We start from the raw sequence: 113,238 nt of genomic DNA, 5'->3' as shown, positions 1-113,238 counted from the left end.
TGGAGACTGGGCCGCGTTTCTCGGCCGCGGCCAAGGCGGCGGCCGACGCCGCCGATCCGGATGTGCAGGCCTGGGAAACGCTGATGGACGACTTCCAGACCCCGACACCCTTTGCGCGGCCCGGCGAGAAATGGACCCCGGCGACGCGGATCTTCAGCCTGGACGAGCAGCCTTAGAGAGCCTGCGTCACGGGTCCGAGTTCGGCCGAGATCGCCGCCGCGGTCCGTCGCAGCAAAGCCGCCGCCGTGGGCATGTCGCAAGTAGGCGGCGTCTGCTGGATGTAGGGGGAGATCAGTGTCGCGATCGCGCCGTCCGTGCCAAGGATCGGCGCGACCAGGTCGGTCACTCCTTGGACGAAGTCGCTGGCCCGTTCGACGTGGCCTTCCTTAGCCGCCTTGGCCGCCGCTTGGATGAAGGCCTCGATGCGGGCCTCGTCGAACCGCTTGGCCAGTCGCTCGCGGAACTCGGTCTGCAGCGACGGCGAGCCCATTCCGTACAGCAACAGGCCCGAGGTGGCGTCGATGGCTTCGCGCCGATAACCCAGCCGCACGGAGAAGCCCAAGTCGCCCGGCCCCTCGATGCGCGCGATGACGACGATCTGATCCTCGGACAGGACGACCAGGTGGCATGACTGGCGAGTCTGGGCCGCCAGGTCCCGCATGAAGGGCAGGGCGGCTTCGGTAAGCGACTTCACCGGCGCCTGCGCCAGGCCCAAGGTGAACAGCCGATTGGTCAGGGCGTAGCCGGCCGGCGACTGCTCGATGTAGCCGCGGTACTCCAGCACCTGGATCATGCGGAACAGCTCGCTGACAGAGCGGCCCAGAACCGACGACATCTGCGACGGCGTCATGGCGACGCCGTTGGCGGCCAGCAGCTCCAGCACGTCGAGACCCTTCTCGAGCGCTGGGGCCCGGTACTTCCGCTCGTCCGCCTCGTCCGTATCCGACATTGATTCCCCGGCTTCCGTTCTAGGGAACGTTAGCAGCTTCGCGCTCAGGCCGCGAAGGCGACGTGCGGTGCGCGGCAATGGCGCGCGATGTAGTCGGCATGGCTGGGCATGTCGGCTACGGCGCGGCCGATGACGTCTCTCATCCGGGCCATCTTGGCGGCCATCATCTGCGGGTCGTGCGTCGCGGCCATCGGGTCGAAGCGCTCAGGGATGACGTTCTGGCCCGTCAGGACGGCGGCCCAGCTGGTTTCGGAGAACAGCTCGTCGCCATCGCGGAAAAAGCGGCCCGAACTGCGGAACAGATCGATCTTCTGGCGCAGGCTTTCCGGCGGCTCCATCGTGCGGACGTGATCCCACAGCGGCGAATCCACACGGGCGGTCGCATGGTAGTGCAGGATGATGAAGTCGCGGATTTGCTCGGCCTCGATCCGCGTCTGACGATTGTACTCCGCCGTCACCGCCGGATCGAAGCGGCGGTCCGGGAACAGGGTCATCAGCCGGGCGATGGCCGACTGGATCATGTGGATGCTGGTCGATTCCAGCGGCTCCAGGAAGCCGGACGCCAGGCCGATGGCCACCACGTTCTTAACCCACGACGCCCTGCGCCGGCCGGTGGTGAACCGCAACGTGCGCGGGTCGGCCAGCGGGCGGCCGTCCAGATTGGACATCAGCGTCGCCGTCGCGTCTTCCTCGCTGATGAAACGGCTGCAATGCACGTAGCCGTTGCCGATGCGGTGCTGCAGCGGGATGCGCCACTGCCACCCCGCCTCGCGCGCGGTGGAGCGCGTGAAGGGCGTGGGCGGCCCTGAACTCTCGCAAGGCACAGCAACCGCGCGGTCGCACGGCAGCCAGTGCGACCAGTCCTCGTAGCCGGCCTTCAGCGCCTGTTCGATCAGCAAGCCCCGGAAGCCGGAGCAATCAATGAAGAAGTCGGCGTCCAGCGTTCGGCCGTCGGCCAGGGCGACACCCGTGACGGCGCCGTCATCCGCTACCCGCACATCGGCGATACGGCCCTCGACGCGTGTCACGCCCAGTCCCTCGGCGAAACGGCGCAGGAAGGCGGCGTAGAGGCCGGCGTCGAAATGGAAGGCATAGGCGATGCGCGACAGGACGTTCTTGGGATCGTCCACCGGCCGGACGAACTTGCCGGCCGCCGCCGCCTGGGTCGACAGCGAATAGTCGGCCAGCGGGTGCGTTTCGCCCAGCGCGCGCTGGCGCAGCCAGTGCTGATGGAACGACATCTTTTCCAGATCCGAGCCGTAGCGGCCGAACGGGTGGAAGTATCGGTCCCCCAGCGCACCCCAGTCGCGAAACTCGATGCCCAGCTTGAAGGTGGCCTGTGTCTCACGGACGAAGGCGTCTTCGTCGAGGCCCAGCATGCAATTGAACAGCAGGATGGCGGGGATGGTCGCCTCGCCGACGCCGACCGTGCCGATGTCCTCTGACTCGACCAGCGTGATCCGGGCCGACCCCTTCAGTCCCTTGGCCAGTGCGGCGGCGGTCATCCAGCCGGCCGTGCCGCCTCCGACGATCAGGATGTCTTCGATCGCTTCGGTCTGCATCGCGGCCCTCCCCAGAACGCTGAATGGGCCGCCTGATGCGGGCCTAAGGAAAGGGTATCACGCGTTCATATTTGGCAACAGGTTCACCCCCGAACAGATTCTGCGGCGAAGCTCTTTTCTTTATGTGAAAGCTGTTGCATCCTTGAAATGCAGATCGAGCGTGTCTCGGATGCATTCGGGAGCTCAGTCGCTGTCTGGACCGTCAAAAGGCGGCCGCACGACGTAACGGGAGGGATGAGACGCATGTCTCGCAACCACATCAGGTCCAGGCTCGCGCTGCTGTGCGGCGCATCGCTCATTTCGATTGCAGCGATGGCGGCGCCGTCGCTCGCGTCCGCGCAGACGACTGACGATCAGTCCGAAGACGTCGATGACGTCATCGTCACCGGCATTCGCGCCAGCCTGGCGTCGGCCCAGTCGATCAAGCAGAACTCCGAGCAGTTCGTGGACTCGATCGTCGCGGTCGATATCGGCAAGCTGCCAGACGTCAACGTCGCCGAGGCGCTGCAGCGCATTTCGGGCATCCAGATCACGCGCAACCGCGGCGAAGGCTCCTCCATCGCCATTCGCGGCCTGACGCAGGTCCGCACCGAGCTGAACGGCCGCGACATCTTCTCGACCACCGACGGCCGCGCGCTGAGCTTCGAGGACGTGCCGTCCGAGCTGCTGGCCGGCGTCGACGTCTACAAGAACCCTTCGGCCGCGATGATCGAAGGCGGCATCGGCGGCGTGGTCAACCTTCGCACCCGCATGCCCTTCGACGCCCCGGGCCGCGTGATCAGCGGCACCGTCGGCGGCACCTGGTACGACCTGCGCGAAAAGTGGGGCGGCAACGTCTCCGGCTTGATCAGCGACCGTTGGGACACCGGCGCCGGCGAGATGGGCGCACTGCTGAACCTGTCCTACTCGCAGGCCTACTTCCGTGAAGACGCGATCACGGTCGAGCCCTTCTTCGAGCGGACGGACATCCCCGGCTACATCGGCACCCCGGTGCAGGTGGCGGCCGGCGGCGGCGTGTCCAGCTGGAACGGCGACCGTGACCGCACCGGCGCGGCGGCGGCGTTCCAATGGCGCCCGAATGCGGACGTCGAGCTGTACGCCCAGGCCCTGTACAGCCAGTACCACTTCTATGATCCGCAGACCGGCCAGTTCGGTTACGGTCCGTCGGGCTCGGGCGGCGGCCTGACCCCCACGCCGGGCGTCGCCTTCCAGTTCGACGACGACGGCAACATGACCTACGGCTCGTTCTCGGGCGGTCAGTTCTATCAGTCGTTCACGCGCGATGCGGTGCGCGACTCCGACACACTGGACGTCTCGGTCGGCGCCAAGTGGAATGCCAACGACCATGTGTCGTTCAGCACCGACCTCCAGTACGTCGACAGCTCGACCTTCTATGACGACGTCACCGGCTTCGGCGGCCTGAACGGCAATCCCCGCCTTGACGTGGATCTGACCGGCGAACTGCCGCTGTTCACCATCCAGCCCGACAGCGCGCTGGCTGATCCGGCCGGCTACAACTATCAGGCCCTGATGGTCCGCACCGCCGACAACGACGGCTCGGAGCTGGCCTGGCGCGGCGACATGGAGTGGGCGTTCGACGACGACAGCTTCGCCCAGTCGTTCTCGGCCGGTGTCCGCTACACCAACAAGGACGTCACGACGCGCGAATCCGGTTTCGACTGGTCGGCCATCAGCGGCCCGCCCTGGGATGGTTCGCCCGGAGCCACGGCGAACTTCGACGAGTTCCCGGACTATTATTCGCCCGATCCCAACATCGGCAACCTGTTCCGCGGCGACGGCGCCAGCATCTGGAACGGCGCCTATTTCATCGTCTCGCCCGAGCTGCTGAAGGACCACACCCGCGCGCTGCAGGTGCTGGGAGGCGAGCTGAACCCGCTGTCCGGCGCTCCCACGGCCCCGACGGCCCGCGACCAGATCAACGTCCAGAACGAAGAGACCTTCACGGCCTACGGTCTGATGCGCTTCGCCTCCGAGACGTCGCCGATCCGCTTCGACGGCAACCTCGGCCTGCGTGTCGTGTCGACCAAAGTGACGGCCGACGGGACCCAGGCGCTGACGTACCGGACAGCCGGCGCGACCAATACGCCGATCACCGAACTGACGCCCTATACCGGCGAGCAGGAATACACCGAGTGGCTGCCCAGCTTGAACCTGCGCTTCTTCCTGCAGGACAATCTGTACCTGCGCGCAGCGGTGTCGCGGGGCCTGTCGCGGCCGTCGTTCGGCGACCTGGCGGCCAACTTCTCTCTGTCGGAAAACTACATCGACGCCGACAACAACCCGACCACGCCGCCGGTCCTGGATGACCGCACCGGCTCGGGCGGCAACCCGCTGCTGAACCCGCTGACGACCGAACAGGCCGATCTGGCGCTGGAGTGGTACCCGTCGTCCTCGACGTCGCTGTACGCCACCGCCTTCTACAAGAAGGTCCACGACTTCATTCAGCGCGGCGTCTACAACGCCCAGTACGAAGTGCCGGGCAAGGGCCTGCAGACGTTCGAGATTTCCGGGCCGGTCAACGGCGAGGAAGGCACGATCAAGGGCTTCGAGATCGGTGGAAACACCTTCTTCGACTTCCTGCCGGGCATCCTCAGCAACTTCGGCGTCCAAGCCAACTACACCTACGTGGACTCCGAGGCGCCCAGCCCTACCGCCGTGGACAGCGCCGGCCGGGCCCTGATCGTGCCGCTCGAGTTCCTGTCCAAGAATTCCTACAATCTGGTGGGTTTCTACGAGGACGGGCCGCTGAACGTTCGGGTAGCCTACAACTGGCGCGACGACTTCGTCGTGACCACGGCCGGCAACGGCACGGGCAACCTGCCGATCTACAACGCCGACTTCGGTCAGCTGGACGCGTCGGTCAGCTATGACTTCAACGAGCATGTCTCGCTAAGCGTCGACGCCTCGAACCTGCTGGACGAGGAACGCCACACCTACCAGGCCTTCCCGGGTCGCCCGCGCGACTATGTTCTGAACGACCGTCGCATCGGCTTCCGTCTGCGACTGCGTAACTAGACGTCGTCTTCTCCCCCGATGTCTGCCGCCGGGCGCTGCCAACGCAGCGCCCGGCTTTTCTTTGCACCACTCGGAAAAAAGCGGGTGCAAGAGTCCAATCCCGACCCGTGGCCTGCGAGCGATCGCGATGTCAAATAGCCGGAGCCAGGAGTGTACTGCTGCCCACGGGCCAGCCAGCGAGATGGTCGCAAATCGAGCTCAAGTCCTTGATCCTGCACAGGACCAAGCGCTGTCTGGCTTTCGTCTGCGCGCACTTGGCGGGCAGCTTTCGCCCGATCTGAAGCTGGCCTTCATGCGCCGGCCTCCAGAACGCAGAACTCAGTCGGAACAATGCGTGTCCGTCTGGCCTTCATGCGTGATGTGAGGATTGCACCATCGAGCGCACGGTGCATGCGCGACGTCAGGCAAACCAGGCGTGCGCAGCCGTTCGTGGGGCGCATGCCGTCGCCGGGACGGAGAGCGACCGGGAGGACCTGCAAAGGAAAACGGCGGCGGCGCTTTCGCACCGCCGCCGCCATTCTTGTCGCTGAAGGCCCGGGATCAGGCCGAGCGCATGGCCATGACCATCGGACGGGTCATCTCGATGGGACGCGAAGCGGGCAGGGAGGCCGGGTTGGCGGTGGTGTCCATCGCCGGGGTAACCAGATAGCCGCGGCGGGCGAAGGCCTCGCCCGAGGCCCGACGCGACGTCCACACCGCCAGCGGCGCGGCCAGCAGCAGCGGACCGACGATCGGCACGAAGTAGCTGATCAGGTCCGGGCGGAAGCACAGGGCGACGGCGAAGACGACGCCGGTCACCATCTGCCACTTCATGGCGCGGAAGGCGTCCGACCAGGCCAGGCCGTCGGTGTCACGCTGTTGAGCATGCCAGCCGGCGTCGCGACCCATCAGGATCTGGGCCACCGCCCGCGTGTTGGCGACCATCAGGATCGGCGCCAGGACGGCCGAGAGGCCGATCTCGGCGGCCATGCCGCGGATCACGCCGCCGGTCCCACCGAAGGCCCGGCGTTCGCGCGGACGCGACAGCACCAGCACGGCGCCCAGAATCTTGGGACCGATCAGCAGCACGCCTGACAGCAGCGACGCCAGCACGAAGGCCGAGAGTTGCGGGTGCAGGAAGTAGAAGAACGATCCCCAATCCACGGGATAGCGCAGCTGGATCACCATGCCGACGGCCAGCGAGGCGAACCACAGCGGCGAGGCCAGATAGGCCATGCAGCCCATCAGCAGCTGCAGGCGGCTCATGCTGCTGAGGCCCTTGGCGCGCAGCAGGCCGATGTGTTGCAGGTTGCCCTGGCACCAGCGGTGCTCGCGGCGGATGAAGTCGGTCAGCGTCGGCGGCGTCTCTTCGCACGATCCGTCCAGGGCGGCGGTGACGTGGACGGCCCAGCCGGCGCGGCGCAGCAGGGCGGCCTCGATGACGTCGTGGCTCATGACGTGGCCGCCGAACGGCTTCTTGCCCGGCAGGATCGGCAGGCCGGCGCAGTCGGCGAAGGCCTTCACGCGCACGATGGCGTTGTGACCCCAGTAGCTGCCTTCCGAGCCCGTCCACCAAGCCAGACCCGCGGCGGCGACGCGGCCGTACAGGGCGACGCTGAACTGCGAGACGCGGGCGAACAGGGTCTGCGACTTGATGATGGTGGGGGCGGTCTGGATCAGGCCGATGCCAGGGTTGCGCTCCATGGCGTCGACCAGGCGCAGGACGGTCTCGCCGGCCATGGTCGAGTCGGCGTCCAGCACGATCATGAAGTCATAGGCGCCGCCGAACCGACGGGTCCATTCGGCCAGGTTGCCGGACTTCTGCTCTTCGTTGTTCTCGCGGCGGCGGTAGTAGGCCTCGGAGTGGGCGCGCAGCTTGAAGCCGGAGAAGGCGATTTGTTCCTGGCAGATGCAGTCGATCTTGTTGGTGTCCGACAGGACGAACAGGTCGAAGGCATCGGACACGCCCAGGCGCGCCAGCGACTGGTCGATGGCGGCCAGACGCGCCAGGGTCGATTGCGGATCCTCGTTGTACAGCGGCATCAGCAGCGCCGTGCGCGTGGACGGCGCGCTGGGGTGCGGGGCGAACTGCAGGTCCGACTGCTCGCGGTTGGTCAGCATGACGACCAGACCGGCGACGGCGTTGCAGAACCAGCAGGCGATGGCGGTGATCAGGACCATGAACAGCCCGAACGCCAGCATCTCAAGCGGGTCGAAGCCCTTGCGCGCGTAGAGGACGAAGGGCGCGATCGCGGTCAGGCCGGCCAGCAGGAAGGTGCCCGAGAAGATCGCCATGCGGCGCCAGAAGACGCTGTGCGGCGAGGTCGAGGGGCGGGCCGCGGCGGCCGGCGCTTCGTCCAGCGACTGGCGCGGCATGGCCAGAGGGGCCTCTTCCGGCAGCCACGAAAGGCGATCGGAGCCGAGCTCGATCGCGCCTTCGATCAGGTCATCGCCACGAAAAGCCAAGCTGTTCATGCAGGTCGTATCCCACGGCCGGAGAGACGAATTCGTCCCAACGTGCCGCGATGCAGCATGAACGCATTTGCGTGATAATCAATCACGGAGTTGTGAAGCGGGGAACTTTTTTACATCGCGGGGCTGTCGAGGCCCCTCGCGTGATGTCGCAGTCGTCGTTCCAGCAGCAGGGAGGCCACGCCGACCCAGCCGACCAGCACGATAGCATAGGCGCGCTCCCACCAGCCGACATTCGCATCGTTGACCGTGCCGGGGAAAACCAGGTGCTTGGTGATGACGGTCAAGATGGCCATCAGGACAAAGACGGCGACCAGAAAAATCTTCAGCCGGCGCAGATCCTTGCGCCCGTGTAGACCCCAAAGCAGCAGCAAGGGCGCCAGCTGGATGCCCAGCGCCAGGTTGATGACCATGTGACGCGGGTCAGGCCAGGGAAACAGGGTCGAGGCCGCCAGTCCAAAGCCGGCCAGCACGAAGACCACGGCCGTCAGGGCGCCGGCGATGCGGGCGCCGCACAGGCCCATCATGGCCAGGCCGATGCCGACGCCGGCCACGGCCGCAAGGACGCCGCACACGAAGACGCCGCCGTTGAAGATGAGCGGCGCGCTGGCCGAGGCGCCGCCCAGTTCGCTGAGATACTGGCGGGCGTTGTCGAAGTCCGGATAGGTCAGGATGGCGGCGCAGACCGACGCCAGCGCCAGCAGCGGCGCCGCCACGCCCACGGCCAGCAGCAGCCGGCGGCGGCGGAACGGCTGGCCCGGCTGACCCAGCCATTGTTTCAGCTGCACGGCCACAGGCTGGGACAGGGCCCGGGCCTTCAGGCCCCAGATCGGACCGACCAGGGGCAGGCGCCGAACGACTTCGTAGATGGCGAGGCTGCCGCCCAGGGTGACGATGACCAGGGTTAGGGCCTCGACGCCGGCGGGAAGGGCCCACGGCCGCACGAACCACAGGGCGACCACCAAGATGGTCTGGTGCGCCAGGTAGCAGGTGAAGACCGCGCCGGTCAGATAGGTGATCACCGCGCCGCCCTTGTCTCGCAGGTGCCGGTTGGCGAAGCCCAGGATGGCCGCGATGACCGCCCATTGGTCGATGGCGAAGACCAGGTTGCGCGGCACGCCCAGGAAGGCGCCGCCGCCGGGATGGGCGACCTGCAGCATCATGACGGGCAGGCAGGCGGCGGCGACGGCCAGGGCGTGCCATCGGTATCTCTCCAGCTCGCTCCACAGCAGGCTGCGCCGCGCGGCCAGATAGCCGAACAGGAAGGCGCCCAGCGACAGGGCGTGGTTGTACCAGTCCCAGGCCAGGAAGTTGGTCACCCCGAACGCGGGGAACAGCAGGATGCGGATGACGGCCAAATAGGCCATGGGCAGGATCAGCACCCACGGGCCGGTCAGGCGGCGGTCGATGAAGCCCTCCGCCTTCTCGATCCAGTCCGGGCGTCGCATCAGGGCCACCGCGACCAGGCTGTAGACCGCGATGTAAAGGACGAACCACAGGTGGTTCACCGGCACGCCATTGATCAGACCGCCGGGGCTGAACTCGTGCCACAGCCAGCGCCAGTAGCCCTCCGACCAGCCCGACTTCTCGACCGCCTCGATCCACGACTGGATGGTGACCAGCACGACGATGCCGAACAGCAGGGGCGGACCCAGACGTTCCAGCCGCGATACCAGCACCTCCCTGGGCGTCCGCCGCGCGCTCATGAACCGCAGCGCCGCGCCCGAGACGAAGAACAGCAGCGTCAGTCGCCACGGGTTGGTGATCAGCACCGCCTCGCGCATCCACTCGAAGGTGTGGGCGCTGTGCAGGTGCCAGTCGTAGGGCGCGTAGGCCAGGCCGACGTGGTAGAGGATCAGCAGCCCGAAGGCGCCGACCCGGATCCAGTCCAGGTCGTATCGACGCGATGAAGGGGCGGGGTTCACCGGGCGTCTATGAGCCGCCGGCCTCGAGCTGTCCACGTCCGCGAACAGCCCATTCGTCGCGCCCGCAAAGGGCAGACGGAGCGACGCCGACATGCCACAGTCCGCCACGCAAACAGGGGGTGACGGGATGACGGTTCGCGGGACGCGCAGGTCGGTGATGGTCGGCGCCGGGGCGACGGCGACCGCCCTGATGACGGGCGGCCTTCGCCGGGCGGACGAGCGGCCGCTGGGTTATGCCGTCGTCGGCCTGGGCGGTTATGGCGAGCGGATCATGTCGCATTTCGCGTCGTGCCGGTCGTCGCGGCTGACGGCGCTGGTCAGCGGTACGCCGGAGAAGCTGGAACGGTTCGGGGCGATGTACGGCGTGCCGGAGCGCAGCCGCTACAGCTACGAGACCTTCGACACGATCCGGGACAATCCGGACGTGGACATCGTCTACGTCATCCTGCCCAACAACATGCATGCGGAATACACGATCCGCGCGGCGCAGGCGGGCAAGCACGTCATGTGCGAGAAGCCGATGGCGACGAACGTGGCCGACGCCGAGGCGATGATCGCCGCCTGCCGCGCCGCCGACCGCAAGCTGATGATCGGCTATCGCAGCCGCTTCGAGGCCGGCAACATCGAGGCCGTCCGGATGATCCGCGACGGCGCGCTGGGCAAGCTGAGCGTCGTCACGGCCGAGCATGGCTTCAACGCCGGGCCGAACCAGTGGCGGCTGAACAAGGCCATGGCGGGCGGCGGCTCGCTGGCGGACATGGGCATCTACAGCCTGCAGGCCGCGCGGTATCTGACGGGGGAGGAGCCGATCGCGGTCTCGGCGATGGAATCGACCGACAAGAGCGATCCGCGCTTCGCCGAGGTCGAGGACCGGATCAACTTCCAGCTCAAATTCCCGTCGGGCGTCATCGCCGACTGCGTCTCGGCCTACACCGCCAACTACAACCGCTATCGGGCGGTGGGGTCGGAGAACGGCCTCGATCTGGAGCCGGCCACCGCCTACGCCGGTCAGACGATGCGGGTCGGCAATCCGTGGGCGCCGCTGGAGCCGCACGCGATCCCGCCGCAGCCGCTGAACCAGTTCGCGGGGATGCTGGACCATCTGTCGGACTGCGTTCGCTCCGGCGCCGAGCCGCTGGTTTCGGGCGAGGAGGGCCTGCGCGACATGAAGCTGATCGAGGCGATCTACCGCGCCGCACGCGAGCAGCGAACCATCCAGCTGTAATCGGGCGCCGCGCGGACGGCCCTAGCCGAAGGTGAAGGCGAAGGCCTGGACGCCGGGGTCCAGGAACTCGATCTCGAAGGTGCGCTCACCCATCGACCGGGCCTGGCGGACCAGCTGGTAGAGGCGCTGGCTGTCGACCACCCCCTCGCCGGCGGCGTTGACGTCCACGCCCGCGTCCGGGCCCGGCGCGCGACCGTCGATGCGGATGCGGAAGCGCACAGGCTTGGCCGGATCCGCCAGACCCATGACCAGATGCAGGTCGCGGCCCCGGAATCGGTAGGTCACCGTGCCGCCCGCGCGGGCCAGATCGGCGTGCTCGCCGCGCACGGTCCAGTCGCCCGACAGGCTCCACTGGTTCAGCGTCAGACGGCCGCCCTCATAGGTCTGGACCGCATCGCGCAGGACGGGGCGCGGCGAGACCATGTTCGCGGCCCGCGCATAGCCGAGATAGGTCTCGGGAGAGCGCACGCCGGCCGCGGTGGCCCCCGGCGGCGCCTCGGCGCCCTGACCCATGATGTCGACGAGATCGGTCGGCACGTCGGTATGGCCCGCCTCGCGCAGCAGCTGCTGAATTACTCGCTCGGAGTGGTCGTAGTCGCCCTCGCCGAAGTGGTGGTAGCGGACGTTGCCGGCCGCATCGATGAAGTAGTGGGCCGGCCAGTACTGGTTCTGGAAGGCGCGCCAGACGCCGAATTCGTTGTCCAGGGCGACGGGATAGGTGACGCCGAAGCGGCGGATGGCGTCGCGCACATTGGCCTGCGACTTCTCGAAGGCGAACTCGGGCGTGTGGACGCCAATCACCACCAGACCCTGGTCGCGGTACTTGTCGGCCCAGGCTCGGACGTAGGGCAGGGTGCGCACGCAGTTGATGCAGGAGTAGGTCCAGAAGTCGAACAGCACGACCTTGCCCTTCAGGCTCTCGGTCGTGATCGGCGGGCTGTTCAGCCAGCCGGTCGCGCCGGTCAGGGGCGGCATGGCCATCTCGATCGGCAGGGCCTCCACCGGCGCGCGCGGCTGGGCCCTGGGCTGGCCGACGCCGGCCTGGCTCAGCAGGCCTTGCTCGAACCGGTTGACCCCGCCCGCCGAGAGCCGCGTCAGCAGGCCGGTGTCGAGGCCCAGGGCGATGGCGACGACGCCGATCAGGACCAGGACGCCCAGCCCCTTTCGCACCCATTCGCCGACGCCCAGCGACCGCTTCATCGTCTGGAACACCCTGCCGCCGACCAGCAGCGCGAGGGCCAGCGAGGTGGCCGCGCCGGCGGCATAGGCGGCCAGCAGGACCGTCGTGCCCACGCTGGCGCCCTGAAGCGCGGCGCCCGTCAGGATCAGCCCCAGGATCGGCCCGGCGCACGGCGCCCACAACAGGCCCGTCGCGACGCCGAGCAGGAAGGACGGCCAGATCGAGGACCTGCCCTCGGCCTGCTCGCGACTGGCCCGTTCGGTCAGGCGCGAGCCCAGCGCCACCAGAGGCCGGGTCAGCCGGTCGGCCAGCGCCGGGAAGATGAGCGTCAGCCCCAGCACCGCCATGACCAGAAGCGCGATCCACCGCCCCGCCTGGTTCGCCTGCACCGCCCACCCCCCGCCGACCGCCGCCAGCGTCGCCACGCCGGCAAAGGTCAGCGCCATGCCCGCCAGCAACGGCAGGCCGCTGCGCACGAAGGGCTGCTCCGCTCGCGCGAACACGAACGGCAGCACCGGCAGGATGCACGGGCTGAGGATGGTCAGCGCGCCGGCGAGGTAGGCGATCAGGAAAAGGATCATGGCGTCAGCTACGTCTGCGGATGGACTTGGACGCAGCCAAGGGCGGCTCGATCCGCATATGGCCGGGCCGACCCGTCTGCGGGGTCACGGCGTCAGCCACTGCGGCAGAACCACCCGTGCGCGGGCTTCGGCCGGTTCGACTGAAAGGGCCGTCAGTTTGCCGCCGCGCAGCGACGCCGCGATGACCGTCTGACCCGGCGCGTGAAGCTTGAAATCGACGTCCCAGTCGCGTGGCCACGCGGGGAAGATGTGGATGGCGGCCCCGGGCGTCTGCATCAGCATCTCCTGCAGGCCGATCATGCCCGAGCCGCCCCAGTTTTGGTCAGGCGTCCAGTCGTGGCCGGGCCCCCAGAAGGTCGGATATCGGCGGCTGGAATCGTCCATCTTGGCGATCGTCAGCGCGGTCGCTTCCTCGGTGAGGCCCATGCGCGCGCAGAAGATGGCGTCCTGGTGCCAGCTCTTGATGTCCTTCTGCTCCGGCGTGTCGACGCCCACCCGCCAGGTGTCGATGGCCAGTTGCAGGTCCGGCCGGCCCACGCCGTACTGGTCGTAGGGGAAGACGGGGTAGAGCTGAGGGATCTCCACGTTCTGGATGCGGTCCCACAGTTGCGCGGGGGCGATCACGCGCTTGCCCTGCATGGTGCGCATCGGGAAGGCGGGCAGGGTTGCGCGCAGGGCGGTGTAGCGGGTGCGCAGCGCTGGGCTCAGCAGAGATCCCGGCAAGGTCAGCAGTTCGCGCAGCAGTGCGTCCATGCCGGCGATGGTCACGGTGGAGTTCAGCGCGCTCTTGTAGGTCTCGCAGGCCGTGCCGGGATACAGAACCAGCTTTCCGTCCGGGCCGAGTTCTTCGCCCGAGATGATCTTGTGCTCGCGGCGATAGTGCTGGTCGAAGAAGGTCAGGCAGCTGTCGATGAAGTTCAGGTCGCCGGGTCGGTACCGTCTGGTGAACCGGCCGACCTCCAGCATCATCAGGCAGAACTCGAAGACCGTGTCCCAGTGATAGCTGACGAAGGCGCTGTCCTCGACGCCGGGCAGGCGCGCCGCCGGCTTGTCCCAGCTACGGTTCCAGCCCCATTCCTGACCGCAGCACAGGCCGAAGTTCTCGATCTGCTCGACGAAACAGGCGCCCTCGTGCCCCCAGTAGGTCTGGGTCCGCAGCTCGCCCGTGCGCTGAATGCGGCGATAGAAGTCCAGCTGCGGCGTCATCATGTCGACGTCGCCGCTCTTCAGCATCGGCCAATGGACCAGCCGCTGGTTCTGGGCCGTGAACTCGCCGCCGCCCCACATGCGGTAGTCGGGCGACAGCCGCTTGTCCGGGTCCACATATTCGGGGTCGTATGTGAAGTTGCCGCCGTTGAATTTGGTCGGCCAGGTCGCCTTGGCATTGGTCCCCAGTTGGTGCCGGAACAGTTGGTAGTTGCGGCCGATGCGCCAGGGCTGGCTGTCGGGCCGGGCCGCGCCGGGCTGGATCAGGATGTGGCTGCGCGACCAGAAGTCCCGCCACCAGCGGCGGCTGCGGCGGCGCGACACGGCCGGGCTTGCGGCGCCCGAGGACAGGCGGCGCAAGCCGATCATCCAGGCGGCCTTCGTCGGCGTCTGTTCGATCGGGCAGACCAGCCGCAGGGCATGGCTGCGACGCGGGCGCACGCTGGCCAGCCGCCAGCCGGTGAAGTCGGTGCTAGCATAGCGACCCTGGACCGTCCCGGCCGGGGCCATGCCTTCGCCGGTCAGCAGGGCGCCGAAGGTCAGTCCATTTAGCGGATTCCACAGGTCGGACTTCACCGCCTGCATGCCCTGCTGCTCGACCAGTAGGTCGAACACGGTGTCGTCGCTGTTCCTGTGCATGACCAGCACGCCGCCCTCGATGAAACCGACCTCGTCCGCCAACTGGCGCGGCGTCACCGGCGCACCGTCATAGGCGCGGTGCATCGACATCTCGGCGGGGGTGTAGTCGCGGTCCTGCGTGCGCCAGTTCTCGAGGGCGGCCGTCACCGACACCGGCGATGCGCTCTCCACCGCCACATGCACGACGGGGGTGTCGATATCGGCCCAGATCGTCGTCGTGACGCCGCTGCACGACACCACGACCTCGCCGTCGATCAGCCGCAGCGTCTGGCGGAAGTCGCGCATGTCCGTGAACGGCGACGGGTCCATCGTGATCCGCACACGGCCGAGCTTGAGATAGCTGTTGGTCTCGTCAAAGGCGCCGCTTCGCGCGACATAGAACAGGAGATCGCGGCCCTCGACCCAGACGTTCAGGCCGATGTCGCCGGCCCCGCACGGCATCGACTCGCCCGAGTTCGCACTGGGCCGCGACCAGACGGGGTCGTATGGCGCAAGGCGCGCCGCCAACGCGTCCACGGGCGGGGTTCCCGCGCCGGCCCGGGCGGGGGTCACCGCGCCGGCCGCCGCGCCGGCAGCCAACTGTTTGACGGTCGTTCGCTTGGCGGGGTCCATCGCACTTGTGTCGCAAGCCTTTCGAACCGTGGCAATCGCGGGGGAGGGCGCGGATGCGGGCGACGAGCGTTACGCCTGCAGTCACGATCGCATGCTGTACTGGACGCCATGGAAACCCCGCCGCCGCTGATCGTCACGGCCGCCCTCGATGAGGGGGCGTTCGCGTGGTTCGAGGATCTGCGCCAGACGCACTTCCCGCCCGCTCGAAACAAGGTGCCGGCGCACCTTACGCTGTTTCACGCTCTGCCGGGCGAGCACGAGCAAACCGTCGTGGAGACATTGAGAGCGGCGAGCGGACGCCGCGCTCCGCTGAGGCTGGACGTGCGTAGCCCATGGTCGCTGGGGCGGGGGGTCGCTTACAGGCTGGCGTCCCCCGAGCTGGAGCAGCTTCGGCGCGAGCTGTCGGACGCTTTCGCGCCGTGGCTGACGCGGCAGGATCAGGCGCCGTTCCGGCCGCACATCACCGTCCAGAACAAGGTGGAGCCGAGCGAGGCCAAGGCCCTGCTGGAGCAGTTGCAGCAAGAGTTCGAGCCGTTCCCGATCTTCGCCGAGGGCCTGTTGCTGTGGCGGTATCTGGGTGGACCCTGGGCCGCGGTCGAGCGCTTTGGGTTCGATGCGGGCCGCGCCCCGCCTTAACCTGTGTTGATGCGGACGCGCGCCCATCTCGCGTAACCCGGTCCTCTGTAGCGATTGGGGATGCGGTGCCGGACTACATTTTCGAGATTTGGAGGCGCGGCGTCCCGACGCCGGATCTGGAGCCGGCAGCCGCAGCCGATGATGTCCAGGCGCGCAGCCTGGCGGAGCTGAGACTGCTCATGGGTCCGGCTTTCGTCGCCGTCACGGTCAGGCGTATGGGCATGGAGGCGTTCACGCTGGGTCGTGAGGGCGCGGTGGCGTCGCCGCCGGTCGTGGCGATCGGCCGCCAGGGGGTGTCGTCGACGGACGCGGCCGCCTCGCTTTGACGCCAGAGCACCAGCCGGCGCCTGGGGCGGCGCAGACCGAATCCGAACTGGCCTGGTCCAATGGGCTGAGCCTCGCCGCCCTCGTCGAGCAGGGCGTCAGGCGTTCCGCCAAGCGCGGCCAGCGTATCGAAGCGGACCGATCGACCCAGCCGGGCGTTACGGTGGTGGTCGAAGGCGTGGCCTGTCTGACGCATCCGTCGTCTGGCCTGTGTACGGGCCTGTTCTCTGCCGGGGACCCGATGGATGCAGGCGCGGCGCGACGGCCCGCGATCCATGGCCGGTGGCTGACGGACGGCGCGGTCTGCGACATCCCGTTCGACGCTTTGGTCGAAAACCTCGGGCTCGCGGCGGCGTTGGCCGTCGTGGACGCGGCGGCGGCATACCGGCGCGAAAGCGTCGAGTGGGAAATGGCGTGCAGCATCCAGCACCAGGCGCCGCAGCGGATCGCGCGCTGGGTTGCGCGGATGGTCGATGCGTCCGGCGTCGTGGCCATCAACCAGGCGGAGCTGGCGGCTCTGGCGGGCATCCAGCGAACCAGCGTCAGCGCCGCCATGATGCGTTTCCGCGCGGCGGGCGTGAAGGTCTTGCGCGGGCGCATCATCGCCTCGGACATCGCGGCCTTGCAGCAGACCGCCTGCGCCTGCGGGCCGCACGCCGCCTGACCATGCCCGGGAGACGGAGCCGCAGCGCCGCGCATGCGATCGGCGATGGCGTCTCGCGTTCGGTGGGCCGAAAGGGCTAAGCTTGGCGCGCGCTGGACGCCGGAGCCTGAACGCCTTGATGAACCCGCTGGTCGAAAAGCTGTCGCGTCGTGACGTCGTCACCGATGTCGAGCAGGCGGTGTTGGCCGAGTTGCTGGATCCGCCGCGCGCCGTGGCGGCCGGCGAGGACATCGTCAAGAATCACTCGCGTCCCGACCACAGTACGCTGCTGCTGAGCGGGCTGGCGGCGCGCTATGTCTATCTGGCGGACGGCGGGCGACAGATCACCGAGATCGGCGTGCCGGGCGACTTCATGGATCTGCACAGTCTGCTGATGAAGCAGATGGACCATGGCGTGTTGGCCCTGACCGAGGTCACGGTCGCCGGCGCGCCGCACGGCAAGCTGCGCGCCATCACCGAGGATCATCCGCACCTGACGCGCCTGCTCTGGCTCGACACCATCATCGACGCGGCGATTCACCGGCAATGGCTGGCCGCCATGGGTCGCCGAAACGGCCTGGGGCGGTTCGCGCATCTGATCGCCGAACTGTACCTTCGTCTGGAGACGGTGGGGCTGGCGCGGGACCACGTGCTGGAGTTGCCGCTGTCGCAGCCGGTGTTGGGCGACGCGCTGGGGCTGTCGGCCGTGCACGTCAATCGCCTGGTGGCCGAAATGCGCGCGTCCGGCATGCTGAAGTGGACACATCCGCGCGTCGAGATTCTGGATTGGGACCGGCTGGTGGAGGTGGCGGAGTTCGATCCCACCTATCTGCGCCTGCGAAAAGAGGCGGTCTGACGCGGTCCCTGGCGGACGGGCTTCCAATCTCGCCACGTTCAACGTCGAACCGTCTTGCATGGCGTGCGCCGCGCTGGTCTACGCAGCGATATGACAGACCAAGATCGCATCGAGGCGCTTCTCGACATCGCCGACCCTGAGCGCACGGACGACGCCGCCAAGAGCGCACAGCTGGCCGTGCTGGGCCTGGCGACGAAGGGCGTGAAGGGCCGGTTCCAACCGACCATCGCCGGCTGGTCGCTGCTGGCCGAGCGCGGACGCGGCTTCCGCAAGGAAGACTGAGCGGTCAGGCCCGCGCGCAAGCACGCCTGATGTGCGCCAAGCACTGTCGGGTTCTCGACACAAGCGGCTGTTTTACTTGGTGGTTTCGGTGAACTCATGAGGCCTGAGGGCTTTATGGAGAGCGAGGCGTAGAGCCTTCTCCCAATCGCTGCATGCGCTGAGCCCAGGATCGCCCAATGACCGACGCCGCCGACACGAAAACCGATCCCGCCGCCATGGGGGAGCTGGCGCTGGCCATCGTCTATGAAGACCTCAAGGCGCGCGTGTCCCGCGACGAACTCAGCGAAGACGATGCGCGCGGCCTGATCGCGGCGGCGCTGCATCACTTCCCGGCGGACATGCACCCGCAGTTGCACGCACTGGTCGACGGCTAGGCGATTTCGTCCGTCGGCGGCATGACGACGGCGCCGAGGTACAGGCGGGCGGCCTCCGCCTCGGCCAGCAGTTCTGCGCGCTTCGCGTCTCCAAACCCGTCCAGCGTCTTGTAAGGCATGGCCAGGCGGATGTTGCCGCGCAGGCGCGCCCGGTGGCGCTCCAGGAAGCCCCAGTAGAGGCGGTTGAAGGGGCAGGCGCCGTCGCCGGACTTGCCCTTCACGTCGTACCGGCACCCTGCGCAGTAGTTGCTCATCCGGTTGATGTAGGCGCCGGACGCGGCATAGGGCTTAGACCCCACGATGCCGCCGTCGGCGAAGGTCGCCATGCCTCGCGTGTTGGGCATCTCCACCCACTCATAGGCGTCGGCGTAGACGGTCATGTACCAGTCATCGACGGCGTCGGGATGGACGCCCAGCATCATGGCCAGGTTGCCCGTGACCATCAGGCGCTGGATGTGGTGGGCATAGGCGTTGGTGCGGCTGGTCGCGACCACGTCGGCGACGCAGGCCATGTCCGTCTCGCCGGACCAGTAGAACCACGGGAGCGTCCGGTCGGCGTCCAGGGCGTTGCGATGCCGATATTCCGGCGCCTTCAGCCAGTAGACGCCGCGCATGTATTCGCGCCAGCCGATGATCTGGCGGATGAACCCCTCGACGGCGTTCAGCGGCGCGGCGCCGGCCCGGTAGACCGCCTCGGCCCGCCTGCAGGCTTCCAGCGGGTCGAGAAGGCCCAGGTTGATCGAGGTCGAGATCAGGCCGTGCCACATCCATGGCTCGCCCTCGACCATCGCATCCTGCCACTCTCCGAACGCCGGCAGGATGCGGGTCAGGAAGTCGTCCAGGATCGCATCGGCCTCCGACGCCGTGGTCGGCCAGCCGAAGGCGTCGAGGTCGCCGAAGTGCTCAGGGAACAGGCGGGCGACGTCGGCGATGGCCTCCTGCGCGATGGGGGAGGGCGGCGTCCTGAGCCGCTCGGGCGTGTGGACGCCCTTGGCCAGCTTGCGGCGGTTCTCGGCGTCATAGTTCCAGCGCCCGCCTTCGGGGTGCGTCCCGTCCATCAGCAGGCCGGTCTCGCGCCGCATCTCGCGGTAGAAGAACTCCATCCGCAGCTCCCGCTTGTCGGCGGCCCAGCGCTGGAACCGCTCGTGCGAGCAGATGAAGCGGCGATCGGCGCGGATCTCGACCGGAACGCCAGCCACGCCGGCGAACGCCGCCAACGCCTGCGCCAGCCGCCACTCGCCGCACTCGGTCATGACCACGGAAGCGTACGCGCCGTCGTCCAGGGCGCGGTGCAGTTCGCCGACGATGGAGTGCGTGTTCTCCGGCGCGTCGATGCGCACGTAGCGAACGGTCACGCCGCGCGCCTGCAGCTCGGCGGCGAAAGACCGCATGGCCGCGAAGATCAGGGCGATCTTCTGCTTGTGATGCCGGACATAGGTCGCCTCGTCCCGCACCTCCGCCAGCAGGACCACGTCATGCGCGGCGTCCAGCCCGTCCAGGGCCGACAGTGAGGCTGACAGCTGGTCGCCCAGGACCAGTCGCAGGGTGGGCTGGCTCATACGATCAGGCGCAGATCTAGCATCGTCACCTGGTTGTGTCGGACTTGTGCAACCTTGGCAAACGCAGACGGTCACAGAGGATCTGTCGGCTTCGTAGCTACTCGGGAGGCCTAAGCTCCCGCACGGCCCTTCCATCGCGGTAGGGCGCAAGCATTTGTCAGACTATTGCGCCGGGTTTGAGCTCTGGCTAGCGTAGGGGTCACAACTGGATGCGGTGGGAGAGCGCCGATGCGTGCTGTAAGGGGAGTGATGGCGGCCCTGGCCTTGGTCGCAGGGATTGCGGCGGGCGCGGCTCAGGCTCAGCAGGCGCCGATGACGCCCATGGCGTCGCCGGCTGAGCCAGACGCCATCGCGCTGAACACCGGGGGCTTCGCCGGCTCGACTGGGCCAGAGACGTGGTTCGAGCAGTGGGGCGATCCCTTTGTTCGCAACGTCACCATCGCCACGCTGACGCCGGTGTTGCCCGATCCCGACAAGGCGACGGGCGCCGCCGTCATCGTGGCGCCGGGCGGCGGCTTCATGTTCCTGTCGATGGGCAACGAGGGGTGGGAGGTCGCCCATGCCCTGGCGGATCGCGGCGTCGCCGCCTTCGTGCTGAAATACCGCACCCGTCCGACGCCGCAGGACGCCGCGGCGTTCGAAGCGGGCGTCAACGCCATGTTCTCCGGCGCGGCGCGGCCCCCGGCGCCGAGCGCGCAGGCCGCGGAAAGTCCCTTCGCCGATCAGGTCGCCGACGCCACGGCCGCCTTCGCCCTGGTCCGTGCGCGTGCGTCAGAATGGCGTGTCGATCCCGAGCGGATCGGCATGGTCGGCTTCTCGGCCGGCGCGATGACGACGCTGGCGACCACGCTGTCGTCGCCCAGCGCCCGTCCGGCGTTCATCGGCTCGATCTATGGTCCGCTGACCACGGTCGAGGTCCCGGCCGACGCCCCGCCCATGTTCGTGGCCCTGGCCGCCGACGACCCCCTGTTCGCCCACAGCGGCTTCGGTCTGATCGAGGCCTGGCGCGTCGCGGGGCGGCCGGTCGAGTTCCACCTCTATCAGAACGGCGGCCACGGCTTCGGACTCGGCAATCCGGGCAAGACCAGCAACGGCTGGTTCGACGTCTTCATGCGATGGCTGGCGGCGAACGACTTTTCCACCCCGACCCATGCCGACTGAATCAGTCATGCGGACCGTCACCGAGCGAGCGGGCCGTCACGCGGCGGCCAGTTCGCCCAGCAGGCTTTCAAGATACGCCCGGTCGTGCGGCGCGTCGTTTGCGGCGTCCACGATGAGTCGGTCCGCCGACCAGCGGCGACCGGGCGCGGCGGGAAGGTCGGCGGCGATCGAAGCCCGTCGCGCGGCGTGAAACGAGACCGCCGTCGCCTTGGGCCCCGAGACAAGCTCGGACACGCCCGCCGCGACCGCCAGCGCTGACAGGCGGCGTGTCGCCAGCAGGTCCTGGGTCGGTTCGGGCATCGGGCCGAAGCGATCCTCGATCTCGTCGTAGAGCGCGTCGATGTCCGCAACGGCGGTCAACTGAGCGAGCCGGGCGTACAGATTGACGCGGACCGTGGCGTCCGGAACGTAGTCCGTCGGCACATAGCCGGCGGCGCCGAGGCTCAGTTTCGGCGGCGCGGCGTCGATGGCGGGTTCGCCGCGCGCCAGGCGAAGCGCACGGGCCAGAACACGCTGATAGAGGGCCGATCCGATCAGCCGGATGTGGCCCGCCTGTTCGTCGCCGACCAGGTCGCCGCCGCCCCGCAGGTCCAGGTCGCGCGCGCTGATGGCGAAGCCCGACCCCAGGCGGTCCAGCGCCTCGAGCGTGTGCAGCCGCGCCTGTGTGTTCTCCGCCAGCGGTGCCTCTGGATCGGACAGCAGATAGGTGAAGCCCTGGCGACGTCCCCGGCCGACCCGGCCGCGCAACTGGTGCAGCTGCGCCAATCCGAAGCGGTCGGGCCGCCAGATCAGCATGGTGTTGGCCATGGGCACGTCCAGCCCGTTCTCGATGATGTTGGTCGCCAGCAGGACATCCCCGTCCCCGCCGGCGAACCCCGTCATTACCCGATCCATCTCGTCGGCCGGCAGCTTGCCGTGGGCGATCACCACCTTCAGCTCGGGCGTCAGGCTGGCGAGCTGCTGCGCCAGCGGCTGCAGATCCTCGATCCGGGGCGCGACCACGAAGCTTTGGCCGTCCCGCGCCTTCTCCCGCATTAGCGCCAAGCGCATCGAGCCGGGATCGAACGGCGCCAAGAAGGTACGGATCGGGCGCCGCCGGGCGGGCGGGCTGGCGATGATGCTGACGTCCTGGATCCCCACCATGGCGCCCTGCAGCGTCCGGGGGATCGGCGTGGCCGACAGCAGCAGCAGATGCGGCGCCCGCGCCGCGATCTGCGTCTTCATGGCGGCGCCGAAACGATGCTCCTCGTCGATGATCGCCAAGGCCAGATCGGCAAAGTCCAGATCATCGGACGCCAGAGCCTGGGTGCCGACGACGATCCGGATCGAGCCGTCGGCCAGCCCGGCCTTCACCGCCGCGGTTTCCGCGCGATCCACGGCGCGCGACAGATGGCCGACCCCGACGCCGGTCCCCTCGAAGCGACGGCGGAACACCTCGAAGTGCTGTCGCGCCAGGACGGTGGTCGGCGCGGAGATCAGCACCTGGCGACCCGACAGCGCCACGGCGGCCGCGGCGCGCAGGGCGACCTCCGTCTTGCCGAAGCCGACGTCGCCGCACACCAGCCGGTTCATCGGCTTGCCGGCCGCCAGGTCGTTGAGGACGTCGTTGATGGCGGCGGACTGGTCGACCGATTCCGGGAAGGGAAAGCCGGCGGAGAAGCGCGCATAGGCGGCGGCGGGAGGTATGATGGCGCTCGCGACCTTGGCGTCTCGCTCCTTCGCCGCCGCGACCAAGGCCGCCGCCGCGGCGTCGATCTGGGCGCTCACTTCCGCCCGGCGCTTCTGCCAGCCCTGGGTGTTCAGGCGGTCCAGGGTCACGGCCGAGGGTTCCGAGCCGTATCGCCAGATGCGGCCGAACTCCTCGATGGGCGCCAGGATGGTGGCGCCGCCGTGATACTCCAGCCGCAGAACGTCGCGCTCCACGCCATCGGCCTCGATCCGCTCGAGCGCCTGCAGGACGCCCAGCCCGTGGTCCTCATGGATGACCACGTCGCCGACGCGAATCTCGGTCTCGCCGAAGGCGTCCGTCGTCGTCTCGCGCCGGCGGGCGATGCGCCCTCCGGTAATGTCGGACGGCGCAATGACCGTCACCTTCGCCTGGCGATCATCGAAGCCAGCGTCCAGATCGGCCTCCAGGCTGACGAGGGAAGAGGGCGTGGCGCCGACCTCGGCCCACCGATCGACATGCACCGGCGCCTCGACGCCGCTGCGCTTCAGCATCCGCGAGACGATCCGCTGCTCGTGCGCCAGGCCGGTGATGACCACCGCATGGCCCGCGTCGCGGCGGTCCTGAATGAAGGCCTTCACCGCCTTGGCCGGCGACCGTTCAGCCGCGAAGGACGGCGCCGGTCGCACGCCCGCGACATCCAGCGGGATGGCCTGCGCCAGACGTTCGCCCATCTCCTGGGCGGTCAGATAAAGCCGACCGGGCTCCAGCGGCCGCTCGCCACCGTCGAAGCTGACGCGGGTGCGGTAGGCCTCATTCACCTGATCGGCGAAACGCGCGATCCGCTCGCTCAGGCCGTCGTCGGTCAGTATGCGGGCCTTGCCCTCGAAGTCGAAGGCCGATGACAGGGAGCGGTAGTGTTGCGCCAGACGATGCTCGGCGGCGTCGGGCAGGGCGTCGACGTCCTCCGCCTGCTTGAGCACAAGCTCAGAGGCCGGGGTCAGCCGGATGGCCGCTACGTCCGCTTCGGTCCTTTGGCTGACGGGATCGAAGCGCTTGATGTCGGTGACCGTGTCGTCGTCCGACATGCCGATGCGGAACGGCGTCGCTTCTGCGGGCGGGAAGACGTCGATGACGGCGCCCAGGACAGCGATCTCGCCCGGTTCGTCGATCCGTTCGTCCACCACATAGCCGGTGCGCAGGGCGAACGCCTCCAGCGCGCCGCGATCGATCCGGGCGCCGACCTCCAGGTCGAACCGGGCGGCTACGGCCCTGGCCGGCGGCGTCCGCTGCATCAGGGCTTCGGGGCACGCAACCAGCAGGCGCCGGCGCGGCGACGGTTCGCCCAGGGCCGCCAGGACCGCCATGCGTCGTCCCATGCTTTCGCGCGACGGCCGCGCCCGGTCGTAGGGCAGGCAATCCCAAGGCGGCAGCACCAGCACCTCGTCCTGATCCGGATCGCTCAATGCGCCCAGGGCGCTGGCGATCTCATCGGCACGACGTTCGCTGGAGGCCACGAACAGGATCGGGGCGTCATCCGTGCGATCCAGGGCTGCCAGTCGCGCCGCCACGGCGCTGGACGGCGCGTGCCCCCGGCGCGCCGGTTCTTCGATCGGTGCGGGTCCGTCGACAAGAGCCTGCTGGCCCGTGACGGTCGAAGTCGATTGGGTTGCCATGAATGTCCCTTCGGCATCTCCAATCCGCGAGCCGACATCGGGTTCAACGACATGACCACCCGCGCCATGGGTCGGGCGTCCGACATAATCACCTGATTTATAGTGGGATTTGTGTGACGTTGGGGCGGTCTATGGGCCGCGGCCGCCGAACGCTGGACATTGATGGGGCGGCCACGGATAAAGACGGCAACAGCCACGCCGCGCTGTGGGCTGTCATGCATCGAGACACCTTCCGTCAATCCGCCGTGCGGGGCTTTGCCTTGGCCATCGTCGCCTGGGGCGTAGCCTTCGCGGTGCGATATGGCCTGGCGCACGTGTTTCCGCCCGGCTTTCCGTATCTGACGTTCTTCCCGGCCGTGGTGTTGGTCGCCTTCTACGCCGGCCTGCGTCCGGCGCTGCTGACCGCCACGCTGTCGGGATTGTCGGCCTGGTGGTTCTGGATTGGGCCGACCGGTTTCGACTTCGGCGTGGCGACCCTTGTCGCGATCGCCTTCTATGTCTTCGTCGTGGCCATCGACATCTTCTTCATCGTGGGGATGGACGACGCGTCACGCCGATTGGCGCAAGAAGTCGAGCGCAACGCCGCCCTGGCCACCAGCCGCGACATCCTGATGAAGGAGGTGCAGCACCGCGTCTCCAACAACATTCAGGTCGTCAGCGCCCTGCTGAGCATCGAGGCGCGCGGCGCCACCGACGCCGGGGCGCGCAAGGCGCTGGCCGACGCCTCGGCTCGCACGGCCCTGATCGCCCGCATCCAGCGAAGCCTCGCCGAGGCCGAGACCAATCTGACGGCCTTCGAGTCCCTGGCCCGGGCCGTCGCAGAAGATGCGCTGAAGGCCGCGGCGCGCGATGACGTCGGGCTGACGGTCTCGGGCGACGGCGCACCCCTGTCCGCAGAGGAGGCGACGCCTGTCATTCTGATCATGCTCGAATGCGTGAACAACGCGCTGGAACACGCCTTCCCGGACCGTCCGGGGCACATCGTCATCCGTCTTGAAAACGATGGTCCGTCCCGCGTTCTGGTCGTCAGCGACGATGGAATCGGCGTGTCTCGGGATCACGATGCGCCGCAGAGCCTGGGGCTGAAGATCATCCTGGCGCTGAGCCGCCAGCTGGGCGGCGAATGGTCGATCACGCCCAGCACGCCCGGCTCGGCGGCCCGGCTGAGTTGGCCACGGTCGGTGGCGTTGCCTGGCGGGTGAGACTTCGAAAGGCCTCGTCGGCCGAGCAGACCGCCGTCGTCAGCGATAGGCCCGGCGGCTGGAACGAACCATTTCCTCAACCCAGTTGATCAGGATCGTTGAGTAGATCCTCTGATCCGCGGGATCGCGCATCGCGTGCGATGCGTCCGGGATGATGCGGTGCGTGAACGAACGCGCTCGCTTGAACGCCGCCTGATACGACTGGATCGTCTCTGGCGGGATGCGGTCATCCTGCCCTGACTCGACGATCAGAACGTCGCCGTCGAACGCAGCGCAGGCGGCGAGCGTCCTGTCGTCTTCGGGCGAGCGGATCTGTTTGCGGTAGGCGGCGACCTCTTCCTTGTTCAGCTTGGCCTTCGGCACGTTCCAGTCAGCGTCCGGGTAGAGCGCGGGGACGCGCAGGGCCAGCCAGCGCACGCGCCTTTCCTTGGTCAGGAGGGCCGAGAGATAGCCGCCGTAGCTCGTGCCGATGACGCCGATCGCGGACGGGTCGATCAAGGGCTGGGACGCCAGGTAGTCATAGGCGGTCTTGACGTCGTTCAGTCCATCCTCGCGGGTCACCTCGTCCTGACGGGCCTCGCTTCCGGCATGGCCTCTCAGGTCGAAGGTGAAGCAGACGCAGCCCAGCCGGGCGAGCTCTTCCGCATGGCCGAGATCTTCCTCCTGGTCCCCACCCCAACCATGCACAAACAACAGACCCGGCACCGGCGCTTCGGGCTGGAGCAGGGTGCCGGTCAGTCTTTGTCCGTCGACGGCCAGATCGACCCGGCCTTCGTCGACGTCGAGCGCATCGTTCACGCCGTCCTCGTCGCGTATTTCGTCATCGGGCCGACCACCGGGTCGGTCCCCTTGAAGTAGATCACGGCGTCCTGCGGCGTCTCTGCGATGCCGTACACCTCGACCGTCGCCGTATTGACCGAGGTCAGTTCCGGAGACCGGGCGAACGCCTCCAGGGCGGCGATCTCCGCGCCGGTGGCCCCGCCCACGCGCCACGACTGTTCCAGCACGCCGACGCGTCGCTGACCCCGCGCATCCCGTCCCGCGATGACGTCATAGTTCCGGCGGGTCAGCACCATGGACGGATAGGCGCGCCTGGCGGCGTCGTCGAAGACGGCGGCGCACCGGATGGCCTCCACCGCTTCGGTGTCCAGCCCCAGGTGCGTCAGCCGATCGAGCCCGCCGCGCACTGAGCGCAGGCGTGAGCCGCCGTAAACGGCCCGGTTCTTGTGGTCGGTCGTTTCGCGCTGGTCGCCGACGTAGCTGATCTCCAGTCCGGCGACGGAGAGCGATCCGACGCTGTAGGTTTCCGGGTCGATCAGGTTCTCCTCGATGACGATCCCGAAATCGGCCAGGACACGCGGGTCCTGCTGTTCGATCACGGCAACCAGCTGGGCGTCGTTCTCGACCACGGTCTGGCCCAGGCTGGCCCGTGCGCACACTTCCTTCACGCGGGCAGGGCCGCTGCGCAGAAGCCGGCGGCCCGCTTCGATCGCATCCTCGGCGGTGAAGGCCGTGTAGCCCTCCAGGGCGGCATCCCCCAGTCGTTCGGCCATCGATGAAGACCATCCGGCCGGACGCACCGCGTCCGCGTCGATCAGACCGTGCGTGATCGCCTTGGTCGCGGCGAAGCGATAGGGGACCTGGCCTCCCAGCAAGGTGCCGATCGTCAACTTCGTCTTCGACGTCATCGTTTCGTCGATCAGGGTGTCGCGCGGGACGAGCAGGACGTCCGGGCCCACGTCGTCCGCATCCATCACGGACCCCAGCAGCGGCACCCGCAGCAGCGTCGACAGGCGCATGACCAGCATCTCGCGAGAGTGCTGGTCATGAAGATTGCCGGGGCTGTGACCGTCAGGATCGAACAGCGCGATGCCGGCGAGGGGAAAGCCGTTGGTGAAAGACGGCACGGGCGCGATGCCGACGTGGTCCAGAGAGATCATGTCGGCCCCCGAGTTACCTGACGATGGCCTAACCCCGGGGAGGGCGGCGGGTTCAAGTCTCAGGGCGTTTCTTCCACCTAACGGCCGGGCGAGCTCAGCGCGGCGATCGAATGCGGTACGGCCCGCTCCGAACCGCCAGGTCTCGGCCTTTCCAGCTCAGGCCCACCTCGCCGTCCGCCGCCATCTGGTCGATCGCCTGATGCACAGGGGTCATCTGAGCGCGCCATTCGGACGGAGCGCCAGACTGATCCGCCAGCACGCGAGCGACCTCGCTGGGGCAAAGCGTACCGCCGGCAGGACGCCGTGCGAGGAGGTCGAGGATCACTCGTCTGACATTCATGGGACCAGTCGGCTCGTCAGACGAACGCGTTCCGGCAGAGGGGCATGGCTTAGGCTGGGCGGCTTGTGAATGGCCTTCGCCGCGATGGATGGGGCGCCCGGTATCCCTGAAAGAGCCGCCAATGTGGTGGGGGTGAAGGCGGGGGGACAGTTCGAGAGCACGCCATTGCGGACGGGATGCGTACCTTCGGCATATGCAAGGCTAGGGCGCAGGCGACTGGCCGGCGGTCGTCTTGGCCTGAGACGATCCTCGAACGAGATCGTCGAGCAGGGGGTCGAAGCGATCCGTCAGAACGGCCGTCAGCAGAGCGTTATGGCCTCCGGGCAAAGCCTCGCAGGTGACATTCGTCATCTCTTCAAGCCGCAGAGCCTCGTCCCGGTTTATGCTGTCGGCGGCGCCGTAAACGAGCGTCATTCGAGGCGCTTGGGCGGCTTCGGCCAATCGCGGCTTCAGGTCGATACCGGCCAGTTCTTCGGGATCCACCGCCATCTCGTGCTCGGCGGCGTAGTTCTGGGCCAGGATCCGCGTCCGGTCCGAAAGGTGGGTCATGGCGCCGAACACCAGGCTTGCCTCTGCACCGAGATCGAGCGCGAACCGCAGCGCGGGATAGCCAGAGCGCGATGCCCCGAGCGTCAGAATCCGGGAAGCGCCCAGCTCGGAGGCGAGATCTTTCAAGCCCTGGAGCACGGTCGGGTAGTCCGGGCCCAGTCCCGGCACCCCTCGCATGAAGAACGCCGGCTTCGGCTCGGCCAGATAAACGATGTGGACAGGCAAGCGCGACAGCAGCCGGTTCAGGATCTGCCGCGGCACCCCACACCGCATGGCCGGTGTGACGGTGAAGACGAACAGCACCGTGTCCGCTTCGCCCGCACGGCCGACTTTGACGAAATCCGATCGTATTTCGAGTTCGCGCCGGTCGACGGCGGCGATGCGCTGAAGCAACGCATCCAGGCTGCTGAAATAGGCGACGGTCGGGAAGGCGGAGCGCAAGACAGCGACATTGTCCGCCAGCACGCTCAGGCGCGCCTTGCCGAGCTGGCGCTCCATCGCCGCGGCCCAGACGGCGGGCCTTATGCCGTCAACGCGCAGCGGCTGCTCCGTCGCCTCGGACTCGCGCATGCGCGCTGCAGCTTCTTCCAGAATGATCGGCCCGACGTCGTGCTCAGGATCCTGTCGCAGGCGGATGTCCAGGTTTCTGAAGTATCGGGACTGGAAATGCTGCCTCAGCGCCGGCAGCACATGCCTTACGGCGTCCTGCTGCCCGGCCTGCATCAAGCCTTCGAGGGCGGAGGCCCACGTCATGGCGGGCGCGGCGCCGGGGTCGATCGATCCTCCGCTGGCGGAGGCCTCCAGGACGTGTCTCGCGATACCGATCGCGTCCAGCCGCGCGCTCATGCGTCGATCGCCTGGTAAACCAGCGTCTCGAAGTCGGCGCGGATGTTGGGGATCACCGCCGCGAAGGCCACTTGGGTCATCAGCACCGCTGTCAGGTTCTCGGCCGGGTCGTTGAACCAGGTGGTCGCGAAAGCGCCGCCCCAACCGTACTGCCCTTCGCGGCCCAGCCCTCGATGCCTGGACAGATCGTCGAGCACGTATAGGCCCAGACCGAGGCCCCGATCCGCCCAGTATGGGTAGCCGAAGAATGGAAGCGCGCGCTGTTCGGGCGTCAGGAAGTTGGTCGTCATCAAACGGACAGATGCGCGCGACAGGACCCGCCGGCCGTCGAGCTCACCGCCGTTCAGCATCATCCGGCCGAACGCCGTGTAGTCGTCCAGGGACGAGACCAGCCCGCCGGAGCCCGAGGGAAAGGCCGGTTGTCGGGTGAAGGCGCTGTTCGCGGGGTCGTCCACGACCTTGCGTTTGCCAGACAGCCACTGGACGACATAGGCCGGGCACAGGCGCCCCGCCTTTTCCGGCGGCGCCCAGAAGTCGGTGTCCGCCATGCCGAGCGGATCGAGGATGCGCGATTTCAGAAGGTCGGGCAGAGACTTTCCGGTCAGCCGCGACAGCAGGACCCCGAGGACATCGGTGGCGAAGCCGTTGATGACCTCTTCGCCCGGCGCCCTTGCCAGCGGCAGTTCGCCCAGCGCCTTCATCCATGCGTCAGGCTCCATGTCCGCGCGCTGAGCGAGACCTGCGGTCAAGACCTGGACCGCCTGGCCGAGATCGCCTTGGGCGACCAGGGCGGTGGCGAAGCCCGGGAGGTGCAGCAACAGGTCCTCGACCGTGATGGGGCGCGGCGCGCGGACAGCCTCGGAAAGCTTGGCGCCCGGCGACGGCAGGACCTTGGGCGCGGCCAGTTCGGGCAGCCACTGGGAGACCCGGTCCGACAACCGCAGTCTTCCCTCTTCCACCAGGGTCATGGCCGCGGCGGTGACGATCGGCTTGGTCATGGAGCCGATGCGGAACAGGGTATCGCGCGCGATCGGATGATCGTGTTCATCGGCGGCCTTGCCGATCTGTGCGAACAGCACCTCTTCATCGCGATGGCGCACCAGGGCCAGCGCGCCGGGTATCTCGCCCCGCTCGACATAGCGCGTCAGGCCGTCGATCAGCCGTCGTCCGCGTGCGCCACCGAAACCACCGTCAGCCAAAGGCGCGACCCACGACGGCCTGCAGTCCCATGGCGACGCCGATGTCGCCATCGACGCGCAGCTTGCCGCTCATGAAGGCGAAGGTGGGATCAAGGTCGCCCTGCACGATCTTCTCGAAATCGTCCTTGCTGACCCTGACGGTGCAATCGCTCGGGATGTCCTGGTTGTCGACCACCGCGCCGGCGATGCGGATGACGCCCGCGTCGCCCATGTCGAGCTTGAGGGACTTGGCATTGCCGGGCTCAGCGGCGGCGGCGGCGGCCAGCTTCTGGGTCATCTCGTCGAACGTCATATTTCAAGGTCCTGGAAGGCTACCCGGTCGTCGGGCGAAAGGGGTTTTGCGCCGGCGGTGATGGCGTCGCCGACGGCTCGCGCCAGGTCGATGACTGTGAAATCGCCCTCGATCGGCACGTTGAGCTCATAGCCGAGCGCCACCTCGATCCGGTGGATCAGCTGCAGTTCCTCAAGCGAGTCGCCGCCGGAGGATTCCCACGACAGACCGGGTTCCGCGCGGTCCCTCAGCGTCGCGGCCCAGGCCTGCTCCACGGCGCTGACGACTTCCGGCTCCAGGTCTTGGGACGCCGGACGCGTCGGGATGACGCCGCGGTCGAGATCGCGCTGCGCCTGTTGCGACAGGCGCACCAGATCGGGCTTGTAGTTCGGAAGCCGTGGAATGGCGTCGAGGGCGAAGATGCGCGACGGGGCCATGTGCTCGGCCGTCTCGGCCACGACGGTGGCTCTCAGGTCGGAGGCCGATGGCGGCGTGTCGGGCCGATGGACGGTGATGTAGGCGACGATCTCGGTATCGTCCGGGTGGGCGACGGCGACCACCGCGACATCGGCGACGTCGGGATGCTGTCGCAGCGCGGCCTCGATCTCGCCAAGGTCCGCGCGCATGCCGCGAACCTTCACCTGGCGATCGACCCGACCGATGAATTCGGCCAGGCCGTCGTGTCGGATTCTGACCTGGTCACCCGGTGTGTAGACACGGCTTTCGGGATCGTCCGGCGCCGTCAGGAACGGGCCCGGCGTCAATCGTCCGTCTTGCCAGGCGCCCAGGGCCATCTGACGGCTACGGATGACCACATTGCCGATCTCCCCCACGGGCGTCGGGCGGCCCTCGTCATCGAGAACGGCCACCGACCGGCCGGGCGTGACGTACCCGCATGGCAGCGTCATGGCCGCCTCGTTCCAGTCCTTCGGCACGAACCAGCTGAAGATCTCGCCAGACTCCATCGTTCCGAGCACCAGCCGGATGTGACAGTCGGCCGGCAACTTGGTTCGGAAGAAGGCCACGTCGTTGGCCAGGGTCGCGTCGCCGTAGAGTTCGAGGATCCGTAAGTGTCGGAACGCCGCCGGCGCCTCGTCCATCTGCAGGATGGACCTCAGGATCGTCGGGACGAAGCTGAGGATCGTGACCTTCTCCTCGCCCATGATCCTCAGAAGTTCGCCGACGCCGGCTTGCATGATTTCGACAATCCGCAGTGTCGCGCCGTTCATCAAGGCGAACACCGCGTCCCCGAGCCCCGCGGACGAGAGGGAGCCCAAGGCGATGATCCGGTCGTCGGGATTCAGGTGAAGCGTATTGGTGCGCGTGCCGATGTAGGGCGTGAATCCCGCCAATCCCCAGGCCAGGCCCTTCGGATTTCCGGTGCTGCCGGACGTGTAGATGATGCCTGCCACACCCTGCATGTTAAGCGTGCCGACGGGCCATTCGCCGTCGTCCAGCGCGTTCAGGTCGATATCCAGGCGCGGCAGGTCGGGCAGCACCGTATCGATCTCCACGCCCGTTTGCAGAAGCAGGGCGGCGGCGCCGGCGTTGCGCAGAATGGCCTGCTGGCGGTCCTGGGGATGCAGGGCGTCCACCGGGATCAGCGTGCGTCCGGTCGCCAGCGCCGCCATCATGACGATCGGCACTAGGGCGGTGTACCGGAACACGCCGACCAGCGGTCCAGGCGGCGCCTCGGCATCGATCCTTTGAGCCAGCGCCCGGGCCTTCCTGGCCACCTGGGCGTAGGTCAGGCGCGTGACGCCGTCATCGACCGCGATCCGGTCTGCGTAACGCTCGGCCATGTAGTCGAACCGCTCGATCGGCGTCGCCTGCATCCAGCGGGCGTCGAACGGCTCGAAGGGGACGTCCTCCGGCCCGTTGGCGTCGGGTTGAACGGGCGGCTCCGTAAGCCAGCCGTCGAGGGGCAGGGTGCTCATCGGGCGGCGTCCGCGCCGAACCGCGCCGTCAGCCGCGCGCCGATCATTCTGGGTTCGCCATAGACCGAGGTATCCAGGCCAAGGGTGTTGTAGAGGCCGATGACACCGGTCCGGTAGACTTCGTCCGTCACATTGGTGGCGAAGAATGCGAGGTCCACGGGGCGGCCGGCCAGATTGCGCAACTCCACAAGCACGTCCAGCAACCCGTACCCCGGCTCATGCGTCTCCGGATCGATTTCATAGCCAAAGGTCGAGCCGCTCTGGAACGCGTAGCTCAGCGAGGCCACCGGCTGCGCGACGGATCGCCACTCCGGCAGGCGCCAATCGACACCCACGACCCCCTTGTTTCGCGACGTGTAGGGCCAGGGAGAATCCGAGAGATCCCCGTAGATCGCCGACGAATAGGTGTCGTAGGCGGCGTCTGTGTAGGCATAGGCTAGCCTCAGAGCGACGGGGCCCATCGCGAGCACGCCGTCGACATCGATGCCCTGAATCGTGGCCTCGGCCCCGTTCTCGACGATGTTGTAGATGGCGGCCCCGTCGGCGACCAAGGCGTTGATCTGGACGTCGCGATAGTCCCCGCGATAGGCGTCGATCGCATAGGTCAGGGTGATGTCGCTCGCCAGTTGCGCGCGACCTTTCAGCCCGATCTCCACGTCCGTCAGATACTCCGGTTCGTAGCGCCGCCGGTCGGCGAACGGCTGGCCCAGGTTGAGGCCGCCGCTCTTGTAGCCACGTCGGGCCGTGGCGTAGGCCGTGACATCGGGCGTCAGCTCCCACGTCCCGGCCAGGCTCCAGTTGCCGGCGTCGAACTCGGCTTCGTCCTGCAACGTACACCCGGGCGGCGTCGCACCGGCGCCCGAGCATGCGCCCGTCACCAGATTGACGGTGGCCGCGGTCTGGCGGCGCCGATCCCAGGTGTGCCGATAACCGGCGCTGAGCTGAAGCCCTGGCACAAGCGCGTCGGCGTCCCATCGCACCTCGCCATAAAGCGCCTGGCTGCGATCCTGGGCCTGATCGATCCTCAGGATCGGCTGGAAGAAGATGACCCCGACCTGGCGTTGGCCGTCGTCGGCGCTGTCATCCTGATAGAAGGCCCCCACGGTGTAGGCGACGTCGCCGGCCTCGGCGCGAAGCTGGGCTTCCTCCGTGACGCTGGTCTGGTCGGCATCCCATCCATCCGGCGTGATGGCGAAATCCAGAAGCGGCAGGGGCGTCCCGTCGTAATCGCTGCGCTGTAGTCTCTGATATCGCCGAAAGGAGGCGATGTTGGTGAACACCATGCGGTCGGACAGTCGCGCCTCGAACCGATCCATGACGCCCCAATGCTCGACGCGCATCAGGGGATCGACCGACAGGCCGGCCTGGGTGCGAGGGCCCAGCGCCTTTTGCTGCGCCAGCAGGCCAAAGGCGGCCTGGGCCACACCCGTCTCGGGCGGGAGCAGGGCCAAGGGACCGATCGGGTTCAGCGCCGTCAGAATTCCAGACGTGCCGCTGGTCTCCACGCGCGACCCGTCCACGACCAGATCGTTGCGTAGGCTGGAGCTCGGGGTCCACCGTATGCTGAGGCGCGCGGCGGCCACGTCACGGTCGTCCAACCGCAAATCGCTGCCTGCGACACGCGTAAAGCCCTCGCGGCGTTCGGACATAGCCGCCAGCCGGAGCGCCAGCACCCCGTCGACCAGAGGCGCGTTGACCGCTGCTTGATAGCCTCTCGACCCGTAATCCCCCGCCTCGGCGCGCAGATAGGCCGAAACCTCGTCTTCGGCCGGCCGGGACGTCAGAAGGATGGCGCCCCCGTTGGAGTTGCGTCCGAAAAGCGTGCCCTGCGGTCCCTTCAGGACCTGCACTGACGCCAGATCGAACATCTGGCCCTGGCCCAGCCCACGGAAAGGCGCCTCGTTGAGGTAGGTCACCACGCCGGGGAAGGCGCCGACGCCGGGCCCTTGCCCCCGAATATTGACGATGACTTCGTCGCGGCTGACCTGGCTGGTCTGCAGTGACGCCACGCGTGAGCTCACGTCCTGCAGATCGCCGACGCCCCCGTCGGCGATCTCGGCCCCGGAGACGACTTCAAGCGCGATCGGGGTGGAACGCGCCGCCTCCTGGGTCCGCCGCGCCGTGACGATGACCTCATCCAGCGTATCGGTCGTGTCCGCAGCGATCGCCGGATTGGCGGACGCCACGGAGGCGGCCGCGAGCCCGACCGCACAGCTTGACCGCCAGGCGTCGAAGCGCGACGCGCGCGCCTTCGATCGTCGAGTGTGTCTCACGGTCAGTCCCTCCAATCTGACGTCGTGCACGAGGCCGCCTACAGCCGCAAGGGGCTTTGCGCTGGCTCCGACCCCGCTGCGCTGCTATGCCCAAGCCCGCGCGTTGGCGGACCTTATTTCGCGCGATCTTAACACCTTAGGTCATTTGCCATCTGCTGACGCGAGGGCGCCGCGATCCGAAACATTCTCCTCTTCGGAACCTTCGATGTTCTGAACTACGGCGATCTTCTGTTTCCTCTTCTGGCCCGTCACGCCTTGGGTGGCGATTTCACGATCACCGCCGTCAGCCCGACCTCGCTGCGTCCGCAGTGGCCTGAATGCATGAGCGTCATCAGCATCGACGACTACGGCGACATCGACGCCGACGGCGTGCTGATCGGCGGCGGCAACATCATCCACTGCAAGAAGGACAGGCTTCCGGCCTACCAGCAGAGCGGTCTGCCTGAGCGAGCCTATCGATCGCTTTGGTCGGACGCCGCCGCTTTCGCCAACGCCCGGCGCATTCCCGTGGCTTGGAACGCGCCCGGCGTCCCCGTGCCGTTTGCGGCGGACGAGCTAGAAGCACTCATCGCGCCGGTCGTCAGTGACGCCAACTATCTATCCGTCCGAGAACAAGCGTCTCGCGATCACCTTGGATCGTACGGTCATCGGTTCGATATCGTTCCCGACACAGCGCTGGCCGTCTCGGAGATGTGGCCGCGCGACACGTTGGTGGAGACGCTCGCGGACACGCTGACCGCAGCCGGCCTCGACCCCAAGACCCGATACGCCGTCATTCACGCCAAGCGTCGGTCGATGGAGGGAGACGCGTCCATGATGGCGGCCCAGATCGATGACTTCGCGCGAACCTCGGGCCTGCTGCCTGTTCTGCTCCCGCTGGGGCTCTGCCATGCCGACGATCAGATCGCGCGAGACATTTCAGGGGCCATGCAGGAGCGGCATCTCTGCCTCGACGCACCGATCGGGCTGCGTCAGATTACAGCGCTCATCGCATTCTCCGAAGTATTCGTCGGCGCGTCCCTGCACGGCTTCATCGCCAGCGCCAGTTACGGTCGGCGGGGCGTGCTCGTCGCCAAACCGCGCCTTCCGAAGTTCATGGGGATGGCCGACCATCTGGCGCGCCCCTGCGATGTCGTGGAAACCTGGCGTGCTGGATTCAACAGGGCGTTGAGCGCGTTGCGGGAAGACGCGCCTCAGGCGCCGGGGGAGGCGATGCAGGCGGTTCACGCCCACTGGACGCGCGTCAGGCGTCTGTTCGACGGAGGTTCGCCCGTCTGATTTCGCGCCGCCCGGCCTATTCGGCTGCGACAGCGGGCGGCGGATAGTCGTGGAAGCTGGGCGTCTCGCCGTCCGGCCACATGGAGCTGGGTTGGTCGCCGTTGTAGAAAATGACATTCATGCTGCGCCGCGACTCCGTGGCGCCGCTCTCGACCTTGGACACCGAGTGCCAGGACGTGTCGGAGCGCATGATGATCGAAGAATTGCCGACGAGCGGCAGCACCGTATCCACCTTGTCGTCTTCATTCTTCGTCCGCAGCACATGCAGGCAGCCGCCGTCCTCAGCCCTCCATTCGGAGTTGAAGTAGAAGACGTGCGTCAGGATTTTCGTCTTCAGGTCTGCGTGCGGGCCCAGCCAGGCGCCGGGGCCGAAGTGACAGACGTAAGCCTCCATCGGCGCGGTGGACAAATCCAAACCGGTCAACCGGCTCATGGCGGTCCGGTAGGCGGGCGAGGCCAGATCGCGCGCCAACTGTCGCCACGTGTCACTGAGGTGATCCTCGAATGCGACATCGGTCGAATCGATGTGGATCAGCGGGCGCGCTTCATAGGTGTAGGATTTCTCCCCGCCTGAAAGACGAGCGACCGACTTGTAGTGATCGACCGGATAGGTCCGCGCCAGAACCTCGGCGTCCTCGGCTGTGTAGAGGCGATTTGCGAACGCCCAATCGAACGGCTCATGCTGAAGCTCGGTCGCGGCAAGGCTGTCGAAATTGAGGACCGACTTCGTCATATCACCAAACTTGATGGATTTTAGCCGCGCCTTATCGCGCAGAAACGGCTGCCTTCGCCGCTTCTACCTGTTCGCCCGGCCATGCGCCAACGTCTCCGGAGGACAAACCGGCGATCGAACTCGCGGTCGCGTTTGGCGGATGGCGCTTCGGCGCGAAAAGGGCGGTCACGCAGGCGTCGGATGGCGCCGCGAGCAGACTTTGGCTCCCTCCGGGCGGCTTGAAGAAGCTGAGGCCGGCGGACAGGGCGTTTTTCGAACTGACGAAGTTTCTTTGACAGCGCTGGTTGGGATCGACGTCTGCGAAGTCGGCGGCGTGTTCTGGGAAGTCACCAGTTTACGCGGATTCCAGCCGATATCCGACGCCAGGTTCGGTGAGAAGGCGGGTCGGTGATGCAGGGTCGTCCTCCAGCTTCTGTCTCAACTGCCCGACCACCACGCGCAGATACTGCGTGTCCCGCACGTGCGCCGCGCCCCAGACGGCGGTCAGGAGGTCGGCGTGGGTGACGACCTTGCCGGGGTGGCGGGTCAGGTGCGCCAGGACGTCATACTCCTTGGGGGTCAGGCGAACCTCGGCGCCGTTCTTTCGGATGCGGCGGTGGTCCAGGTCGATCTCGACGTCGCCGACGATAAGCGGGCAGGTGTCGGCCGGGGGCGTCGTGGCGCGCAGGGCGACGCGGAGGCGGGCCAGCAGCTCGCCCACGCCGAAGGGCTTTTCGACATAGTCGTTGGCGCCGAGGTCTAGGGCGTCGATCTTCTCGGCCTCGCGGTCGCGCGCGGACAAGATCAGGATGGGGCCTATGTAGAATTCGCGGGCGCGTTTCAGCACGTCCTTGCCGTCCATGTCGGGCAGGCCGAGGTCCAGCACCACGGCGTCGGGGCTCCACAGCGCGATGGCGCGCAGCCCCTCCTGACCGCTGTCGGCGCGCTTGGCCTCATAGCCGGCGGCGTCCAGCGCGGGGGTCAGGAAGCGGTGGATCTGGGGTTCGTCATCAATGACCAGGATGCGTTGGCGGGTCGCGGACATGATGCGATTATAGCAGGTCGCGGTGGGTCGCGATGGCCTTGGGCAGACTGATCAGCACCCGCGTGCCATGACCGTCCGCGATCGGGCTGGCGGCGGCGATGCGGCCGCCCATCGCCTCGACGAAGCCCTTGGCGATGGCGAGGCCCAGGCCTGCCCCCTGGGTGCGGTCGGACGGCTGCTCCATGCGGCGGAACTTGTCGAAGACGCGCTCCAGCTCGTCGGTGGGGATGCCCTTGCCCTCGTCCTCGATGGAGATGACGACCGAGGTCCGGTCTTCATAGGCGGCCAGTTCGATGGTCGAGCGGTCGGGGCTGTAGGCGATGGCGTTCTCCAGGATGTTGACCACGGCCTGTTCCAGGAGGGCCTGATCCAGCATCACCAGCGACAGCTGACCGGGGAAGTCGCGGGTCATCTGGCGCGGGCCCAGACGGCGCGCGACGCGCTCGGCGGCGGCGTTCAGGACGTCGCGGACATCGATCCAATCGGCCCGGACATTCAGGCCGCCGCCTTCCAGCCGTGTCATGTCCAGCAGGTCGCCGACGTAGCGGTTCAGCCGCTCGGCCTCCTCGCGAATACTGAGCAGCAGGTCGGCGCGCACGTCCGGCTTCAGCCCGTCCCCGAAGTCGATCAGGGTCGTGGCGGCGCCCAGCACGGTGGACAGCGGCGTTCGTAGGTCGTGGCTGACCGAGTTCATCAGCGCGCCCCGGAAACGGTCGGCGCGGCGCAGGCTTTCGGTCTCGACCGCCTCGCCCGCCAGGCGGGTGCGCTCCAGCGCGACGGCGCCCTGATCCAGCAGGGCGAGGGTCAGGCGCTCCTCGTCGGAACCGGGCATGACCGCTTCGGCCTCCACCCCCGCGACGCCCACGCGTCCGCGCACCCCCTGCAGAGGGCGGAAGGTCCAGCTGGTCTGGGGCAGGGTGCCGGTGCCGAAGCCGGCGGCCTCGCCGTGCTCCCAGGCCCAGCGAGCGGCGGCCATGGCGGCGGAGCCGAGCGTTTCCGGCTCCGAATTCTCAGGACTGGGCGCGCTGGCGGCCACGGCGATGTCGTCCTCGGCGGGCAAGAGGACCACGGCCTTGGCGCCGGCCGCGGCGGCGGCCTGTTCGGCCAGGACGCGAGCGGTGGCCTCGACACCCTCGGCGGCCGCCAGCGTCTCGCTGCCCGCCAGAAGGGCCGAGACGGCGGAAGCGCGCGTCTGGGCTCGTTTCGCCTGATCGCGCACCCGCCCGGCCAGATAGCCGGTCACCAGGGCCACGGCCCAGAAGCCGACCAGCGTCAGCAGGTCCGTAGGCGAGCCGATGAGAAGGCTGTAGCGCGGCTCCAGGAACAGAAAGTTGTAGGCGATGAAGGCCGCCGTCGCCGCCGCCAGCGCCGGCCGCATCCCGTACAGCACCCCCGCCGCCAGCACGGCCGACAGATAGACGACGCCCAGGTCGACCCGTTCGAACCTCTGGTCCAGCGCATAGGCCAGGCCGGTGGCGGCGGCGACAAAGCCCGCGCCGATGACATAGCCGATCCAGCCGCCCGGTTTGCGCGGCTCCTTGGTCGGGGGCGTCGGTACGGTCGCTTCGCGGTCCGTGACGATGTGGATGGCCGCCCCGGTCGAGGCGCGCAGGAGTTCGGTGGGCAGCGACCGTCCCAGCCATTCGGTGATGCGGCTCTCGCGTCCCTTGGCCAGGACGATCTGGGTGACGTTGTTGCGCTGGGCGTAGTCCAGCACCGTGCGGATCACGTCGTCGCCCGTCAGCACGACCGTGCGGCCGCCCAGCTGCTCAGCGAGCTTCAGCGCCTCCGACAGACGTGCGGCGCGCTGCGGATCGGTCGCCGTGGCGCTGGGGCGGTCGACGTGGGCGACGGTCCAGGGCGCGTCCATCATCACGTCGGACATCCGCCGTCCGGTGCGCACCAGGGTCGCGGCCATGGCGTCGGCGCCGATCAGCACCAGCACCCGCTCGCCCGCCGCCCACGGCCCCTCGACGCCCTTTTCGCGCAGGGCGGCGATCAGGTGGTCATCCACCGTCTGGGCCGCGCGGCGCAGCGCCATCTCGCGCAGGGCCGTCAGGTTCTCGATCTTGAAGAAGTTCTCGGACGCCACCCGCGCGGTCTCGGGCACATAGACCTTGCCCTCGGTCAGCCGCTTGCGCAGCTCCTCCGGCGTGATGTCGACGACCTCGATATCGTCGGCGCGTGACAGGGCGATGTCCGGGACCGTCTCGCGCTGGCGTACACCGGTGATGCGCAGCACCACGTCCGACAGGCTCTCCAGATGCTGGACGTTCAGCGTGGTCCAGACGTCGATGCCGGCGGTCAGGATCTCCTCGACGTCCTGCCAGCGTTTGGGGTGGCGTGAGCCGGGGGCGTTGGAGTGGGCGTATTCGTCGACCAGCAGCAGGTCCGGCCGCCGGGCGATGGCGCCGTCCAGGTCGAACTCCATCAGGACGCGCGCCTTGTAGTCGATCGGCTGGCGCGCCATCACCTCCAGCCCGCGCAGCAGGCTTTCGGTCTCGCGCCGGCCGTGGGTCTCGACCACCCCGACCACGACGTCGTCGCCCTCGGCCTTCCGGCGGCGCGCCGCACGCAGCATCTCATAGGTCTTGCCCACCCCCGGCGACATGCCGAGGAAGACCTTCAGCCGGCCGCGCTTTCGCCCGGCCGGCTTGGGAAGATCTGCTGTGTCGGCAACCGTCGCCATCAGCCGCCGGCGACGGCCGGGAAGCGGGCGTCGAGAGCGCGGTTGGTCATCAGCACATTGACGTGCGGCTGGCCGATGAAGCCCAGCAGGGGCCGCTCGACATGCTGATCGATCACGCTGAGCACCTCCGCCGTCTGCGCGCCGCGCGCTCGGGCGATGCGGGCGGCCTGCAGGCGAGCGTAGGCCGGTGAAATGTCGGGGTCGAGGCCGGACCCGGAGGCGGTGACGGCGTCGGCGGGCACGGCGCCCGCCTCATTCTCGGCGCGGATGGCGGCTGTGGTCTCGGCGACCCGCGCCTTCAGATCGGCGTTCAGCGGGCCGAGGTTGGAGCCCGACGAAGCGGCGCTGTCATAGCCGTCGCCGGCGGCCGAGGGGCGCGGGTGCAGGTACTGAGCCAGCGCGAACGGCTGGCCGATCAGGCTGGAGCCGACGACCCGACCCGCGCCGTCGCGGACCAGGCTGCCGTTGGCTTGGGCCGGGAAGGCGGCCTGGGCGACGCCGGTGACGGCGAGGGGATAGGCCAGCCCCAGCAGGACGGTGAACAGGGCGACCATAACGATGGCGGGACGAAGCTGATTGAGCATCGATCTAGTCCTTGAGATGCGACGCCGGGACCGGCGCGGGCCGGTCGGGGGCGTCGGTGTCGCGGGCGTCGGCCAGCAGGCCCACGACCACGACGGCGGCGATGAAGAAGAGGGCGAACCAGGCGTCGTTCTTGCCGGATCCGCCGAAGCGGCTGCGGGACATGGCGGGCCTCACGCCAGACCCAGGCCGGAGACGACCAGGTCGATCAGCTTGATGCCGACGAAGGGCGCGATCAGGCCGCCGAGGCCGTAGATCAGCAGGTTGCGACCCAACAGCTTGCCGGCCCCGACCGCCCGGTACTTCACCCCGCGCAGGGCCAGCGGGATCAGGGCCACGATCACCAGGGCGTTGAAGATCACCGCCGACAGAATCGCGCTCTCCGGCGAGCCCAACCGCATGATGTTCAGCGCGCCCAACGCCGGCAGGCCGACCACGAACATCGCCGGGATGATGGCGAAATACTTGGCCACGTCGTTGGCGATGGAGAAGGTGGTCAGGGCGCCGCGGGTGATCAGCAGCTGCTTGCCGACCTCGACGATCTCGATGACCTTGGTGGGGTCGCTGTCGAGATCGACCATGTTGCCGGCCTCGCGCGCGGCCTGGGCGCCGGTCTGCATGGCCACGCCGACGTCGGCCTGGGCCAGGGCTGGGGCGTCGTTGGCGCCGTCGCCGCACATGGCGACCAGCCGGCCCTTGGCCTGCTCCTCTCGGATCAGCCGCAGCTTGTCCTCGGGCGTCGCCTCGGCGAGGTAGTCGTCGACCCCCGCCTCCGAGGCAATGGCGGCGGCGGTAACCGGGTTGTCACCGGTGATCATGACGGTGCGCAGGCCCATGAGACGCAGCTCGGCGAAGCGGGCCTTCACGCCCGGCTTGACCACGTCCTTCAGGTGGATGACCCCGACCAGGGCGCCGTTCTCGGTCACCGCCAGCGGCGTGCCGCCCGAGCGGGCGATGCGGTCCACGGCGGCGCGAAACTCGCCCGGCGCCTGGTCGATAGTCACGCCCAACGAGGTCAGCACCGCATCCACCGCGCCCTTGCGCCATGATTGCTGGCCCGCCTCAATGCCCGACTGGCGGGTGACGGCGCTGAACGGGATGACCGTCGCGCCCTCGGGCTTGTCGACCGTGACGCCCGCGTTGCGGCCCAGTTCGATGATGGAGCGGCCCTCCGGCGTCTCGTCGCCCAGCGAGGCGGCGACGGCAGCGCGCAGGGCGGCTTCGGGCCGAACACCGGGGACGGCGATGATTTCCGTCGCCATGCGGTTGCCGAAGGTGATGGTGCCGGTCTTGTCCAGCAATAGGGTATCCACATCGCCCGCCGCCTCGACCGCTCGGCCCGAGGTGGCCAAGACATTGACCTTCAGCAGCCGGTCCATCCCGGCGATGCCGACGGCCGACAGCAGCCCGCCGATGGTCGTGGGGATCAGGGTGATGAACAGGGCGCCCAGCACGATGGGGTCCAGCTTCACGCCAGAATAGGCGCCCAGCCCGACCAGGGTCACCACGGCGATCAGGAAGACCAGCGTCAGGCCGGCCAGCAGCACGGACAGCGCCAGCTCGTTCGGCGTCTTCCTGCGGTTCGCGCCCTCGACCATGGCGATCATCCGGTCGAGGAAGGTCGAGCCCGGCGCCGAGGTGATGCGCACCTTGATCCAGTCGGACACGACCGTGGTGCCGCCGGTCACGGCCGAGCGGTCGCCGCCCGCCTCGCGGATCACCGGCGCGCTCTCTCCGGTGATCGCGGCCTCGTTGACCGAGGCGACGCCCTCGATGATCTCGCCGTCGGAGGCGATGACGTCGCCGGCCTCGACCAGGATGATCGAGCCGACCGTCAGGTCGTTGGCCGCGATCGGCGTGGTCACTCCGGTCGCCGGATCGATGGCCTTGGCCAGGGTGGTGACGCGGGTGGCGCGCAGGCTGTCGGCCGCCGCCTTGCCGCGCCCCTCGGCGACGCTCTCGGCGACATTGGCGAACAGCACTGTCGCCCACAGCCACACCGCCAGCTGGATGGCGAAGCCGGCGGCCTGGCCGGACGCCATGGCGGCGACGGCCGAGATGGTGGCCAGAAGGGCGACGATCCAGGTGGCGAAGATCACCGGATTGCCGAGCAGCTTGCGCGGATCCAGCTTGAGGACGGCGTCGCAGAGCGCGCGGCCCAGCATGGCGCCGTTCAGGCCGCCGGCCAGAGGCGCCGCGCGCGGGGCGTCGGCTTCAGGGTTTGCAAAGGTCATGGGCGGAGGTCCGTTCGATCAGGACCGGGGCCGCATCGGCCAGCATCTGGAAATGCTCGACGATGGGTCCCAGCGCGAGGGCGGGGAAGAACTGCAGCCCGCCCAGGATGAGGATGACGCCGATCAGAAGGCCGATGAACAACGGCCCGTGGGTCGGCAGTGTGCCGGTCGACGGCGCCAGCTTGGGCTTGACGACCAGCGATCCGGCGATGGCCAGGACGGCGATGGCCGGCACGAACCGCCCCATCAGCATGCCGACGCCCAGCGTCGTGTTCCACCAGGGCGCATTGGCGGTCAGGCCGGCGAAGGCCGAGCCGTTGTTCGCCGCCGCCGAGGTGTAGGCGTAAAGCATCTCCGACAGCCCATGCGGTCCGTCGTTCAGCAGCCCCGCCAGCGCCGTCGGGAAGACGACGGCCACGGCGGTGAAGCCCAGGATGGCCAGCGGCAGCACCAGCACGGCGATCATGGCGTACTGGATTTCGCGCGCCTCGATCTTCTTGCCGAGATACTCCGGCGTGCGGCCGACCATCAGGCCCGCCACGAAGACCGCCAGCATGGCCATGACGACCATGATGGCGATGCCCGACCCGATGCCGCCCGGCAGGATCTCGCCCAGCTGCATCAGGAACATCTGGATGCCGCCCGACAGCGGCATATAGCTGCCATGCATCGAGTTGACCGAGCCGTTGGAGGCGCCCGTCGTGGGGCCGGCCCAGGCGACGGAGGACGGGACGCCGAGGCGTGTCTCCTTGCCTTCCATATTCACCGGCTGCTCGATCCGGGCGGCGACCAGGGCCGGCGCCGGCTGGCTTTCGGCCACGTACATTCCCGCCGTGCAGGTGAACAAAAGCACGAAGGCCGCGACCACCAGGGCCCGCACATCGCGCTTGGCCAAGACGCTGCGGCCGAAGGCGAAGAAGGCCGCCCAGCCCAGCACATTGATCGCTACGGATGTGATCAGGTTGGTCAGGATCGACGGATTCTCGAACGGGTGCGCCGAGTTGGCGTTGAAGACGCCGCCGCCGTTGATGCCCAGCTGCTTGATGGCTTCCTGGCTGGCGGCCGGGAACAGCGGCAGGGTCTGCGATCCGCCCTCCAGCCCCGTCGCTGTCGCCGAGGCGGCCAGGCTCTGCACCACGCCCAGACCCGCCAGCACGACGGCCAGCACGATGGCGGCGGGCAGCAGCAGATAGAGGGTGGTGCGCGTCATGTCGGCCCAGAAGTTGCCGACCCCCTCGCCGCGATTGGCAACGAAGGCCCGCGCCAAGGCCGCCGCGATGGCCGCGCCGGTGGCGGCGGAGAGGAAGTTCTGCGTGGTCAGGCCGACCATCTGGGTCAGCGTCGACATGGTCGTCTCGCCGCCATAGCTCTGCCAGTTGGTGTTGGTGACGAAGCTGACGGCGGTGTTGAAGGCCAGGTGCGGCGATACGCCGGCGAACCCCTGCGGGTTCAGCGGCAGCACGCCCTGCAGACGCAGCATGGCGTACAGCACGACGAAGCCGACCAGGTTGAAGGCCAGCAGGGCGCCCGCATACCCGACCCAGCCCTGGCTGCGCGCCGGGTTGATCCCCGACGCCTTGTAGAAGACGCCCTCGACCGGCTTCAGCACCGGGTCCAGCCAGGTCCGCTCGCCGTTCCAGACGCGCGACAGGTAGATCCCCAGCGGCCAGGCGATCAGCACCGACAGCGTCAGGGTCAGGGCGATTTCCGCCCATCCTTGGATGTTCATGACGGCGGCCCCGCTCAGAACCGCTCGGGGCGCAACAGCGCCACGACCATGTAGCCGGCGACGACGACCGCGCCGACCGCCCAGAGAACAGCGAGCGCCATCGTCACACCCGCTTCAGGAAAACGGCGAGCGCGGCGAAGGCCAGAAAGGCCACGCCGCCCGTCGCCAGAAAGATCAGATCAGCCATGCCGACGCCTCCAGCTCAGTTTCGAGCCGGAAGGACCACGTCAGGGCGTAAGCGCGCGATATGGAAGCGGGGCGGTCGGCGTAAGGGGAGCGTAAGGATGGGCTTGGGAAGCCCTCGCGCTTCATTCCCACCCAGCCCCGCTCGCTACGGCTTTCTGGTGCGCGCTCTACAAATCGGGGTCTTGCTTAGCTGCCCGCGCGGCTCTGGAAGTCCTGTTGTGAGCCAGCGGCCGTGGGGCGCGCCCGCATTTGATCGAACCTGCCGGTCTCTGCCGCGTTTCGGCGCTCTGCAGTTGGAGAATGAAACATGGCCCTGTCTCGCATCGCCACCGCCCTGGGGGGCCTGCTCATGTCCAGAGGCGGCCGCCGCCTCGCCGGCCGGCACGCCGGAAAGCTGGCGCTCGCGACGCTGGCCTGGCAGCTTTACCAGCAACATCGGTCGGGTGGGCGAACGGCTCCCGCCGGGGCCAAGCCTCGTCCATCAGCGACGGGGCGCCGATGGAGCGGCCGCACGCCGACGGCCTGAGCCTTGCGCCCGCGTGTCGGCCCCTCTCGGGTCATACTGCTGACGGCGAACCGTCGTCCAGGCTGATTTCTGGAGAGCCCTCGGGGCGATGCGGCCGATCGCGCCTCTCCGTGGCCGCTGACAGCTCGGTCAGCCGCGAGGTGTCCCAGAAGCGGAAATACAGGCCGTAGTTGCCGTTGAAGCGCTTGTGGTGGAGGTCGTGGTGGGTCGCGGTGATGAGCCACTTGAGCGGCGCGCGTCGCAGCCATCCCTGCGGCCACACCTCGCGCCCGGCGTGGTTGAGCACCGCCGTGGCCGTCATGAGCGTCAGCAGCGCCAGCGCGACGCCCCAATGGATCGGGACGACCATGGCCAACGCCGGCAGGAACCAGGCTGTGGCAGCGGCCTCGGCCGGGTCGAAGGCGAAGGAGGCGAACGCGCTGGGGTCGTGGGATCGGTGGTGTTCCGCGTGCGCCCAGCGGAAGACGCGCGGGTGGTGTAAGCCTCTGTGAACCCAATAGTAAAAGGCGTCGTGGGCCAGCAGATAGACCACGAAACTGGCCGGCAGCCACCAGAGCGGCCAGGCGCCGACGTCGCTGTAGACGGCCGTGCCGCCGCGCTTCCAGAGTTCCAGCACCAGTGCGGCGGGGAGGGCGTAGATCGGGCAGGCGATCAGCGAGGCGACGATTTCACGCCGCATACGTCGGCGGTCCGGCGCCTGCCGATTGAGCCGACGACCCCGACCGGCCCCGCTCCACAGCAAACCGTGGGTGACCACCCCGACCACGAGGTAGCGGACGCCGATGATCAGGCTAAGCGCCGCCGTCGTCACGATCACATCCATCAGCATGAGGACACAGGCGATCAATCGTCCCGGCCGGTCAAGTGGCGGTCCCTGCTTGCCGCGCCTATACTGGCGGCATGTCCGTGATCTCCATGATCCTGCTGTTTGTCGCGACGTTTGTCGGCATGGAGGCGTTCGCGTGGGCCATGCACCGCTATGTGATGCACGGCCCGATGTGGGACTGGCATCGCAGTCACCATGAGCCGCGCGGCGGGGTGCTGGAGAAGAACGATCTGTTCGCCGTCGTGTTCGCCGCTCCGGCGATCGTGCTGATCGCGCTTGGCCTGCACGTCTGGCCATGGGCGCTGCCGGCGGGATTGGGCGTGACGGCTTACGGGCTGGTTTACTTCATCTTCCACGACGGCCTGGTTCACCGACGTTTTCCCACCGGCATCGACGGCCGCTCGCCCTTCTGGCGCCGGCGGATCCAGGCCCACCGGCTGCACCACGCGATCCGGACGCGCGAGAACTGCGTCTCGTTTGGATTTCTGTGGGTTCGGTCGGCGCGGGCGCTGAAGGCCGAGCTCGCTCACAAGCTCGGCTCTTCCAGAAGCGGCGCCTGAGCCAGAGCCTCCAGATCGGCTGACCCCGTGCAGAAGCATGCCAGCCGAAGCTGAGCGGCCTTGAGTTGCAGGTGATCGACGACGGCGTCGGTTGATGAAAGGGCGGCGTCCAGAATGCCGGCCGCCTGGCCGACCAGTCGGGCGCCCAGGCGAATGGCGCGGGCGGCGTCCAGCCCGTCGCGAACCCCCCCTGAACCGATCAGCTCCAGCTCAGGCGCGGCGCGGGCGCAGTCGATCAGGCTGCGGGCGGTGGGGACGCCCCATCCGGCGAACGGTGCCGCCAGCGCCTCGGCGTGGCCGCCGCTTGCGCGCGCGCCCTCGATCAAGCCCCAGTTGGTGCCGCCGGCGCCCGCGACGTCCAGCGCGGCAACACCCATATCCGCCAGCCGCCGCGCGGTGGCGCCGGACAGGCCCGCGCCGGTTTCCTTGACGATCAGCTTGCCCGGGAAGGCGAGCGCTACCTGCTCGATGCCGCGCGCCACGCCGCGCCAGTCACGGTCGCCCTCGGGCTGCACAGCCTCCTGCAGAGGGTTCAGGTGCAGGATCAGCGCATCCGCGCCGATCATCTCGACCGCACGGCGCGCCTCGTCCGGCCCGTAGCCCAAGGCGAATTGAACGGCGCCCAGATTGGCGAGGATCAATGCGTCGGGCGCCCGGCGTCGCAGATCGCGGCCCAGTCCCCGATGGCCATCCGACTCCAGGGCGACTCGCTGGGATCCGACGGCCAGGACGACGCCCAGCGCCTGGGCCGCCTCGGCGAGCCGCGCATTCACCGCCTCTGCTCGCGATGGCCCGCCGGTCATCGAACTGATCAGGAACGGCAGCCGGCTCGAGCGCCCCAGGAACCGCGTCGACAGATCGATGGCGTCGTGGTCCAGGTCCGGCAGCGCGTCGTGCACGAAGCGAACGGCCTCCAGCCCGGACGCCACGCGGCTGACCCCCCGTCCCGCGAGGACGTGATCGATGTGCTCGTCCTTGCGACGGATGATCGCGTCGGCGTCTGAGGGCATCGGAAACAGCTCCGGCGGGTTGCATCCTGGGCGGCCGTGATGCCGTATGCGACCATAAAGGTTTGGATCGCCGCCGCAACGCAACGGCCAGGGATATCAGGGAGACTGAATGGCGATCCTCGGCGCCAAGCCTCAACCTCGTCAGACGTTGGATGAGAGCCTGCCGGAGGCGCTGCGTCTGCGAGTCCAGTCCCGTCTGGCTGAACTTGCGCCGTCTCAGGACGGCATTCTGGCTGCGGCGGCTCGGGATGCGTTGCTGGGGCACGGCAAGCGGGTCCGGCCCGTTCTGGCGATGCTGGCCGCGTCGTATGTCGGTGGTCGCCCGGACGACGCCCTGGACTTCGGCTGTGCGGTGGAGATGGTCCACGCCGCGTCGCTTGTGCTCGACGACCTGCCCTGCATGGATGACGCGGCGCTTCGGCGCGGCGAGCCGACCGTGCATCGTCGGCACGGGGAAGACGTCGCCGTCCTGGCGGCCGTGTCCCTGCTGAACGAGTCGACCCGCCTGATCCTCGGGGGTCCTCAGGCGGCTGAAACGCGCATCGCGCTGCTGGACGTGCTGACCCAGGCCGTAGGCTTCGACGGGCTGGCGTTGGGGCAGGTCCGTGATCTGCGCGATGCGCCGCGCGATCGGGACGCCTTGGCGCTGCGCCAGATCAATGAGCTGAAGACCGGTGGGCTGTTCATCGCCGCCGTTCGCGGCGGCGCCTTGCTGGGCGGGGGCGACGGCGACGCGCTGACGCGGGCGTCGGCCTTCGGTGAGGCTGTCGGTTTCGCCTTCCAGCTTTGCGACGATCTTCTCGATATCTGTTCGACCGCTGAGACCTTGGGCAAGGACGTCGGCCAGGACAGCGAAACGACCACCTTCGTCGATCTGTGGGGCGAGGGACGGGTCCGCGCCGCGGTGCGGCAATGCCTGTGGAAGGCGGCGGATGCGGTCGGGCACGAGAGTCCCATGTCCCGCTACGTCTTCGACCTGTTCCAGAAGGCCGACCTTGGAATCTGAGGCGACGCCGGCTCTCGTCTTGCGCGGGGTCGAGGCGGGCTATGAGCGTCGGGCGGTGCTGCAGGGCTTCAACCTCACCGTCCAGGCCCGTGAAGTTTACGCCCTGCTGGGGGCCAACGGCGCCGGCAAATCGACGGTCGTTCGCGTGGCCTGCGGTCTGCTTCCTGCGCGACGAGGGTCCGTGCAGATCGGGGGCGGGACGCATGAGATCGCGCGGATCGGCTTGGCCCCCCAAGAGATCGCGCTCTTTCCCGCCCTATCCCCCCGAGAAAACGTCGAGGTCACGGCGCAGCTTTGCAGGGTTCCGGCCCGCCAGCGCGGGGCGGCGGTCGATCGTGCGCTGCATCTCACGGGCTGCGACCCCCGCGCCGATCAGCCCGTGCGCACACTCTCCGGCGGTTGGCGTCGGCGCGCCAATCTGGCGGCCGCTCTGGTAGGACAACCTGCGCTGCTGATCGCCGACGAACCGACCGAGGGGGTGGACGCCGCCACGCGAAATGTTCTGGCTCAGGCGCTACGCACCATGGCGGACGACGGCGCGGGATGTCTCCTCATCAGCCACGACGCCCTCTTCGTGGCGGACGTCGCTGACCGCATCGGCGTCATGGCGCAGGGCCGTTTGATCGCAGAGGGTGCGCCGCAGGATCTGGTGGAGACTGCGTTCGGCGCCGATCGTCTTCTGGACATCCGCTTCGCTCGACCGGCGTCGTCCCGATGCGCCGGTCTGCTGACAGAAGCTGGTCTTGTGCAAGGCAAGGATGGTCTGACCTGGAGCCGGTCGACCAGCGACGCCCTGACGCTGGCCCAGGCCCTGGCGCCCGACGTCGACGCCGAGGATGGAGAGATCATCGTGCGGCGTCCCGGTCTGGACGACCTGGTGACGCATCTGTCAGGCCGTCAGCCATGATCGCCGTGGCGCGCGCATGGGCAAGGAGTTTCTGGCGTGACCGTCCAGGCGTCGTGCTGACGCTGCTGCTGCCGCCGCTCGTTTATCTGCTGTTCGCCGCCATCTTTGGCGCCGGCGCGCGGGGCGAGATCGACACGACGGCGGTTATCCATGATGCAGCGCGAACGCCGGCGACCGCCGCGATGCGCAGGGCGCTGGAAGGCGACATGGGTCGCCGCCTGCGTATGGCCGACAGCGAAGGGGAGCTCGAGCGCGCGGTGCTCGACGGCCGGGCGGACGCCGGGATTCTGATCCGCCCTTCGCCCGGGGGCCCGCCTCGCCTGATCATCGTACTGGCGGCGGGACGGGATGTCGCCGCGGCCGGGCTTCAGGCGAGGCTTGAGCCCATGGCGGCCACGCTGGCGGGGCAGTCCGCCCCTCGTTCGGCGCGCGTGTCGGTCCAGCAGATCGGCCCGGCCGGCGACGCCCAGTCTGCATACTACGCGGGCGCCGTCAGCGTGATGTTCGTCTTCTTCGCCGCCATGCACGGCGCCATGGGCGGGCTCGACGAGCGGCGGTCCGGTCTGCAAGCGCGGCTGGCCCTGGCGCGCGGAGGGCTCGCCCCGATCCTCGCAGGCCGCGCGGCGTGGTTGACCATGGTGGGCGTGATGCAGACCGGCGCGGTCTTCGCCGCTGCCTGGACGCGATTGCCCGACCTCGCCGTCTGGCAGGCGACAGCTGCGGCGGTCACGGCCGTCATGGTCGGGATCGCGGCGGCGGGACTGGCCCTGGTCCTCACGGCGGCCTGCCGCTCGCGCGATCAGGCGCAGCCGCTGACCACCTTCGTCGTCCTGCTGCTGGCCGCGCTCGGCGGCTCTATGGCGCCGCGCTTCCTGATGCCCGAAGCCTTCCGGGCCATCGGATGGGCCACGCCCCATGCGTGGGCGATCGAGGCGTATCAGTCCGTGGTCTGGCGCGGCGAGTTCGCCTCTGTCGTGCCGGTCGCCTGGGTGGTCCTCGGCGCTATGGGCGGCGCCGGATGGCTCGGCGCGCTGCTACTGGAGCGTCGTCGCCTCTGACGGTCAGACGTGCGTCCACAGGGCAGGACGCGGCGGGGGTTCGCGCCAGGCGTCCAGCGTCTTGCACCACAGGGCGATCAGACCGCCGCGGCCCAGCAGAACCAGCTTGCCCGCCTTGTCGACCGACGTCCGGCCGTCCCATGCGGTCGGCCCGGCGCGCGAGACATGCCGTCCGATGGCGCGATAGACGCCCCGCGCCGTCGCGATGGCCCAGGCCGAGCGCGGGTTCAGATCGCGCAGACCCCATCGTGCGGAGGCGTAGAAGGGCTCGGCGGCGGCGACCAGCCTCTGGGCGGTTCGCGCCACGGCCGCACGGTGTTCGGGCGCGGCGACCTGATCGCGCGGCACGCCCGCCTCGTCCAGCCACGCGCCCGGCAGATAGACGCGCCCCCCGCCCGCGTCCTCGACAACGTCGCGGGCGATGTTCGTCAGCTGGAACGCCAGGCCAAGATCCTGGGCCCGTTGCAGGGTCGGCGCATCCGAGACGCCCATGATCCTGGCCATCATCACGCCGACGACGCCGGCGACGTGGTAGGCGTAGTCCAGAGTGTCCTCCAGCGTGTCGTAACGCCGACCGGTCACATCCATCTCGAAGCCCCGGAGCAGATCCATGGCCTCGTCCACGGGAATGCCGTGGCGGATGGCGACGCGCTGGAAGGCGGTGAAGACGGGATCCGTCTGGACCTCGCCCGCGAGGGCCGAAGTCGTTCGGGCCCGCAGTTCGTCAAGCTTCTGGCCCGCCAGCACCGGATCGATGCCGACCGAGCCGTGGCCCAGCACCTGGCCGTCGATCTCGTCGTCGCAATGTCGGCACCAGGAATAGAGCATCCACGCATCGTCCCGGATCGCCGATGGGAACAGGCGTGCCGCGGCCGCGAAGCTCTTGGAGCCTTGCTCCATGGACTGACGACTGTGATCCAGGACGGCGTCGGTCATGCGGTCTGTCTCGCGTCCTCGATCATCAGGCCGGCGGTGGCCTTGGCCGAGCCGACGACGCCGGGCACGCCCGCCCCCGGATGGGTGCCGGCGCCGACGAAGTACAGGTTCGGGATCTGATCGTCGCGGTTGTGCACCCGGAACCAGGCGCTCTGCGTCAGGATGGGCTCCAGCGAGAAGGCCGAACCCTGGTGTGCGTTCAGCTGGTCGCGGAAGTCGATCGGCGTGAAGATGCGGCAGGTGTCGAGGTCGGCGGTCAGGCCCGGAATGTGGCGCTCTTCCAGATAGGCCAGGATACGGTCGCGATAGCGCGGCCCCTCGACCGCCCAGTCGATGTCGGACGAAGCCAGATGCGGCACCGGCGCCAGCACATAGAAGGCGTCGCACCCTTCGGGCGCCAGGGACGGGTCGGTCCGGGTCGGCGCGTGCAGGTACAGCGAGAAGTCGTCCGGCAGGTCCGGTCCCTTGAAGATTTCGGCGATCAGTTCGCGATAGCGCGGTCCGAACAGGACTGTGTGGTGGCGCACCTCCGGGTGCACGCGCTTCAGGCCGAAATAGATGACGAACAGCGACATGGAATGGCGCTTGGCCGCCAGACGCGCGCCTTCCTTTTCGCCGCGCGGCTCCTGGCCCAGCAGGCGCTGGTAGGTGTGAACCACGTCGGCGTTGGAGGCGACCATGTCGAAGGCCAAGTCCTCTCCGCCCACGACGACCCCGGTCGCCCGGCCGTTCGCCATGGTGATCCGTTCGACCGGGGCGTTCAGGCGCACCTCGCCGCCGAGGTCCTGCAGCAGCCGCACCATGCCCTGGATCAGGGCGCCGGTTCCGCCGCGCGGGAACCACACGCCCCACCGCCGCTCCAGCGCATGGATCAGGGCGTAGATCGATGAGGTCGCGAACGGATTGCCGCCCACCAGCAGGGAGTGGAAGCTGAACGCCTGACGCAGGTGCTCGTCCTGGATGAAGCTGGCCACCTTGTCGTAGACCGACCGCCAGGCCTGAAGCCTCATCAGTTCGGGCGCGGCCTTGACCATGCTGGCGAAGTCCAAGAACGGCACGGCTCCCAGCTTCAAATAGCCCTCCTTCAACAGGTCCTGCGAATAGGCCAGGAACTTGCGATAGCCCTCCTTGTCGGCCGGGTTGCGGGCGACGATCTGGCGGTCCAGCTCGTCCTGGTCGTTGACATAGTCGAACACGTCCCCGTCTTCCCAGCACAGCCGATAGAAGGGCGCGACAGGCAGCAGCTCCACATAGTCCGACAGCTTGCGGCCGCCGATGTCGAACAGTTCCTCCAGCGCCGACGGGTCGGTGATGACCGTCGGACCCGCGTCGAAGGTATAGCCCTTGTCCTCATAGACGTAGGCGCGGCCGCCCGCCTTGTCGCGCGCCTCGAAGACGGTGGTCTGAATGCCCGCCGACTGCAGCCGGATGGCCAGCGACAGCCCTCCGAACCCCGACCCGATCACCGCAGCCCGCATCACGCACGTCCTTTTTCGATCAGGCAGGTCAGCGCGGCGCCCACCGGCACCGGCGGCTTGCCGCTAAGAATCCGAGCCTTGTCGGCCAGCGTCGAGCCGGCCGCGTAGAAGCGCTCGATGAGGGGCTCGGGCAGCCGATAGAACCGCTCCAGCACCTTGTATCGCTCCTGCGGCTTCGCGGCGCGGAACAACATGCGGTTCAGAAGCCGATAGAAGCCGCGTTCCTTCCATACGTCGCGCGCGTATCGCCGGATGTCATCTGCGACATCGTCGACCCGCAGGCTCTGCGCCAGATGCTCGGCCAGGCGCACCGCGTCGGGCAGCGAGTATCCGGTTGTCGGGTGGAACAGCCCGGCGCGTAGCCCGCTCAGCGACCCTGGACCATGGCGGGTCAGGTGCGCCTCGATGTCGCCGTCCAGCGCCACGGGCAGCACGCCGTCCTCCTCGCGCAAGATCGCCTCGATCCCCCAACCCTGGCTCGCCGCATAGTCCAGGACGCCCTGACGAAAGACGTCCCGATCCAGGGCGTCGCCGTCGGTGTAGCGCGTGTCCTCGATCAGCACGGTGCGATCGTCGAAGGGCAGGGTGTAGAGAAAGCGATAGCCGCCCGCCTGATCGACGCAGGCGTCCATGATGATCGGCTCCGTCAGCCCATGCGGCTGGGTCAGGCGGACTTCCAGACCGACGAACTTCTGAAAGCCCAGGGCCAGGTCGGGCGTCGCGGTCGGTCCACGCCCGTCGATCACCGCGCGCGCGTTCAGCCCACGCCCGTCGGCCAGGACGGCTTCGTGCGGGCTCAGCGCGGTCACCGGCGAACTCAGCATGATCCGGCCGGGGAGTGCGGCTGCGATCACCGCTGCGAAGCGCTCAGCCGTCACGGTGCTGTAGCCGGTGGCAAGGCGGCGCTGGAATTGAGGAAACCGGACACCGTAACCGGGCCAGCGATGCTCGATCAGCGGCGCGATCCAGGACCGCTGCGCCGCCGTCAGATCAGAGTCGAAAAAGGACCAGGTGTGCTGGCCGCCCAGTCGGTCGGCGGCTTCCACGATCCGCACATCGAGGTCCGGCCGGACCTGAGCCAGCCTCAGCGCCAGAAGACCGTTCGCGAGGCCGCCGCCGATGAGCAGCAGGTCTGGGCCGGGATCGCCGATGGCGTACTGCTGCATGCAGGACAGGTCGCATGCGGGCGCACACGCGGCAAGAACCGGACGACCGCGACGTACAGACGCGCTAGTCTTGTTCCATGGTCGCTTCGTCAGAACCCCATGTCGCGCCGCGCCAGGCCCTGAAGGGCTTGGTGCTCGCCGCCGCCCTGATCGGCGCCTGGCTGGGGCTGCACATCTATGGCGTCTACCTGCACCGATGGAGCGCGTGGAGCATCCTCGTCGCGCCATTGTGTGTGGCTGCGCAGACCTGGCTATCGGTCGGACTGTTCATCGTGGCCCACGACGCCATGCACGGGTCGCTCGCGCCAGGACGTCCGGCTCTCAATGCCGTGATCGGGCGGTTCTGCCTGGCGATCTACGCCGGCTTCCGCTTCGACCGCCTGAAAGCCGCGCACTTCGAGCACCACCGTGCGCCCGGGACAGCGGACGACCCCGACTTTCATCCCGACAATCCCCGCGCCTTCGGCGCCTGGTTTCTCCGCTTCTTTCGCACCTATTTCGGTTGGGGGCAGATGGCGATCGTGACCGCCTACCTCGTCGCCGCCCTGGTGGTGGGCGCCCGCCTGCCCAACCTTCTCGCCTTCTGGGCCGCTCCAGCCCTGCTCTCGGCGCTGCAGCTGTTCACCTTCGGAACGTGGTTGCCGCATCGATCCGGCGATCAGCCGTTCGCGGATCATCACAATGCCCGCAGCAGTCAGTTCGGCGACGTTTTGTCGTTGCTGACCTGCTTCCATTTCGGCCGACACCATCAGCATCACGAAGAGCCCTGGCGACCCTGGTGGCGCTTGAAGGGCCAATGAAGACCTGGCCCTCCGCGTCCGCTGCGCACGACAAATCGGCGATGTCTGCGCGGATGTTCAACCTATCACGTTGACCCGCCTCGATTCTTCTCCATACAGGCCAACGCGGCGTAACGAGGGTAAAGCCATGAACCAGCCACTTCGAACCGGCGCGGCACGTGGTGTCCGCCTGTCCAGGGCGCAGTCCCTCCTGCTGACCACCGCCTTGGCGAGCGTCGCCGCCGGGCTGTTCGTGCCGGGCGTGGTTCTGGCCGCCGATGAGTGCGGTGCGGCTCAGCAAGGGGTCGTGACCTGCAGCGAGACGGGAAATCCCTATTCGGACGGTATCGAGTACGTCACGCCGGCCGTCGATCCGACGCAGGACCCGGGCCTCGATCCGGCCGCGCCGGTCTATGATCTGACCGTCAACCTGGACCCGGGCGTCGCGGTCGAGCGTGCGGACGGTACGGGGGTGGCGCTGATCGGCTTCAACAACGGCGCCGTGACGCTCGACGCCGGGTCCGGCGCCAGCATCGCCGTCACCGGGACCGGCTCGATCGGCGTGCTCGCCAGCACCAGCGCCGGCGACATCACGATCAACACCTCCAGCCTGACCGCCACCGGACGCGCCAGCAGCGGCATCAACGCGAATTCCTACTCCGGCGACATCACGATCGACGCCGGGACAGTTCAGGTCACCGGCGACGGCGGCCTGGGCATCAGTGCGGGTTCGTATGCGGGGGATGTGGTCATTCGGGCGGGTTCGGTTGAGGCGACCGGCTACTATGCCGGCGGTGTGAACGCCTATGTCGGCAACGGCGACCTAGTCCTCGTCGCCGACTCCGTCACCACGGGCGGCGGCAGCGTCTACGGCATCGGCTCCGACGCCGTGGTTCTGACGGCGATGGGAGGCGACATCACGGTCGCGCTCGGGACGGCCTCGACCGAGGCCGCCTACTCGACAGGCGTTCGCGCCGTCTCCTACGGGGCCGAAGGTGAGGTGTCGGTCACCGTCGGGGCCGTCGAAACGCAAGGCTTCGGCTCGACCGCCGTCCTGATGCAGGGTGGCGGCGTGACGCTGGACGCAGGCGTCATCGCGACCAGCGGCGACTACGGCTACGGCGCCGTGATGTTCGGCGTGGGCGACGGCGGCGCGACCCTCAACGCGGGCGCCATCTCGACGGAGGGCGCGAACGCCACTGCAGCTCTCGTCAAGACCTACTATGGCGGCGCGGCCACCGTGAGCGTCGGCACGGTCGAGACCCAGGGCGCCGGCTCGCGCGGCGTTTACGCCTACTCTGACGCCGGCGCGCTCGATGTGACCTTCGGCCAGGTCTCGACCGCGGGCGACCAGGCCGCCGGTATCGTGGCGATCGGCGGGGGCGCCGTTTCTATCTCCGGCGATCAGGTGACCACTTTGGGCGAAGCCGCCACCGGTATCTACGCCCTCGGACAGGGCGATGTGACGATCGACGCGGGCGAGGTCCGTGTATCGGGGATCAGAGCAAACGCCGTGGCCGGCGTCAGCGACAGCGGCGATGTCGCCATCAACGTCGACAATGCATCCGCCACCGGCGGCTATGCGGCCGCCGTGGCCGGCGTGACGCTTGGGGCCGGCGATGTTGTCATCGTTTCGGATGGCGCGATCCAGACGCAGGGCGACTACGCCATCGGCGCATTCGCCGTCGCCAGGGGCGGGGGCGCCGCCAGCGTCACGGTCAACGACGTCTCGACCGCAGGCTTTGGTTCGCACGCCATCTATGCGCTCGGCGACGATGCGACCGTCACGATCAACGGCGATGTCGCCACGGCCGGCTACTTCTCGGCCGGCGTCGTGGCCCAGGCGGTCAACGGCCTCGCGACGGTGGTGAACAACGGTTCGATCTCCACCCAGGCGGGAGGCGGGACCGGAATCTTCGCCTACGGCTCCGATGGCGTCTCGATCAGCGGCCCGGGTACGATCGTCACTCGCGGCGGCGGCGCAAGCGGCATCGTCGCGAACGGCTATAGCGGCGACACGACCGTCGTCGCCTCGAGCGTCACGACGTCCGGACCTTACTCGCGCGGCATTCAGGCCCAGGGCTCGGGGGACGTCACGGTCGACGTCGGGGATGTGAGCACCAGTGGCCGGATCGGCACCGCCATCGAGGCGGCGACCTTCCAGAACGGGACCGGTCCCCTAAACGCCGACCTCGTCGTGAAGGCCGACGGCATCACGGTCAGCGGGGACTATTCGCACGGCGTCAACGTGTTCTCGAGCAACAACGGTGTGGTCAGCATTGACGTCGGCACGGTGGCCATCAGCGGCATCGACGGCATCGGCATCCTGTCCGCCAGCTTTACCGCGGACACCGTGATCAACGCCGACACCATCATCACGACGGGCGCGGGCGACGCCTACAACGGGCCGTTTGGCATTTACGCGACCAGCGACACCGGCGACATCACCGTCACCTCGACGGACCTGATCTCGACCCAGGGGCTTAACGGCTCCGGCGTCTTCGCCGTCACCACGGGCGCGGTGACCGTTCGCGTCAATGACGTGAAGACGCAGGGCGATAACGCCGCCGCCCTCGCTCTGAGCGGCGGCGATGTGGACGTGACCATCACGGGCGAGGTGTCCGCCATCGGCGCCGATGCCGTCGTTATCAGCTCCACCAATGGCGCGACCGTGGACAACGCCGGCGTGATCCGCAGCGGCTCGGGCTATGCGCTGAACATCCAGGGCGGGGCGGCGTCGATCGCCAACTACGGCGACATCATCGGCAGGTTCCAGTTGACCGACGCGGACGACACGCTCGTCAACAGTGGTCGCCTGACTCTCGCCGGCGCCAGCGACTTCGGGGCCGGTGACGACACGCTGCTTAACAGCGGAGTCATCCGGCTGACAGCGGCGACGTCGCCGCAGACCGCCACGGTCACGGGTCTGGAGGCTTTGACGAACACCGGGTCCATCGACCTGCGCAACGGCGTCGCGGGCGACCGCCTGGCGTTCGGCGGCGCCGCCTATCAGGGTAGCGGCGACGCGACCCTGGGTCTGGACGTGCAGATCGCCAACGGCGCGGCGACCGCCGACACCGTCGTCTTCGGGTCCGCCGCCGGCACGTCTCGTATCAGCCTGAACACAACCGGGGCCGGCACGCTGTTCGCGCCGGTCACCCTCGTCGATGTCGATGCAGCGTCGGCCGCCTCGGCCTTCGTTCTGGAGGACGATTCGAGCGAGCGCGGTCTGATCGCGCTCCGCCTCCGTTACTCGGGTCAGAACGGCGCCTATCAGCTCATCAGCGCGCCGGGTGCGGCCGTCTACCGCCAGGCCCAGCTCGGTGAGGCCGTCACCACACTGTGGAACCGCTCCGCCGACGCGGTGACCGCCCGCTTCGCAGCCGATCGGGACGCATCCTGGGCCATGGGCTCCGGCGCCGATCTGGGCCCCGTCTGGTTCCAGGCCTTGGCCGAAACCAATAGCCGCAAGGGCAGGGCGGATCAGGGCGCCGGCGACCAGGACGGCGCGGGCATCGACATCGCCTACAAGCAGGACGCAGCCGGATTGCAGGTCGGCTTCGACCTGGTCGGCCGTCCCGGCGACGACGGCCTGCTCGCCGGTCTGACCGCAGGCTACATCACCTCCACGACGCGCTTCGACGCGGTCTTGGGCGATCGCTTTGACGTGCAGGCGTTCAACGTCGGGGGCTTCGCGGGCTATCGCCGCGGAGCCGTCTTCATCGACGCCTTGGCGAAGTACGACCGCTACACGGTCGACCGGCAGAGCGACGTTGGCGGCTTCGACCGTGAGGACGACGCCGAGGCCGTTGGGGCCAAGGTGGAGGCCGGCATCCGCCTGGGATCGCCCGCCTTCTTCGCCGAGCCCCTGGTCAGCCTCGCCTACAGCCGCAGCTCGCTCGATGATTTCGAGGTGGGGCCGAACCGCCTGGACTACGATCAGTTCGACGGCCTGCGCGGCAAGGCAGGCGTGCGCATCGGCGGACGCACCGACATCGCGGGTTCGAACGTGGCCTACTACGCCGGCGCCGCGGTCGTCAGGGAGTTCGAGGGCGACGGCGGTCTCGTCTTCCTTAGCGGCGGCCAGTCGGTTGCTGTGCAGGCGGATCGTCTGGGGACGTTCGGCCAGGCGACGGTGGGGGTGAATGCGACGATGTCCAATGGCGTGACCGGCTTCGTCGAGGGGCAGGGCGACTTCGGTCATTCCTATCGCGGCGCCGGCATCCGCGCCGGTCTTCGTCTGCGCTTCTGACGTACAGGCGCGGCGCTTCATGGAAGGCATGAGCTGATGGCCGAAGCGCCCGCCGATCCGACGCCTTTGACGCCGAGCGAAACGACAGGCTCGGCGTCGCAGGGTGGCACGCAATTGACCGTGTCGCGCGGGCTGGCGGACTGGTTGCGCCGCCACAGGACAAGCTTCGCCTTCTCCTCCTACCAGACCGGACAACTCTTCCTGGTCGGTTTGCTGGCGAACGGCACGGTGTCATTCAACCAGCAGAACTTCGTCCGTGCGATGGGTCTCTGCTACCAGCCCGGCCGGCTTTACCTCGGCGCGTTGTCGCAGGTCTGGCGGCTCGAGAACATGCTGCGGCCGGGCGAGCGCGCCAACACCCAGTTCGACATGGCGTTCGTGCCCCGCAACGCCCAGACGGTCGGCGACGTCGACATTCACGAGGTCGGCACGGACGCCGAGGGCCGGGTCATCTTCGTCAACACCAAGTACAGCTGCCTGGCGACGCTGGATCTGGTGCACAGCTTCCGCCCGATCTGGAAGCCACCCTTCATTTCGCGGCTGGCGCCCGAGGATCGCTGCCATCTCAATGGCGTCGCCTTCGCCGAGGGCCGGCCGCGTTATGTCACCGCTGTGAGCCGCAGCGACATCGTCACCGGCTGGCGCGAGCGCCGGCATGAGGGCGGCGTCCTTATCGAAGTGGACACCGGACGGATCGTCACCGATCGCCTGTCCATGCCGCATAGTCCGCGCGTCCACGCGGGGTCGGTCTATGTGCTCGATTCCGGTCGCGGCGAGATCGCCCAAGTGGACCTCGATACCGGTGAGCGGCGGACTGTCGCCTTCTGCCCGGGCTTCCTGCGCGGCCTGTCCATCCACGACGGGTTCGCACTGGTGACAGTGTCGAAACCCCGCAACGGCGCCTTCACCGGCCTGGCCCTCGACGACGCCCTGCGTGCCCGTGACGCGGAGCCATGGTGCGGCGTGCTGGTGGTCGATCTCGCCAGCGGCGACATCGTGGAGTGGCTGAAGCTCGAGGGCGCCATATCCGAACTTTTCGACGTGGTCGCCATGCCGGAGGTTGTCTGTCCGATGGCGATCGGCCCGCAATCGGCAGAGATGCGCTCCACCATCACATTTGACGCCATGAGCGCTTAAGCGCTGACAGCCGCCAACGCCGTTTGACTTCGCAAGACGCTTGTCAGGCGCGCGGCTTAGGTTCTGCAGATGTAGGTTGGGACGGGCGGTTGGGGCCGGGGATGCGGACTACGAACCCTGTCGCGAGGGACGAGCCGCCAAGAGAGCGGCGGTGGCGGAGAGGGTGGGATTCGAACCCACGGTACCCGTAAAGGCACGCCGCATTTCGAGTGCGGTACATTCGACCACTCTGCCACCTCTCCGCGGCGCCGTCGTACGCTTGGTCGAGCGAGCGGCCTCTCTAATGAAGCGGGGCGCTCGCTGCAAGGGTTTATGAGGGGTCGCGCATTTCCGGGATCAGGGCCTCGTGGATCGGCTGGACCCAGCGGTCGGCCGGGATATCGTAGACGATGAAGTCGCTGTCGAACTGCCAGTAGGCCCAGGCCCAGCCGCGCGTTTCGGCCGCTCGCGCGACGGCGTCGGTCCAAGCGGCGCGTGAGGCCATCGGAGCCTTGTCGTAGGCGCCGAACTCGCCCAGCAGCAGAGGCCGGCCATTGGCCTCGCTCCACGCTTCGGCCTTGTCCAGATCGGCGGCGACGGCGGCGCGGTCCTCGGGGCTGCCCCAAGCAATGCCGGTCTCGGTGAACATCGGGGTCCAGGACGCGCCCTGGTGGGTGAAGCGCATCGGGCCGTAATAGTGGACGGTCGCGATGATGTGGCGGTCCTCGGCCGGCAGGCGCAGGTTTTCCAGTTGGTCTATGCTGTTCCAGGACCCTGGGCCGATGATGACGTTGCGAGTGGGATTGGTGCGCCGGACGATGGCCAGCGCCTCGGCGGCGTAGTCGTTCCAGACGGCGTCGGTCGCGCCATTCGGCTCGTTCATCAACTCGAAGACCACGGTGTTCGGCTTGTTGGCGTAGCGGGTCGAGATCTGCTCCCAGAAGGCCATCAGCTTGGGGCGGCAAGCGACCACGTCCTCGGCGCAGATGTTGAAATCGTGCTCGTCCAGAATGACGGTCAGGCCCTGGGCCAGGGCGGCGTCGACGTGGCCGTCCAGTGTGGCCAGCCAGCGCGGGTTCAGCTGGTTGCCGGCGTCCATGTGCCGGAAGGCCTGGAGCACCATGCGCACGGTCTGGAAGCCGCCGTCCCTGATCAGCTTGAAGTGGCGATGCTGGAAGCGCGCCTCGCCGCCGTTCCAGACCGGGTCGTAGCCTATGATGTTCACGCCACGCTGCATCTGCAGGACCTGGGCCTCGGCCGATATGGGCAGATAGGGGTCGCTCTGCGCCAAAGCGGGCGCGGCGCAGCCGCCGGCGAGCAGGAGGGCGGCGAGGCCGATCAGGCGGCGTGTGAACATGGGTCCCTCCGGGCTTTTGGCGACAGTCCCGGCCCGGCCGACCAGAGTCAACGCTGGGCGGGCAGGGTCAGGCCCAGGGTCGCGCCCGCCAGGGGATCGGCCCCGACCGATCGATAAAGCTCCGCCGGACGTCCGCCGGTCGCGGAGGCCAGGGCGCCGGTCGCCTTGACCAGGCCGGTGCGCTCGACGCCCCGGCGGAAGTTCTGCTTGTGCAGCGTCAGGCCCGTCACCGCCTCGGCCGCCGCCTGCAGCTGCGACAGGGTGAAGGTCTCGGGCGTCAGGTCGAACAGGACGGGCCGGTACTTCAGCTTGCTGCGCAGGCGCCCCAGTCCGGTCGCCAGGATGCGGCGGTGATCAGACGCCATCGGCCGACCGGTCGGCAGATCTTGGGCAGGGCGGTCCTGATCGCGCGCCGCCTCGGCCACGAGCCCGGCCTCGTAGAGAAGCTCATAGCGTTCCAGCGCCCGCTCCTCGTTCCACCGGCGGCCGCCCAGCGCGAACAGGGCCTCGATGCGGGCGCGCCGGCGCGGGTCACGCCCGGCCCAGGCGTCCAGCGCTTCCAGCAGTGCCGGGTCCAGCCCCGCGCCGCGCCTGTCCTCCCAAGGGAAGTGATCGAAAATGGGGCTCCAGCGATCGGCGCTCGCGGCGCCCGGCTCGGCCGTCAAAGCCAGATAGCCGACGGAGACTTCGCGCCGGCGCTCGGGGCCCTGCGTGGCCTTGGGCGAAGACCGGCCCGCGTCGCCGAAGGTGTAGAGCTGTTCCACGAAGCCCAGGCCGAAGCCGGTCTGGGTGGTCACGAAGGCGCGCAGGGCCAATTCGAAGGTGCGGTCGCTCAAGGGATCGAACGGGCCGGAGGGCAGGGCGGCCTCGCCTTCGCCGCGCGAGGTCAGGACCGCCGCCTCGCCGTCGCGCAGGGCCACGACCACGGCCGAAAGGCTGATGCGGACGCCGCCGCTCGCGGTGTCCGGCGGGGCGATCACTCGGTGTGCCAGGCGTCGGGCGCCGGGATGATGCCGATGGCGCCGGCCAGCACCTTGTAGCGCTCCAGATACCGCGCCTGGGCTTGGGCGACCGGCAGGGGGTCGATGACCAGATCATAGCCCGGTGGCGGCGATCCGAAGAAGTTCAGCGCCTCGGCGCGGGTGAAGCCGGCCAGCTGGGTCGCCTCGAAATAGGCGCAGGCCTTGTCGGCCGACTTGATCAGTTTCTTGATCGCGGGCGGGGTCTTGGGCGGCAGGCCGAAGCGGACGTGAATGGCGTCCTCCAGCCGCGCCTCGAAGGTCTTGTAGCTAACGCCCAGCGCCGCCTTGAACGGCGAGATCATGTCGCCGATGACGTATTCGGACGCGTCGTGAAGCAACGCCGCCAGACGCCATTTGGGCTCGAGCCCCGGCCTGATGTGGGCCGCGATTTCTTCGACCACGACGCTGTGCTGGGCGACCGAGAAGCCGTGCTCGCCGATCGTCTGGCCGTTCCAGCGCGCGACGCGGGCCAGGCCGTGGGCGATGTCCTCGACCTCGATGTCGAACGGCGAAGGGTCCAGCAGGTCGAGCCGACGCCCCGACAGCATTCTCTGCCAGGCGCGCGGGGCGGATTTTGCGGACGGACGGGACACGGCCGTCAGGTGACCCATAGTCGCTTCAGGATCAAGGCATAGCCCGATCCGGGCCCCGATCAGTCCCCAACGTTCAGGCTGACCAGACGCTTGGCGTCGCGGAAGACGGGATCGACCCGCTCACTCTTGGCCCGCACCGTGGCGACGACCAGCGGACCGCCAGCCGGGCCGCGCGCTTCATAGCCGACCATGCGCCAGCCGGCGGCCGAGGCCTGGTTGTTGGTCAGGACATAGGTCATGCGCACCGCCTCGCCGCCCGCGCGTGTCCGCACCTCGGTAGCGTCGTCACGGGCGTTGATGGTGACGCCGCCCTGATTGGTCGGGGGTGGGGTCGGCGTGGCCGGGGCGGACGAACCGGTGCTCGACTGGGCCGCGGCCCCGTGGTCGTCGGCTCGGATCTGGAAGCCGGCGATGCGGACACTGGCGCGATCGCCGTCCGCCTCGACCCGAAGACCGGGCAGGCGCACCGAGGCCTGATCGTCCTTCGCATCGATGTGCATGCCGGGCGCGCTGATGTGGGCGGCGTCGCTGCCCGTGGCCATTTCCGAGCTGCTGCCGGACATCGCCTCCTGGGTCGATGTCTCCTGGGCGCGCACCTTGTCGGCCGCCTCCGGCAAATCGCGGCCGAGACGCTCCTCGAACGCCTTCAGGGCCTGTTCGGCCGTCATGCCGTCCAGCTTGACCAGGTGCAGCGTGATCTCCGCCCCCTTGGGCCCGCCATAGGTGCAGATGGTCCCATCCGGCGACACCGCGCCCTTGCGGGTCAGGCCGCCCTGGGTGTCCGGACACTGCAGCGTGTCGACGACCTTGAGAACGCCGCTGCCCGTGTCTTCGGAGTTGCTGGTGGAGATGCGGACCACACGCTCGCCGTCGCAGCCGCCGAGGGCGCCGGCGCCGAGAAGCGTTGCAAGGATCAGGCTCGTCTTCATGCCGGTATTGTCCCCCATGACGCCCGCCATGCCAGTGAAATCGCGGTAACCCGCCTTCAGGCGCCCGGACGCGCGCCGTCCCGGCGGTTCAGGAAGGCCAGTTTCTCGAACAGGTGGACGTCCTGCTCGTTCTTCAGCAGGGCGCCGTACATCTGCGGGATGGCCTTGCCGCCCTGTCCGCGCAGGCTCTCCGGGTCGATGTCCTCGATCATCAGCAGCTTCAGCCAGTCCAGCAGTTCGGACGTCGATGGCTTCTTCTTCAGGCCCGGCGTCTCGCGCAAGTCGTAGAAGGATCGCAGGGCCTCGGACACTAGGCGCGGCTTCAGCCCCGGATAGTGCGCCTCGACGATCCGGCCCATGGTCTCGGCGTCGGGGAAGCGGATGTAGTGGAAGAAGCAGCGGCGCAGGAAGGCGTCGGGCAGCTCCTTCTCGTTGTTCGAGGTGATGACCACGATGGGCCGGATCTCGGCGCGGATCGTCTCGCCCGTCTCGTGGACGTAGAACTCCATCCGGTCGAGTTCCTGCAGCAGGTCGTTGGGGAACTCGATGTCGGCCTTGTCGATCTCGTCGATCAGCAGAACGGGCCGCTGGGCCGAGGTGAAGGCCTCCCACAGCTTGCCGGGCTTCAGATAGTTGCGCACCTCCTGCACGCGCGGATCGCCCAACTGGCTGTCGCGCAGGCGGCTGACAGCGTCGTATTCGTACAGGCCGTTGTGCGCCTTGGTCGTGGATTTGATGTGCCAGGTGATCAGCGGCGCGTCGAAGGCGCGCGCAAGTTCATAGGCCAGCACCGTCTTGCCGGTGCCCGGCTCGCCTTTGATCAGCAGCGGCCGCTCCAGCGCCACGGCCGCATCGACGGCGGCTTTCAGTTCGTCGGTGGCGATGTAGCCGGCGGTGCCTTCAAAGCGGGCCATACGAAAACTGCTCCGTCACGAAATGACGGAGCAGCTATCGCATCGTGGGTCGGCGAAGAATAGCGATCAGGTGATGCGCTTGGCCGAAACCGGGTCACTCGCCGGGAAGGATTCTTCGATGCCTTCATCCAGCAGGGCTTCCTGGCGGTCTTCGGCGTGCTTCGTCTTGTCCTTCAGCTGATCGGGCTTGCCGACCTCGGGCTCCGCACGGCGGGCGTGCGGCGTCTCAGGGTTGTGGTCTTCTTTATGGGCGCTCATCGCAGTTCCTCCTGCTTGTCGTCAGGGCCGTAGCCCAGGTCTTCGATGTCGTCGTCCGACAGCGTCTTGGATTCCCAATGGGCCGCGCTGGCCTGTGCGCCGCGCTCGTTTTCCATCAGTCCGGAATAGACCAGCTCGACTTCGTCCGGACCGCGCTGGCCTGTGCTTTCTGTGTCGATTTCGCTGATCCGACCCGCGTCCACGCCCAGCAGGGCGTCGGCCTCGGCCTCGATCCCGTCCAGCGCCAACTGGTCATCGATGTTCAGATCGTCCTCGTCGAACGCCTCTTCATCAGCGTCGCCGTCGGCCTGTGTGACGTCCAGAACGTCGTCCGCCTCGTCCAGCAGGAACTCGGCGTCCCCCTCGTCGTCGAGATGGGTTTCGTCGAACATCTCCGACTGATCCTGCTCGTCGGCTGTGTTTTCGATTTCGGCCATGGCGCTACTCCTCTGTACGGGACGCAACGCCCAGCTATCAGGCCGTGTTCCAGTGTCCGGAGACAGCCTTATCTAGCGCCGCCCGCACCCGGTCGATCGCTCCTGGCCAACCGTTGAAGCCTCCGGTCGCGAAGGTGCGCATGCGCGGATAGAAGGGATAGCGGTCGGTCCCCAGCAGGTGCCAGTCGTCCGGCGCATGGATCATCCAGGTGCGCGCCCCGACCGCGGCGGCGATGTTGGTCCCCGCGATGCCCGGTCCGATCACGAGGTCCAGCGTGACAGACAGGGCGGCCACGTCCTCCAGATCGTCCTTCAGATTGATCGGGGGCGTATGGATGACGACGCCCGCCGCTGCTGCCTCGGCCAGATCCGCTTCGGTGTCGCCGCACTGCAGGTTGATCATCACGCAGCCGGGCGTGGTCAGGACGGGGCTCCACCGCTCGAAGCTGGAGAAGTAGCGGGCGCGCACGCCGGTCAGCACCAGGCTCTTCCAATGCAGGCCGACTTTCAGGCCCGGCCCCAGGTCGTCCAGCCAGGTCCGCCAGCGCTCCACTCGCACTGGGTCGGCGACCAGGTAGCCGTCGCGGTCGGGGAAACTGTCGATGTCCGGCCGGAACGCAGCCATCAGGCTGCCCATCGGAATGTAGGCGTCCAGCCTGCCGTCGGCTTTGGCGGCGTCCTCTGCGAAGGGGACGAAGCGGGTCAGTCGGCCCTCCAGCCGCACCGCCCGGTGCGCGCCGACAATGGCGTCTTGGAAGCTGCGTTGAAACATCTCCACCAGTCGCTTCTCGACCGACACATAAACCTGGCCGGTCGGTCCGACAGCGTCGATCAGGTCCGGCAGGCAACTGCCGAACACCATCTCGTCGGCCAGGCCCTGTTCGCCCAGCACCAGAATGCGCCGGCCTTCCAGCGGCGTCGCCCCGTCCCAGCGAGGCGCGTCGATGACCGGGCGCACGGCGTCGGGCAGGGCAGGGTCCAGGCGCACGTCATAGGCCGCGAAGCCCTCGCCGATCCGGCCCATGGCCATCAACTGCATGGCGTGCGCCATCTTCATCATGGCGGTCTCGTAGCCGCCCTCCGCGCCCGACGCCGCCGCCTCCAGATCCTCCAGCGCGCCCTGCGCGTCGCCCAGAGGGAAGCGGACGTTGGCGCGGTTGTAGCGGGCCTTGGCGAAGGCAGGGTCCAGACGCAGCGCCTCCTCGAAGAAAGGCAGGGCCTTGGCGCTCTCGCCCTGATCGCTCATCACCGTGCCGACGGTGTTCCAGAGGATGGGGCTGGTCGGCTCCAGGGCGATCATCTGCTGCAGCAGGCCGATCGCTTCGCCATAGCGCTTCTGGTCGCGCAGGCTGCAGGCCAGGTTGTTCGACGCCTCGACGTGCCCGGGGTGGTTGGCCAGGAATTTTCGCAGCAGCTTCTCGGCGATTTCCAGATAGCCCAGTCGCTGCGCCAGGCGCGCCAGATCCTGAGCCACGTCGGTCTCGTCCGGCAGCAGCCTCACCGCCGCCTGGTAGGCGCTCAAGGCCTGGGCGACGCGGCCTTCCTTCTCCTGGGCGATGGCCAGGATGTGCCAGGCCAGGCCGCTTCGGTCATCGATCTTCAGCGCCTCCAGCGCCGCCGCACTCGCTGCACCGTACTGGTGGGTCTTGATGCCCGCGACACTGGCCCGCAGCCGCTCGATCAGCTTCTTCTGCTGCTTGACGGTGGTCTTGGTCGGCTTGGCCAGCGCGCGTGTCAGCCGGCCCAGCGCCTCGGGCGAGGCGGCGTCGCCGGTGGCGTCCTGAACCGTCGGCTGAAAGCCGACCTCGGCCGCGTCGGCGTCGGGCGGCAGGGTGTCCAGAGACATGAGGCGGTCCGTGTCAGCGTGGTTCGTCATCATCCGGGGCGTTCCACAAGACATGGTTAACCACGCTCGTTTAGCTTTGCCTGCGTCGCGCGATCGAAGGTCGCGGCCGGAGACCCGTCATGCCCCTGAAATTGTCGCTGCGCCCGGGCGAGAAGTTCGTCCTGAACGGCGCCGTCGTCCAGAACGGCGACCGCCGCGGTGTGCTGATCCTTCAGAACAAGGCCAGCGTCCTGCGCGAGAAGGACATCATGCAGGCGTCCGACGTCGTGTCGCCGGCCACCCGGATCTATTTCCCCGTCATGATGATGTACCTGGACGAGAACGCCGCGCCGAAATTTTACGACGAGTTTACCCGTCGGGTGTCAGAGTTCATGAGCGCGACGCGCAACCCGCAGGCAATGGCGGATTGTGTGGCCGCGTCGCGGCACGTGCTGGCCCGCGAATACTACAAGGCGCTGATGGCGGCCCGGAAACTGGTCGATTACGAAGAGGGACTGGGCCATGTCGCTTCAGGCTTACAAGGCGGCGGCGAGCAGGACTGAAACGCCGCGGGAGCTGGAGTATCGCCTGTTCGGACAGGTGACCCGCGCCCTGATGAGCGCCGCCGAGGCGCACCCGACGGACGTCAAGACCCGCATCGACGCCCTGGATTGGAACCGTCGTCTCTGGACGACCCTCGCCACCGATTGCAGCGACCCCGACAACGCGCTGGCCAAGCCGATGCGCGCCCAGATCATCTCCATCAGCCTGTTCGTCAGCCGGCACTCGTCGGCCGTGATGCGCGGCGACGAGGACTTCGGTCCCCTGATCGACATCAACCGCTCGATCATGCAGGGCCTGGCGCCGACGCCCGCCGCCCAGCAGGCGGCCTGAGCCCCAACCCCTGAGCCGCCACCCCTGATCCGCTGCTAGGCAAAAGCCTCGACCCGCCCTTGGCAATTCCTGCCGGGCGACATCTGCACGATCATCGATAACTCAACAGATGCAAAGGGTTGTGCGCACTCCGCGCGGCCCGCTCCTTGCTGTGTCCTTCAGCGAACCAGAACCGGTTCTGCGGCCAGAAGGCCGTTTGACCTATTCCAGAATGGAAGGACTACGCCATGCTCTCGAGCTCGGTGAACACCAACGTGGGCGCGATGATCGCGCTCCAGAACCTGAACGCGACCAACACCGAACTGCAGATCACCCAAAACCGGATCAACACCGGCAAGAAGGTGGCTTCAGCCAAGGACAACGGGGCCATCTGGGCGATTGCCCAGGGCCAACGCTCCGACATCGGTGCCTTGAGCGCGGTGAAACAGTCGCTCGATCGTGGTGTCGCCGCGGTCGATGTGGCGCTGGCGGCGGGCGAGACGGTCTCCGACCTCTTGCTGCAGATGAAGGAGAAGGCCCTTGCAGCGACCGACGAGTCGCTCAGCTCCGCGGCGCGCACGGCGCTGAACGAGGACTTCCAGGCGCTGCGCGACCAGATCGCCAGCGTCACCGCCAACGCCGAGTTCAACGGGGTCAACCTGCTCGAACAAAGCGCGACCGGCTTCCAGGCTCTGGCCAACGCCGACGGGACTTCGTCCCTGACGGTTTCGGCCGAAGACATGTCGCTGGGGTCCACAACCGTCACCGTGACCGCCTCGCAGGGTATCGACACGCTTTCAGCGGCCCAGGCCGCCCTGACGGATGTGGATGAGTCCATCGACAATGTCTCCGGCGCCCTGGCGCGTCTGGGCACCAAGTCGAAGGCTCTGGAAACCCACACCACCTTCGTGGGCAAGCTGTCGGACGCGCTGGAATCCGGCGTCGGCAACCTGGTGGACGCCGATCTGGCGAAGGAAAGCGCGAAGCTCCAGGCCCTGCAGACAAAGCAGCAGCTGGGGGTCCAGGCGCTCAGCATCGCCAATCAGACGCCGCAGCTCGTTCTGTCGCTGTTCCAGTAAATCACTTCGGGTTCGAAGAAACGCCGGGAGGGACGCCCCTCCCGGCGTTTTCGCGTTCCGGCGTTATTGATATGGGCGCTTGCCAAGCGGCCCGATCGGCCTAACTCTCCGTGCGTGCGGCAGACTTTGCGCCGCGTATCTGAAAGGAGGTGATCCAGTGTCTCATTGTCATCAATCGCGAGCGGCCGCGACCTGGACCTCGTTGGAGGCCCGGGCCTGATCCTTTCAGGCAAGGTTTCGATCGCAGCGCGATCAGACAATGAAGGGCCGTCGCAGCGACGCGGCGGCCCTTTTGCTTTACCGGCCGATCAGATTGCCGGCCCAGGTAAGCCCGGCGAACAGAAATTCGGACACGATGTTCCAGGCCAGCCACACCGCGATCCCGGCGGCGGCGAACATCAGCCAACCGACAATGACCAGAGCGCCATCCCTCTGCATCAGGCCGAAGCCGAACGTGGCGACGATCAGCGCCGGCGCCAGATTGCCGCCCCAGATCGGCAGGATCAGGATGACGCACAGCACGCTGCTGACCACGCCGATCAGGATTTCCGATGCATCGCTGGTCATGATCGACAGGCGTGGCCGTGTCAGGCGCTCTATCTTTCTGAGGGCGGGTAGGGCGCGTCCCACCGCTCGGCGGTAGGTCGAGCGGTCGATGCTGCGCCTCAACGCCCAGCGCGGGAGCCACAGCTGGTCGCCGCGGAACACCAACTGGATCGAAACCACCAGCAGCGGGATGCCCAGAATGGTCGTCGATCCCGGCACTGCCCCGGCGATCAGGTTCAGCAGGCCGAAGAACAGCATCATCGCACCCATGCCGCGCTCGCCGAACGCGTTCACCAATTCGCCCAGGTAGAGCTTGGGATCGTCCTGACCGCCGATGTCCGCGACCACCTTCGAGAAGGGTCGCGCGTCAGCCTGATAGTCGTAGTCGGGCATGGCCGGAGGCGCTCGCGATTGGGTGACGTGCATCTAGGCGTTGCCGGGACGCAGCGCCACTGAACGATCGGTAAGTCTCAAACCAGATTTTGGACCCAATCCCAGCCCTCGACGAAGACGCCGACGATCAGGCGCCAGGCCAGGACGATGATCGCAGCGGAGATCCCCGTGACGATCCAGCCCAGGATGATCGCAAGCCCGTCTCGCTGCATGATCCCCAGTGAAAACAGGCCGATGGCGATCGCGGGGACCAGGTTGCCACCCCACACCGGCAGCACCAGGACGATGGACAGAAACAGGCACGCCAGCCCGACCAGGCCCTGCCCGAACGGCCCGCTCAGAAAAGCCAGCCGGGGTTTAGACAGCCTCTCGCTCAAGCGGATCGCCTTCATGAAGTGGGCTGACAGGTCGCGAAAGGTCTTGCGGTTGATGGACGCCCGCTCGATCCACCCTGGCAGCCACAGGCTGTCGCGCCCCCAAGCCAGCTCCATCGACAGAAACAGCAAGGGGGCGCCGGTGATCGTCGTGCCGCCGGGCGGCCAGGGCAGCATGTTGATGATGGCGAACAGCAGCATCACGGCGCCGAACGCGCGCTCCCCGAACGCCTCGACCACCTCGCCCAGAAACAGTTTCTGGCCCGGGCGAGCGCCGATGCGCTCCAGCACAGCGGAGAACTCGCGCGGACGCCCGGTCGAGGTTTCGCACTGGCGCATGGGATCGAGTTACGCGCGAAACGCGACGTTTGTCATCCGATCAGCGGTCGCCGACATGCTCGGGCTTTCCCTTGCGCTGGGTGTGCGCAAAGTCCTCGAGCTGCTTTTCGGTCATCGTATCGACCATCTGCCTGGACGCGCCCTTGAGTTCGGACTTGGGCGTCTCGCCGCGCTTGGCGCTGAGTGCTGCGCCGGCGGCCTTCTGCTGGGCGGCGGATTTGGCGGGCATGGGCGTCTCCTTGTCGGAGGCTAACCGACCAGGCCCGGCGCCGTTCCGATCAGCCCCAATCGCGCGCCATATAGATCGCCGCCGGCCCGTACTTTGCGACCTTGGCCACGACGGGTCCGATCATCGCCGGCCGCCACCCCAGCCGGCGCCAGAAAGGCTCGGCCCCGTCCACCGCCACCAGCTCCGAGCGCCGGATCTGCGGATGCGCCGCCTCGCACGCCGCCAGCAGCGCACGCCCGACGCCGCGCCCGCGCGCCGCCCGCGCCGTCGATAGATCATGGATGTACCAGATGTCGCCCTCGGCCCGCTCGAGCGTCGTGTCCGGCACGGGCGGGCTCATCGACGTCCAGGGATGGCTCAGCAGATACCCCTCCAGCCGCCCCTCCCGCTCCAGCGCCCAGCACCAGTCCGGGGCGACGGCTATCCGGCTGACGAAGGCCTCTTCGCCGTCCCACAACGCCTCCGGATAGCCGTCCGCCTGCAACGCCAGAGCGGCAGGCAGGTCGGCCGGGGTCAGGGGGCGGATCAGACTGTCAGCCACGGATACGCAGCTTGCGACGCAGGTTGGCGCGCGCTGCTTCTTCAAAGGTCGCCCGGCCCCAGTCGCTGAAATAGAGCGTCGGCCGCGCCAGGAAGCTCTTCAGGATGCGTCGACGCGCCATTCCATAGAAGGGCCAGGACACATGGCGGTACTCTCGCCGGATGGCTCGGTCGTAGGCTTTGAACACACGCGACGGCACGGCCAGGATCGACAGGTCCATGTCGAGGAACTCGGCCATGTCGTCTGTCTCATCAACAGCGAGGCCATTGGGGATGCGATGCGCTGCCGTCGCCTCGGTGAGCCGAACGGCCTTGGCCGCCGATGCGGCGTCGAAACCGGGCAGGGCGCTCTGCGCCAACAGCGCCGCGCTTCTCGCCTCATTGTCCTTGGCGCGCGGATCGTAGACCGCGTCGTGGAACAGGATGGCCAGGAAGACGGCATCGGCGTCCCGCAAGCCGTCCGCCCGCTGGTCGAACCAGCCCAGCAGCGCCGCAATGTGGGCCCAGGTGTGATAGGCGCGCTGCGGCTCGGCGTAGCGGCGACGCAGGTCGGCCAGAACCGGCTCCGGAACCCGCGCCAGCCTGTCCGCCGAGGTGGTCACCCGCCCACCAGCTCCCGCCCGATCAGGAACCGCCGGATCTCGTTCGTGCCCGCGCCGATGTCGTAGAGCTTGGCGTCCCGGACCAACCGTTCGACCGGCCATTCCTTGGTATAGCCGGCGCCGCCCAGAGCCTGAACGGCCTCCAGCGTCACCTTCACCGCATTCTCGGACGCCAGCAGGATGGCGCCCGCCGCATCGTATCGCGTCGTCCGACCCGCGTCGCAGGCGCGCGCGACGGCGTAGACATAGGTCCGGGCGCTGTTCAGGGCGACGTACATGTCCGCCACCTTGGCCTGCATCAGTTGGAAGCTGCCGATGGCCTTGCCGAACTGCTTGCGGTCGCGGACGTAGGGCAGCACGACATCCAGCGCCGCCTGCATGATGCCTAGCGGCCCGCCGGACAGGACCGTGCGTTCATAATCCAGGCCGCTCATCAGCACGCCGGCGCCGCCGCCCAGCGGGCCCATGACGTTGTCTTCCGGCACTTCGCAGTCCTCGAACACCAGCTCGGCGGTGTCCGACCCCCGCATGCCCATCTTGTCCAGCTTCTTGGAGACGCTGAACCCCTTCATCCCCTTCTCGATCAGGAAGGTGGTGACCCCGCCGTTGCCCTCGCCGGTGCGGGCGTAGACCACCAGGGTGTCGGCGGTGGGCGAGTTGGTGATCCAGAATTTCGTGCCGTTCAGGACGTAGCGGTCGCCCTTCTTCTCGGCGCGGGTGCGCATCGACATGACGTCGGAGCCGGAGCCGGCCTCCGACATGGCCAGCGACCCCAGATGCTCCCCCGAGATCAGCTTGGGCAGATATTTCGCCTTCTGCTCGGGCGTGCCCCAGCGCCGGATCTGGTTGACGCACAGGTTGGAGTGGGCGCCGTAGCTCAGGCCGATCGAGGCCGAGGCGCGCGACACCTCCTCCATCGCCACGACGTGTTCGAGATAACCGAGGCCGAGGCCGCCGTATTCTTCCTCGACGGTGATGCCGTGCAGGCCCAGTTCGCCCATCTCGGGCCACAGGTCGCGGGCGAACGTGTTGGTTTCGTCGATTTCCGCGGCGCGCGGCGCCAGACGGTCGGCAGCCCAGCGGGCGGTGGTCTCGCGGATGGCGTCGGCGTTCTCGCCGAGGCCGAATTCCATGCTTTGGGGTGCGTTGGGAATGCTCATGCCCGTGGGGTTAGCACCCTGCGAGGGCCGGTCAAAGCAGGCTAGTTGGCCTTGCGGTCGGCTGTCCATGCCCGGAACAGGTTGTAGCCCGACACGCCCACGCAGACCAGGGCGATCAGCAGCAGAACCCATCCGACCATGGCCAGCTGGGCCCCGTCAGGACCTTCCTCGGCCGCCTTGCGGAAGCCGGCGACAGCGGCGCCGAAGGACACCAGGCCGATCCCGCCCATGGCTGCAAACGCGCCGAACTCGGGCCAATCCGACCGGCGCGGCGCGATCTCCGCCTCATGGCGCAGGACAGAGGCGGAGGCCGGATGCAGCACCTCTTCGAAAAGCGGCGATTCATCAGCGGTGGTGATGCCGCGGTCAACCTCGGACCACAGGGGGCGCAGGATCGGGGAGTCATCCTCGTCGGGCGGGGTCAGAACCAGGCGAGGCGCATCCAAGACGGGCGCGTCCGGCGCGCTTTCGAAGGTGTTGGTCTCGACCTCGATCACGTCTTCGACCGCAACCGGTTCCGACGTCTCGGGCGGAGCCTCGGCTTCCTGCAGACCGGCGGCCGGGGCCGGCGAGATCGCGCTCATGGCGCCATCCAGTCCTGGGATCGGCCCGATCAGGACGCCGGCGTAGGGCGACATCCGCAGACTGGCCGAAGCCGAGGCGGCGAGAGGCGCCGACGAGGCTTCGGTCTCGACGAGCGTGTCCATCTCGGGCGCTGCGTACGATATGGCGTCGACCATCGGCTCAGCCTCGAGCGCGGCTTCCACGGGCGCTCCAGCGGGCGTCGCGTCTGCAACGGCCGGCTCAGCGTCCGCTTCGACCTCGCCGCCGGTATCCGGGATCACAGCTTCTGCGGTCGGTTCCGGCGTCGTCTCGGCGGGCGCATCTTCTTCGATCGCTGCCGGCTCGTCGGCCGGAGGTTCCGCCGGCTGAACCGTGGGCGTGACCTCGGCTTCGGCGATTTCCAGAGCGTCGTCGGTCGAAGAGGTGGCGACTTCAGCTTCCGCCTCGACCGGAAGGGTCACGACCGGTTCGACGTCCGGGGCGGCCGGTGCGTCTTCGGTCGACGTCTGGGCCGCGTCCTCTGCGACCGCAGCTTCCGAAACCGGCGTCTCCTCATGCGCGGGCTCGATCACCGCGAGAGACGGAGGGGCAGGCAGAGGCAGCGGCGCCGCCATCAACTGGGCCAGGGTGACTGGGCTGGCGGCGTCGGCGACGAACAGGGCGCGCTCGGCGGCCCGGCGGCGCAACACGGCGTCGGGCGGAGCGATCTCGGGCGAGCCGACCATGGCGTCGGCGGCTTCGTCGGCCGACCCGGCGCGCAGCCGCTCAAGCACCGGGGAGGTCTCAAAGCGGTCCAGCCCCACGGAAAAGGCATAGCTGGCGAGCGCGTCGAACTGGTGCTGGTTGATCCAGACGGGCGCCCGGTCGTTCAGCGTTCCCACCACCGGAATCAGGTCGTATTGCAGCAGCAACTCGGCGTCGGCCTCGCTGACCGTCAGTCCCTCGCGCGCGGATCGGGTGTGACCGTAGCCGATGACCCAGCCGCCGTCGGGGCGCGGCTGGGCGCTGGCGCGGAAGCCCTCGAAGCTCTTGATGAGCACGACGCCTTCTCGCGAGACCTTCAGACGCTTTTCAGTCGTGTCCGACACGGCAGACCTTGTTCCAAATCGAGACGGGCCGAGAGCCCGCGTCATACGGCCAGCAAAGGCCGGGCCGGTTGGAAACTAGAGCAACACAATCGTCGCCAGGCCAAGGAAGATCAGGAAGCCGAAGAAATCGGTCGTCGCGGTGACGAAGACGGCCGACGAGACGGCCGGGTCGAATTTCAGTTTCGACAAGGTCACGGGCGTCAGAACGCCTACGGTCGCCGCCACCACCAGGTTCAGCACCATGGCGGCGCCGATGACCAGTCCGATGCGCCAATTCTCGTCACGGAACCACAGGGCGGTGGCCAGACCGATCAGGGGCGCCAGGATCAGGCCGTTGGCCACCCCGACCACAAGCTCGCGCAGGAAGGTCCGCATGGCGTTCGAGCTGTTCAGCTCGCGCGTCGCCAGCGCCCGCACCGTGACGGTCAGCGCCTGCGTCCCCGCATTGCCGCCGATGGCGGAGACGATGGGCATCAGGATCGCCAGGGCGACGATCTGCTGGATCGTGCCTTCGAACCATCCGATCACACTGGCGCCGATGACGGCGGTGAAAAGGTTGATGGCCAGCCAGGGCACGCGGCCCTGGACGATCTCCACCACCGAAGAGCCCCGATCCTCGTCGCGCACACCGGCCAGGCGCAGGATGTCCTCGCGGTTCTCTTCCTGGATGATGTTGACGATGTCGTCGACCGTCACCTGGCCGACCAGACGGCCCGCCGCATCGATGACGGGCGCCGAGATCAGGTGGTATTTTTCGAAAATGTAGGCGACCTCTTCCTGGTCCTGATCGACGGCGATCTCGTTGATCGGCTCCATGATGTCGGTCAGGCGCGCCTCGCGGGCGGCGCGCAGCAGGCCGCTGACGGGGATGCCACCGACGGGACGGTTCAGCGGATCGACGACGTAGACGTCAAAAAATAGCTCGGGCAGGTCGTCGCCCTGAAGCCGGACGTGGTCGATGGTGTCGCCGACGGTCCAGAATTGGGGCGCGGCCATCACCTCGCGCTGCATCAGGCGGCCGGCGGAGTCTTCCGCATAGCCCAGCGAGCTTTCGATCGCGGCGCGGTCGGTCTCGGGCATGGCGGCCAGAACGCGCTCGCGCTGGTCGTCTTCCAGATCCTCGACCACGGCGGCGGCGTCGTCGGAGTCCAGCTCCTGCAGCGCCTCGGCCAGGGTGCCGTGGGGGACGCGCTCCAGCACCTCTTCGCGGATGCCGTCGTCCAGCTCGGGCAGGGTCTCGGCCAGCAGTTCCGGCGGCAGCCACAGGACGACGACGCCCCGGTGCTCGGCCGTCAGGAAGCCCATCAGGTCCGCGACGTCGGCGGGGTGCAGGTCTTCGAGCAGACCGCGCAGGCCCATGCCGTCGGCGGCGTCGGCGGCGTCGACCACCTTCTCGACGAAGGCGGCGGTGAGGACGTAGTCCTCATCGAGGGCGACGTGGTCCTCGGCGTCGGGCCGGGCAACGGTGCTGGTCACGCGGTCGCCCCCCTTGTTGTAGTCTTCTCGTTGGAGTCTGACGCAGATTCGCCTTTGAAAACAGTTCCGGATGGTGCGGTCGAGAAGACTCGAACTTCCACGGGTTGCCCCACAGCGACCTCAACGCTGCGCGTCTACCAATTCCGCCACGACCGCTCGCATCCGGAGGGGGGCGCAGATAGCGTGGCGCGGGGCGAAAGGGAAGGGGCTTAGGCGGCGCCAGCCATGAAGTCGTAGGCGTCGGCCGGGCGCGTGACCGTGATGGCGATGCGGTCTTCGCGGATTTCGATCTCGCCGCGGGCGACCGGATGGTTGTTGGCCAGGATCCAGACCTCGTCCGATTCCGAGGCGTCCAGCGGGATCACGGCGCCCCGGCCCATGCGCAGCAGCTGGCTCATCGGCAGGACCGAACGGCCCAGGACGACGGAAATCTCTATGTCGACGGCGTCGATCTGGCTCAAGGCGGACTCTAAACTTGCGCGGGGGCGGCCCCACGCCACATTGGGGTCGCCATGCCTACCGAGCCGTTAAGTTCCGCCCTGATTCGCCCCGACGGCGCCGCTGTCGAATGGGTCGTCGCGCAGGGGCTGACCGGCTACGAGGCGGCCGTCGCCGAGATGGAGGCGCGCGTCGCCCGGATCGCGGCCGGCGAGGCGCCCGAGCGGGTCTGGCTGGTCGAACACCCGCCGCTCTACACCGCCGGCGTCTCGGCCAAGGAGGGCGACCTGCTGGATGCGGGCCGGTTCCCGGTGCACCAGACGGGCCGGGGGGGACAGTTCACCTATCACGGGCCGGGCCAGCGGGTGGCCTATGTGATGCTGGACCTGACGCAGCGCGGCCGCGACGTGCGCGGCTTCGTGCGCGGGCTGGAGCAGTGGCTGATCGGCGCGCTGGCGGAGTTCGGCGTGCCGGCCGATGTGCGCGAGGGGCGGGTAGGCGTCTGGGTCGAGCGGAAGGGCCCAGGCTGGTCGCGCGAGGACAAGATCGCGGCGATCGGGGTGAAGGTGAGGAAGTGGGTCAGCTTCCACGGGGTCAGCCTGAATGTGGAGCCGGACCTGGGGCATTTCGGCGGCATCGTGCCCTGCGGCATCGCCGAGCACGGGGTGACAAGCCTGATGGACCTGGGGGTGCCGGCCTCGATGGACGATGCGGACGCGGCGCTGAAGGCCAGCTTCCGGCGCGTGTTCGGGGCGGTGGACTGACCTCAAATCGTCATTCCGGGCTGCGAAGCAGAACCCGGAACCCAGGAGACCACACTGGACGGTGGCAACGTGCCGCCCTCGCATCCGGTCCCCTAGGTCCCGGGTCCGCTCTGCGAGCGCCCCAGGATGACGACAAGGGTTGAGCGCCGGTCGAAAACGATCCACGGTTGTGGCCAAGCTTGGAGGCCTCATGCGCGATCCGGACCACCTCATCGGCGTCTACATCATGGCCAGTCGGCGCAACGGTACGATCTACACAGGCGTCAGCGGACAGCTGGTGGCGCGGGTTGCGCAGCATCGGGCTGGAGCAATCCAGGGCTTCACCAAGGATTACGGCTGTAAACACTCGTCTGGTTCGAGCTGCACGAGCGGATCGACGCGGCGATCGGCCGCGAGAAGCAGATTAAGAAGTGGCGGCGGGCGTGGAAGCTGGCGCTGATCGAGGAAAAGAATCCTCAATGGCTAAATCTGGCGGAAGACTGGTTCAAGGAACCTGACGCCGGCAGTCCGGGGCAGAGCGAAGCGGAGGACCCGGAACCCAGGTGATTGGGCTGCGCCGTCTGCCGTCGTCGATGTCGAGCGCGGTCCCCTGGGTTGACGCTGCGCGCCGCCCTCCGGGTCCGGGTTCTGCTGCGCAGCCCCGGAATGACGGGACGATTGACATTGATAGGATGCGAGATGGTCGTAACCCTCTGATCTAACGCCGTCCGTCCCGGTCTCGCGCCGATCTGCCTGCCTGGGTTCGTGTGCGCTTCATCCTGCCGCCCATGCATGGGATGAGCGATGAAGAGCTGGATCGGCCGCTGCGGCAGAGCGCGGCGGGGATGACGTGGCGGCGGTGGTTTGGGCTGCTGGATCGCTATGCGGCGGGCGAGGCCGTGGGGGTGCTGGCGGCCGAGTTCGGGGTGTCGGTCGGCGCCATCCACCACAATGCGAAGAAGTGGGACCGGCGCAAGGCGGACCGGCCGGATGCGGTGCGGCGGGGCAAGGGGCCCATGCCGGCGACGGCGACGCCGCTGGCGGACGGGCGGGTGCGGGTGGCGTGCGGCGATCAGAGCATCGCCTTCGACCGCGACGACCCCGAGGCGACGGACCATTCGGCGCTGGATGTGGTGGAGCGCAATGCGGCGGCCGGGATGCTGCTGGAGACCCAGCGCGCCATCGTCGTGACCAAGGGGATGCGCGACCTGCTGACGCCGCGTTGGCGGCGGGGGCGGATCCGCTGGCTGAATGGCGACGAAGAGGCGGTGGAGGCGGTGGAGGCGGCGCCGGCCGAGGCGCCGCTGGTGCTGCGCGCGGCGCAGAGGCCGCCGGAAGGGCCGTGGGCGACGTGGCTGTTCCTGGGCGGGCGCGGGGCGGGCAAGACGCTGGCGGGGGCGTCGTGGATCGCGGATCAGGCGGTGGACGGGGCGCGGCTGGCGCTGGTGGGGCCGACGCTGCACGACGTGCGCGAGGTGATGATCGAGGGGGCGTCGGGGGTGCGGGCCCTGCCGCGCTGGGGCGCCGGGGATCGGCCTCGGTACGAGCCGTCGCGGCGGCGGCTGGTGTTCGAGAGCGGCGCGGTGGCGTGGGCGTTCTCGGCCGAGGACCCGGAGAGCCTGCGCGGGCCGCAGTTTCATGCGGCGTGGGTGGATGAGTTCTGCGCCTGGCCGGCGGGGACGGCGGGGGAGACGCTGGCGTTGTTGCGGATGGGGTTGCGGTTGGGAGGGTTGCGCGTGAGGGACCCCTCCACCGCTTCGCGGTCCCCCTCCCCACGATGTGGGGAGGAGATTGCGCTTCCCTCCCCATCCTCTTCGGATGGGGAGGGGAACCACGCAGTGGTGGAGGGGCCGTGCGAAGCGCCGCGCCTCGTTGTCACCACGACGCCCAAGCCGACGAAGGCGCTGCTGGCGTTGAAGGCGGAGGCGTCGTGCGTGGTGACGCAGGCGGCGACGAAGGAGAATGCGGCGCATCTGGCGGCGGGGTTTCTGGAGGGGCTCGAGGCGCTGTACGGCGGCACGCGGCGGGCGGCGCAGGAGCTGGAGGGCCAGGTGGTGGACCTGGACGGGGCGCTGTTCACCGCCGAGATGATGGCGGCGTGCCGATGGCCTTCTCCCCTTGGGGGAGAAGGTGGCTCGCGGAGCGAGACGGATGAGGGGACGGCCCGACACGACGCGGCGGCCGGCGAGTGCGCGGATAGCGCCCCCTCATCCGAGCGGCTCCGCCGCCCACCTTCTCCCCCGAGGGGAGCAGGGTCCTTCGACCGTATCGTCGTGGCCATCGACCCGTGCGTCACCGCGCACGGCGACCTGTGCGGCATCGTGGCGGCGGGGGCGCGGCGGCGGGCGGACGGGGTGCGCGAGGCGGTGGTGCTGGCCGACCGCTCGGCCGGAGGCTTAAGCCCCGACGCCTGGGCGCGGCGGGCCGTGGTCCTGGCCGAAGAGGTCGGCGCCGGGGCCGTGGTGGCCGAGGTCAACCAGGGCGGCGCCATGGTGCGCCAGGTGCTGAAGACCGCCGGCTGCACCCTGCCGGTACGCGAGGTGCGGGCCGTGCAAGGCAAGCGCGTCCGGGCCGAGCCGGTGGCGGCCCTCTATGAGCAGGGGCGGCTGAAGCACGCCGGGCTGTTCCGGGCGCTGGAGGAGGAGCTGATGGCGTTCGGCGCAGAGCGGGAGGGGGCGGAGTCGCTGGACCGCGCGGATGCGCTGGTGTGGGCGGTGACGGACCTGCTGATCGATGCGCCGGAGGGGGAGCGGGGGCCGCGGTTGCGGCTGGTGTGAGCGCTTTGCTCGCGGCAGTCACCAAGGTCCGCAAAGGGTGGGAAGCGGTCTTTCGAGGCAGCATCAAAGTTCGCATCAGCCCAGTGCGTCGAGCTCCCTTAAATCCCGTCCGCGCGTCTCGCGACCCATGATCGCGAGCATTCCCAGCGCCACCAGCATGATCAGCCCGACACCAGCCGCAGCGATGGCCAGGGGTGGAGCCGCGCCTGCGACGCTCAGGCCCTGGGCGATCAATCCGCCAAGCTTGCTGCACCCCGCTATCCAGCCTGTTGCCCGTCCCCGGATGCGCAACGGAAAATTCTCTGCGGTATAGGGCAGGAGGATCGAGATCACGCCGCTGGACCCGACGACCAGCAGCGAGAGCGGCGCGATCGGGTCATGCAGCCACGGTACGCCAAGACCGCGCAGCGTGAGACCTGCCAGCCCGAGGGCGGTCACCCCCAGCATCAGCGCGAGCGAGCCTCGCGTGCTCCACGCACTGTAGAGCCAGACCGAGATCGCCACAGTTGGGGCAGCGATCAGCGCGGAGCGCGCGATGATGCCCGAGGCCGTCTGGACGCTAACGCCCTCTGACACAAGGCTGGCGGGCAACCACAGGAGGACGCCAAAGTTGACCAGCCCCCAAGCCAGCGCCGCAAGCGTTAGCGCGAGTGTGACGCCGAGGAATTTCTTCTCGACGGGCGGCAGGTGCGAATGGTCGGTCTTCGCCGCGACGGGCGTTGTGGACAGGTGGGCCCCAAACCGCGCCAGCGTCGCCTTGGCCTCGGCCGATCGCCCCACATGCATGAGGAATCGCGCCGACTCCGGCAGCAGCGGGCTCAACGCGATCAGGATTAAACCCGTCGGCAGGTTCAGGAACCACATGATCCGCCAGCCCCAGTCAGGCTGTAGCCAGGCCGAAAGCGCGCTGGCGGCGAAATAGCCGCCGACCGCGCCGATGCCTCCGACCAACACGAGGCTCCAGCCACGATGCCTGGTCGGCATGATCTCGGCGAGCAGGGCATAGGCGACAGGCAACATCCCGCCCGCCGCTGCTCCCATCAGGAAGCACATGCCGACGTTCCACCAGAAGTCCGGCATGGCGCCGCAGATCGAGGTTCCAACGAACAGCACCGAGGACAGCAGGATCGACGCCCTGCGCCCGTAGATGTCGGCAAGCCAACCCCAGACGAAGGACCCGACCACAGTGCCCGACAGCGCCGCGAACGGTAAGACAGCCACCAAAGCGTTGGATACTCCGTACTCGGCCCGCATTCCCGGGACGACGAAACCCAAACTGGCCGGCTTCATGATGTCGATGATCAGCGCTAGGGCGAGAAGGCCGCACATCATCCAGTGCGCCCTGGTCAGCGGGGCGTCCTCCGGCGGATGAATTACAACCTCCTGCGCATCGTCGGCGGCCGCGCGCGGCAACAGCCCGAAACCCGCAAGCGCCGCACCGGCGACTATCAAGGCCATGCCGCCCAGCATGCCGGCGTCCATGGGCATGCCGACGAGCCTGAACCCCATGTCCCGGCCCATCCAGTACATCGGCAAATGAAGGACGACGCCGATTGTCACGGCCAAGCAGCCGAGCCAGAAAGCCCAGGTGTGCTTGCGATCGCTGAACAGCGAGTTGCTCATGGAGGGTCCCCAAAACAGCCATAGGCTTCGCGTACCCTCTACTCGGCGGTAGGCGGTGTGGTCTACGTTGCCAAGCTGGAAGGGTCCGCTGTGGGTCGGAAGCAGTCATCCGCCCGCTTCGGTGAAGCCCCTCACCCGAACTCCACCAGCACATCGTCCGCCGCGACCGGGTCGCCGGCCTTGACGCCCACCGCCTTCACGACGCCGTCGCGCTCGGCCTTGAGGATGTTCTGCATCTTCATGGCTTCGATGACGGCGACGGTCTCGCCGGCCTTGACCTCCTGGCCCGGCGTGACGGCGACGGAGACGACCAGGCCGGGCATGGGGGACTGGATCAGTCTGGAGGTGTCGGCGGGCTGGCGTTCGGGCAGGCGGGCGTAAAGCTCGGCCACCTGCGGGCGCAGGACGCGGACGCGGGCCTGGGCGGCGCGGTGGCGGATGATGAAGCCGTCGGCGACCCGGCGGACCTGGGCGGTGAAGGGTTCGCCGTCTAGCTCGGCGCGGAACTGGGGCAGGCCGGGGCGCCAGTCGATCTCGGTCAGGCGCGCCTCGCCGCCGCCGGTGAAGCTGAGCAGCAGGGCTTCGTCGGCGTCGTAGGACAGGCTGACGCCGTGGGGCGTGCGGTCGATCAGGGCGATCCAGTCGGTGCGGTCGCTAGGGTCTCCGTCCTGTTCGGCCTGGATCTCGTTCATGGCGATGGCGGCGGCGATGAGGATGTGCTGCTGGTGCGGGCTGGGGGGCAGGCCGTGGAAGCCGTCCGGGAACTCGTCGGGGATGTAGCGGGTCGACAGCTGGCCCGAGCGGAAGCGCGGCTGGTGCATGACGGCGGCCAGGAAGGGGACGTTGTGGCCGACACCCTCCAGATGAGTGTCCTCCAGCGCGCGGGCCATGCCGTCGATGGCGGCGTCGCGCGTGGGGGCCCAGGCGCACAGCTTGGCGATCATGGGGTCGTAGAACATGCTGATCTCGTCGCCCTCGCGGACGCCGGAATCGTTGCGGACAACGTATCCGTCCTGCTCGCCTTCCTCGGGCTGGCCGTAGCGGACCAGGCGGCCGATGCTGGGCAGGAAGCCGCGGTAGGGGTCTTCGGCGTAGATGCGGCTTTCGATCGCCCAGCCGTCGATGGCCAGATCGTCCTGGGCGAAGGCCAGGGGCTCGCCCGCGGCGCTGCGGATCATCTGTTCGACCAGATCGACGCCGGTGATCAGCTCGGTGACCGGATGCTCGACCTGAAGACGGGTGTTCATCTCCAGGAAGTAGAAGGACTTGTCCTGGCCGGCGACGAACTCGACCGTGCCGGCGCTGTCGTAGTTGACGGCCTGGGCCAGGGCGATGGCCTGGGCGCCCATTGCCGCGCGGGTGGCGGCGTCCAGCAGGGGCGAGGGGGCCTCCTCGATGACCTTCTGGTTGCGGCGCTGGATCGAGCATTCGCGCTCGAACAGGTGGACGACGTGGCCGTGCTTGTCGCCCAGCACCTGGATCTCGATGTGGCGCGGGTTCTCGATGAACTTTTCCAGGAAGACGCGGTCGTCGCCGAAGGCGTTCAGCGCCTCGGCCTTCACGGCGGCGAAGCCCTCGGCCATGTCGGCGTCGGAGTGGGCGACGCGGATGCCCTTGCCGCCGCCGCCGGCGCTGGCCTTGATCATGACGGGGTAGCCGATCTCGCGCGCGATCTGGACGGCGTGCTCGGGCGTGTCGATCAGGCCCATGTGGCCGGGGACGGTGGAGACGCCGGCGGCGGCGGCGAACGTCTTGGAGGTGATCTTGTCGCCCATGGCGTCGATCGCCTCGGGGTTCGGGCCGATGAAGGCGATGCCCTCGGCCTGAAGACGGCGCGCGAAGGCGGCGTTTTCAGACAGGAAGCCGAAGCCGGGGTGGACGGCCTGCGCGCCCGTCTGGCGGACCGCGTCGACGATCCTGTCGGCCAGCAGATAGGACTGGGCGGCGGGGGCGGGGCCGATCAGGACGGCTTCGTCGGCCATCTCGACGGCCAGGGAATCGGCGTCCGCCTCGGAATAGACCTGGACGGTGGCGATCCCCATCCGGCGGCACGTCTTGATGATGCGGACGGCGATCTCGCCGCGGTTGGCGATCAGGATCTTTGAGAACATGCCTTCGGTTAGGCCGCGGCGGGCCGGCAGGCAAGCGACGGGCGGGCGGACACGCGACCGGGCGCGTCACAGGGACGCCTTATGGACGTGACACTTTGCATGGCCGGGCGGGATAAGGTTTAACACTCGCCTCCCATCGTGACGCTGCTGGAGTGCATTTATGTCGAAACGCCTGATCGCCGCCGCCTCGGCCCTCGCCCTCAGCCTGGTCGCCGGTGCGGCTTCGGCGCAGGACTTCCAGGCGCTGGCCCGCCAGGACCTGCAGGCCGCGCACGACGCGCTGGCCGCCAACCACCCCGCCGTGGCCGTGCCGGGCGAGGCCTCCAACACCTTCCGCAGCTGGGTCGATGCGGGTCTGCAGGAGGCGCTGGGCCAGGTCGGCCGCGTCAACTCGGGCGACGCCCACGCCTATCTGATGCGCTTCTATGCGACCGGCTTCCGCGACTCGAACATCCGCATGGAGCCGACATTCGAGGGCATGGGGCCCTTCTTCGCCACCAGCTGGCCGGGCTTCACCACCGGCTGGCGGGACGGCAAATACGTCGTGACCTACGTCAAGCCGGGCGTGCGCGGGACGCCGCCGGTCGGATCGATCGTGACCGAGTGCAACCTGCGCCCGATCGAGGAATACGCCCGCGACCGCCTGGACGGCTGGGAAGGCGACCTGAACACCGAGGCCGGCCGGATCACCACGGCGCCGTATCTGCTGTGGAACCGCAACAACCCGTTCAGCGGCAGCGTGCCGTCGGTTTGCAGCTTCCAGCAGGGCAACCGCCGCGCGCGTGAGTTCGAGATCAAGGTGCAGCCGATCGTCGCCGGCGACATCGAGGCCGCCTACCGCGCCACCGTCTACACCCCGCCGGCGCAGCCGCTGGCCATCGAGACGGTCAACGGCCGCCCGTGGCTGCACGTGCACTCGTTCGCCGACACGGCCGACTGGCGCGCGTTCAACGGCGCGGTCGAAAGCCAGGTCGCGGCCGTCCGCGCCTCCGCCGGCTTCGTGCTGGATCTGCGCGGCGCCGCCGGCAGCGGCGTCAACTCGTCGACCGCGCGCGGCTATGGCCTGGCCAACCGTATCTGGACGCCCGAGTTCACCGTCAGCCGCCAGCCGGCCGCCGGCGAGATCACCTACCGCGCCACCCAGGGCAACCGCGACTGGTACGCCGCCGCCCTGGGCCGGATGGAAGCCGACCCGCAGTTCGTGGCCGAGTCCATGCCGGTGATCGAGGACACCCGCGCCATCGTGGCCGCCTACGACGCCGCCATCGCCGCGGGCCAGCCGACCTTCACCCTGGCGGGCCGCGCCGCGACGCCGGACACCGGCGCCGCCAACCCGGTTCAGGGCCCTGTCGTGGTCCTGGTGGACGCGGGCTGCTCGGGCGGTTGCTTGGATACGCTGGACCTGCTGTCCAAGCTGCCGAACGTGCGCATCGCCGGCTCGACCACGGCGCCGGACTCGATCTTCATCGAGCCGACCGTTCAGCGCCTGCCGTCGAACTATTCGGACCTGAGCTACGGCCACAAGGCCTGGACCTCGCGCGTGCGCGCCAACAACCAGCCGTACAAGCCGGCGGCAGGCCTGGCCTATGCCGGCAACCCGACCGACGAGACGGCCGTGCGCACCTGGGTGGGCACGCTGTTCCAGTAAGCAAGGGGCGCTTTCTCCCTCCCCTTCATGGGGAGGGACGGCGAACGAAGTGAGCCCGGGTGGGGTCCGAGAGGACATCCACCCGGGCTTTTCTTATGGGGGTCGGCCCCTGTGGCGTGGTGGATGTCCTTTCGGACCCCACCCTCGACCGCTTCGCGGTCTGCCCTCCCCATGAAGGGGAGGGAGAGGTGCGGCGCCCTTGACCCCGTTAGCCCCTTCACCGCATGGCAGGGCCTAACCCAAGGAACCTCCATGCCGTCTGGTCTGATCGCGCTTCTGGATGACGTGGCGGGAATCGCCAAGCTGGCGGCGGCGTCGATCGACGACGTGGGGGCGGCGTCCGGGAAGGCGGCGACCAAGGCGGCGGGGGTGGTGATCGACGATGCGGCGGTGACGCCGAAGTACGTCACCGGCCTGTCGCCCAGCCGCGAACTGCCGATCATCGGACGGATCGCCGCCGGATCGGTGCGAAACAAGCTGATCTTCATCCTGCCCGCGGCCCTGTTGCTGACGGCGTTCGCGCCCTGGGCCATCACGCCGATCCTGATGTGCGGCGGCGCCTATCTGTGTTTCGAAGGCGCCGAGAAGCTGATGGAGGCGTTCGGCGACCACCACGAGGAAGCGGTCGTGACGACCGACGACCCGGCCGCCATCGAGGCCGCGACCATCTCGGGCGCCGTGCGGACCGACCTGATCCTGTCGGCCGAGATCATGACCATCGCGCTGAACGACGTTGCGCGCGAACCCTTGCTGACGCAGGCGGGCGTTCTGATCGTGGTCGGCCTGATCATGACGGTGGTCGTCTATGGAGCGGTCGGTCTGATCGTGAAGATGGACGACATCGGCCTGCATATGGCGAAGCGGTCGTCCAAGGTCAGCAAGACCGTGGGCCGGTTGCTGGTGAAGGGGATGCCGATCGTGCTGTCGTCGCTGAGCGTCATCGGGACCGGCGCCATGCTGTGGGTCGGCGGGGGAATCCTGCTGCACGGAACGCATACGCTGGGGCTGGCGTGGCCGGCCGAGCCGGTGGAGCATATGGCCCACGCTGTCGCGGGGGCGACGGGGTGGTTCGGGCCAGTGACAGGGTGGCTGACCACGGCGCTGGCGTCGGCGCTGCTGGGGGTCGCGGTCGGGGCGGTGCTGGCGGCGGAGGTACACGCGCTCGGCAAGGTGGTGCGGAAGAAGGGGTAGGGCCGACCCTGACCGTCATTCCGGGGCGCTCGAAGAGCGAACCCGGGACCCAGGTGACGGGGCGCTAGGGATGACGTCGCCAAGTTCAGCGTGATCCCCTGGGTTCCGGGTTCTGCTGCGCAGCCCCGGAATGACGAGAGTGGTGGGGATGCCCTCTCGAGCCCCACCCTGCGGCTTCGCCGCTGTCCCTCCCCATGAAGGGGAGGGAGACGGTGGCGCTGGAACCTGGGCCCTCCGCTTCCTATTTCCCTCTCATGACCGACACCCAAACCGATCCGACCCTGCGTTCCCCGTCCGGCTATGACCTGACGCCGCCGTCCGAGAGCCAGCGTGTGGCGCTGGAGGCGGACCTGAACGCCGAGGAGAAGCGCGTCCTGCTGAGCCACGGCACCGAGGCGCCGTTCTGCGGCGTGCTGCTGGGCGAGAAGCGCGCGGGGGTGTTCTGCTGCCGCGAGTGCGGCCTGCCGTTGTTCAAGCAGGGGACCAAGTTCGAGAGCGGCACCGGATGGCCCAGCTTCACCCAGCCGGTGGACGAGGCGCACGTCACGGCCATCGTCGACCGTTCCTACGGCATGGTGCGGACCGAGACGGTGTGCGCGCGGTGCGGCGGGCACCAGGGACACGTGTTCCCGGACGGGCCGCCGCCGACGGGCCTGCGCTACTGCATCAACTCGGTGGCGTTGAGCTTCGTGCCGGAAGGATCGCCGCTGCCTGACCCGCTGGGGCGCGGGGACGGGGTGGCGTGATCCTGAAGGGTGAGGGTGATGAAATCATACCGCCTGACGCTCGCCGCAATCGGGCGTAGACTGCACCTTCGGAGGATTTCGGCATGATGCTCGCTTTCGCCATGACCCTGGCCCTGACGGACGAGGTCGTTTCGACCGCGCCGCGTGATTCGGCGGTGGCCGAAGCCATGGTCGCGCCGGCCGAGGCCGTGGGCGCCACGCCTACGGCCAGCGACGCCCAGCCGCACAACCTGACGACGGCCGAGCAGATCGACCGCTGGATCGCCGCCCGCAACAGCGACCGCCCGACCTTCATCGAGACGGCGGAGCGCCCGGTCGATGATCGAAAGATGCACGGCTGGGTCGAGGCGGGCATCGGCACCGGCGGCTATCGCACCTATGGCGCGGCCGTCTCCCTGCCGATCGGCGAGAACGCCCGGCTGGGCCTGAGCTACAGCGAGAGCAAGAACGACTACGGCTACGGCTACTACGACGGCTATGGCCGGGGCGGACCGGGATATGGCTACGGCTACGCCAGTCCGTTCGGGATCGGCGAGAGCCGCCGCTCGGCCAGCGCCAGCTTCCGCTGGAACGCCGACGACGAGGACTGAAGCCGACGAAGCAAAAAGGCCCGACGCGATGCGCCGGGCCTTTTCGTTTCAGATGGTGCCGCCGGGGGGAATCGAACCCACGACCTCAGCCTTACCAAGGATGCGCTCTACCACTGAGCTACGGCGGCGGAATCTGAGGAAGCGGCCGTATAGCCAAAGGTCCGGGTCGGGGGAAGCCCCGTTTCGCACGCTTGAATAAATCCTTTGGGCGGGGTCATGTGACGGCGATGTCCGAAGAACCCTCCGATCCTTCCGAGCCGGCCGCCCCGCCGTCATCGCGGCCCCAGCCGGTGCGGGACGCCGAACGCAAGGCGAGGGCTGAACGGCTGGCCGCGGCGCTGCGGGAGAATCTGCGGCGCCGGAAGGTCGGGCGGGTCGGGCCGGAGAAGAACTGATCCTCTCCTAAGCATTGACCGCCCCGTCATCCCGGGGCGCTCGCAGAGCGAACCCGGGACCCAGGGGATGGGGTGCAGGGGTGGATGCAGCCAAGGTCGAGCGCGATCACCTGGGTTCCGGGTTCTGCTGCGCATCCCCGGAATGACGAGGCGGGGGATCAACCCCCATTACAGCGACCGCATGCACCCTTTCGTCCGTGGGGGCAGGCTTGCTAGATAACCGGCCCGGCGACGCGACGCCGGACCCTCAAGGACGTCATGGACAGCATCGCCATCGAAGGCGGCGCCCGGCTGAACGGAAGCATTCCGGTCAGCGGCGCCAAGAATTCCGCCATCAAGCTGATGGCGGCGTCGATCCTGACGGATCAGCCCTTGCGGCTGACGAACATGCCGCGCCTGGCGGACACCCGGTTCCTGGGCGAACTGCTGCGGCACTTTGGAGTGTCGGTGACGGAAGGGCACGGCGAGGACGGGCAGGAGACGCTGTTCGACGCCGGCGACATCACCTCGACCTTCGCCCCCTATGACCTGGTGCGGCAGATGCGGGCCAGCTTCAACGTGCTGGGGCCGCTGCTGGCGCGCACGGGGCACGCCAAGGTGTCGCTGCCGGGCGGATGCACCATCGGGGCGCGGCCGGTCGACCTGCACATCGACGCCCTGACGCGCCTGGGCGCGATGATCGAGCTGGACGAGGGCTATGTTTCGGCCACGGCGCCGGGCGGGCTGCGCGGGGCGGTGATCGAGTTTCCGTTCGTCTCGGTCGGGGCGACCGAGCACACCCTGATGGCCGCGACCCTGGCCAAGGGGACGACGGTGCTGAAGCGCGCCGCGCGCGAGCCGGAGATCGGCGATCTGGTGCAGTGCCTGACGATGATGGGCGCGCGGATCGAGGGGCTGGATACCGACGAGCTGACGATCCATGGGGTCGAGCGGCTGAACGGCGGAACGTGGTCGGTGATCCCGGACCGGATCGAGATGGGCAGCTACGCCGTCGCCGCCGCCATGGCGGGGGGCGAGGTGCGGCTGACCAAGGGACGGCCCGAGCTGATCGCCGCCCTGACCGACAAGATGATCGAGGCCGGCGTCGAGATCGAGATCGACGGCCAGGACGTCATCGTGCGGCGCGATCCCGTCAGGCGGCTGAAGGCCGTGGACATCACCACCGAGGTCTATCCCGGCTTCGCCACCGACCTGCAGGCGCAGTTCATGGCGCTGATGACGGTGGCCGAGGGCGAATCGGTGGTGCGGGAGACGATCTTCGAGAACCGGTTCATGCACGTGCCGGAGCTGGCGCGCCTGGGGGCGCACATCGAGGTGCACGGCAACGAGGCGCGGGTGCACGGGGTCGAGACGCTGAAGGCCGCGCCGGTGATGGCGACGGACCTGCGCGCGTCGATGAGCCTGATCATGGCCGGTCTGGTCGCCGAGGGCGAGACGACGGTGGGCCGGGTCTATCACCTGGATCGTGGGTTCGAGCGGCTGGAAGAGAAGCTGGGCGCCTGCGGGGCCCGGATACGGCGCATCAGGGGCGCGGCTGATGAGCACTGAGGCCCGATCCGAAGAGGTGCTGCCGGACGAGATGCTGGAGATCACGGGGCACGTGGTTCCGTCCGACCCGCTGCGCCTGCTGGCCGAGGATGGCGAGGACCTGCAGATCATCTCGGCGGCGCTGCAGGACGCGATCCTGCGGCCGGTGGACATCCGCTGGGAGAAGGCGTCGCGGCGGGTGACGGTGACGCTGAGCCGGTTCTGCTGGGAATGCGGGGGCGAGCGGGTGCGCTCGGCGTTGCAGTTCGGCGACGTCGAGGCGGTGCAGAGCCGCGATCTGCCGCGCGCGCCGGACGCGCCGCTGCTGCTGCTGGCGGTGGGGTTCCAGCCGGGCGAGGCGCCGGGCGGGGACGTGATCCTGATGTTCGCCGGCGGGGGCGACATGCGCATCCGGGTGGAGTGCCTGGACGCCGTGCTGGTGGACCTGTCGGAGCGGTGGCCGGCGTCGGGCGAGCCGGCGCATGATGACGAACCGAGAGGCGAGCAGCCGTGAGCACCCACCGCCTGGCCTCGGTCGAGATCGATTCGGCGACCCTGCCGGCCGGGACGGCGGAGGCCGAGCACGAGCGGCGGGTGGCGATCTTCGACCTGGTCGAAAAGAACGTGTTCGAGCCGATCGAGGCGGCGGGCGGCCCCTATGCGCTGAAGCTGTCGCAGTCGGACAGCCGGCTGGTGTTCGAGGTGAGCGGGCCGCAGCTGGCGCGGACGCACGTGCTGTCACTGACGCCGCTGAAGGGCGTGCTGCGCGACTATCTGATGATCTGCGACAGCTATAACGAGGTGCTGCGCGGCGTGGACGCCTCCAAGATCGAGGCGGTCGACATGGGCCGGCGCGGCCTGCACAACGAAGGCGCCGACCTGCTGAAGGCGCGCCTGGACGGCAAGATCGCCATCGACCACGAGACGGCGCGGCGGCTGTTTACGCTGATCTGCGCGCTGTACCGGCGGGGATAGAACCACCTCCGCCGCCATCCGGGGCGCTCGCAGAGCGAACCCGGAACCCAGGTGACCAGGTGCGAGCGCCGAGATAGCCTGGGTCCGGCGTGATCCCCTGGGTTCCGGGTTCTGCTGCGCAGCCCCGGAATGACGAAGCAGGGGGAGAACGCCGCTTCTCTCGACTATCCGCGCGTTTTCGGGCATTAGGCCCGCCACTCACGGCCCTCGCCCACGCCCGGCGCGGGCCGTATGCTGTTTTCAAGGGCGCGAGAGGCCGCATGGCTAAGGAAGAACTGCTCGAGTTTCCCGGTACGGTCAGCGAACTGCTGCCGAACGCCACCTTCCGGGTGACGCTCGAGAACGACCACGAGATCATCGCCCACACGGCGGGCAAGATGCGCAAGAACCGCATCCGCGTGCTGGCCGGCGACAAGGTCCTGGTCGAGATGACGCCGTACGATCTGACCAAGGGTCGCATCACCTATCGCTTCAAGTAAGGGCGGGCTCGCGATGAGCCGTCCTGAACTGGTGCTGGCTTCGGCCAGCCCGCGCCGCATCGAACTGCTGGCGCAGGTCGGGATCACGCCCGACCGCATCGATCCCGCCGATATCGACGAGACGCCCCTGAAGGGCGAGACGCCGCCGCGCCTGGCCGAACGGCTGGCGCGGACGAAGGCGCTGACCGTCGCCGCGCGCGCGCCGGACGCTGTCGTGCTGGCCGCCGATACGGTGGTGTCGGTCGGGCGGCGGTTCCTGGAAAAGGCGGCGGACGAGACGGAGGCCGAGCGCTTCCTGCGGCTGCTGTCGGGTCGGGGACACCGGGTCTACACCGGCGTGGCCGTGGCGCGGGGCGACCGGATCGCCACGCGGGTCAACGAGACGCGCGTGTCGTTCAAGGTGCTGTCCGACGCCGAGATCGCCGCCTATGTCGCCTCCGGCGACTGGCGCGGCAAGGCGGGGGGTTACGGCATCCAGGGGCCGGCGGGCGCCTTTGTCACGCGCATCGTCGGCAGCCATCCATCGGTGATGGGCCTGCCGCTGTTCGAGGCCGTCAATCTGCTGACCGGCGCGGGCTGGACGCGGTGAACGGGTTGGTCGAGGTCTTCCTCGACGACACGCCGGGCGAGACGCGCGGGATCGTGGCGCGCGGCGGGCGGTATGAGCGCCTGATCATTCATCGTGAGGACGCGACGCCCCAGCACCGGCTGGGCGCGCGCTGCGCCGGGCGCGTGGCGGCGGTGGAGCCGGCGTTCGGCGCGGCCTTCGTCGATCTGGGCGCGGGTGAGCCGTTCGGCTTCCTGCCCGGCAAGGCGGTGAAACAGGGCGACCGGATCGAGGTCGAGATCACGGCCGAGCCGCGCGCCGGCAAGGGGCCGACGCTGAAACGGCTGGAGGCCGGGGAGGGGACGCCGCGCCTGCTGGCGGCCGGGCCCGATGTGGCGACGCGGCTGGCGACGATCGCGCCGGGCGCCGAGATCCAGACCGGACGCGACGCCATCGCCGCCAGCCTGGAGGCCGAGGAAGAGGCGCGGGCGACGACGACCGTTTTTGCGTCATGGGCGCTGGATCTGGCGGTCGAGCGGACCCGGGCGATGGTGGCAGTGGACATCGACTTCGCCGCCATGGCCGGACGGGACGCCGGCAAGGGTCGTGCGGCCGCGAATCGCGAGGGGATGGCGCAGGCCGCTCGCCTGATCCGGCTGAAGGGCTGGGGCGGGCTGGTGGCGATCGATCTGGTCGGGGCCGGGCTGAACGGCGAGGTGATTCTGAGGGAGGCGCGCGCGGCCTTCACCGAACCGGGGGCCGCGTTCGGGCCGCTGAGCCGGTTCGGCGTGCTGCAGCTGAGCCTGCCGTGGACGCAGACGCCGGTGGAAGAGGTGCTGGGCGCCGATCCGGCGATGACGCGGGCGATCGAGGCGGTGCGGCGGCTGAGGCAGGCGATTCTGTCCGACACGGCCACGCCGCGCGTGACCCTGGCGTGTGCGTCCGCCGATCTGGAGCGCATCGCGCCGCTGGCCGCCCGTCTGGGACCGCGCGCGGCCGTCACGGCGGACCCGGCCCTTGCGGTCGGGCGCTTCCGCATCGACATGGGCTGACATGGCCACCTGTCCCATCTGCAAGAAGAACGAGACCACGCCGGAACACCGGCCCTTCTGTTCGCGCCGCTGCGCCGATGTGGATCTGCAGCGCTGGCTGAGCGGGGGCTATGTGCTGCCGGGCGAGCCGGCGGACGAGCAGGCGCCGGAAGAGCGGGAGTAGGGCGGGCCTCCCCCTTCATGGGAGGGACGGCGAACGACGTCAGCCCGGGCGGGGTCCGAAAGGATGTCCCCGGGCTTTTGCTTTTGGGGCGGTGAATGCCCGCTCAAGCCCCACCCCGCCGCCTTCGGGGCCTGCCCTACCCATGAAGGGAAGGCGGAAGGGTCATCACCCGCTGGACACCCCGGATGACCTCGGCTATGGACCCCGCTCCCGAACGGGCGGCGGCTTGCCTGGGTAGCTCAGTTGGTAGAGCAGCGGATTGAAAATCCGCGTGTCGGTGGTTCGAACCCGCCCCCAGGCACCATCCCGCCGCCGGCTCCGTCCGGTTCCCGACAGTGACAGGCCTCTGCCGCGGTTCCCGCGCAAGATTGTCGCATTTCCTGCGGTCAAGCTTCACGAAAACGCCGTTTTCTCTCGCCGTTCGGCCGGAGTGGGGCATGGCTTTCCCCGTTCGGGCGAAAAGGCCGTGTTCTTGCTTGACGCTCCCAAGTCCAGCCGCCAAGAGAGCTTGACCGCCTTCTTCCGCGTGGACCGGACTGCGACGAGACGTGTTCTCGAAGCATCTTCGATTTCACGTCTTGTTTCCGTTCTGGCAACGGGTCAGGTAGGACGGCGTTTCGTCGAGACGGGCCCCTCTGGCCCCCGATCGACGTCAGACTTTCACGGGGGCTCCGCCGGGGCCTCGCTTCTCATGGTCAGACCAAGCAGGAACTGGCGAACAATGCTCGACAGCAAGAAGAACATCCTCCTCGCCATGGCCGGCGCCGCCGTCCTGATGGCGAGCTCGCCGGCCCTGGCCCAGGATCCGGCTGCGCCGGCTCCGGCCACGGCCACCACCGCCGCCCCGGTTGACACCGCGGCTCCGACCCCGGCTCCGGCCGCTGAAGCCGCTCCGGCGGAAGAAGCCCCGGCCGCCTCGCACGGCTCCATCACCCCGATCTCCATGTTCATGGAAGCGACCCTGGTCGTTAAGGTCGTGATGATCGGCCTGCTGCTGGCTTCGGTCTTCTCCTGGACCCTGCTGCTCATCAAGCTGTTCGAGTTCGGCGGCCTGAACCGCAAGACCGACCAGTTCCTGGAAGCCTTCCGCGGCACCCGCACCATCGCGGACATGCGCCGCGTGGCGACCTCGGACGAATTCGACGGCAACCCGCTGGCCGACATGGCCGCCGCGGCGACCGAAGAAATCGAACTGTCCCGCCAGGCCGGTCTGTCGGTCACCGGCGATCACCGCGACTCGGCGCTGAACCGCGCCCAGGCCGCCGTCGCCGCCGTTCAATCGGGTCTGGCCAAGCGCCTCTCGGGCGGCCAGCAGTTCCTGGCCTCGGTCGGCTCGACCGGTCCGTTCGTCGGTCTGTTCGGCACCGTGTACGGCATCATGAACTCGTTCATCGGGATCGTGGAATCGAACACGACCAACCTGGCCGCCGTGGCCCCCGGCATCGCCGAGGCCCTGCTGGCGACCGGTATCGGCCTGTTCGCCGCTATCCCGTCGGTGGTGTTCTACAACTACTTCAACACCCGCATCGCCGCTTACGGCACCCGTTCGGACGGTTTCGCCGCTGAACTGCTGAACGCCATCTCGCGTCAGCTCGACAAGGGGGCGTAAGACCCATGGCCGCCAAACTCGACTCTGGCGGCGGCGGGAAGTATCACGTCGAGGCGAACGCAGAGATCAACGTAACGCCTTTCGTTGATATCATGCTGGTTCTGCTCATCATCTTCATGGTCGCCTCTGCGGTGGCGACTGTGTCGGTGGAAGTGACGCTTCCAGTTGCGGCCACCAAGCCGACCGAAAACCCGCCCAAGCCCGTGTTCATCTCGATCAACACGGAAGGCCGGGTCTATATCGGGGACTATGAGACCAGCTTCGGTAGCCTGGGCAGCGAGCTCAATGCGGCGATCGGCGCACGGGATCCCTCGAAGGAACGGATCTTCATCCGAGCCGACCAGAACACGCGCTACGGCGACTTCATGCAGACGATGAACGCTCTGCAGGACGCCGGCTTCTACAGCGTGGCCCTGGTTGGTGAAGACAAGGCTCCGCAGTGAGTAGGAAACGGGACATCACATGACAGATACACCCGTCGAATATCACCGCAGTCGGTATGACGCCCCGCGTAAAAAGGGCTTCATGGGCGTGTCGATCGGCGTCTGGCTCCTCAGCCTGCTCGTCGTCTCGATCCTCTTCGCCATCCTGCTGTTCTATCTCCAGAGCGCCAAGTTCAAGCTCCGGGTGATGGACTACACGGATGACGCCGTGGACGTGGAGCTGGTGGAACCCATTCCGCCGCCTCCGCCCCCGCCGCCGCCGCCTCCGCCGCCGCCGGACACGCCTCCGCCGCCGAAGCTTCAGGTCCGCGAGCCCATGGTCTCGCCGGTCCAGCCGCCTCCGGTGACGGTGAACATCGAGCCGACGAAGAAGGAAGACCGTCAGGAATACGTCGGTCCCCCGGTCATCGTCCCCGGGCCTCCGCCGCCGCCGGCTCCGCCGGCTCCGCCGCGGCCCTCGGTGATCACCAACGTGGACTGGGCTCGCCGGCCGACGGCCGACTTCCCGGAACGCGCGCAGAGCCGCGGTATCGAAGCCGGCTCGGCCACCCTGGTCTGCACGGTCGCCCCGAACGGCGCGGCGCAGAACTGTGAGGTCGTGTCCGAGGATCCTGCGGGCGCCGGCTTCGGCCAGGCCGCTCTGCGGGGCGCTCGCCAGGCCCGGTTCGCGCCGAGCACGGTCGATGGTGTGGCCCAAGGTGGTCGCGCCCGCTTCACGGTCCGGTTCCGCCTCCAGTAGGTCGAACACACCGTCGCAAAGACAGAACCGCCCGGGAGCGATCCCGGGCGGTTTTTTCTTGTCTGCGGGCCAGGCGTCCGGGCTTTTTGCTTGTCCCGTCGCGGCGACGCCGTTAGAGGACGCGTCTCGCGAGAGCGGGCCGCCTTAGCTCAGTTGGTTAGAGCGCCGGTTTGTGGAACCGGAGGTCCTCAGTTCAAGCCTGAGAGGCGGTACCATTCGCTCGCGGCCCTTCGAGTGGCCGGAGCGGGTTCATCTGAAAATCGCACATCGCCCATCGCCGGGGTCGTCGTCCTCGATCCGAGGATCAGCTGTGGGCGTGCTGGGCGCGGATGGCTGAAAGCGCGGCGGCTCGGCCTTCGTCGATCGCGCATCGGACGGCCGGGTCCTCGGATCAAGTCCGAGGACGACGAGAAACGGGTGTGCGGTTTTTCTCCTCCCGTCTTTCCGGGGTTGCGGCGCAGAACCCGGAACCGAGGTGGTCATTTCAAACGGTGGATGTGGCGACGCGGGCAGCCCGTCGCCTGGGTCCCGGGTTCGCTCTGCGAGCGCCCCGGGATGACGAGGGCGGGCACCAGGCCGATTCCGCCGTTCTTGGACGCGCGCCCTTCCGTCATTCGGGAGCCGAGGCGCAGAACCCGGAACCGAGGTGGTCATTTCGAGCGGTGGAGGTCGCGGCGCGTGCGGCCGGTCGCCTGGGTCCCGTGTTCACTGCAAGCGCCCCGGGATAACGAAGGGCGACGTCAGGCCGCTTCCGTCTTTTCCGCCGCTTCCTTGGGCGCGCGCCGGAGGGCCTCGACGGGGCGGTCCAGCGCGCCCAGGGCCTCGTTGGCCGCCGCGTAGCCCGCCGCGACGGGGATGTCGTAGGATTTCCAGTCGCGGATATCCATGCCCTCGGGCTGGGGCAGGATGAGCAGGTCGGTGTCCGCGCGCGAACGGTCCAGCTCTGCGTCCGTCGTGATGGTGGCGGCGCGCATCAGGATGCTGACGATCGGCGGACCCTTCTTCCAGGCGCCCGAGATGATCCATTTCAGCCATGACGGCGGGTTTTCCAGCGTCTTGGGATCGACGCCGCGCGCCTGGCTCATGTCGCTGCCGACGATGGGGCCGCGGTTGAGGCGGCGCATGACGTCGGTGGGGAAGTTCTTCAGCACCGCACCGTCGACCAGCACCTGGCCGTCCATGACGACCGGCGGCATGACGCCGGGAATGGAGATGGTGGCGCGCATGGCCCGGCGCAGCAGACCGCGCCGGTGGACCTCGATCCCGCCCGTGGTCAGGTTGGACGAGACGGCGAAAAAGGGAATGGCCAGGTCGGCCATGTCGATGTCGCCGTAAGCGGCCTCCAGCAGGCGCGCGACCTTGCCGGCGCGGGTCATGGCGATCATCGGAAAGGCCAGGTCGGACAGGGGGTCGGACTGGACGAAGGCGCGCTTCATCTGGCGCTCCAGCTCGTCGTCGCCCCAGCCCAGGGCCGGGCCCACGCCGATGACGGCGCCCATCGAGGAGCCGCCGATGAAGTCGAGCGGCACGTTCGCCTGGTGCAGGGCGCGCAGAACGCCGATGTGGGCGTAGGCGCGGGCGCCGCCGCCGGACAGCACCACGCCGACCGACGAGCCGGTGATGATCCGCGCCATCCGCTGGGCGTCGCCGGCCGCGCCCTCGACCGCGTGGAACCAGCGGCCCGGATTGACGGCGTCCAGCCAGACGCGGGTGTTGGCCGGCGACCGCATGCGCGGGTCGCGCAGCAGGATCAGGTCGACGGGATCGACCTCGTCCGAGCGGCCGCGGCGATAGTCGAGGTTGGACGGGGGCGTCAGCAGGGCGTTGCCGACCAGGAACAGCCGGTCGACCTGGCGCGCGCACAGACTGGCCCAGGCGGGTTCGTCCTGCTCGGCGACATAGAGGACGTAGTCGTGGCTGTCCTCGACGCGCGAGAACCATTCGGCGGCCGACGACAGGGCGGAATGGTCGATCACCTGGCAGGTGAAGCCCGAGGCGATGACGGCGGCGGCGATTCGCTCGACGAAGGCGCGGATGGGGCGGGGGCGTACGGCGACGAAGCCGAAGACGCTGGGCTCGGCCGAACCGGCGCGATCGTCGCGGGCGCGCAGGATCATGAGGCGCGACAGCTCGACCATCAGGTCCGGCTCGTGCCGGGCGGCCTCGAAGAAGGCGTCGCGGGGGAGGGCCAGGATCTCGCTGTCGCGCAGGGCGACGACGGTGGCGGTGTGGGCGGTGCCGGCCAGCAGAGCCATTTCCCCCACCGGCTCGCCCGGTCGGACGACGCCGAGCAGGTGCGGGCGGTCCGCCTCATCCGGGCGATAGACGCCCAGGCGGCCGGAGCGCAGCAGGTACAGGGTGTCGGCCGGGTCGCCGCGCGCGAACAGGGGCTCGCCGCCCGTCAGCGCGAACCAGCTGGCCCGGTCCACGAGCGGGCCTTCGAAGACCCGCGCCAGGGCGGCTTCCAATGTGTCGGATCGGGTGACAGTCACTGACGCCTGTTTTCGCCTGACGGCGACGCTTGGCAAGGGGGGATGCAAAGCACGTCAGCCGACTGCGGGGTTCCCGGCGTGCGCGAAGCCTCCTAAACGGACGGGATGCCCAAGCTGACCTCGGCGGTGGACGCCCAAAGCCCGACCTTCAAACGCCTGGCGGAACACAACCGGGCCCTGGCCGAGGATCTGCGCGCGCGGGTGGCGCAGGCGGCGCTGGGCGGGTCGGAGGCGTCGCGGGAGCGGCACGTCGGGCGCGGCAAGCTGTTGCCGCGCGACCGGGTCGAGCGCTTGGTGGACCCCGGCTCGCCCTTTCTGGAGATCGGCCAGCTGGCGGCGAACGGAATGTATGGCGATGCGCGCGATCCAGAGGGCGCGCCGGGCGCCGGGCTGATCTGCGGCATCGGCCGGGTATCGGGCCGCGAGGTCATGATCGTCTGCAACGACCCGACGGTGAAGGGCGGGGCATACTTTCCGCTGACGGTGAAGAAGCATCTGCGGGCGCAGGAGATCGCCCAGCAGAACCGCTTGCCGTGCGTCTATCTGGTCGATTCCGGCGGGGCGAACCTGCCGCACCAGGCCGAGGTGTTTCCTGACCGCGAGCATTTCGGGCGCATCTTCTTCAACCAGGCGCGGATGAGCGCGGCGGGCATCCCCCAGATCGCCTGCGTCATGGGCCTGTCGACGGCGGGCGGGGCCTATGTGCCGGCCATGTCGGACGAGACGGTGATCGTGCGCAATCAGGGGGCCATCTTCCTGGCCGGACCGCCGCTGGTGCAGGCGGCGACGGGCGAGGTGATCTCGGCCGAGGATCTGGGCGGCTCGGACACCCACGGGCGACGCAGCGGCGTGGTCGACCATGTGGCCGAGAATGACGAACACGCGCTGGAGATCGTGCGGTCCATCGTGGCCAATCTGAATACGGTCAAGCGCGTCGATATGGACGTGCGCGAGCCGCGTCCGCCGGCCTTTGCCACCGAGGAGCTGTACGGCGTCGTGCCCGAGGACGTGCGCGCGCCCTATGACGTGCACGAGGTGATCGCGCGGCTGGTGGACGGGTCGGAGTTCGACGCCTTCAAGCGGGATTACGGGTCCAGCCTGGTGTGCGGGTTCGCCCGCATCTGGGGCTATCCGGTGGCGATCCTGGCCAACAACGGCGTGCTGTTCTCGGAGAGCGCGCAGAAGGGGGCGCACTTCATCGAGCTGGCCTGCAAGCGGAAGATTCCGCTGCTGTTCCTGCAGAACATTTCGGGCTTCATGGTCGGCGGCAAGTACGAGGCCGAGGGCATCGCCAAGCATGGCGCCAAGCTAGTGACGGCGGTGGCGTCGGCGGAGGTGCCGAAGTTCACGGTGCTGATCGGCGGCAGCTTCGGCGCCGGCAACTACGGCATGTGCGGGCGGGCCTATTCGCCGCGCTTCCTGTTCACCTGGCCGAACAGCCGCATCGGCGTGATGGGCGGGGAGCAGGCGGCGTCCGTGCTAGCCACGGTCCACCGCGACGCCGGCAAGTGGTCGCCCGAGGAAGCCGAGGCCTTCAAGGCGCCGATCCGCCAGAAGTACGAGGACGAGGGCAATCCATTCTACGCCACGGCGCGGCTGTGGGACGACGGGGTGATCGACCCGGCGCAGACGCGGGATGTCCTGGGGCTGGCCATCAGCGCGTCGCTGAACGCGCCGATCCCGGAGACCACCTTCGGCGTGTTCCGGATGTGAGGGCCGACGTTTCGTTTCGTCATTCCAGGGCGCTCGCAGAGCGAGCCCGGAACCCAGGAGATTGGATGCGACGGGGCGGCGTTGACGGTGGTGCGTGACCTCCTGGGTCGACGCTTCGCGCCGCCCTTCGGGTCCGGGTTCTGCTGCGCAGCCCCGGAATGACGAATGACGGAGGCGTCCGCAGCGGCGCCATGTCCCTTCAGCGCCATGTCCGTTCGGCGCCTGGCGCGTTATAGGGGCCCACGCGAAGGAGACCTCCATGGCCGATCCCACCCAATCCGACCTCAACGCCCTGGACGTCACCGACGCCGAGGCGGTGGAGATCAACAGCATCGCGCAGCCGCTGGTGCCCGACGCGGCGCCGGATGCGAACGACGACCTGGTGCAGATCCGGTCCACGCCCGACGGCGTGGTGTTCGTGACGATCAACCGGCCGGCCAAGAAGAACGCCTTTGACGGGCCGACGATCGCGGCGCTGCGCGAGGCGTTCGAGACGCTGCACGGCGCCGATCATGTGCGGCTGGTGTTCCTGCGCGGGGCGGGCGGCACGTTCAGCGCCGGCGCCGACCTGGGGTGGATGCGCGACGCGGCCGACTGGTCAGAGGGCGACAATCGCGACGACGCGATGCAACTGGCGTACATGCTGAAGGCGCTGCGGGACATTCCGGCGCTGACGGTGGCGTTGGTCGAGGGATCGGCCATGGGCGGCGGCGCGGGCATGGTCGCCGCGTGCGACATGGCGGTGGCGGTCGAGGGCGCGCGCTTCGCCTTTTCCGAGGTCAAGCTGGGCCTGATCCCGGCGACCATCGCCCCCTATGTGATCGAGGCCGTCGGCGCCCGACGCGCGCGCCAGCTGTTCCTGACCGCGAACATCTTCGACGCCGATTATGCGGCGCACGCCGGCCTGATCGACATGATCCTGCCCGAGGGGTCGGTGGACGAGTTCATCTCGATGCTGAGCGACAGCGTCAGCGTGAATGCGCCCGGCGCGATGGGCGACGCCAAGCGGCTGGTCAACGAGGTGGCGGGGCGACACATCGACCACGGCCTGATGGAGGACACCGCCAAGCGTATCGCGCGGGCGCGTGTGTCGGTCGAAGGGCAGGAGGGCGTGCGGGCGTTTCTGGACAAGCGCAAGCCGGTCTGGTCGGAGTAGCCGCAGCGACCCGCGGGGATTCGGGTCTTGAGGGGATGAGATGTCGGGGGAACTGGAAACCGCGGGGCTGGCGTCTGTCGGCGGCTGGCTGAGCTGGAAGCGCAAGCACGCGGAGATCCCGCCGGGCACGCCGTGCGCCAACTGCGCGACCGAGCTTCAGGGGACCTACTGCCACGTCTGCGGGCAGGAGGCGGAGGACTTCCACAAGTCCAGCTGGAAGCTGCTGGTCGAGGCGGTCGAGAGCCTGCTGCACCTGGACGGGCGGCTGTTCAGCACCATTCCGCCGCTGGTGAAGCGGCCCGGCCAGCTGACGCGCGACTATCTGGACGGCAAGCGGGCCAGCCAGGTCGCGCCGTTCCGGATGTTCCTGGTGATCCTGCTGGTCGCCTTCTTCACCGGCCACTTGGCGTCCAAGGCGGGCAAGCATCATGAGCCCGAGGGGGGGCATGAGGCGGCGGCGGGCGCGCACGGGGTCGAGACGCGCGCCAACGGCATGACGGTCACGGGTCGTGACGAGGCGATCGCGGAAATCCAGGCCGATCCCACCATGAGCGCCCAGGAAAAGGCCTCGGCCATCGCCCTGGCCAACGGCGACTTCGCCGGGTTTGGCCGGTCGCTGAGTGATCAGATCGCGGCGGAAAAGGCCGCTCAAGCCGCGCGGGGCGAGGTCAATCTGTCGGAGCCCGGCGATTCGGCGCGGGTGGCCGCGTTCAAGCACTGGGCCGAGGCGCGCATCCAGGCGGTGCGCGACGACCCCGAGCGCTTCGCCTTGATCCTGGAGATCTGGGGCCACCGGATTGCGATCCTGGCGTTGCCGGTCTCGGCGCTGATGCTGACGCTGCTGTTTGCGTTCAACCGGCGCTTCTTCGTGTTCGACCACCTGATCTTCTCGATGCACAGCCTGTCGTTCCAGCTGCTGCTGCTGACGGTGATCTTCCTGGCGTCGCTGCTGGTCGGGGGGTGGGCGTGGGGGCTGGTGCTGCTGATGCCGGTGCACCTGTTCATGCACATGAAGGGGACGTATCAGCGCAGCACGATCGGGACGCTGGCGCGGATGAGCGCGCTGTTCGTGCTGACGACCGTGACGTTCAGCCTGCTGGCGGCGGTGTGGCTGTATCTCGGGTTCAACGAGATGGCGGGGCACTAGCTCTTCACCGTCATTCCGGGGCGCTCAGAGAGCGAACCCGGAACCCAGGGGACTGGGTACCCACTTGGCCGTCGCCACCGTGAGCCCAGTCGCCTGGGTCCCGGGTTCCGCTGCGCGGCCCCGGGATGACGAACCGGGTCATGCCGTCCCGCACCCGCGATTGACCGGCGCCACTCGCCACTCGGCGCCCGCCACTTTAGAACACCCCCATGTTCACCTCTGTCCTAGTCGCCAATCGCGGCGAGATCGCCTGCCGCGTCTTCCGCACAGCCAAGCGGATGGGGCTGCGCACCGTCGCCGTCTATTCCGAGGCGGACGCGCAGGCGCTGCATGTGCGTGAAGCCGACGAGGCGGTGCTGATCGGGCCGGCGCCGGCGCGCGAGAGCTATCTGGACGGGGCCAAGGTGCTGGCCGCCGCCAAGGCGACGGGCGCCGAGGCGATCCATCCCGGATACGGCTTCCTCAGCGAGAACGCGGACTTCGCCGAGGCGGTGATCGCGGCGGGCCTGGTGTGGATCGGGCCGCCGGCGTCCGCGATCCGGGCCATGGGGCTGAAGGACGCGGCCAAGGCGCGGATGATCGCGGCGGGCGTGCCGGTGACGCCGGGTTACCAAGGCGAGGACCAGTCGGGCGAGACGCTGGCGGCCGAGGCGGCGAAGACCGGCTATCCGGTGCTGATCAAGGCGGTGGCGGGCGGCGGCGGCAAGGGAATGCGGCGCGTCGACGATCCGGCCGAATTCGCCGACGCCCTGGCCAGCGCCCAGCGCGAGGGGCAGGCGTCGTTCGGCGATCCGCGCGTGCTGATCGAGCGCTACATCACCCGCCCGCGCCACATCGAGGTGCAGGTCTTCGGCGACAGCCACGGTCAGGTCGTCCACCTGTTCGAGCGCGACTGTTCGCTGCAGCGCCGGCACCAGAAGGTGATCGAGGAGGCGCCGGCGCCGGGCATGGACGCCGCGACGCGCGAGGCCGTGACGGGCGCGGCGGTGCGGGCGGCGCAGGCCGTCGGCTATGTCGGGGCGGGGACGATCGAGTTCATCGCGGATGCGTCGGAGGGCCTGAAGGCCGACCGCATCTGGTTCATGGAGATGAACACCCGGCTGCAGGTCGAGCACCCGGTGACCGAGGCCATCACGGGCGTCGATCTGGTGGAATGGCAGCTGCGCGTCGCGGCGGGCGAGCCCGTGCCGCTGACGCAGGATCAGCTGTCGATCGACGGCTGGGCCATGGAGGCGCGCCTCTACGCTGAGGACCCGGCCAACGGCTTCCTGCCCAGCGTCGGCCGGCTGGATCATTTCCACCTGCCGGACGACATCCGCGTCGATACCGGCGTGGAGCAGGGCGGCGAGGTCAGCGCCTTCTACGACCCGATGATCGCCAAGCTGATCGTGCATGCGGAGACGCGGGAAGCGGCGGCGGAGCGGCTGGCCGAGGCGTGCGGGTCGGTCCAGGTGTGGCCGGTGAAGACGAACGCCGGGTTCCTGAAGCGGTGTCTGGAGCATTCGCGCTTCGTGGCGGGGGATGTGGATACGGCGCTGATCGGGGCGGAGGGGGAGGCGCTGTTCCGCGTCGACGCGTCCGAGGACGTCGCCCTGGCGGGTGCCGGCGTCCTTCTTGATCGCGCCGTGTGGGACGACAGCTACTACGAGAAGCAGCCTTCGCCCTGGGACCCTTCGTCCTACGCTTTGGGTGGATTCCGCCTAAACGGTCAGAAGAACACCGCCCTGGTGCTTTCGGTCGATGGGCAGAAGCGCAGCCTGACGATTGGCGACCGCGAATCGCGACGCCTTACGACTTCGGCGGGGCGTAAGGTCAGCATCGACTACGGGCGTCGGTCCGCGCCGTCACGGCGCGCGGTCGCGACCGTCGAGGGGCAGGCTTTCGGCTTTACGGAGGTCGATGACGACGTCGTGGTCGTGTTTGACCAAGGGTCCGCCACGCGCGTTGAGCCCTGGAAAGCGGCTGCCCTTGTGGGCGGCTCCACTGCGTCGGACGGCGCCCTGCGCGCGCCGATGCCCGGCCGCATCGTGGCGGCGCCGGTGAAGGCGGGCGATGCGGTGAGCAAGGGGCAGCCGGTCGTGGTGCTGGAGGCCATGAAGATGGAGCACGCCCTGGTCGCGCCGTTCGACGGGGTGGTGACCGAGGTCAACGTCGCGGCGGGGGACCAGACGACGGACGGGGCGGTGCTGGCGGTGGTGGAGGCTTCCTGACATCCGCTCATCCCGGCGGAAGCCGGGATCCAGTCCGAGCGGCGCGGTATCGCCGGCCATCACCTGAGCGACGCGCTCGTGGCTCTCACTGGGTCCCGGCTTCCGCCGGGATGCACGGCAAGGGGGTCGCCTAAAGCCCGATGCCACCGATGGGGCGGGTATAGGTGGTCTCGCCGAACACGGCGATCAGGTCCAGCGCCGGGCGAAGGCGCTCGCGGGCGTCGGGCGTCAGGGCGGCGGTGTGGGCGTCTTGGCTGACCCAGGCCTCGGTGACCCAGACGGCGTGCTCTTCGGCGGGGTCGAGGGCGACGACGTAGCTGCAGCAGCCGGGCCGTTTCACCTCGGGGTCGAGCAGGCTGAGCGCCAGCGCGTCCCGGCGACCGGGCACGGCGGTCAGCTTCGTGATCAAACCAAACATGCGAGCCCTTCCGACGCCGGCGGACAGGCGCGGTTCGATGGTTAAGGCCGAGCCGTTAACATTGTTGAAGCGGGGCGCCGCGCGGCCTATCTGCGGCCCATGCCCCTTCACATGATCAAGCTGTGCGTCGGCGTCTCGGACATCGAATGGCTGGAGACGCGCGCCGCCGGGGGACAGCCGCTGATCGTCCACACCCGCATGACGCCCAAGCGGGCGGCCGAGGTCGAGGACGGTGGGTCGCTGTTCTGGGTGATCAAGGGCACGGTCGCCTGCCGGCAGCCGGTGCTGGACATCCGCACGCTCGGCGAGGGCAAAGCCAGCCGCTGCGAGATCACCCTGGCCCCGCAGGTGGTGCGCACGGCGCCGCTGGCGCGGCGGCCGTTCCAGGGGTGGCGGTATTTCGAGACCGACGTGCCGGCGGACCTGAGCACGGTGGGGGAGACGGACCTGCCGGAGGATATGGTGAGGGAGCTGCGCGAGATGGGGGCGTGGTGATCTGGTCTTTCGTCATCCTCCGGCGGAGCGGAGACCGGGGGACAAGGCGGCGCCGCAGCGTAGCGGAGGCGATCTTTCAGCGGTCGCGCGCTCGACAGGTTCGCGCTCGCGCGCGCCGCCTGGTCCCCCGATCAAGTCGGGGGATGACGAAAGAAAAGTAGCCCGGCAACGGTGTTGACCTTCCGCCTCCCGCATGGCCCAAGGCGCGCCCCATGTTCGCCTTCAGCCCCCACACCCACCGCACCCTGCGCGAGCTGCTGACGCTGGCGTGGCCGGTGGTGCTGGCGCGGATCGGCATTCTGACCATGGGGCTGACCGACGCCATCGTGGTGGGGCATTATTCCGGCGAGGAGCTGGCGTTTCATGCGCTGGCCTGGGCGCCGACGGCCATCGTGGTGACGACGGCGGTCGGGCTGATGCAGGGGGTGCAGGTGCTGACCGCCCAGCGGCTGGGCGAAGGACGACGCCATGAGGTGGGGGCGGTGCTGCGGCGCGGCCTGACCTATGCGGCGCAGATCGGCTTCGTCTCCATGGTCGGGCTGATGATCCTGGGGCCGTGGGCGCTGCGGCACGCCAATCTGGCCGAGGGGCTGGGCGAGGGGGCGGGGCCGGCGCTGCGGGTCTTCGCCCTGTCCATGCCGGCCTATCTGATCTCGGTGGCGTGCCAGCTGTTCCTGGAGGCCATCGGCCGGCCGCGCGCCGGCATGTGGGCCATGTGGATCGCCAACGGAATCAACCTGCTGTTGAACCTGGTGCTGGTGCCCGACCTGCTGGGTCTGGGGCAGAGCGGCGCCGTCGCGTCCGCCTGGGCGACCTTCGCGGCGCGCGGGTCGCTGGCGGTGTTCCTGCTGATCTACATCTGGCGCCTGCCCGAGGCGCGGGCGTTGGGCGTGTTCGACAAGCCGGCGCGCGATCCCGAGGCGGCGGGCCAGCAGCGCAAGGTGGGGCTGGGCGCCGGCTCAAGCTATTTCATCGAGGTCGGCGCCTTCGGGGCCATGACCTTCTTCGCCGGCCAGCTCGGCGCGGTGGAGACGTCGGCCTGGACCATCGTGCTGAATATCTCGGCCATCGTCTTCATGATCCCGATGGGGCTGTCGGCGGCGACGTCGGTGCTGGTCGGGCGGGCGTATGGGGCCGGGGACGGCGCCGGCGTGCTGAGGGCCGGGCTGGTCGGGCTGGGGGTCGCGGCGGTGCTGACGACCGTGGTGGCCCTGATCGTCTGGCCGGGCGCGCACGGGATGGCGAGCGCCTACACGCGGGACGCGGCCCTGATCGCGGTGGCGGCGCCCGCCCTGGCCCTGGCCAGCCTGTTCTTCGTCGCCGACGCCATCCAGGTGATCGCGGCCCAGTGCAATCGCGCGGCGGGCGATGTGTGGTGGCCGACGATCATGCACGTGGTGGCGTACGGCGCGGTGATGACGCCGCTGGGCTGGGTGCTGGCGCACCGGGTGGGGGTGGATGGACTGGTGTGGGCGGTGATCCTGGCCAGCCTGATCAGCGCGACGCTGCTGACGGGGCGGTTTTTGCGAGTGGCGGGGCGGTTGGCGCGCTGATCGTCATTCCGGGGCCGCGTAGCGGAACCCGGAACCCAGGGGATCAAGCTGAACCTCGGCGACGGCTATCCTTGCACCCAGTCCCCTGGGTTCCGGGTTCGCTCTGCGAGCGTCCCGGAATGACGGTGTGTGTGCGGCCTTTGCCGTCTCCGGCGGCGCTCTCTATATGGGCGGCTCCCTGACGACCCGGATTCTCATGGCCCGCATCCTCATCACCTCGGCGCTGCCGTACATCAACGGCATCAAGCATCTGGGGAACCTGGCCGGGTCGATGCTGCCCGCCGATGTCTGGGCGCGGTTCAAGCGGGGGCAGGGGCATGATGTGCTGTATATCTGCGCCACCGACGAGCACGGCACCCCGGCCGAGCTGGCCGCCGCCGCCGCCGGTCAGGATGTGCGCGCCTATTGCGACGAGCAGCACGCGGTGCAGAAGGCGGCGGGCGAGGCGTTCGGGCTGAGCTACGACTGGTTCGGGCGGTCGTCGAACCCGCCGAATCATCGCCTGACCCAGCATTTCGCCGAGGCTCTGGAGGCCAACGGCCTGATCGAGGAACGGGTGGATCGAATGATCTATTCGATCGATGACCGGCGCTTCCTGCCCGACCGCTATGTCGAGGGAACGTGCCCGCACTGCGCCTATCCCAAGGCGCGCGGGGACCAGTGCGACAACTGCGGGCGACTGCTGGACCCGGTCGACCTGATCGATCCTTATTCGTCGGTGTCGGGGTCGCGGAACCTGGAGGTTCGGGATACGCGGCACCTCTATCTGCTGCAGACCAAAATCGCGGACGAGATCCGCGCCTGGGTCGACTCGAAGACCGACTGGCAGCCGCTGGCCAAGTCCATCGCCTACAAGCATCTGGACGAGGGCTTGATCGACCGGGGCATCACGCGCGACCTGGCCTGGGGCATCCCGGTCACCAAGGACGGCTTTCCGCGCCCGGGCATGGAGGACAAGGTCTTCTACGTCTGGTTCGACGCGCCCATCGAATACATCGGCGCGACCGAGGAATGGGCCGGGCGCACGGGCGCGACGTGGCGCGACTGGTGGCGGCTGGACGAGGGGGCGGATGACGTCCGCTACGTCCAGTTCATGGGCAAGGACAATGTGGCGTTCCACACCGTCAGCTTCCCCGCGACGATCATCGGCTCGGGCGAGCCGTGGAAGACGGTGGACCAGCTGAAGGCCTTCAACTGGCTGAACTGGTACGGCGGGAAGTTCTCGACGTCACAGAAGCGCGGCGTCTTCATGGACCAGGCGCTGGAGCTTCTGCCGGCCGATTACTGGCGCTGGCACCTGACGGCTTACGGGCCCGAGCATTCGGACGCAGCCTTCACCTGGGAGCAGTTCCAGTCGACGACGAACAAGGACCTGGCCGACGTGCTGGGCAATTTCGTCAACCGCATCGTCAAGTTCGCCGAGTCGAAGTTCGACGGCGTCGTTCCCGAGGGCGGCGAGCCGGGCGAACTGGAAGCCAAGCTGGAGGCCGACATCCGCGCCGGGATCGCCGAGGCCACGGCGCAGTTCGAGGCCATGGAGTTCCGCAAGGCGGCGCAGGCGCTGCGGGCCGTCTGGGTGCTGGGCAATGAATATCTGCAGGTCGCGGCGCCCTGGACCGCGCTGAAGACCGATCGCGACCGCGCGGCGGTGGGCGTGCGGACCGGCCTGAACCTGGTGGCGCTGTTCGCGCGGCTGGCGGCGCCGGTGATGCCGTTCACGGCGCAGAGGATCGCCGAGACGGTCGGGTCTCGGGACCTGACGTGGCCGGGGGCGGACGCGTCGCTGTTCGACCGCGTGCCGGCCGGGCAGGCGGTGCATGCGCCCGAAGTGCTGTTCAGGAAGATCGAGGACGCCCAGGTGGCGGAATGGTCGGAACGCTTCGGCGGGGCGGAATGATCTCCCTCCCCTTCATGGGGAGGGACGGCGCAGCGTAGCGAAGCCCGGGTGGGGCCGTTCGGAAGCGCGGTCGTGGATGCCCTTTCGAACCCCACCCTCGACCGCTTCGCGGCCTGCCCTCCCCATGAAGGAGAGGGAGAATTACGGCGCCGCCGGCTCGGCCGTCGCCGGCGTGTGGCCGTCGGGGCTGCGCTGGTCGCCCCAGTGGTGGGCGGCTTCCTTGGGACTGATCTCGATCCAGGCGGGGGCGGCGGCGTTGAATTCTTCCAGGTTGCCGGTCCGCACCACCACCTGACGCGCGCCGTCCCAGATCATGTGGACCGCGACGTACAGGACGATGACCAGGCCGATGTAGCCGATCCAGCGGTACTTGCTGAGCAGGCGGGCGATGAAGGTCGCCGCGATGCCCATCAGGGCGATTGACAGGATCAGGCCGAAGACCATGATCCACGGATGCTCGTGCGCGGCGCCGGCGACGGCCAGGACGTTGTCCAGGCTCATAGTGATGTCGGCGACCATGATCTGCAGCAGGGCGGCGCCGAAGGTCTTCTGCTTCAGGCCCAGCTCCTGCGGGCTGGGGCCATGGCCGTGCTCGATGGCGAGCGCCAGCTCCAGTTCCTTCTGCGCCTCGGCCTGATCGTGGGTCGCCGCCTCGCGCAGCTCGCGCCACATCTTCCAGCACACCCAGAGCAGCAGGACGCCGCCCGCCAGCAGCAGGCCGACCAGGGCCAGCAGCTGCACCGTGATCAGGGCGAAGCCGATGCGCATGACCACGGCGGCGGCCAGACCGATCAGGATGGCCTTGCGCCGTTGTTCAACCGGCAAGGCGGCGGCGGCCAGGCCCACGGCCACGGCGTTATCGCCGGCGAGCACCAGATCCATCATCAGGACCTGGCCGAGCGCGGTGAGCTGGCTGACGAAGACGGGGGAGGTCAGGAATTCCATGGGCGCTTCCTAGCGGGGGGAGGGGCGGCGGTGAAGGCCCGCACTCCCTCTTTCGTCATCCTCCGGCGGAGCGAAGCGGAGACCGGGGGACCAGGCGGCGCGCGATAGCGCGAACCTGTTCAGCCACCGCCGTCGCGAAGATCGCCTTCGGCGCCGCCTTGTCCCCCGATCAAGTCGGGGGGATGACGAAAGTGAGGAGGGCTTACCGCCCCTGAGCCCGCGCCGCTTCGTACAGGGCGATGGCCGTCGCGTTCGACACGTTCAGGCTCTCGAAGCCGCCCGGCATGGGGATCTTCGCCAGGACGTCGCAGTGCTCGGCGACCAGGCGGCGGATGCCTTCGCCTTCCGAGCCCATGACGATGACGGTGGGGCGGTTGTCGAGCGCGCCTTCCAGCGTCTCGGTCGCCGATCCGTCCAAACCGACGGCGCGCCAGCCCAGGTCGGCGAGGCGCTCCAGCGCGCGGCTGAGGTTCGTCACCCGCGCGCAGGGCAGGCGTTCGGTGGCGCCAGCCGAGGCCTTGGCCAGGGCGCCGGCCAGCTCGGGCGAGTGCCGGTGCTGCACCACGATGCCGCGCGCGCCGAAGGCCAGGGCCGAGCGGAAGACCGCGCCGACGTTCTGGGGGTCGGTCACCTGGTCCAGCATGACGATGATGCCTTGCGCCGGGTCGGCCAGGTCTTCGAGCGACACGCCCTCCAGCGGCGCGACCTTGAAGGCCATGCCCTGGTGCACGGCGCCGGCCGGCAGCATGCGGGTCAGGGCCACGCCGTCGATTCGCTCCGGCCGGTGGCCGTGCGGGGTCAGGGCGGGATCGTCGAACTCGGCGGCGCGATCTTCGGTGACCAGCAGGCGGCCCATGCCCTTGCGCGCCGGATTGGCCAGAGCGGCGATCACCGGGTGACGCCCCCACAGCCAGTTCGACGGATCGGTTTTGCCGCCCCGATCCCCACGCGGCGGGCCTTTGTCGGCGCCGCGCGGCCCTTGGGCGCCCTGCGGGGTCGGGGTCCAGCCGCGCTCGCGCGCGCCGCCTTTGGGCCCGGAAGCAGGGCCGCGAGGCGGGCCTTTCGGACCGCGTTTCCGGTCGTTGCCTTCTCGATTCGACGACACTATAAGACGCGCTCCGATTTGGGGCCCCAGGGCTTTCCGGGTCTGGCGCCCCCTCTAAACCAGGCGTTGCCGGATCAAGAAGGCCTTTGTTCGAGACGACGTTCCGACGCCGTCCCGGATGTTCCGATCGGTCACGACATCGCGCTGGGGGAATGTCCCGAGCGGCAAAGGGGGGGGACTGTAAATCCCCTGCGTAAGCTTCGCAGGTTCGAGTCCTGCTTCCCCCACCACGCGATGATCGGACCGAGCGAAACGGACCTTCAAGCCGGTTCGGGTGCGACGGGTCCGCCCGCCGCATTCTCTGCGCGGGTATAGCACAATGGTAGTGCAGCAGCCTTCCAAGCTGAGGATGTCGGTTCGATCCCGTCTACCCGCTCCAACTTTTTGAAGCACAGCGCCCCTCATCCCGTTCCGGGCCAGGGCCATCAGGAGTTTGGCCATGGCCAAGGAAAAGTTCGAACGTAACAAGCCGCACTGCAACATCGGCACGATCGGTCACGTTGACCACGGCAAGACGACGCTGACGGCGGCGATCACG

99 protein-coding genes and 7 tRNA genes (1 of these 106 only partly in view) are annotated in these 113,238 nt (G+C 68.5%); 51 read left to right on the top strand and 55 right to left on the bottom strand.

Features of this window, described 5'->3' with window-relative positions:
* Positions 1-176, top strand: the 3' portion of a protein-coding gene (locus ASG17_RS11435; protein WP_056103718.1) for an L-rhamnose mutarotase. The gene continues 169 nt to the left of window position 1, outside the view; the window shows 176 of its 345 coding nt (coding positions 170-345); its start codon lies beyond the left edge, outside the window; the stop codon is at positions 174-176.
* Here the strand turns inward: ASG17_RS11435 and ASG17_RS11430 are convergent.
* The gene (locus ASG17_RS11430; RefSeq protein ID WP_056103715.1) at positions 173-949 is read right to left on the bottom strand and encodes an IclR family transcriptional regulator; all 777 of its coding nucleotides are present in this window, start codon (positions 947-949) and stop codon (positions 173-175) included. The two genes, ASG17_RS11435 and ASG17_RS11430, sit on opposite strands and share 4 nt — an antisense overlap.
* Before the next feature lie 44 nt (positions 950-993).
* Positions 994-2,511, bottom strand: coding sequence for a tryptophan halogenase family protein (locus ASG17_RS11425; protein ID WP_056103711.1), 1,518 nt, complete (start codon positions 2,509-2,511; stop codon positions 994-996).
* Between the two features lie 243 nt (positions 2,512-2,754).
* Here ASG17_RS11425 and ASG17_RS11420 point away from each other — a divergent pair, with 243 nt between their 5' ends.
* Positions 2,755-5,547, top strand: coding sequence for a TonB-dependent receptor (locus ASG17_RS11420; protein WP_162238793.1), 2,793 nt, complete (start codon positions 2,755-2,757; stop codon positions 5,545-5,547).
* Positions 5,548-6,087: 540 nt separating this feature from the next.
* Here ASG17_RS11420 and mdoH read toward each other — a convergent pair.
* Together mdoH and ASG17_RS11410 are read right to left on the bottom strand one after the other, a co-directional pair.
* Complete coding sequence (mdoH, locus tag ASG17_RS11415; protein WP_056103705.1) at positions 6,088-8,001, bottom strand: glucans biosynthesis glucosyltransferase MdoH; 1,914 nt, start codon at positions 7,999-8,001, stop codon at positions 6,088-6,090.
* A 110-nt stretch (positions 8,002-8,111) separates the two neighbouring features.
* The gene (locus ASG17_RS11410) at positions 8,112-9,923 is read right to left on the bottom strand and encodes an acyltransferase family protein (protein ID WP_056103703.1); all 1,812 of its coding nucleotides are present in this window, start codon (positions 9,921-9,923) and stop codon (positions 8,112-8,114) included.
* Positions 9,924-10,050: 127 nt separating this feature from the next.
* On the opposite strand from ASG17_RS11410, the gene ASG17_RS11405 reads away from it, so the two are divergent.
* The gene (locus ASG17_RS11405; protein WP_082496247.1) at positions 10,051-11,148 is read left to right on the top strand and encodes a Gfo/Idh/MocA family protein; all 1,098 of its coding nucleotides are present in this window, start codon (positions 10,051-10,053) and stop codon (positions 11,146-11,148) included.
* A gap of 21 nt (positions 11,149-11,169) precedes the next feature.
* On the opposite strand, the gene ASG17_RS11400 is transcribed toward ASG17_RS11405, so the two are convergent.
* Positions 11,170-12,909 carry a cytochrome c biogenesis protein DipZ gene (locus ASG17_RS11400; RefSeq protein WP_056103698.1) on the bottom strand — a complete coding sequence of 580 codons (1,740 nt, stop codon included), beginning with the start codon at positions 12,907-12,909 and terminating at the stop codon, positions 11,170-11,172.
* Positions 12,910-12,993: 84 nt separating this feature from the next.
* Positions 12,994-15,366: a DUF5703 domain-containing protein gene (locus tag ASG17_RS11395; RefSeq protein WP_056103695.1), complete on the bottom strand. Its 2,373-nt coding sequence runs from the start codon at positions 15,364-15,366 to the stop codon at positions 12,994-12,996.
* A 108-nt stretch (positions 15,367-15,474) separates the two neighbouring features.
* On the opposite strand from ASG17_RS11395, the gene ASG17_RS11390 reads away from it, so the two are divergent.
* The 6 genes from ASG17_RS11390 to ASG17_RS11365 all read left to right on the top strand — a co-directional run bounded on the left by ASG17_RS11390 (position 15,475) and on the right by ASG17_RS11365 (position 18,481).
* Positions 15,475-16,002 carry a 2'-5' RNA ligase family protein gene (locus tag ASG17_RS11390; protein ID WP_056103692.1) on the top strand — a complete coding sequence of 176 codons (528 nt, stop codon included), beginning with the start codon at positions 15,475-15,477 and terminating at the stop codon, positions 16,000-16,002.
* A 65-nt stretch (positions 16,003-16,067) separates the two neighbouring features.
* Positions 16,068-16,328, top strand: coding sequence for a hypothetical protein (locus ASG17_RS11385; RefSeq protein ID WP_056103689.1), 261 nt, complete (start codon positions 16,068-16,070; stop codon positions 16,326-16,328).
* A complete protein-coding gene (locus tag ASG17_RS11380; protein WP_056103686.1) occupies positions 16,325-16,990 on the top strand; it encodes a Crp/Fnr family transcriptional regulator in 666 nt (221 codons plus the stop codon). The genes ASG17_RS11385 and ASG17_RS11380 overlap by 4 nt, the downstream gene beginning before the upstream one ends.
* A 118-nt stretch (positions 16,991-17,108) precedes the next feature.
* A complete protein-coding gene (locus ASG17_RS11375; protein ID WP_082496246.1) occupies positions 17,109-17,825 on the top strand; it encodes a Crp/Fnr family transcriptional regulator in 717 nt (238 codons plus the stop codon).
* A 90-nt stretch (positions 17,826-17,915) separates the two neighbouring features.
* The gene (locus ASG17_RS11370; RefSeq protein ID WP_056103683.1) at positions 17,916-18,107 is read left to right on the top strand and encodes a hypothetical protein; all 192 of its coding nucleotides are present in this window, start codon (positions 17,916-17,918) and stop codon (positions 18,105-18,107) included.
* A gap of 176 nt (positions 18,108-18,283) precedes the next feature.
* On the top strand, positions 18,284-18,481 hold the full coding sequence (locus ASG17_RS11365; protein WP_056103680.1) for a hypothetical protein: 198 nt from the start codon (positions 18,284-18,286) through the stop codon (positions 18,479-18,481).
* On the opposite strand, the gene ASG17_RS11360 is transcribed toward ASG17_RS11365, so the two are convergent.
* On the bottom strand, positions 18,478-20,040 hold the full coding sequence (locus ASG17_RS11360; protein WP_056103677.1) for a cryptochrome/photolyase family protein: 1,563 nt from the start codon (positions 20,038-20,040) through the stop codon (positions 18,478-18,480). The two genes, ASG17_RS11365 and ASG17_RS11360, sit on opposite strands and share 4 nt — an antisense overlap.
* Before the next feature lie 228 nt (positions 20,041-20,268).
* Here ASG17_RS11360 and ASG17_RS11355 point away from each other — a divergent pair, with 228 nt between their 5' ends.
* Complete coding sequence (locus tag ASG17_RS11355) at positions 20,269-21,201, top strand: alpha/beta hydrolase (RefSeq protein ID WP_056103675.1); 933 nt, start codon at positions 20,269-20,271, stop codon at positions 21,199-21,201.
* A gap of 36 nt (positions 21,202-21,237) precedes the next feature.
* Here ASG17_RS11355 and ASG17_RS11350 read toward each other — a convergent pair whose 3' ends face one another.
* On the bottom strand, positions 21,238-24,543 hold the full coding sequence (locus ASG17_RS11350) for a DEAD/DEAH box helicase (protein WP_082496245.1): 3,306 nt from the start codon (positions 24,541-24,543) through the stop codon (positions 21,238-21,240).
* Between the two features lie 215 nt (positions 24,544-24,758).
* Between ASG17_RS11350 and ASG17_RS11345 the strand changes: the two genes are divergently transcribed.
* Positions 24,759-25,745 carry a sensor histidine kinase gene (locus ASG17_RS11345; protein WP_056104348.1) on the top strand — a complete coding sequence of 329 codons (987 nt, stop codon included), beginning with the start codon at positions 24,759-24,761 and terminating at the stop codon, positions 25,743-25,745.
* A gap of 39 nt (positions 25,746-25,784) precedes the next feature.
* Here ASG17_RS11345 and ASG17_RS11340 read toward each other — a convergent pair whose 3' ends face one another.
* The 8 genes from ASG17_RS11340 to ASG17_RS11305 all read right to left on the bottom strand — a co-directional run bounded on the left by ASG17_RS11340 (position 25,785) and on the right by ASG17_RS11305 (position 35,100).
* On the bottom strand, positions 25,785-26,543 hold the full coding sequence (locus ASG17_RS11340; protein WP_056103672.1) for a S9 family peptidase: 759 nt from the start codon (positions 26,541-26,543) through the stop codon (positions 25,785-25,787).
* Complete coding sequence (locus ASG17_RS11335; RefSeq protein WP_056103669.1) at positions 26,540-27,685, bottom strand: DUF3182 family protein; 1,146 nt, start codon at positions 27,683-27,685, stop codon at positions 26,540-26,542. Before ASG17_RS11335 ends, ASG17_RS11340 begins: the two co-directional genes overlap by 4 nt.
* A gap of 94 nt (positions 27,686-27,779) precedes the next feature.
* Positions 27,780-28,025: a DUF3253 domain-containing protein gene (locus tag ASG17_RS11330; RefSeq protein WP_056103666.1), complete on the bottom strand. Its 246-nt coding sequence runs from the start codon at positions 28,023-28,025 to the stop codon at positions 27,780-27,782.
* A 201-nt stretch (positions 28,026-28,226) separates the two neighbouring features.
* Positions 28,227-29,420: a hypothetical protein gene (locus ASG17_RS11325; RefSeq protein ID WP_056103663.1), complete on the bottom strand. Its 1,194-nt coding sequence runs from the start codon at positions 29,418-29,420 to the stop codon at positions 28,227-28,229.
* Positions 29,417-30,619 carry a serine hydrolase gene (locus ASG17_RS11320; RefSeq protein WP_056103660.1) on the bottom strand — a complete coding sequence of 401 codons (1,203 nt, stop codon included), beginning with the start codon at positions 30,617-30,619 and terminating at the stop codon, positions 29,417-29,419. The genes ASG17_RS11325 and ASG17_RS11320 overlap by 4 nt, the downstream gene beginning before the upstream one ends.
* A complete protein-coding gene (locus ASG17_RS11315; protein WP_056103657.1) occupies positions 30,612-30,911 on the bottom strand; it encodes an SCP2 sterol-binding domain-containing protein in 300 nt (99 codons plus the stop codon). The genes ASG17_RS11320 and ASG17_RS11315 overlap by 8 nt, the downstream gene beginning before the upstream one ends.
* A complete protein-coding gene (locus tag ASG17_RS11310) occupies positions 30,908-32,827 on the bottom strand; it encodes an AMP-binding protein (protein WP_056103654.1) in 1,920 nt (639 codons plus the stop codon). The genes ASG17_RS11315 and ASG17_RS11310 overlap by 4 nt, the downstream gene beginning before the upstream one ends.
* On the bottom strand, positions 32,824-35,100 hold the full coding sequence (locus ASG17_RS11305; protein ID WP_162238792.1) for a TonB-dependent receptor: 2,277 nt from the start codon (positions 35,098-35,100) through the stop codon (positions 32,824-32,826). Before ASG17_RS11305 ends, ASG17_RS11310 begins: the two co-directional genes overlap by 4 nt.
* A 174-nt stretch (positions 35,101-35,274) precedes the next feature.
* Here ASG17_RS11305 and ASG17_RS11300 point away from each other — a divergent pair, with 174 nt between their 5' ends.
* Complete coding sequence (locus tag ASG17_RS11300; RefSeq protein WP_082496242.1) at positions 35,275-36,378, top strand: polysaccharide pyruvyl transferase family protein; 1,104 nt, start codon at positions 35,275-35,277, stop codon at positions 36,376-36,378.
* Between the two features lie 16 nt (positions 36,379-36,394).
* On the opposite strand, the gene ASG17_RS11295 is transcribed toward ASG17_RS11300, so the two are convergent.
* The 9 genes from ASG17_RS11295 to ASG17_RS11265 form a co-directional block, all read right to left on the bottom strand.
* Positions 36,395-37,111 (bottom strand): 2OG-Fe(II) oxygenase, encoded by a 717-nt coding sequence (locus ASG17_RS11295; RefSeq protein WP_200935077.1) that lies wholly within the window; start codon positions 37,109-37,111, stop codon positions 36,395-36,397.
* Between the two features lie 334 nt (positions 37,112-37,445).
* The gene (locus ASG17_RS11290) at positions 37,446-38,135 is read right to left on the bottom strand and encodes a response regulator (RefSeq protein WP_056103645.1); all 690 of its coding nucleotides are present in this window, start codon (positions 38,133-38,135) and stop codon (positions 37,446-37,448) included.
* A gap of 7 nt (positions 38,136-38,142) precedes the next feature.
* Complete coding sequence (locus tag ASG17_RS11285; RefSeq protein ID WP_056103640.1) at positions 38,143-40,824, bottom strand: sensor histidine kinase KdpD; 2,682 nt, start codon at positions 40,822-40,824, stop codon at positions 38,143-38,145.
* Positions 40,824-41,408, bottom strand: a complete 585-nt coding sequence (kdpC, locus tag ASG17_RS11280; protein ID WP_056103636.1) for a potassium-transporting ATPase subunit KdpC — start codon at positions 41,406-41,408, stop codon at positions 40,824-40,826. Before kdpC ends, ASG17_RS11285 begins: the two co-directional genes overlap by 1 nt.
* 4 nt (positions 41,409-41,412) lie before the next feature.
* Positions 41,413-41,571: a hypothetical protein gene (locus ASG17_RS15495; RefSeq protein WP_156367846.1), complete on the bottom strand. Its 159-nt coding sequence runs from the start codon at positions 41,569-41,571 to the stop codon at positions 41,413-41,415.
* Positions 41,572-41,579: 8 nt separating this feature from the next.
* Positions 41,580-43,640 (bottom strand): potassium-transporting ATPase subunit KdpB, encoded by a 2,061-nt coding sequence (kdpB, locus tag ASG17_RS11275; protein ID WP_056103633.1) that lies wholly within the window; start codon positions 43,638-43,640, stop codon positions 41,580-41,582.
* A complete protein-coding gene (gene kdpA / locus ASG17_RS11270) occupies positions 43,621-45,369 on the bottom strand; it encodes a potassium-transporting ATPase subunit KdpA (protein ID WP_056103630.1) in 1,749 nt (582 codons plus the stop codon). Before kdpA ends, kdpB begins: the two co-directional genes overlap by 20 nt.
* Before the next feature lie 14 nt (positions 45,370-45,383).
* The gene (locus tag ASG17_RS15245; protein WP_082496241.1) at positions 45,384-45,470 is read right to left on the bottom strand and encodes a potassium-transporting ATPase subunit F; all 87 of its coding nucleotides are present in this window, start codon (positions 45,468-45,470) and stop codon (positions 45,384-45,386) included.
* A 642-nt stretch (positions 45,471-46,112) separates the two neighbouring features.
* On the bottom strand, positions 46,113-46,928 hold the full coding sequence (locus tag ASG17_RS11265; protein WP_235560432.1) for a sterol desaturase family protein: 816 nt from the start codon (positions 46,926-46,928) through the stop codon (positions 46,113-46,115).
* Positions 46,929-46,981: 53 nt separating this feature from the next.
* On the opposite strand from ASG17_RS11265, the gene ASG17_RS11260 reads away from it, so the two are divergent.
* Positions 46,982-47,467: a sterol desaturase family protein gene (locus tag ASG17_RS11260; protein WP_056103622.1), complete on the top strand. Its 486-nt coding sequence runs from the start codon at positions 46,982-46,984 to the stop codon at positions 47,465-47,467.
* On the opposite strand, the gene fni is transcribed toward ASG17_RS11260, so the two are convergent.
* A complete protein-coding gene (gene fni, locus ASG17_RS11255) occupies positions 47,434-48,477 on the bottom strand; it encodes a type 2 isopentenyl-diphosphate Delta-isomerase (RefSeq protein ID WP_056103619.1) in 1,044 nt (347 codons plus the stop codon). The two genes, ASG17_RS11260 and fni, sit on opposite strands and share 34 nt — an antisense overlap.
* Before the next feature lie 109 nt (positions 48,478-48,586).
* Between fni and ASG17_RS11250 the strand changes: the two genes are divergently transcribed.
* Genes ASG17_RS11250 through ASG17_RS11240 form a run of 3 tightly spaced genes read left to right on the top strand, consistent with a single transcriptional unit; the run spans position 48,587 to position 51,448 of the window.
* Positions 48,587-49,483, top strand: coding sequence for a polyprenyl synthetase family protein (locus tag ASG17_RS11250; protein ID WP_056103615.1), 897 nt, complete (start codon positions 48,587-48,589; stop codon positions 49,481-49,483).
* On the top strand, positions 49,473-50,390 hold the full coding sequence (locus tag ASG17_RS11245) for an ABC transporter ATP-binding protein (protein WP_056103613.1): 918 nt from the start codon (positions 49,473-49,475) through the stop codon (positions 50,388-50,390). The genes ASG17_RS11250 and ASG17_RS11245 overlap by 11 nt, the downstream gene beginning before the upstream one ends.
* Entirely contained in the window at positions 50,387-51,448 is a 1,062-nt protein-coding gene (locus ASG17_RS11240; protein WP_056103609.1) for an ABC transporter permease, read from the top strand. Before ASG17_RS11245 ends, ASG17_RS11240 begins: the two co-directional genes overlap by 4 nt.
* A 3-nt stretch (positions 51,449-51,451) precedes the next feature.
* Here ASG17_RS11240 and ASG17_RS11235 read toward each other — a convergent pair whose 3' ends face one another.
* From ASG17_RS11235 to crtY, 3 genes are read right to left on the bottom strand one after another with little or no spacing between them, the layout of a single operon-like run.
* Positions 51,452-52,384, bottom strand: coding sequence for a phytoene/squalene synthase family protein (locus tag ASG17_RS11235; RefSeq protein WP_056103606.1), 933 nt, complete (start codon positions 52,382-52,384; stop codon positions 51,452-51,454).
* Positions 52,381-53,862, bottom strand: coding sequence for a phytoene desaturase (locus tag ASG17_RS11230; protein WP_056103604.1), 1,482 nt, complete (start codon positions 53,860-53,862; stop codon positions 52,381-52,383). The genes ASG17_RS11235 and ASG17_RS11230 overlap by 4 nt, the downstream gene beginning before the upstream one ends.
* Positions 53,862-55,028, bottom strand: a complete 1,167-nt coding sequence (crtY, locus tag ASG17_RS11225; protein WP_056103600.1) for a lycopene beta-cyclase CrtY — start codon at positions 55,026-55,028, stop codon at positions 53,862-53,864. Before crtY ends, ASG17_RS11230 begins: the two co-directional genes overlap by 1 nt.
* Before the next feature lie 131 nt (positions 55,029-55,159).
* On the opposite strand from crtY, the gene ASG17_RS11220 reads away from it, so the two are divergent.
* The 3 genes from ASG17_RS11220 to ASG17_RS11210 all read left to right on the top strand — a co-directional run bounded on the left by ASG17_RS11220 (position 55,160) and on the right by ASG17_RS11210 (position 61,196).
* Complete coding sequence (locus tag ASG17_RS11220; RefSeq protein WP_235560431.1) at positions 55,160-55,828, top strand: fatty acid desaturase; 669 nt, start codon at positions 55,160-55,162, stop codon at positions 55,826-55,828.
* A gap of 127 nt (positions 55,829-55,955) precedes the next feature.
* A complete protein-coding gene (locus tag ASG17_RS16000; RefSeq protein ID WP_056103590.1) occupies positions 55,956-60,059 on the top strand; it encodes an autotransporter domain-containing protein in 4,104 nt (1,367 codons plus the stop codon).
* Positions 60,060-60,095: 36 nt separating this feature from the next.
* On the top strand, positions 60,096-61,196 hold the full coding sequence (locus ASG17_RS11210; protein ID WP_056103587.1) for a TIGR03032 family protein: 1,101 nt from the start codon (positions 60,096-60,098) through the stop codon (positions 61,194-61,196).
* A 152-nt stretch (positions 61,197-61,348) separates the two neighbouring features.
* On the opposite strand, the gene ASG17_RS11205 is transcribed toward ASG17_RS11210, so the two are convergent.
* The 9 genes from ASG17_RS11205 to ASG17_RS11165 all read right to left on the bottom strand — a co-directional run bounded on the left by ASG17_RS11205 (position 61,349) and on the right by ASG17_RS11165 (position 68,531).
* Positions 61,349-61,438, bottom strand: a tRNA-Ser gene (locus ASG17_RS11205).
* Positions 61,439-61,506: 68 nt separating this feature from the next.
* Positions 61,507-62,532, bottom strand: coding sequence for a glycoside hydrolase family 5 protein (locus ASG17_RS11200; protein WP_082496237.1), 1,026 nt, complete (start codon positions 62,530-62,532; stop codon positions 61,507-61,509).
* A 47-nt stretch (positions 62,533-62,579) separates the two neighbouring features.
* Complete coding sequence (locus tag ASG17_RS11195) at positions 62,580-63,509, bottom strand: hypothetical protein (RefSeq protein ID WP_056104339.1); 930 nt, start codon at positions 63,507-63,509, stop codon at positions 62,580-62,582.
* Positions 63,509-64,165, bottom strand: a complete 657-nt coding sequence (locus ASG17_RS11190; protein ID WP_200935076.1) for a YfbR-like 5'-deoxynucleotidase — start codon at positions 64,163-64,165, stop codon at positions 63,509-63,511. Before ASG17_RS11190 ends, ASG17_RS11195 begins: the two co-directional genes overlap by 1 nt.
* 41 nt (positions 64,166-64,206) lie before the next feature.
* On the bottom strand, positions 64,207-65,094 hold the full coding sequence (locus ASG17_RS11185; protein WP_235560429.1) for a methyltransferase type 11: 888 nt from the start codon (positions 65,092-65,094) through the stop codon (positions 64,207-64,209).
* 38 nt (positions 65,095-65,132) lie between these two features.
* Positions 65,133-65,990 carry a MoxR family ATPase gene (locus tag ASG17_RS11180; protein WP_056103577.1) on the bottom strand — a complete coding sequence of 286 codons (858 nt, stop codon included), beginning with the start codon at positions 65,988-65,990 and terminating at the stop codon, positions 65,133-65,135.
* A 66-nt stretch (positions 65,991-66,056) separates the two neighbouring features.
* Positions 66,057-66,248, bottom strand: coding sequence for a hypothetical protein (locus ASG17_RS11175; protein WP_056103573.1), 192 nt, complete (start codon positions 66,246-66,248; stop codon positions 66,057-66,059).
* Positions 66,245-66,685 (bottom strand): hypothetical protein, encoded by a 441-nt coding sequence (locus ASG17_RS11170; protein ID WP_056103570.1) that lies wholly within the window; start codon positions 66,683-66,685, stop codon positions 66,245-66,247. The genes ASG17_RS11175 and ASG17_RS11170 overlap by 4 nt, the downstream gene beginning before the upstream one ends.
* Before the next feature lie 37 nt (positions 66,686-66,722).
* Complete coding sequence (locus tag ASG17_RS11165; protein WP_156367844.1) at positions 66,723-68,531, bottom strand: tetratricopeptide repeat protein; 1,809 nt, start codon at positions 68,529-68,531, stop codon at positions 66,723-66,725.
* 119 nt (positions 68,532-68,650) lie between these two features.
* Between ASG17_RS11165 and flbT the strand changes: the two genes are divergently transcribed.
* From flbT to ASG17_RS11150, 3 genes are all read left to right on the top strand, one after another.
* Positions 68,651-69,073, top strand: a complete 423-nt coding sequence (flbT, locus tag ASG17_RS11160) for a flagellar biosynthesis repressor FlbT (RefSeq protein WP_056103564.1) — start codon at positions 68,651-68,653, stop codon at positions 69,071-69,073.
* On the top strand, positions 69,033-69,404 hold the full coding sequence (gene flaF, locus ASG17_RS11155) for a flagellar biosynthesis regulator FlaF (protein WP_056103560.1): 372 nt from the start codon (positions 69,033-69,035) through the stop codon (positions 69,402-69,404). The genes flbT and flaF overlap by 41 nt, the downstream gene beginning before the upstream one ends.
* Positions 69,405-69,631: 227 nt before the next feature.
* Positions 69,632-70,462 (top strand): flagellin, encoded by an 831-nt coding sequence (locus tag ASG17_RS11150; protein ID WP_056103558.1) that lies wholly within the window; start codon positions 69,632-69,634, stop codon positions 70,460-70,462.
* A gap of 297 nt (positions 70,463-70,759) precedes the next feature.
* On the opposite strand, the gene ASG17_RS11145 is transcribed toward ASG17_RS11150, so the two are convergent.
* The 10 genes from ASG17_RS11145 to ASG17_RS11100 form a co-directional block, all read right to left on the bottom strand.
* The gene (locus ASG17_RS11145) at positions 70,760-71,401 is read right to left on the bottom strand and encodes an exopolysaccharide biosynthesis protein (protein WP_056103556.1); all 642 of its coding nucleotides are present in this window, start codon (positions 71,399-71,401) and stop codon (positions 70,760-70,762) included.
* Between the two features lie 77 nt (positions 71,402-71,478).
* The gene (locus ASG17_RS11140; RefSeq protein WP_056103553.1) at positions 71,479-72,114 is read right to left on the bottom strand and encodes an exopolysaccharide biosynthesis protein; all 636 of its coding nucleotides are present in this window, start codon (positions 72,112-72,114) and stop codon (positions 71,479-71,481) included.
* A gap of 40 nt (positions 72,115-72,154) precedes the next feature.
* A complete protein-coding gene (locus ASG17_RS11135; RefSeq protein WP_056103550.1) occupies positions 72,155-72,343 on the bottom strand; it encodes a DUF3008 family protein in 189 nt (62 codons plus the stop codon).
* A gap of 49 nt (positions 72,344-72,392) precedes the next feature.
* On the bottom strand, positions 72,393-72,884 hold the full coding sequence (locus ASG17_RS11130) for a GNAT family N-acetyltransferase (RefSeq protein WP_056103548.1): 492 nt from the start codon (positions 72,882-72,884) through the stop codon (positions 72,393-72,395).
* Positions 72,877-73,485, bottom strand: coding sequence for a hypothetical protein (locus ASG17_RS11125; RefSeq protein ID WP_056103546.1), 609 nt, complete (start codon positions 73,483-73,485; stop codon positions 72,877-72,879). Before ASG17_RS11125 ends, ASG17_RS11130 begins: the two co-directional genes overlap by 8 nt.
* Positions 73,482-74,645 (bottom strand): isovaleryl-CoA dehydrogenase, encoded by a 1,164-nt coding sequence (locus ASG17_RS11120; RefSeq protein ID WP_056103543.1) that lies wholly within the window; start codon positions 74,643-74,645, stop codon positions 73,482-73,484. The genes ASG17_RS11125 and ASG17_RS11120 overlap by 4 nt, the downstream gene beginning before the upstream one ends.
* A gap of 41 nt (positions 74,646-74,686) precedes the next feature.
* On the bottom strand, positions 74,687-76,297 hold the full coding sequence (locus ASG17_RS11115) for a lysozyme (RefSeq protein WP_056103539.1): 1,611 nt from the start codon (positions 76,295-76,297) through the stop codon (positions 74,687-74,689).
* 75 nt (positions 76,298-76,372) lie between these two features.
* Complete coding sequence (gene mgtE, locus ASG17_RS11110; RefSeq protein ID WP_056103537.1) at positions 76,373-77,773, bottom strand: magnesium transporter; 1,401 nt, start codon at positions 77,771-77,773, stop codon at positions 76,373-76,375.
* Positions 77,774-77,844: 71 nt separating this feature from the next.
* Positions 77,845-77,929 (bottom strand) — tRNA-Leu (locus ASG17_RS11105).
* Between the two features lie 53 nt (positions 77,930-77,982).
* Positions 77,983-78,234: a FliM/FliN family flagellar motor switch protein gene (locus ASG17_RS11100; RefSeq protein WP_056103534.1), complete on the bottom strand. Its 252-nt coding sequence runs from the start codon at positions 78,232-78,234 to the stop codon at positions 77,983-77,985.
* Positions 78,235-78,285: 51 nt separating this feature from the next.
* Between ASG17_RS11100 and lipB the strand changes: the two genes are divergently transcribed.
* The 3 genes from lipB (at position 78,286) to ASG17_RS15815 (ending at position 81,731) form a co-directional block, all read left to right on the top strand.
* The gene (gene lipB / locus ASG17_RS11095) at positions 78,286-78,975 is read left to right on the top strand and encodes a lipoyl(octanoyl) transferase LipB (protein ID WP_056103531.1); all 690 of its coding nucleotides are present in this window, start codon (positions 78,286-78,288) and stop codon (positions 78,973-78,975) included.
* A gap of 190 nt (positions 78,976-79,165) precedes the next feature.
* Positions 79,166-79,414, top strand: a complete 249-nt coding sequence (locus ASG17_RS15235; RefSeq protein ID WP_369796700.1) for a GIY-YIG nuclease family protein — start codon at positions 79,166-79,168, stop codon at positions 79,412-79,414.
* 337 nt (positions 79,415-79,751) lie between these two features.
* On the top strand, positions 79,752-81,731 hold the full coding sequence (locus ASG17_RS15815) for a terminase large subunit domain-containing protein (protein WP_235560428.1): 1,980 nt from the start codon (positions 79,752-79,754) through the stop codon (positions 81,729-81,731).
* Between the two features lie 75 nt (positions 81,732-81,806).
* On the opposite strand, the gene ASG17_RS11085 is transcribed toward ASG17_RS15815, so the two are convergent.
* Positions 81,807-83,354, bottom strand: a complete 1,548-nt coding sequence (locus tag ASG17_RS11085; RefSeq protein ID WP_056103528.1) for an MFS transporter — start codon at positions 83,352-83,354, stop codon at positions 81,807-81,809.
* Between the two features lie 131 nt (positions 83,355-83,485).
* Positions 83,486-85,465: an acetyl/propionyl/methylcrotonyl-CoA carboxylase subunit alpha gene (locus ASG17_RS11080; protein WP_056103524.1), complete on the bottom strand. Its 1,980-nt coding sequence runs from the start codon at positions 85,463-85,465 to the stop codon at positions 83,486-83,488.
* Positions 85,466-85,625: 160 nt separating this feature from the next.
* Between ASG17_RS11080 and ASG17_RS11075 the strand changes: the two genes are divergently transcribed.
* The 4 genes from ASG17_RS11075 to ASG17_RS11060 all read left to right on the top strand — a co-directional run bounded on the left by ASG17_RS11075 (position 85,626) and on the right by ASG17_RS11060 (position 89,640).
* On the top strand, positions 85,626-87,113 hold the full coding sequence (locus ASG17_RS11075; protein WP_056103519.1) for a hypothetical protein: 1,488 nt from the start codon (positions 85,626-85,628) through the stop codon (positions 87,111-87,113).
* A 252-nt stretch (positions 87,114-87,365) separates the two neighbouring features.
* A complete protein-coding gene (locus ASG17_RS11070) occupies positions 87,366-88,304 on the top strand; it encodes a DUF808 domain-containing protein (RefSeq protein WP_056103517.1) in 939 nt (312 codons plus the stop codon).
* A 254-nt stretch (positions 88,305-88,558) separates the two neighbouring features.
* Positions 88,559-89,050 (top strand): peptide-methionine (R)-S-oxide reductase MsrB, encoded by a 492-nt coding sequence (msrB, locus tag ASG17_RS11065; RefSeq protein WP_056103513.1) that lies wholly within the window; start codon positions 88,559-88,561, stop codon positions 89,048-89,050.
* Positions 89,051-89,133: 83 nt separating this feature from the next.
* On the top strand, positions 89,134-89,640 hold the full coding sequence (locus tag ASG17_RS11060) for a hypothetical protein (protein ID WP_056103511.1): 507 nt from the start codon (positions 89,134-89,136) through the stop codon (positions 89,638-89,640).
* 53 nt (positions 89,641-89,693) lie between these two features.
* On the opposite strand, the gene ASG17_RS11055 is transcribed toward ASG17_RS11060, so the two are convergent.
* A tRNA-Thr gene (locus ASG17_RS11055) sits at positions 89,694-89,768 on the bottom strand.
* A 525-nt stretch (positions 89,769-90,293) separates the two neighbouring features.
* On the opposite strand from ASG17_RS11055, the gene murA reads away from it, so the two are divergent.
* The 12 genes from murA to ASG17_RS11000 all read left to right on the top strand — a co-directional run bounded on the left by murA (position 90,294) and on the right by ASG17_RS11000 (position 97,784).
* Positions 90,294-91,583, top strand: coding sequence for a UDP-N-acetylglucosamine 1-carboxyvinyltransferase (murA, locus tag ASG17_RS11050; protein ID WP_056103508.1), 1,290 nt, complete (start codon positions 90,294-90,296; stop codon positions 91,581-91,583).
* Positions 91,573-92,076, top strand: coding sequence for a DUF2948 family protein (locus ASG17_RS11045; protein ID WP_082496231.1), 504 nt, complete (start codon positions 91,573-91,575; stop codon positions 92,074-92,076). The genes murA and ASG17_RS11045 overlap by 11 nt, the downstream gene beginning before the upstream one ends.
* Entirely contained in the window at positions 92,073-92,537 is a 465-nt protein-coding gene (locus ASG17_RS11040; protein WP_056103505.1) for a UPF0262 family protein, read from the top strand. The genes ASG17_RS11045 and ASG17_RS11040 overlap by 4 nt, the downstream gene beginning before the upstream one ends.
* A 260-nt stretch (positions 92,538-92,797) precedes the next feature.
* Entirely contained in the window at positions 92,798-93,016 is a 219-nt protein-coding gene (infA, locus tag ASG17_RS11035; protein ID WP_008261544.1) for a translation initiation factor IF-1, read from the top strand.
* Between the two features lie 13 nt (positions 93,017-93,029).
* On the top strand, positions 93,030-93,605 hold the full coding sequence (locus ASG17_RS11030) for a nucleoside triphosphate pyrophosphatase (protein WP_056103502.1): 576 nt from the start codon (positions 93,030-93,032) through the stop codon (positions 93,603-93,605).
* Positions 93,602-94,615, top strand: coding sequence for a ribonuclease E/G (locus ASG17_RS11025; protein ID WP_056103499.1), 1,014 nt, complete (start codon positions 93,602-93,604; stop codon positions 94,613-94,615). Before ASG17_RS11030 ends, ASG17_RS11025 begins: the two co-directional genes overlap by 4 nt.
* Position 94,616: 1 nt before the next feature.
* On the top strand, positions 94,617-94,778 hold the full coding sequence (locus tag ASG17_RS15230; protein WP_082496230.1) for a DNA gyrase inhibitor YacG: 162 nt from the start codon (positions 94,617-94,619) through the stop codon (positions 94,776-94,778).
* A 228-nt stretch (positions 94,779-95,006) separates the two neighbouring features.
* A tRNA-Phe gene (locus tag ASG17_RS11020) sits at positions 95,007-95,082 on the top strand.
* Between the two features lie 417 nt (positions 95,083-95,499).
* Entirely contained in the window at positions 95,500-96,387 is an 888-nt protein-coding gene (locus ASG17_RS11015; protein ID WP_056103496.1) for a MotA/TolQ/ExbB proton channel family protein, read from the top strand.
* Positions 96,388-96,392: 5 nt separating this feature from the next.
* Positions 96,393-96,830 carry a biopolymer transporter ExbD gene (locus tag ASG17_RS11010; RefSeq protein WP_056103492.1) on the top strand — a complete coding sequence of 146 codons (438 nt, stop codon included), beginning with the start codon at positions 96,393-96,395 and terminating at the stop codon, positions 96,828-96,830.
* Between the two features lie 19 nt (positions 96,831-96,849).
* A complete protein-coding gene (locus ASG17_RS15955) occupies positions 96,850-97,569 on the top strand; it encodes an energy transducer TonB (protein WP_056103488.1) in 720 nt (239 codons plus the stop codon).
* A 138-nt stretch (positions 97,570-97,707) separates the two neighbouring features.
* Positions 97,708-97,784: transfer RNA gene (locus tag ASG17_RS11000), tRNA-His, on the top strand.
* Between the two features lie 525 nt (positions 97,785-98,309).
* Here ASG17_RS11000 and ASG17_RS10995 read toward each other — a convergent pair.
* The gene (locus ASG17_RS10995) at positions 98,310-100,061 is read right to left on the bottom strand and encodes a patatin-like phospholipase family protein (RefSeq protein WP_156367842.1); all 1,752 of its coding nucleotides are present in this window, start codon (positions 100,059-100,061) and stop codon (positions 98,310-98,312) included.
* A 105-nt stretch (positions 100,062-100,166) separates the two neighbouring features.
* Here ASG17_RS10995 and ASG17_RS10990 point away from each other — a divergent pair, with 105 nt between their 5' ends.
* The 4 genes from ASG17_RS10990 to ASG17_RS10975 all read left to right on the top strand — a co-directional run bounded on the left by ASG17_RS10990 (position 100,167) and on the right by ASG17_RS10975 (position 106,287).
* The gene (locus ASG17_RS10990) at positions 100,167-101,774 is read left to right on the top strand and encodes a carboxyl transferase domain-containing protein (RefSeq protein WP_056103483.1); all 1,608 of its coding nucleotides are present in this window, start codon (positions 100,167-100,169) and stop codon (positions 101,772-101,774) included.
* A 259-nt stretch (positions 101,775-102,033) separates the two neighbouring features.
* Positions 102,034-102,930 carry an enoyl-CoA hydratase-related protein gene (locus tag ASG17_RS10985; RefSeq protein ID WP_056103480.1) on the top strand — a complete coding sequence of 299 codons (897 nt, stop codon included), beginning with the start codon at positions 102,034-102,036 and terminating at the stop codon, positions 102,928-102,930.
* Between the two features lie 40 nt (positions 102,931-102,970).
* Entirely contained in the window at positions 102,971-104,077 is a 1,107-nt protein-coding gene (locus tag ASG17_RS10980) for a DUF3667 domain-containing protein (protein WP_056103477.1), read from the top strand.
* Positions 104,078-104,286: 209 nt separating this feature from the next.
* A complete protein-coding gene (locus ASG17_RS10975; protein WP_056103475.1) occupies positions 104,287-106,287 on the top strand; it encodes an acetyl/propionyl/methylcrotonyl-CoA carboxylase subunit alpha in 2,001 nt (666 codons plus the stop codon).
* Positions 106,288-106,417: 130 nt separating this feature from the next.
* Here the strand turns inward: ASG17_RS10975 and ASG17_RS10970 are convergent, their stop codons facing one another.
* Complete coding sequence (locus ASG17_RS10970; RefSeq protein WP_056103471.1) at positions 106,418-106,705, bottom strand: putative quinol monooxygenase; 288 nt, start codon at positions 106,703-106,705, stop codon at positions 106,418-106,420.
* A 99-nt stretch (positions 106,706-106,804) separates the two neighbouring features.
* Between ASG17_RS10970 and ASG17_RS10965 the strand changes: the two genes are divergently transcribed.
* The 3 genes from ASG17_RS10965 (at position 106,805) to metG (ending at position 110,650) form a co-directional block, all read left to right on the top strand.
* Positions 106,805-107,200, top strand: coding sequence for a DUF1489 family protein (locus tag ASG17_RS10965; RefSeq protein ID WP_056103468.1), 396 nt, complete (start codon positions 106,805-106,807; stop codon positions 107,198-107,200).
* 212 nt (positions 107,201-107,412) lie between these two features.
* On the top strand, positions 107,413-108,753 hold the full coding sequence (locus ASG17_RS10960; protein ID WP_056103464.1) for an MATE family efflux transporter: 1,341 nt from the start codon (positions 107,413-107,415) through the stop codon (positions 108,751-108,753).
* Positions 108,754-108,949: 196 nt separating this feature from the next.
* Positions 108,950-110,650: a methionine--tRNA ligase gene (gene metG, locus ASG17_RS10955; protein WP_056104330.1), complete on the top strand. Its 1,701-nt coding sequence runs from the start codon at positions 108,950-108,952 to the stop codon at positions 110,648-110,650.
* Between the two features lie 141 nt (positions 110,651-110,791).
* Here the strand turns inward: metG and ASG17_RS10950 are convergent, their stop codons facing one another.
* Positions 110,792-111,595 carry a TerC family protein gene (locus tag ASG17_RS10950; protein ID WP_056103461.1) on the bottom strand — a complete coding sequence of 268 codons (804 nt, stop codon included), beginning with the start codon at positions 111,593-111,595 and terminating at the stop codon, positions 110,792-110,794.
* A 202-nt stretch (positions 111,596-111,797) separates the two neighbouring features.
* Complete coding sequence (rlmB, locus tag ASG17_RS10945; protein ID WP_082496229.1) at positions 111,798-112,700, bottom strand: 23S rRNA (guanosine(2251)-2'-O)-methyltransferase RlmB; 903 nt, start codon at positions 112,698-112,700, stop codon at positions 111,798-111,800.
* Between the two features lie 146 nt (positions 112,701-112,846).
* On the opposite strand from rlmB, the gene ASG17_RS10940 reads away from it, so the two are divergent.
* The 3 genes from ASG17_RS10940 to ASG17_RS15225 form a co-directional block, all read left to right on the top strand.
* Positions 112,847-112,930: transfer RNA gene (locus tag ASG17_RS10940), tRNA-Tyr, on the top strand.
* Between the two features lie 75 nt (positions 112,931-113,005).
* Positions 113,006-113,079 (top strand) — tRNA-Gly (locus tag ASG17_RS10935).
* A gap of 60 nt (positions 113,080-113,139) precedes the next feature.
* On the top strand, positions 113,140-113,238 hold a 99-nt coding region (locus ASG17_RS15225), incomplete at its 3' end, for a GTP-binding protein (protein WP_199225306.1).

Origin of the sequence: Brevundimonas sp. Leaf363 (assembly GCF_001424025.1) — a bacterium.
GTDB lineage: Bacteria > Pseudomonadota > Alphaproteobacteria > Caulobacterales > Caulobacteraceae > Brevundimonas.
This window is presented reverse-complemented; position numbering and strand designations above follow the sequence as displayed.

Bases quoted from the DNA above. Each gene is read 5' to 3' on its own strand.
- ASG17_RS11330 (WP_056103666.1), bottom strand. From the start codon at position 28,025: ATGAATGTCAGACGAGTGATCCTCGACCTCCTCGCACGGCGTCCTGCC.
- ASG17_RS11360 (WP_056103677.1), bottom strand. From the start codon at position 20,040: ATGAGCCAGCCCACCCTGCGACTGGTCCTGGGCGACCAGCTGTCAGCC.
- kdpC (WP_056103636.1), bottom strand. From the start codon at position 41,408: ATGCTCAATCAGCTTCGTCCCGCCATCGTTATGGTCGCCCTGTTCACC.
- ASG17_RS11210 (WP_056103587.1), top strand. From the start codon at position 60,096: ATGGCCGAAGCGCCCGCCGATCCGACGCCTTTGACGCCGAGCGAAACG.
- ASG17_RS10950 (WP_056103461.1), bottom strand. From the start codon at position 111,595: ATGGAATTCCTGACCTCCCCCGTCTTCGTCAGCCAGCTCACCGCGCTC.
- msrB (WP_056103513.1), top strand. From the start codon at position 88,559: ATGACCGACACCCAAACCGATCCGACCCTGCGTTCCCCGTCCGGCTAT.
- ASG17_RS11295 (WP_200935077.1), bottom strand. From the start codon at position 37,111: ATGACGAAGTCGGTCCTCAATTTCGACAGCCTTGCCGCGACCGAGCTT.
- lipB (WP_056103531.1), top strand. From the start codon at position 78,286: ATGCCTACCGAGCCGTTAAGTTCCGCCCTGATTCGCCCCGACGGCGCC.
- ASG17_RS11180 (WP_056103577.1), bottom strand. From the start codon at position 65,990: ATGGCCCGCTTTGAAGGCACCGCCGGCTACATCGCCACCGACGAACTG.
- ASG17_RS11405 (WP_082496247.1), top strand. From the start codon at position 10,051: ATGACGGTTCGCGGGACGCGCAGGTCGGTGATGGTCGGCGCCGGGGCG.
- ASG17_RS10980 (WP_056103477.1), top strand. From the start codon at position 102,971: ATGTCGGGGGAACTGGAAACCGCGGGGCTGGCGTCTGTCGGCGGCTGG.
- ASG17_RS15230 (WP_082496230.1), top strand. From the start codon at position 94,617: ATGGCCACCTGTCCCATCTGCAAGAAGAACGAGACCACGCCGGAACAC.
- ASG17_RS11285 (WP_056103640.1), bottom strand. From the start codon at position 40,824: ATGGCGACGGTTGCCGACACAGCAGATCTTCCCAAGCCGGCCGGGCGA.
- flbT (WP_056103564.1), top strand. From the start codon at position 68,651: ATGCCCCTGAAATTGTCGCTGCGCCCGGGCGAGAAGTTCGTCCTGAAC.
- ASG17_RS11140 (WP_056103553.1), bottom strand. From the start codon at position 72,114: ATGCGCCAGTGCGAAACCTCGACCGGGCGTCCGCGCGAGTTCTCCGCT.
- ASG17_RS15955 (WP_056103488.1), top strand. From the start codon at position 96,850: ATGACAGATACACCCGTCGAATATCACCGCAGTCGGTATGACGCCCCG.
- ASG17_RS11365 (WP_056103680.1), top strand. From the start codon at position 18,284: ATGACCGACGCCGCCGACACGAAAACCGATCCCGCCGCCATGGGGGAG.
- infA (WP_008261544.1), top strand. From the start codon at position 92,798: ATGGCTAAGGAAGAACTGCTCGAGTTTCCCGGTACGGTCAGCGAACTG.
- ASG17_RS11120 (WP_056103543.1), bottom strand. From the start codon at position 74,645: ATGAGCATTCCCAACGCACCCCAAAGCATGGAATTCGGCCTCGGCGAG.
- ASG17_RS11290 (WP_056103645.1), bottom strand. From the start codon at position 38,135: ATGTCCGCGACCCGCCAACGCATCCTGGTCATTGATGACGAACCCCAG.
- kdpB (WP_056103633.1), bottom strand. From the start codon at position 43,640: ATGACCTTTGCAAACCCTGAAGCCGACGCCCCGCGCGCGGCGCCTCTG.
- ASG17_RS15495 (WP_156367846.1), bottom strand. From the start codon at position 41,571: ATGTCCCGCAGCCGCTTCGGCGGATCCGGCAAGAACGACGCCTGGTTC.
- ASG17_RS11420 (WP_162238793.1), top strand. From the start codon at position 2,755: ATGTCTCGCAACCACATCAGGTCCAGGCTCGCGCTGCTGTGCGGCGCA.
- ASG17_RS11390 (WP_056103692.1), top strand. From the start codon at position 15,475: ATGGAAACCCCGCCGCCGCTGATCGTCACGGCCGCCCTCGATGAGGGG.
- ASG17_RS11135 (WP_056103550.1), bottom strand. From the start codon at position 72,343: ATGCCCGCCAAATCCGCCGCCCAGCAGAAGGCCGCCGGCGCAGCACTC.
- flaF (WP_056103560.1), top strand. From the start codon at position 69,033: ATGTCGCTTCAGGCTTACAAGGCGGCGGCGAGCAGGACTGAAACGCCG.
- ASG17_RS11260 (WP_056103622.1), top strand. From the start codon at position 46,982: ATGTCCGTGATCTCCATGATCCTGCTGTTTGTCGCGACGTTTGTCGGC.
- ASG17_RS11430 (WP_056103715.1), bottom strand. From the start codon at position 949: ATGTCGGATACGGACGAGGCGGACGAGCGGAAGTACCGGGCCCCAGCG.
- ASG17_RS11010 (WP_056103492.1), top strand. From the start codon at position 96,393: ATGGCCGCCAAACTCGACTCTGGCGGCGGCGGGAAGTATCACGTCGAG.
- murA (WP_056103508.1), top strand. From the start codon at position 90,294: ATGGACAGCATCGCCATCGAAGGCGGCGCCCGGCTGAACGGAAGCATT.
- ASG17_RS11170 (WP_056103570.1), bottom strand. From the start codon at position 66,685: ATGGCCGAAATCGAAAACACAGCCGACGAGCAGGATCAGTCGGAGATG.
- ASG17_RS11350 (WP_082496245.1), bottom strand. From the start codon at position 24,543: ATGGCAACCCAATCGACTTCGACCGTCACGGGCCAGCAGGCTCTTGTC.
- ASG17_RS11345 (WP_056104348.1), top strand. From the start codon at position 24,759: ATGCATCGAGACACCTTCCGTCAATCCGCCGTGCGGGGCTTTGCCTTG.
- kdpA (WP_056103630.1), bottom strand. From the start codon at position 45,369: ATGAACATCCAAGGATGGGCGGAAATCGCCCTGACCCTGACGCTGTCG.
- ASG17_RS11335 (WP_056103669.1), bottom strand. From the start codon at position 27,685: ATGATCTCTCTGGACCACGTCGGCATCGCGCCCGTGCCGTCTTTCACC.
- ASG17_RS10985 (WP_056103480.1), top strand. From the start codon at position 102,034: ATGGCCGATCCCACCCAATCCGACCTCAACGCCCTGGACGTCACCGAC.
- ASG17_RS11030 (WP_056103502.1), top strand. From the start codon at position 93,030: ATGAGCCGTCCTGAACTGGTGCTGGCTTCGGCCAGCCCGCGCCGCATC.
- crtY (WP_056103600.1), bottom strand. From the start codon at position 55,028: ATGCAGCAGTACGCCATCGGCGATCCCGGCCCAGACCTGCTGCTCATC.
- ASG17_RS11325 (WP_056103663.1), bottom strand. From the start codon at position 29,420: ATGAGCGCGCGGCTGGACGCGATCGGTATCGCGAGACACGTCCTGGAG.
- ASG17_RS11015 (WP_056103496.1), top strand. From the start codon at position 95,500: ATGCTCGACAGCAAGAAGAACATCCTCCTCGCCATGGCCGGCGCCGCC.
- ASG17_RS10965 (WP_056103468.1), top strand. From the start codon at position 106,805: ATGCCCCTTCACATGATCAAGCTGTGCGTCGGCGTCTCGGACATCGAA.
- ASG17_RS11150 (WP_056103558.1), top strand. From the start codon at position 69,632: ATGCTCTCGAGCTCGGTGAACACCAACGTGGGCGCGATGATCGCGCTC.
- ASG17_RS10975 (WP_056103475.1), top strand. From the start codon at position 104,287: ATGTTCACCTCTGTCCTAGTCGCCAATCGCGGCGAGATCGCCTGCCGC.
- ASG17_RS11060 (WP_056103511.1), top strand. From the start codon at position 89,134: ATGATGCTCGCTTTCGCCATGACCCTGGCCCTGACGGACGAGGTCGTT.
- ASG17_RS11375 (WP_082496246.1), top strand. From the start codon at position 17,109: ATGAACCCGCTGGTCGAAAAGCTGTCGCGTCGTGACGTCGTCACCGAT.
- ASG17_RS11355 (WP_056103675.1), top strand. From the start codon at position 20,269: ATGCGTGCTGTAAGGGGAGTGATGGCGGCCCTGGCCTTGGTCGCAGGG.
- ASG17_RS11075 (WP_056103519.1), top strand. From the start codon at position 85,626: ATGTCGAAACGCCTGATCGCCGCCGCCTCGGCCCTCGCCCTCAGCCTG.
- ASG17_RS11070 (WP_056103517.1), top strand. From the start codon at position 87,366: ATGCCGTCTGGTCTGATCGCGCTTCTGGATGACGTGGCGGGAATCGCC.
- ASG17_RS11080 (WP_056103524.1), bottom strand. From the start codon at position 85,465: ATGTTCTCAAAGATCCTGATCGCCAACCGCGGCGAGATCGCCGTCCGC.
- ASG17_RS11175 (WP_056103573.1), bottom strand. From the start codon at position 66,248: ATGAGCGCCCATAAAGAAGACCACAACCCTGAGACGCCGCACGCCCGC.
- ASG17_RS11370 (WP_056103683.1), top strand. From the start codon at position 17,916: ATGACAGACCAAGATCGCATCGAGGCGCTTCTCGACATCGCCGACCCT.
- ASG17_RS11185 (WP_235560429.1), bottom strand. From the start codon at position 65,094: ATGGGGGACAATACCGGCATGAAGACGAGCCTGATCCTTGCAACGCTT.
- ASG17_RS11395 (WP_056103695.1), bottom strand. From the start codon at position 15,366: ATGGACCCCGCCAAGCGAACGACCGTCAAACAGTTGGCTGCCGGCGCG.
- ASG17_RS16000 (WP_056103590.1), top strand. From the start codon at position 55,956: ATGAACCAGCCACTTCGAACCGGCGCGGCACGTGGTGTCCGCCTGTCC.
- ASG17_RS15235 (WP_369796700.1), top strand. From the start codon at position 79,166: ATGCGCGATCCGGACCACCTCATCGGCGTCTACATCATGGCCAGTCGG.
- ASG17_RS11315 (WP_056103657.1), bottom strand. From the start codon at position 30,911: ATGACGTTCGACGAGATGACCCAGAAGCTGGCCGCCGCCGCCGCCGCT.
- metG (WP_056104330.1), top strand. From the start codon at position 108,950: ATGGCCCGCATCCTCATCACCTCGGCGCTGCCGTACATCAACGGCATC.
- ASG17_RS15245 (WP_082496241.1), bottom strand. From the start codon at position 45,470: ATGGCGCTCGCTGTTCTCTGGGCGGTCGGCGCGGTCGTCGTCGCCGGC.
- ASG17_RS10990 (WP_056103483.1), top strand. From the start codon at position 100,167: ATGCCCAAGCTGACCTCGGCGGTGGACGCCCAAAGCCCGACCTTCAAA.
- ASG17_RS11230 (WP_056103604.1), bottom strand. From the start codon at position 53,862: ATGCGGGCTGCGGTGATCGGGTCGGGGTTCGGAGGGCTGTCGCTGGCC.
- ASG17_RS10970 (WP_056103471.1), bottom strand. From the start codon at position 106,705: ATGTTTGGTTTGATCACGAAGCTGACCGCCGTGCCCGGTCGCCGGGAC.
- ASG17_RS11240 (WP_056103609.1), top strand. From the start codon at position 50,387: ATGATCGCCGTGGCGCGCGCATGGGCAAGGAGTTTCTGGCGTGACCGT.
- ASG17_RS11165 (WP_156367844.1), bottom strand. From the start codon at position 68,531: ATGTCTCTGGACACCCTGCCGCCCGACGCCGACGCGGCCGAGGTCGGC.
- ASG17_RS11400 (WP_056103698.1), bottom strand. From the start codon at position 12,909: ATGATCCTTTTCCTGATCGCCTACCTCGCCGGCGCGCTGACCATCCTC.
- ASG17_RS11235 (WP_056103606.1), bottom strand. From the start codon at position 52,384: ATGACCGACGCCGTCCTGGATCACAGTCGTCAGTCCATGGAGCAAGGC.
- ASG17_RS11250 (WP_056103615.1), top strand. From the start codon at position 48,587: ATGGCGATCCTCGGCGCCAAGCCTCAACCTCGTCAGACGTTGGATGAG.
- ASG17_RS11190 (WP_200935076.1), bottom strand. From the start codon at position 64,165: ATGGGTCACCTGACGGCCGTGTCCCGTCCGTCCGCAAAATCCGCCCCG.
- ASG17_RS11425 (WP_056103711.1), bottom strand. From the start codon at position 2,511: ATGCAGACCGAAGCGATCGAAGACATCCTGATCGTCGGAGGCGGCACG.
- ASG17_RS11085 (WP_056103528.1), bottom strand. From the start codon at position 83,354: ATGAGCAACTCGCTGTTCAGCGATCGCAAGCACACCTGGGCTTTCTGG.
- ASG17_RS15815 (WP_235560428.1), top strand. From the start codon at position 79,752: ATGAGCGATGAAGAGCTGGATCGGCCGCTGCGGCAGAGCGCGGCGGGG.
- ASG17_RS10960 (WP_056103464.1), top strand. From the start codon at position 107,413: ATGTTCGCCTTCAGCCCCCACACCCACCGCACCCTGCGCGAGCTGCTG.
- fni (WP_056103619.1), bottom strand. From the start codon at position 48,477: ATGCCCTCAGACGCCGACGCGATCATCCGTCGCAAGGACGAGCACATC.
- ASG17_RS11200 (WP_082496237.1), bottom strand. From the start codon at position 62,532: ATGTTCACACGCCGCCTGATCGGCCTCGCCGCCCTCCTGCTCGCCGGC.
- mdoH (WP_056103705.1), bottom strand. From the start codon at position 8,001: ATGAACAGCTTGGCTTTTCGTGGCGATGACCTGATCGAAGGCGCGATC.
- ASG17_RS11145 (WP_056103556.1), bottom strand. From the start codon at position 71,401: ATGCCCGACTACGACTATCAGGCTGACGCGCGACCCTTCTCGAAGGTG.
- ASG17_RS11310 (WP_056103654.1), bottom strand. From the start codon at position 32,827: ATGAGCACCCTGCCCCTCGACGGCTGGCTTACGGAGCCGCCCGTTCAA.
- ASG17_RS11045 (WP_082496231.1), top strand. From the start codon at position 91,573: ATGAGCACTGAGGCCCGATCCGAAGAGGTGCTGCCGGACGAGATGCTG.